The 115,343-nt window shown below is 61.0% G+C and carries 99 protein-coding genes and 9 pseudogenes (1 of these 108 running past the window's edge); 56 read left to right on the top strand and 52 right to left on the bottom strand.

Features of this window, described 5'->3' with window-relative positions; all coding sequences use genetic code 11:
* Positions 1-383 (bottom strand): DUF1206 domain-containing protein (locus DQ405_RS09795; RefSeq protein ID WP_241729909.1); only part of this gene is annotated, 383 nt, incomplete at its 3' end.
* A gap of 190 nt (positions 384-573) precedes the next feature.
* Here DQ405_RS09795 and DQ405_RS09800 point away from each other — a divergent pair.
* The gene (locus DQ405_RS09800; protein ID WP_168424052.1) at positions 574-1,944 is read left to right on the top strand and encodes a multicopper oxidase family protein; all 1,371 of its coding nucleotides are present in this window, start codon (positions 574-576) and stop codon (positions 1,942-1,944) included.
* A 74-nt stretch (positions 1,945-2,018) separates the two neighbouring features.
* On the top strand, positions 2,019-2,537 hold the full coding sequence (tadA, locus tag DQ405_RS09805; RefSeq protein WP_168424053.1) for a tRNA adenosine(34) deaminase TadA: 519 nt from the start codon (positions 2,019-2,021) through the stop codon (positions 2,535-2,537).
* 19 nt (positions 2,538-2,556) lie between these two features.
* Here the strand turns inward: tadA and DQ405_RS09810 are convergent.
* Together DQ405_RS09810 and argF are read right to left on the bottom strand one after the other, a co-directional pair.
* Positions 2,557-3,665, bottom strand: a pseudogene (locus tag DQ405_RS09810) (ABC transporter ATP-binding protein).
* Positions 3,662-4,582 (bottom strand): ornithine carbamoyltransferase, encoded by a 921-nt coding sequence (gene argF, locus DQ405_RS09815; RefSeq protein ID WP_168424054.1) that lies wholly within the window; start codon positions 4,580-4,582, stop codon positions 3,662-3,664. The pseudogene DQ405_RS09810 and the gene argF overlap by 4 nt, the downstream one beginning before the upstream one ends.
* Positions 4,583-4,853: 271 nt before the next feature.
* Between argF and grxD the strand changes: the two genes are divergently transcribed.
* Entirely contained in the window at positions 4,854-5,180 is a 327-nt protein-coding gene (grxD, locus tag DQ405_RS09820; protein WP_168424055.1) for a Grx4 family monothiol glutaredoxin, read from the top strand.
* Positions 5,181-5,306: 126 nt separating this feature from the next.
* Here the strand turns inward: grxD and bfr are convergent, their stop codons facing one another.
* Together bfr and DQ405_RS09830 are read right to left on the bottom strand one after the other, a co-directional pair.
* Entirely contained in the window at positions 5,307-5,777 is a 471-nt protein-coding gene (gene bfr / locus DQ405_RS09825) for a bacterioferritin (RefSeq protein WP_168424056.1), read from the bottom strand.
* Between the two features lie 202 nt (positions 5,778-5,979).
* Positions 5,980-6,198 (bottom strand): bacterioferritin-associated ferredoxin, encoded by a 219-nt coding sequence (locus DQ405_RS09830; RefSeq protein WP_168424057.1) that lies wholly within the window; start codon positions 6,196-6,198, stop codon positions 5,980-5,982.
* A gap of 253 nt (positions 6,199-6,451) precedes the next feature.
* On the opposite strand from DQ405_RS09830, the gene bacA reads away from it, so the two are divergent.
* The 8 genes from bacA to DQ405_RS09870 all read left to right on the top strand — a co-directional run bounded on the left by bacA (position 6,452) and on the right by DQ405_RS09870 (position 17,488).
* Complete coding sequence (bacA, locus tag DQ405_RS09835) at positions 6,452-7,072, top strand: biofilm formation regulator BacA (protein ID WP_168424225.1); 621 nt, start codon at positions 6,452-6,454, stop codon at positions 7,070-7,072.
* A gap of 19 nt (positions 7,073-7,091) precedes the next feature.
* Positions 7,092-7,787, top strand: coding sequence for a PspA/IM30 family protein (locus DQ405_RS09840; protein ID WP_168424058.1), 696 nt, complete (start codon positions 7,092-7,094; stop codon positions 7,785-7,787).
* 68 nt (positions 7,788-7,855) lie between these two features.
* On the top strand, positions 7,856-8,500 hold the full coding sequence (locus DQ405_RS09845; protein ID WP_168424059.1) for an OB-fold-containig protein: 645 nt from the start codon (positions 7,856-7,858) through the stop codon (positions 8,498-8,500).
* 27 nt (positions 8,501-8,527) lie between these two features.
* Complete coding sequence (locus DQ405_RS09850; protein ID WP_168424060.1) at positions 8,528-10,570, top strand: flotillin family protein; 2,043 nt, start codon at positions 8,528-8,530, stop codon at positions 10,568-10,570.
* A 77-nt stretch (positions 10,571-10,647) separates the two neighbouring features.
* Positions 10,648-10,887, top strand: coding sequence for a hypothetical protein (locus DQ405_RS09855; RefSeq protein WP_003283859.1), 240 nt, complete (start codon positions 10,648-10,650; stop codon positions 10,885-10,887).
* A gap of 107 nt (positions 10,888-10,994) precedes the next feature.
* Positions 10,995-16,238 carry a DNA repair ATPase gene (locus DQ405_RS09860; protein WP_168424061.1) on the top strand — a complete coding sequence of 1,748 codons (5,244 nt, stop codon included), beginning with the start codon at positions 10,995-10,997 and terminating at the stop codon, positions 16,236-16,238.
* Positions 16,235-16,780 carry a rhomboid family intramembrane serine protease gene (locus DQ405_RS09865; RefSeq protein WP_168424062.1) on the top strand — a complete coding sequence of 182 codons (546 nt, stop codon included), beginning with the start codon at positions 16,235-16,237 and terminating at the stop codon, positions 16,778-16,780. Before DQ405_RS09860 ends, DQ405_RS09865 begins: the two co-directional genes overlap by 4 nt.
* 15 nt (positions 16,781-16,795) lie before the next feature.
* Positions 16,796-17,488: a phospholipase D-like domain-containing protein gene (locus tag DQ405_RS09870; protein WP_168424063.1), complete on the top strand. Its 693-nt coding sequence runs from the start codon at positions 16,796-16,798 to the stop codon at positions 17,486-17,488.
* Between the two features lie 16 nt (positions 17,489-17,504).
* On the opposite strand, the gene DQ405_RS09875 is transcribed toward DQ405_RS09870, so the two are convergent.
* Entirely contained in the window at positions 17,505-19,214 is a 1,710-nt protein-coding gene (locus DQ405_RS09875) for a hypothetical protein (RefSeq protein ID WP_168424064.1), read from the bottom strand.
* Positions 19,215-19,389: 175 nt separating this feature from the next.
* Between DQ405_RS09875 and DQ405_RS09880 the strand changes: the two genes are divergently transcribed.
* The gene (locus tag DQ405_RS09880) at positions 19,390-19,932 is read left to right on the top strand and encodes a YaeQ family protein (protein WP_168424065.1); all 543 of its coding nucleotides are present in this window, start codon (positions 19,390-19,392) and stop codon (positions 19,930-19,932) included.
* A gap of 53 nt (positions 19,933-19,985) precedes the next feature.
* Here DQ405_RS09880 and DQ405_RS09885 read toward each other — a convergent pair whose 3' ends face one another.
* The 4 genes and pseudogenes from DQ405_RS09885 to DQ405_RS09900 form a co-directional block, all read right to left on the bottom strand.
* Entirely contained in the window at positions 19,986-21,203 is a 1,218-nt protein-coding gene (locus tag DQ405_RS09885) for an NRAMP family divalent metal transporter (protein WP_168424066.1), read from the bottom strand.
* Positions 21,204-21,406: 203 nt separating this feature from the next.
* Positions 21,407-22,321, bottom strand: a complete 915-nt coding sequence (locus DQ405_RS09890) for a 5-oxoprolinase subunit C family protein (RefSeq protein ID WP_168424067.1) — start codon at positions 22,319-22,321, stop codon at positions 21,407-21,409.
* Positions 22,318-23,022, bottom strand: coding sequence for a 5-oxoprolinase subunit PxpB (gene pxpB / locus DQ405_RS09895; RefSeq protein ID WP_168424068.1), 705 nt, complete (start codon positions 23,020-23,022; stop codon positions 22,318-22,320). Before pxpB ends, DQ405_RS09890 begins: the two co-directional genes overlap by 4 nt.
* A pseudogene (locus DQ405_RS09900) lies at positions 23,019-23,767 on the bottom strand (5-oxoprolinase subunit PxpA). The gene pxpB and the pseudogene DQ405_RS09900 overlap by 4 nt, the downstream one beginning before the upstream one ends.
* Before the next feature lie 195 nt (positions 23,768-23,962).
* Between DQ405_RS09900 and DQ405_RS09905 the strand changes: the two are divergent.
* The 8 genes and pseudogenes from DQ405_RS09905 (at position 23,963) to DQ405_RS09940 (ending at position 35,398) form a co-directional block, all read left to right on the top strand.
* The gene (locus DQ405_RS09905; RefSeq protein WP_168424226.1) at positions 23,963-24,490 is read left to right on the top strand and encodes a winged helix DNA-binding protein; all 528 of its coding nucleotides are present in this window, start codon (positions 23,963-23,965) and stop codon (positions 24,488-24,490) included.
* Positions 24,491-24,523: 33 nt separating this feature from the next.
* Positions 24,524-26,239: a single-stranded-DNA-specific exonuclease RecJ gene (recJ, locus tag DQ405_RS09910; protein WP_168424069.1), complete on the top strand. Its 1,716-nt coding sequence runs from the start codon at positions 24,524-24,526 to the stop codon at positions 26,237-26,239.
* Between the two features lie 243 nt (positions 26,240-26,482).
* Positions 26,483-28,579: a molybdopterin oxidoreductase family protein gene (locus DQ405_RS09915; RefSeq protein WP_168424070.1), complete on the top strand. Its 2,097-nt coding sequence runs from the start codon at positions 26,483-26,485 to the stop codon at positions 28,577-28,579.
* Between the two features lie 356 nt (positions 28,580-28,935).
* Positions 28,936-30,045, top strand: a complete 1,110-nt coding sequence (locus tag DQ405_RS09920) for an NADH:flavin oxidoreductase/NADH oxidase (protein ID WP_168424071.1) — start codon at positions 28,936-28,938, stop codon at positions 30,043-30,045.
* Positions 30,046-30,075: 30 nt separating this feature from the next.
* Positions 30,076-30,843 carry a tellurite resistance TerB family protein gene (locus DQ405_RS09925; protein WP_168424072.1) on the top strand — a complete coding sequence of 256 codons (768 nt, stop codon included), beginning with the start codon at positions 30,076-30,078 and terminating at the stop codon, positions 30,841-30,843.
* A gap of 165 nt (positions 30,844-31,008) precedes the next feature.
* Positions 31,009-32,104, top strand: a protein-coding gene (gene prfB / locus DQ405_RS09930; protein ID WP_168424073.1) for a peptide chain release factor 2 whose coding sequence is annotated in 2 segments (ribosomal slippage) — positions 31,009-31,080 and positions 31,082-32,104 — 1,095 coding nt in all. Because the reading frame shifts where the segments join, the coding sequence is not laid out codon by codon here.
* A 209-nt stretch (positions 32,105-32,313) separates the two neighbouring features.
* The gene (lysS, locus tag DQ405_RS09935) at positions 32,314-33,816 is read left to right on the top strand and encodes a lysine--tRNA ligase (protein WP_168424074.1); all 1,503 of its coding nucleotides are present in this window, start codon (positions 32,314-32,316) and stop codon (positions 33,814-33,816) included.
* A gap of 287 nt (positions 33,817-34,103) precedes the next feature.
* Positions 34,104-35,398: pseudogene (locus tag DQ405_RS09940) on the top strand (flavohemoglobin expression-modulating QEGLA motif protein).
* Positions 35,399-35,458: 60 nt separating this feature from the next.
* On the opposite strand, the gene DQ405_RS09945 reads toward DQ405_RS09940, so the two are convergent.
* The 3 genes from DQ405_RS09945 to dctP form a co-directional block, all read right to left on the bottom strand.
* On the bottom strand, positions 35,459-36,769 hold the full coding sequence (locus DQ405_RS09945; protein ID WP_168424075.1) for a TRAP transporter large permease: 1,311 nt from the start codon (positions 36,767-36,769) through the stop codon (positions 35,459-35,461).
* On the bottom strand, positions 36,766-37,305 hold the full coding sequence (locus DQ405_RS09950) for a TRAP transporter small permease subunit (RefSeq protein ID WP_168424076.1): 540 nt from the start codon (positions 37,303-37,305) through the stop codon (positions 36,766-36,768). The genes DQ405_RS09945 and DQ405_RS09950 overlap by 4 nt, the downstream gene beginning before the upstream one ends.
* 81 nt (positions 37,306-37,386) lie before the next feature.
* Positions 37,387-38,421, bottom strand: a complete 1,035-nt coding sequence (gene dctP, locus DQ405_RS09955; RefSeq protein ID WP_168424077.1) for a TRAP transporter substrate-binding protein DctP — start codon at positions 38,419-38,421, stop codon at positions 37,387-37,389.
* 452 nt (positions 38,422-38,873) lie between these two features.
* Between dctP and DQ405_RS09960 the strand changes: the two genes are divergently transcribed.
* From DQ405_RS09960 to DQ405_RS10010, 11 genes are all read left to right on the top strand, one after another.
* Positions 38,874-39,377, top strand: a complete 504-nt coding sequence (locus tag DQ405_RS09960) for a PaaI family thioesterase (protein ID WP_342030408.1) — start codon at positions 38,874-38,876, stop codon at positions 39,375-39,377.
* Positions 39,370-40,581 carry an acyl-CoA dehydrogenase family protein gene (locus DQ405_RS09965; RefSeq protein ID WP_168424079.1) on the top strand — a complete coding sequence of 404 codons (1,212 nt, stop codon included), beginning with the start codon at positions 39,370-39,372 and terminating at the stop codon, positions 40,579-40,581. The genes DQ405_RS09960 and DQ405_RS09965 overlap by 8 nt, the downstream gene beginning before the upstream one ends.
* A 35-nt stretch (positions 40,582-40,616) precedes the next feature.
* Positions 40,617-41,384, top strand: coding sequence for an SDR family NAD(P)-dependent oxidoreductase (locus DQ405_RS09970; RefSeq protein WP_168424080.1), 768 nt, complete (start codon positions 40,617-40,619; stop codon positions 41,382-41,384).
* A 10-nt stretch (positions 41,385-41,394) separates the two neighbouring features.
* A complete protein-coding gene (locus DQ405_RS09975) occupies positions 41,395-42,465 on the top strand; it encodes a phosphotransferase (RefSeq protein ID WP_168424081.1) in 1,071 nt (356 codons plus the stop codon).
* Positions 42,462-43,244 carry a 5'/3'-nucleotidase SurE gene (gene surE / locus DQ405_RS09980; RefSeq protein ID WP_168424082.1) on the top strand — a complete coding sequence of 261 codons (783 nt, stop codon included), beginning with the start codon at positions 42,462-42,464 and terminating at the stop codon, positions 43,242-43,244. Before DQ405_RS09975 ends, surE begins: the two co-directional genes overlap by 4 nt.
* Positions 43,245-43,265: 21 nt before the next feature.
* The gene (locus DQ405_RS09985) at positions 43,266-44,948 is read left to right on the top strand and encodes a long-chain fatty acid--CoA ligase (protein ID WP_168424083.1); all 1,683 of its coding nucleotides are present in this window, start codon (positions 43,266-43,268) and stop codon (positions 44,946-44,948) included.
* 63 nt (positions 44,949-45,011) lie between these two features.
* The gene (locus DQ405_RS09990) at positions 45,012-45,758 is read left to right on the top strand and encodes a class II aldolase/adducin family protein (RefSeq protein WP_168424084.1); all 747 of its coding nucleotides are present in this window, start codon (positions 45,012-45,014) and stop codon (positions 45,756-45,758) included.
* 74 nt (positions 45,759-45,832) lie between these two features.
* On the top strand, positions 45,833-46,762 hold the full coding sequence (locus tag DQ405_RS09995; protein WP_168424085.1) for a 2-hydroxyacid dehydrogenase: 930 nt from the start codon (positions 45,833-45,835) through the stop codon (positions 46,760-46,762).
* 810 nt (positions 46,763-47,572) lie between these two features.
* Positions 47,573-49,282, top strand: a complete 1,710-nt coding sequence (locus DQ405_RS10000) for an SH3 domain-containing protein (protein ID WP_168424086.1) — start codon at positions 47,573-47,575, stop codon at positions 49,280-49,282.
* Positions 49,249-49,956, top strand: coding sequence for a hypothetical protein (locus tag DQ405_RS10005; RefSeq protein WP_206678900.1), 708 nt, complete (start codon positions 49,249-49,251; stop codon positions 49,954-49,956). Before DQ405_RS10000 ends, DQ405_RS10005 begins: the two co-directional genes overlap by 34 nt.
* Entirely contained in the window at positions 49,953-50,696 is a 744-nt protein-coding gene (locus tag DQ405_RS10010; protein WP_168424088.1) for a hypothetical protein, read from the top strand. The genes DQ405_RS10005 and DQ405_RS10010 overlap by 4 nt, the downstream gene beginning before the upstream one ends.
* Before the next feature lie 255 nt (positions 50,697-50,951).
* Here the strand turns inward: DQ405_RS10010 and DQ405_RS10015 are convergent, their stop codons facing one another.
* Entirely contained in the window at positions 50,952-52,532 is a 1,581-nt protein-coding gene (locus DQ405_RS10015) for a class I adenylate-forming enzyme family protein (RefSeq protein WP_168424089.1), read from the bottom strand.
* A gap of 297 nt (positions 52,533-52,829) precedes the next feature.
* Between DQ405_RS10015 and DQ405_RS10020 the strand changes: the two genes are divergently transcribed.
* Positions 52,830-53,168: a hypothetical protein gene (locus DQ405_RS10020; protein ID WP_168424090.1), complete on the top strand. Its 339-nt coding sequence runs from the start codon at positions 52,830-52,832 to the stop codon at positions 53,166-53,168.
* A 159-nt stretch (positions 53,169-53,327) separates the two neighbouring features.
* On the opposite strand, the gene DQ405_RS10025 is transcribed toward DQ405_RS10020, so the two are convergent.
* The 3 genes from DQ405_RS10025 to DQ405_RS10035 all read right to left on the bottom strand — a co-directional run bounded on the left by DQ405_RS10025 (position 53,328) and on the right by DQ405_RS10035 (position 55,138).
* Positions 53,328-54,131, bottom strand: a complete 804-nt coding sequence (locus DQ405_RS10025) for an OmpA family protein (RefSeq protein ID WP_168424091.1) — start codon at positions 54,129-54,131, stop codon at positions 53,328-53,330.
* 50 nt (positions 54,132-54,181) lie between these two features.
* Positions 54,182-54,577 (bottom strand): DUF4398 domain-containing protein, encoded by a 396-nt coding sequence (locus DQ405_RS10030; protein WP_168424092.1) that lies wholly within the window; start codon positions 54,575-54,577, stop codon positions 54,182-54,184.
* Positions 54,578-54,796: 219 nt separating this feature from the next.
* Positions 54,797-55,138, bottom strand: a complete 342-nt coding sequence (locus tag DQ405_RS10035) for a pilin assembly protein (RefSeq protein ID WP_168424093.1) — start codon at positions 55,136-55,138, stop codon at positions 54,797-54,799.
* A gap of 200 nt (positions 55,139-55,338) precedes the next feature.
* Here DQ405_RS10035 and ppc point away from each other — a divergent pair.
* From ppc to DQ405_RS10095, 12 genes and pseudogenes are all read left to right on the top strand, one after another.
* Positions 55,339-57,974: pseudogene (ppc, locus tag DQ405_RS10040) on the top strand (phosphoenolpyruvate carboxylase).
* Between the two features lie 249 nt (positions 57,975-58,223).
* Positions 58,224-58,871, top strand: coding sequence for an adenylate kinase (gene adk / locus DQ405_RS10045; RefSeq protein ID WP_168424094.1), 648 nt, complete (start codon positions 58,224-58,226; stop codon positions 58,869-58,871).
* 170 nt (positions 58,872-59,041) lie between these two features.
* Positions 59,042-59,719: a tRNA (adenosine(37)-N6)-threonylcarbamoyltransferase complex dimerization subunit type 1 TsaB gene (gene tsaB / locus DQ405_RS10050; protein ID WP_168424095.1), complete on the top strand. Its 678-nt coding sequence runs from the start codon at positions 59,042-59,044 to the stop codon at positions 59,717-59,719.
* Between the two features lie 58 nt (positions 59,720-59,777).
* Positions 59,778-60,140 carry a hypothetical protein gene (locus tag DQ405_RS10055; protein WP_241729911.1) on the top strand — a complete coding sequence of 121 codons (363 nt, stop codon included), beginning with the start codon at positions 59,778-59,780 and terminating at the stop codon, positions 60,138-60,140.
* A gap of 17 nt (positions 60,141-60,157) precedes the next feature.
* Entirely contained in the window at positions 60,158-61,039 is an 882-nt protein-coding gene (locus DQ405_RS10060) for a DUF72 domain-containing protein (RefSeq protein ID WP_168424096.1), read from the top strand.
* Between the two features lie 44 nt (positions 61,040-61,083).
* Positions 61,084-61,776 (top strand): extensin-like domain-containing protein, encoded by a 693-nt coding sequence (locus DQ405_RS10065; RefSeq protein WP_168424097.1) that lies wholly within the window; start codon positions 61,084-61,086, stop codon positions 61,774-61,776.
* Between the two features lie 55 nt (positions 61,777-61,831).
* Positions 61,832-62,608 (top strand): class I SAM-dependent methyltransferase, encoded by a 777-nt coding sequence (locus tag DQ405_RS10070; RefSeq protein WP_168424098.1) that lies wholly within the window; start codon positions 61,832-61,834, stop codon positions 62,606-62,608.
* Between the two features lie 123 nt (positions 62,609-62,731).
* Entirely contained in the window at positions 62,732-63,151 is a 420-nt protein-coding gene (locus DQ405_RS10075) for an HPF/RaiA family ribosome-associated protein (protein ID WP_168424099.1), read from the top strand.
* A 329-nt stretch (positions 63,152-63,480) separates the two neighbouring features.
* Entirely contained in the window at positions 63,481-63,741 is a 261-nt protein-coding gene (locus DQ405_RS10080; protein WP_168424100.1) for a hypothetical protein, read from the top strand.
* Between the two features lie 158 nt (positions 63,742-63,899).
* Positions 63,900-64,148: a DUF2789 domain-containing protein gene (locus DQ405_RS10085; RefSeq protein ID WP_168424101.1), complete on the top strand. Its 249-nt coding sequence runs from the start codon at positions 63,900-63,902 to the stop codon at positions 64,146-64,148.
* A 122-nt stretch (positions 64,149-64,270) separates the two neighbouring features.
* Positions 64,271-65,875 carry a catalase gene (locus DQ405_RS10090; protein WP_168424102.1) on the top strand — a complete coding sequence of 535 codons (1,605 nt, stop codon included), beginning with the start codon at positions 64,271-64,273 and terminating at the stop codon, positions 65,873-65,875.
* 135 nt (positions 65,876-66,010) lie between these two features.
* Positions 66,011-66,834, top strand: a pseudogene (locus tag DQ405_RS10095) (inositol monophosphatase family protein).
* 129 nt (positions 66,835-66,963) lie between these two features.
* Here DQ405_RS10095 and DQ405_RS10100 read toward each other — a convergent pair.
* The 6 genes from DQ405_RS10100 to DQ405_RS10125 all read right to left on the bottom strand — a co-directional run bounded on the left by DQ405_RS10100 (position 66,964) and on the right by DQ405_RS10125 (position 75,412).
* Entirely contained in the window at positions 66,964-67,452 is a 489-nt protein-coding gene (locus DQ405_RS10100; protein WP_168424103.1) for a DUF3597 domain-containing protein, read from the bottom strand.
* Positions 67,453-67,504: 52 nt separating this feature from the next.
* Complete coding sequence (locus DQ405_RS10105) at positions 67,505-69,094, bottom strand: efflux transporter outer membrane subunit (protein WP_168424104.1); 1,590 nt, start codon at positions 69,092-69,094, stop codon at positions 67,505-67,507.
* On the bottom strand, positions 69,087-72,251 hold the full coding sequence (locus DQ405_RS10110) for a multidrug efflux RND transporter permease subunit (protein ID WP_168424105.1): 3,165 nt from the start codon (positions 72,249-72,251) through the stop codon (positions 69,087-69,089). The genes DQ405_RS10105 and DQ405_RS10110 overlap by 8 nt, the downstream gene beginning before the upstream one ends.
* The gene (locus DQ405_RS10115; protein ID WP_168424106.1) at positions 72,248-73,423 is read right to left on the bottom strand and encodes an efflux RND transporter periplasmic adaptor subunit; all 1,176 of its coding nucleotides are present in this window, start codon (positions 73,421-73,423) and stop codon (positions 72,248-72,250) included. The genes DQ405_RS10110 and DQ405_RS10115 overlap by 4 nt, the downstream gene beginning before the upstream one ends.
* 330 nt (positions 73,424-73,753) lie before the next feature.
* Positions 73,754-75,037, bottom strand: a complete 1,284-nt coding sequence (locus tag DQ405_RS10120; protein WP_168424107.1) for a mechanosensitive ion channel family protein — start codon at positions 75,035-75,037, stop codon at positions 73,754-73,756.
* A gap of 150 nt (positions 75,038-75,187) precedes the next feature.
* Positions 75,188-75,412: a hypothetical protein gene (locus tag DQ405_RS10125; protein WP_168424108.1), complete on the bottom strand. Its 225-nt coding sequence runs from the start codon at positions 75,410-75,412 to the stop codon at positions 75,188-75,190.
* Positions 75,413-75,589: 177 nt separating this feature from the next.
* Here DQ405_RS10125 and DQ405_RS10130 point away from each other — a divergent pair, with 177 nt between their 5' ends.
* Positions 75,590-76,354 carry a CAP domain-containing protein gene (locus DQ405_RS10130; protein WP_342030409.1) on the top strand — a complete coding sequence of 255 codons (765 nt, stop codon included), beginning with the start codon at positions 75,590-75,592 and terminating at the stop codon, positions 76,352-76,354.
* A 7-nt stretch (positions 76,355-76,361) separates the two neighbouring features.
* Here the strand turns inward: DQ405_RS10130 and DQ405_RS10135 are convergent, their stop codons facing one another.
* The 9 genes and pseudogenes from DQ405_RS10135 to DQ405_RS10175 all read right to left on the bottom strand — a co-directional run bounded on the left by DQ405_RS10135 (position 76,362) and on the right by DQ405_RS10175 (position 87,617).
* Positions 76,362-76,733, bottom strand: coding sequence for an STAS/SEC14 domain-containing protein (locus DQ405_RS10135; protein ID WP_168424110.1), 372 nt, complete (start codon positions 76,731-76,733; stop codon positions 76,362-76,364).
* 299 nt (positions 76,734-77,032) lie between these two features.
* Positions 77,033-77,314 (bottom strand): peptidylprolyl isomerase, encoded by a 282-nt coding sequence (locus DQ405_RS10140; protein ID WP_025242533.1) that lies wholly within the window; start codon positions 77,312-77,314, stop codon positions 77,033-77,035.
* Positions 77,315-77,543: 229 nt separating this feature from the next.
* Positions 77,544-79,094, bottom strand: a complete 1,551-nt coding sequence (glpD, locus tag DQ405_RS10145; RefSeq protein ID WP_168424111.1) for a glycerol-3-phosphate dehydrogenase — start codon at positions 79,092-79,094, stop codon at positions 77,544-77,546.
* A 372-nt stretch (positions 79,095-79,466) separates the two neighbouring features.
* Positions 79,467-80,225 carry a DeoR/GlpR family transcriptional regulator gene (locus DQ405_RS10150; RefSeq protein ID WP_168424112.1) on the bottom strand — a complete coding sequence of 253 codons (759 nt, stop codon included), beginning with the start codon at positions 80,223-80,225 and terminating at the stop codon, positions 79,467-79,469.
* Positions 80,226-80,366: 141 nt separating this feature from the next.
* Positions 80,367-81,877: pseudogene (glpK, locus tag DQ405_RS10155) on the bottom strand (glycerol kinase GlpK).
* A 12-nt stretch (positions 81,878-81,889) separates the two neighbouring features.
* Positions 81,890-82,771 (bottom strand): MIP/aquaporin family protein, encoded by an 882-nt coding sequence (locus DQ405_RS10160; RefSeq protein ID WP_168424113.1) that lies wholly within the window; start codon positions 82,769-82,771, stop codon positions 81,890-81,892.
* A gap of 320 nt (positions 82,772-83,091) precedes the next feature.
* The gene (locus tag DQ405_RS10165) at positions 83,092-83,517 is read right to left on the bottom strand and encodes a DUF1810 domain-containing protein (protein WP_168424114.1); all 426 of its coding nucleotides are present in this window, start codon (positions 83,515-83,517) and stop codon (positions 83,092-83,094) included.
* A gap of 453 nt (positions 83,518-83,970) precedes the next feature.
* Positions 83,971-85,002, bottom strand: a complete 1,032-nt coding sequence (locus DQ405_RS10170) for an ion channel (RefSeq protein ID WP_168424115.1) — start codon at positions 85,000-85,002, stop codon at positions 83,971-83,973.
* A 179-nt stretch (positions 85,003-85,181) separates the two neighbouring features.
* Positions 85,182-87,617, bottom strand: coding sequence for a DEAD/DEAH box helicase (locus tag DQ405_RS10175; RefSeq protein ID WP_168424116.1), 2,436 nt, complete (start codon positions 87,615-87,617; stop codon positions 85,182-85,184).
* Between the two features lie 190 nt (positions 87,618-87,807).
* On the opposite strand from DQ405_RS10175, the gene DQ405_RS10180 reads away from it, so the two are divergent.
* A complete protein-coding gene (locus DQ405_RS10180) occupies positions 87,808-89,037 on the top strand; it encodes an alpha/beta hydrolase family protein (RefSeq protein WP_206678901.1) in 1,230 nt (409 codons plus the stop codon).
* Positions 89,038-89,095: 58 nt separating this feature from the next.
* Positions 89,096-89,908, top strand: coding sequence for a penicillin-insensitive murein endopeptidase (mepA, locus tag DQ405_RS10185; protein WP_206678902.1), 813 nt, complete (start codon positions 89,096-89,098; stop codon positions 89,906-89,908).
* Between the two features lie 20 nt (positions 89,909-89,928).
* Here mepA and DQ405_RS10190 read toward each other — a convergent pair whose 3' ends face one another.
* Positions 89,929-91,176, bottom strand: coding sequence for a serine hydrolase domain-containing protein (locus tag DQ405_RS10190; protein ID WP_168424118.1), 1,248 nt, complete (start codon positions 91,174-91,176; stop codon positions 89,929-89,931).
* 413 nt (positions 91,177-91,589) lie between these two features.
* Here DQ405_RS10190 and DQ405_RS10195 point away from each other — a divergent pair, with 413 nt between their 5' ends.
* Positions 91,590-92,342 (top strand): dienelactone hydrolase family protein, encoded by a 753-nt coding sequence (locus DQ405_RS10195; RefSeq protein ID WP_446730874.1) that lies wholly within the window; start codon positions 91,590-91,592, stop codon positions 92,340-92,342.
* A 65-nt stretch (positions 92,343-92,407) separates the two neighbouring features.
* Here the strand turns inward: DQ405_RS10195 and DQ405_RS10200 are convergent, their stop codons facing one another.
* Positions 92,408-93,004, bottom strand: coding sequence for a hypothetical protein (locus tag DQ405_RS10200; RefSeq protein WP_168424120.1), 597 nt, complete (start codon positions 93,002-93,004; stop codon positions 92,408-92,410).
* Between the two features lie 327 nt (positions 93,005-93,331).
* Between DQ405_RS10200 and DQ405_RS10205 the strand changes: the two genes are divergently transcribed.
* Both DQ405_RS10205 and DQ405_RS10210 read left to right on the top strand, forming a co-directional pair.
* The gene (locus DQ405_RS10205; RefSeq protein WP_168424121.1) at positions 93,332-93,931 is read left to right on the top strand and encodes a DsbA family oxidoreductase; all 600 of its coding nucleotides are present in this window, start codon (positions 93,332-93,334) and stop codon (positions 93,929-93,931) included.
* Between the two features lie 337 nt (positions 93,932-94,268).
* Positions 94,269-95,456 (top strand): sugar transporter, encoded by a 1,188-nt coding sequence (locus DQ405_RS10210; protein ID WP_168424122.1) that lies wholly within the window; start codon positions 94,269-94,271, stop codon positions 95,454-95,456.
* Between the two features lie 198 nt (positions 95,457-95,654).
* Here DQ405_RS10210 and DQ405_RS28530 read toward each other — a convergent pair whose 3' ends face one another.
* The 3 genes and pseudogenes from DQ405_RS28530 to DQ405_RS10220 all read right to left on the bottom strand — a co-directional run bounded on the left by DQ405_RS28530 (position 95,655) and on the right by DQ405_RS10220 (position 97,474).
* Complete coding sequence (locus DQ405_RS28530) at positions 95,655-96,209, bottom strand: methyl-accepting chemotaxis protein (RefSeq protein ID WP_446730875.1); 555 nt, start codon at positions 96,207-96,209, stop codon at positions 95,655-95,657.
* Positions 96,192-96,968 (bottom strand): annotated as a pseudogene (locus tag DQ405_RS28535) (PAS domain-containing protein); the annotation flags it as partial. The pseudogene DQ405_RS28535 and the gene DQ405_RS28530, both read right to left, overlap by 18 nt.
* An 86-nt stretch (positions 96,969-97,054) precedes the next feature.
* Entirely contained in the window at positions 97,055-97,474 is a 420-nt protein-coding gene (locus tag DQ405_RS10220; protein WP_241729913.1) for a septal ring lytic transglycosylase RlpA family protein, read from the bottom strand.
* A gap of 226 nt (positions 97,475-97,700) precedes the next feature.
* Here DQ405_RS10220 and DQ405_RS10225 point away from each other — a divergent pair, with 226 nt between their 5' ends.
* Entirely contained in the window at positions 97,701-97,850 is a 150-nt protein-coding gene (locus tag DQ405_RS10225; protein WP_168424051.1) for a hypothetical protein, read from the top strand.
* A pseudogene (locus DQ405_RS10230) lies at positions 97,802-98,037 on the top strand (TonB-dependent siderophore receptor); the annotation flags it as partial. The gene DQ405_RS10225 and the pseudogene DQ405_RS10230, both read left to right, overlap by 49 nt.
* A 22-nt stretch (positions 98,038-98,059) precedes the next feature.
* On the opposite strand, the gene DQ405_RS10235 reads toward DQ405_RS10230, so the two are convergent.
* Both DQ405_RS10235 and DQ405_RS10240 read right to left on the bottom strand, forming a co-directional pair.
* Complete coding sequence (locus DQ405_RS10235) at positions 98,060-98,839, bottom strand: transporter substrate-binding domain-containing protein (RefSeq protein WP_168424125.1); 780 nt, start codon at positions 98,837-98,839, stop codon at positions 98,060-98,062.
* A 174-nt stretch (positions 98,840-99,013) separates the two neighbouring features.
* Positions 99,014-101,014: a peptidase U32 family protein gene (locus DQ405_RS10240; RefSeq protein WP_168424126.1), complete on the bottom strand. Its 2,001-nt coding sequence runs from the start codon at positions 101,012-101,014 to the stop codon at positions 99,014-99,016.
* A 332-nt stretch (positions 101,015-101,346) separates the two neighbouring features.
* Between DQ405_RS10240 and DQ405_RS10245 the strand changes: the two genes are divergently transcribed.
* A complete protein-coding gene (locus DQ405_RS10245; RefSeq protein WP_168424127.1) occupies positions 101,347-103,584 on the top strand; it encodes a TonB-dependent siderophore receptor in 2,238 nt (745 codons plus the stop codon).
* A gap of 296 nt (positions 103,585-103,880) precedes the next feature.
* Here DQ405_RS10245 and DQ405_RS10250 read toward each other — a convergent pair whose 3' ends face one another.
* The 6 genes from DQ405_RS10250 to DQ405_RS10275 form a co-directional block, all read right to left on the bottom strand.
* Entirely contained in the window at positions 103,881-104,216 is a 336-nt protein-coding gene (locus DQ405_RS10250; protein ID WP_168424128.1) for a DUF3325 domain-containing protein, read from the bottom strand.
* Entirely contained in the window at positions 104,213-105,775 is a 1,563-nt protein-coding gene (locus DQ405_RS10255; protein WP_168424129.1) for a PepSY-associated TM helix domain-containing protein, read from the bottom strand. The genes DQ405_RS10250 and DQ405_RS10255 overlap by 4 nt, the downstream gene beginning before the upstream one ends.
* Positions 105,772-106,074, bottom strand: coding sequence for an iron transporter (locus tag DQ405_RS10260; RefSeq protein ID WP_168424130.1), 303 nt, complete (start codon positions 106,072-106,074; stop codon positions 105,772-105,774). Before DQ405_RS10260 ends, DQ405_RS10255 begins: the two co-directional genes overlap by 4 nt.
* A 133-nt stretch (positions 106,075-106,207) precedes the next feature.
* Positions 106,208-108,256, bottom strand: a complete 2,049-nt coding sequence (locus tag DQ405_RS10265; RefSeq protein ID WP_168424131.1) for a TonB-dependent receptor domain-containing protein — start codon at positions 108,254-108,256, stop codon at positions 106,208-106,210.
* A gap of 137 nt (positions 108,257-108,393) precedes the next feature.
* A complete protein-coding gene (locus tag DQ405_RS10270) occupies positions 108,394-109,725 on the bottom strand; it encodes a HAMP domain-containing sensor histidine kinase (RefSeq protein ID WP_168424132.1) in 1,332 nt (443 codons plus the stop codon).
* Positions 109,725-110,426, bottom strand: coding sequence for a response regulator transcription factor (locus DQ405_RS10275; RefSeq protein ID WP_168424133.1), 702 nt, complete (start codon positions 110,424-110,426; stop codon positions 109,725-109,727). The genes DQ405_RS10270 and DQ405_RS10275 overlap by 1 nt, the downstream gene beginning before the upstream one ends.
* 184 nt (positions 110,427-110,610) lie before the next feature.
* On the opposite strand from DQ405_RS10275, the pseudogene DQ405_RS10280 reads away from it, so the two are divergent.
* Positions 110,611-110,707: pseudogene (locus DQ405_RS10280) on the top strand (CAP domain-containing protein); the annotation flags it as partial.
* Between the two features lie 104 nt (positions 110,708-110,811).
* On the opposite strand, the gene DQ405_RS27465 reads toward DQ405_RS10280, so the two are convergent.
* Genes DQ405_RS27465 through DQ405_RS10290 form a run of 3 tightly spaced genes read right to left on the bottom strand, consistent with a single transcriptional unit; the run spans position 110,812 to position 112,009 of the window.
* Entirely contained in the window at positions 110,812-110,997 is a 186-nt protein-coding gene (locus tag DQ405_RS27465) for a hypothetical protein (protein ID WP_241729915.1), read from the bottom strand.
* 2 nt (positions 110,998-110,999) lie between these two features.
* Complete coding sequence (locus DQ405_RS10285; RefSeq protein ID WP_241729917.1) at positions 111,000-111,389, bottom strand: hypothetical protein; 390 nt, start codon at positions 111,387-111,389, stop codon at positions 111,000-111,002.
* A 14-nt stretch (positions 111,390-111,403) separates the two neighbouring features.
* On the bottom strand, positions 111,404-112,009 hold the full coding sequence (locus tag DQ405_RS10290) for a hypothetical protein (RefSeq protein WP_168424134.1): 606 nt from the start codon (positions 112,007-112,009) through the stop codon (positions 111,404-111,406).
* Between the two features lie 348 nt (positions 112,010-112,357).
* On the opposite strand from DQ405_RS10290, the gene DQ405_RS10295 reads away from it, so the two are divergent.
* Positions 112,358-112,504 (top strand): hypothetical protein, encoded by a 147-nt coding sequence (locus tag DQ405_RS10295; RefSeq protein WP_168424135.1) that lies wholly within the window; start codon positions 112,358-112,360, stop codon positions 112,502-112,504.
* A gap of 577 nt (positions 112,505-113,081) precedes the next feature.
* Here DQ405_RS10295 and DQ405_RS10300 read toward each other — a convergent pair.
* From DQ405_RS10300 to DQ405_RS10315, 4 genes are all read right to left on the bottom strand, one after another.
* Positions 113,082-113,429 (bottom strand): cupin domain-containing protein, encoded by a 348-nt coding sequence (locus tag DQ405_RS10300; protein ID WP_168424136.1) that lies wholly within the window; start codon positions 113,427-113,429, stop codon positions 113,082-113,084.
* Between the two features lie 294 nt (positions 113,430-113,723).
* Positions 113,724-113,894, bottom strand: coding sequence for a hypothetical protein (locus DQ405_RS10305; protein ID WP_241729919.1), 171 nt, complete (start codon positions 113,892-113,894; stop codon positions 113,724-113,726).
* Between the two features lie 92 nt (positions 113,895-113,986).
* Positions 113,987-114,382, bottom strand: a complete 396-nt coding sequence (locus tag DQ405_RS10310; RefSeq protein WP_168424137.1) for an ester cyclase — start codon at positions 114,380-114,382, stop codon at positions 113,987-113,989.
* A gap of 26 nt (positions 114,383-114,408) precedes the next feature.
* Entirely contained in the window at positions 114,409-114,939 is a 531-nt protein-coding gene (locus tag DQ405_RS10315) for a DUF2938 domain-containing protein (protein ID WP_168424138.1), read from the bottom strand.
* A gap of 81 nt (positions 114,940-115,020) precedes the next feature.
* Between DQ405_RS10315 and DQ405_RS10320 the strand changes: the two genes are divergently transcribed.
* Positions 115,021-115,343 carry the 5' portion of a helix-turn-helix domain-containing protein gene (locus DQ405_RS10320; RefSeq protein ID WP_168424139.1) on the top strand. 106 nt of this gene lie beyond the right edge of the window, so only the first 323 of its 429 coding nucleotides appear in the window; its start codon is at positions 115,021-115,023; its stop codon lies beyond the right edge, outside the window.

A 115,343-nucleotide genomic window follows, 5' to 3' on the forward strand; every position in this document is an offset into this window, starting at 1 on the left:
ACGGCTGCCGACGCAGCGGGCGAGTGAGATCGGCCAACTGCTGCCGCATCAGTGGGCGCCGGCCTGAGTCGCGCAAGGTGAGTTCGGCGTACGCTTACGGTGCCGTGCCCCTCTGGATCGGTAATCGCCTGCGTCAGGCGCCACGCCACATAAGCCACCAGACCAACGACCATGATCCAGAGCAAGGTTTCACCGAAGGGTTGCCCCAACAATTGCTGGATAGCGCCCTTGGTTCCAACGGTGTCACCGCTGCCGATACCGGCCAGGAACGCGAACGCACCGACTATCACATAAACGACACCTCGCGCGGCGTAGCCGCTGCGGGCGAGCCAGACGATGCCTCTGCTGACTTCGCCTTTGGCGTGGGCTGCAGTGGTCTGCATGGAGGCCTCCTGTTGATTCGTATGGGTGTCTCTTCAGTAGACGGGTGCCGTTCAGGAGGGTTCGTTCCGATTTACGGATGGCAGGCGCAGCAGAGATGTTGGATCTGCCGGGAAGCTGTAGCATGTCGCAAATGCGAGCTATTCCTTTTTAGCCGAAGACCGGCTCGTAGCCGTTTTTATGGGATTCACGATGATATTTAGCCGAAGAGAAATACTGACAGGCCTGGCTGGTTTGGGTGTGCTGGGCGTGATCGGTGGTGGCGCGCGCTACTGGCTCGGACGCCCGGCCGATGCGACCACCCATGATTACGAGCTGATTGCCGCACCGCACGATGTCGAGCTCATCGCCGGGCATCAGACGCCCGCCTGGTGCTACGGTGGGCAGGCGCCCGGCTTCGAGCTGCGTGCACGACAGGGTGATTGGCTGCGGGTGCGCTTCATCAATCATCTGCCGGAACCAACCACCATTCATTGGCATGGCATCCGTCTGCCTTTGAATATGGACGGGGTGCCCTATGTGTCGCAGCTGCCGGTGCTGCCAGGGGAGTCCTTCGACTATCTTTTCCAGGTGCCTGATGCGGGCAGCTTCTGGTATCACCCGCACACGACCAGCGCCGAGCAGCTGGGTCGCGGATTGGTTGGTCCGCTGATCGTCGAGGAACGCGAGCCGAGCGGTTTCCGCCATGAGCGAACGCTAAGCCTGAAGAGTTGGCACGTCGACAAACAAGGCGCCTTCACCGATTTCAGCGTGCCGCGCGAGGCCGCGCGAGGCGGTACGCCGGGCGTGCTGTCGACAGTCAACGGTGAGCATGCGCCAACGTTGGAACTGCCAGCCGGGCACATCGTGCGCTTGCGAATCATCAATCTCGATAACACGCTGACATATCGGCTCAATCTTTCGGATGGTGAGGCACGCATTTACGCGCTCGATGGCAATCCGATCACGCCGCGCCCACTCGGCAAGAGTTACTGGCTGGGGCCGGGCATGCGCATCGATCTCGCATTGAAGGTACCGCCAGCGGGGCAAGAACTGTCCTTGCGTAACGGGCCGTTGCGACTGGCGACGCTCGCTTCGGTGGGCAATCACCAGGATGAGGGCGATTGGCCGGCACCGCTTCCCCCCAACCCGGTTGCCGAGCCAGATTTGCAGCAGGCTGAAACCCTGCGCTTTAACTTCGAGTGGGCGGGTATTTTATCCAGCGACGCGGGGCAGGGCGACGGATTCACCTTCTGGCAGGTCAACGGCCAGGCCTGGGATATCAACGACAAGACCTGTGCGGAGCGACCGATCGCGACGTTGAAGAAGAACGGCCACTACATCTTCGAGCTGCGCAACCTTAGCCAATATCAGCACCCGATTCACTTGCACGGCATGACCTTCAAGGTGATTTCGTCCAATCGCAGGAAAATCGAGCCCTGGTTCACCGATACTTATCTGCTAGGCAAAAATGAAACCGCCAGAATCGCCTTGGTGGCGGATAATCCAGGCGTGTGGATGTTCCACTGCCACGTCATCGACCATATGGAAACCGGTCTGATGGCGGCAATCGAAGTGGTGTAGGGCAGTCGCAGCTGGAAGCCGAAGTTAAGCAGGAGAGAAAAGCGAGCAATGGAGCAGCAGAAGCTGGATTGGAAATGAAACGCCCCGTGATTATTGATCGTTCCGGTGATGAGAAATTCATGCGCGCAGCGCTGGGGCTGGCCGCCGAAGGCGCGCGGCTGGGCGAGGTTCCGGTGGGCGCGGTCGTGGTGCAGAACGGCGTCATCATCGGCAGCGGCTTCAATTGCCCGATATCCCGCCACGATCCCAGCGCTCACGCCGAGATGGTAGCGATCCGCGATGCCGCGTTGCGAATGGAGAACTACCGGTTGCCGGGCTGCACGCTGTACGTGACGCTGGAGCCCTGCAGCATGTGCGCGGGCTTGATCGTGCACTCACGCATTCAGCGTGTGGTGTACGGCGCTACGGAGCCCAAGGCTGGCGTTGCGATCAGCCGTGGCCAGTTCTTTTCCCAGGAATTTCTCAACCACCGCGTGCTGATAGAGGGCGGTGTGATGACGCAAGCGTGCAGCGAGATGCTGAGCGAATTCTTTCGCATGCGACGCCTCAAGGCCCGCGGCGGCGATGTTGAGCAAGGTTCAGTGGACAGCTGAGCGAGCGGCGCTCTGAAGATCAAACGCTGCCGCTATAGCGACGCACGCCTGCTTCAGGTAGCTTTTCGTGGGCGGCAACGCTGCCCTGCGCAGGAAACACCACCAAATGGTCGGCGGCGATGCCGATGCCAACTTCCTGTCCAGTCGGGTAGTCAGCATGGCTGGGAAATATGCCTTCGAGCAGATTGCCGGTCGGCAATTGCAGGCGATACAAGGTCGAGGCACCGAGAAAAGTCTTGCCGACGATAAGCGCCTTGAGCGCGCTCTGTGGCGAATAGACGATGTCATCCGGACGCAGCAGAACATCCACTGAGCTGCCGGCTGGCATGGTGTAGGCGCGGTTACCGCGAATGACCCCGAGCTCGTCTGTACCGTTTCCGGATCGATCAGCTGGCCGCGAATGAAATACCCTTGACCGATGAAACTCGCCACGAATGGCGTAAGCGGCTCGTGATAGAGATTGAACGGCGTATCCCACTGTTCCAACCGCCCATCCTTGAACACACCGACCTGATCGCTGACGGCGAAGGCCTCTTCCTGATCATGGGTGACGAGGATGGCGCTGGTGCCGCGCTTCTTGAGAATCTCACGCACCTCGTGACTCAGGCGACGCCGCAAATCCCCATCGAGGTTGGAAAAGGGCTCGTCGAGTAGCAACAGCTCCGGTTCGGGCGCGAGCGCGCGGGCGAGGGCGACGCGCTGCTGTTGACCGCCTGAGAGCTCGTGCGGGTAACGCTTGCCCAGTGTCGATAGATGGACCAGCTCAAGCATCTCGCGGACGATGCGTTGGCACTGCGGATGCTTGCGTACCCCAAAGCCGATGTTTTCCGCCACGGTCAGGTGAGGGAACAGGGCATAGTCCTGGAACACCATGCCGACTCGGCGCTTCTCTGGCGCGAGGGTAAAGCCGCGCCGCGACAATACGGCGTCACCCAGCTGGATCTCGCCTTCGTTGACGTGCTCGAAACCGGCGATGGCCCGGAGCGTTGTGGTCTTGCCACAGCCGGATGGCCCCAGCAGGCAGCCGATGTCACCACGATTCAGGTGCAGATTGAGGTTCTGCACGATGCTCTGGCCACCATAGCCGCAATCGAGATTACGCAGCTGCAGGAGTGCTTGGTGGCTCATGCGTGGTGGTAAGCCGGCTCGACCAGAAACTCAAGCAATGCCTTCTGTGCGTGCAATCGGTTCTCGGCCTGCTGCCAAGCCACTGCGCGCGGATCATCGAGCAGATCGTGACTGATCTCCTCGCCGCGGTGAGCTGGCAGGCAATGCATGAAGAGCACTTCGTCGGTCGCCTCGTCGAGTAAGGCCCGGTCGACCTGGTAAGGCCGGAAGGTGGCAATACGTGCCGCCACCTCATCTTCCTGGCCCATCGAAGCCCAGACGTCAGTGCTGACGAGGTGAGCCCCGTTTACCGCTTCGCGCGGGTCACGGAATATCTGCACCCGATCACCAGCCTTAGCCAGTAGCTGGCCCTTGGGCTCGTAGCCTTCAGGGCAGGCGATGCGCAGCTGGAAGTCGAACTGGATCGCCGCCTCCATATAAGAGTTGCACATGTTGTTGCCGTCACCGACCCAGGCCACCGTCTTGCCCGCGATATTGCCGCGGTGCTCATGGAAAGTCTGCATGTCGGCCATCAGCTGGCAGGGGTGCAGATCGTCGGACAAACCGTTAATAACCGGCACCGACGAGTGAGCGGCGAACCCGGTGAGTGTCGCGTGGGCAAAGGTGCGGATCATGACCGCATCGAGCATGCTGGACATGACGATGGCCGAGTCGCTGATCGGCTCGCCGCGGCCCAATTGCGTGTCGCGGGGCGAGAGAAAGATCGCCTGGCCGCCGAGCTGAATCATGCCGGCCTCGAAGGACAACCGGGTCCGCGTTGAGGCCTTTTCGAAAATCATCCCCAGAACCCGGTTCTTCAGCGGCTCGAACAGAATTCCGCGCTCGCGCAGATCCTTCAGCTCGATGCCGCGACGAACCAGGCCGAGTAGCTCCTGGGGCGTGCAGTCCATCAGTGAGAGAAAATGCCTTGCGCTCATATCAACTACCTTTATTGCCGCAATCGAGGCCGGCGGTTTTTTGAGAAAAAGGAGGGCCTACGACAGGGGGTCGCACGGGAAGCGACGAAACGGGAAAGGCGAGATCTTATCCAGAAAGCCTTAGTGGGCGCAAATCGGCCGCCGGGTGCCAGAAAATGCCCTGTGAAGGTGCATTCTTTGCCGACTGCTGAGAAAACCCGAGCCCCCGACTCGGCTTTTACAACGCTGTTCCTGTACAATGCGCGCCAACCGTGACTAGCCGAGGTGCCCCATGGATATCATCGAAACCATTAAAGAGCAGATCGAAAAGAACCCGGTGCTGCTGTATATGAAAGGTTCGCCCAATGCGCCGCAGTGCGGCTTCTCCGCCCGCGCGACACAGGCTGTGATGGGCTGCGGCGAGAAGTTCGCCTACGTCGACATCCTGCAGAATCCCGAGATTCGCACCAACCTGCCGAAATATGCCAATTGGCCGACTTTCCCGCAATTGTGGGTCAGCGGCGAGCTGGTCGGTGGCAGCGACATCATTCTGGAGATGTTCGAGAAAGGTGAGCTGCAGCCATTAATCAAGGAAGCCGTGCAAAAAGCCGGCGCCTGATCAAAGAGTGTTCCAAACCCGCCAATTGGCGGGTTTTTTTATGCCGAGTTCCGTTCTCTTAGGCATGCAACCAGAAATGAAAACGGGAGCCAGCGGCTCCCGTTAGTGCTTCGCGCAGGCAGGCGGTCAATCATCCATCTGCGACTGCAGATAGTTTTCCATGCCCACCTTGTCTATCAGGCTCAGCTGGGTTTCCAGCCAGTCGATGTGTTCTTCCTCCGACTCGAGGATGTCTTCCAGTAGCTCACGGCTTCCGTAGTCACCGACGCTCTCGCAATAGGCGATGGCCACCTTTAGGTCCTGGACGCCACCCTGCTCGAGCTTGAGGTCGCAATCGAGCATTTCCCGCGTGTTCTCGCCGATCAGCAGCTTACCGAGATCCTGAAGGTTGGGAAGACCCTCGAGAAAGAGAATCCGCTTGATCAGCTTATCGGCATGCTTCATCTCGTCGATGGATTCCTCGTACTCGTGCTTGCCGAGCTTGCCGAGCCCCCAATCTTCGTACATGCGTGCATGCAGGAAGTACTGGTTGATGGCGACCAGTTCATTGGCGAGGATTTTGTTGAGGTGCTGGATGACTAGCTTGTCGCCTTTCATGTCGGTGTCCTGATTCGAATTCGAATGCGTCTGATGCGATCAGTCTGGCCACGAACCATTAGGCTGTCAAACCTAAGCCCTTGAATACAAAAGGGTAAAACCGAATAAGAATACGTCTGTTCCGCGACTCGGAAGCAACACGTTGATTTGCAGACAGAAAAAAGCCGGGCATAAGGCCCGGCTTCGGAAGCATCTTGGTATTTCAGGCGGGAGCAAAACTGACGGGGTAGGCAAGGGAGGCCTGGGCCCCTTGTACATTGCTCAAGGTTTCACGAACGACCTGCTTTGCCACGCATGCGCACTTGCCGCACTGGCTGGCAACACCGGTAGCTTCACGCACCTCACGATAGCTGCAGCAGCCTTCATAAATCGCTTCACGAATCTGACCGTCGGTAACACCCTGGCAAAGACAGACGTACATATGAACTACCCGTTGGGTCTGTGATGGTTGAGATGCTAAACAGAATGATAATGATTGTCAAAGCTCGTTCGTCGCCTCGCTCGATTTCATTCGCGTGTCGCAGTTGGCCGCGGCGTAAGAAGGCCTGAGCGACAATGCCACCTGGCCCAACCATTGCCGTGAAATGCAGGTTGTAAGTGGCGCGTCACATTTCCGCGAAATCTTTCATGTAATGCCGTTGTTCTTATTACATGTGCTGCTACCTTTCGGCGCTATGGAAACGAAAACGTCCGCACATTATCAGCGCCTCTTCCGGCAACGCCTTCGTGATCAGGGGTTGGTGAAGAAGGAAGTTTGGATCTTGCCCGAACATTCAGCGCGGCTTGCGGCGATTGAGAAGAGAATGCGCCAGCCGCTTCAGGGGCTGGCTTCATGTGAAATGGAAGAAGGTATGGATATGCCGCAGCTATGGACCGCCCAGGCGTTGCATGACGCTATTGAAACCTCTGATCTCTGCAAAAGCGGTCAGATCGCAATCGAGCTGATCGAAGGCGCTGATGCCAGTTTGCGCGTCACGATGCGTGAGTATGGTGATTTGCCGATCTACGTCGCAGTGATTGGCGAGCAAATCATCGTCGAGGCTCTGCTTTGGCCTGTTACTGATGTGCAGGATCCGAACGCATTCAATGAGCAGATATTGCGCACCCACAAGTTGTTTCCGCTTTCGTGCATTGGCATCGAGTCGCTTCCGGATGGCCAGCCTTGCTACACCATGTTCGGTGCATTGAGTTCGGCGTCCACGCTTTCAGATGTGGTGCTGGAGATCGAGTTGCTTGGCGATAACGTGATCAAGGCTACCGAGGCGTACGAAGGCTTTCTCAAGGCCGGCGTTTGAGCTCTAAAGGAGATTTGAGATGAATGTATGGAGCAAGCTGCTCACCGCCCTGCGCGGGGGCGTCAATGAGGCGGGCGAGGCGGTAGTGGATAGCCAAGCGCTGCGTATTCTTGATCAGGAAATTCGCGATGCCGATTCCGAGTTGCGCAAAGCCAAGGAGTCGCTGGCTGAAATAATGGCCAAGCAGAAGTTGGCCGCTGAGCGCGTCAACAAGGCAGCTAAAGCAATCAGCGAATACGAACAATATGTGTTGAAGGCACTTCAGGCCGGTGATGAGCCGTTGGCCAAGGAAGTGGCCGCAAAGATTGCCAATCTTGAGACTGAGCAGATCGCCGAGCGCGAACAGGCCGATAATTACGCTGAGAGCGTGGCGCAACTGCGCAAGGCCGTCAGTCAGGCGGAAGCACATATCAAGCGGCTCAAGCAGCAGGTTGATACGGTCAAGGCTACGGAGAGTGTGCAGAAGGCCCAGATGGCTGTCGCCCAGCGCTACGGCGGCTCCCAGGCCAAATTGCACACCGCGGTTGAGTCGCTCGAGCGGATCAAGCAGCAACAAGCCGAGCGCGCAGCGAAGATGGAGGCAACGGCCGAGCTCGCACAGGCGTCCCACGTCGACGAATCACTTGATGCCAAATTGCGCGCCGCGGGGATTGTTGCCGACACTGCCAGTGCAGACAGTGTGCTCGCGCGCCTGAAGAACAAGGCTAAGGGTTGACCCCGACGCCGGTGGAGCCGGTCTCGCGGAGTTGGCGGGGCAGGCGCCACAACACAAGGAAGTGATCCATGGATTTGTTCATACAGACCGCTTTGAGCTTTCCGGTGGTGCTGCTCAGCTTCGTGCTGGGTATAGCCATTCTGTACTGGAGCGTGGCAGCGCTCGGCATGATCGACGTGGACGTACTCGACGTCGAGATGGAGTCTTCTCTCGAAGATACGTCGTTTCAGCCGGAAGGCCTGGCTGGCCTGTTGCTCAAATTCGGTCTGTCCGGGGTTCCAGTCACGCTGGTGCTGACCCTGCTGTTCTTCTTTTCCTGGCTGTTCTGTTATTTCTCTCAGCTGCTGGTGCTGCGCTTCCTGCCGCTCGGCATTTTGCGTTACCCACTTGGCCTGGTGCTGACTGTGGTTGCGCTGCTGCTGGCGGTGCCGATTTGCGGCGCGCTGGTCCGTCCACTTCGCCCGTTGTTTCTGAAGCTTCATGCACCCAATCATCGTTCGTTGCTCGGCCAGGTCGCTGTTGTGCGCAGCGGTACGGTCACGTCGATTTTTGGCGAGGCCACGCTGGAGGATGGCGGTGCTGGGCTGATCCTGCGTGTCAGAGCGGAGGAGAAGGCCGGGTTCAAGCGCGGTGATCGCGTGGTTTTGCTGGAGTACCTGGAGGCCGAGAATGCCTACCGGGTCATTACCGAAAGTGAATTCAAGGGCGTCTAAGCCCGCTTTTTAAAGGGAGTTGATGTAATGAGCCTCGAACTGGTGATGCCTTTCCTGATTGGGTTGGGCGTGTTCTTCCTATTGATCATGGGCTTTTTTGTCCTGTTCAAAGCCTTTTATATAAAAGTCCCACAGGGGACGGCGCTGATCGTCAACGACATGTCGTCGATGCCCAAGGTCCACTTCACTGGCGCCCTGGTCTATCCGGTGATCTACAAAAAGGAGTTCATGAAGATCTCCTTGCTGACGCTGGAAGTCGATCGTCGCGGCAAAGATGGCCTGATCTGCCAGGACAACCTGCGCGCCGATATCACCGTCGCCTTTTACCTGCGGGTAAACGAGACCCAGCAGGACGTGCTGAAGGTCGCCAAGGCGATCGGCGTAGACCGTGCCTCTGATCGTGCGGCGGTAAATGAGCTGTTCAACGCTAAGTTCTCCGAAGCACTGAAGACGGTGGGCAAGCGCTTCGATTTCGTCCAGCTGTTCGAAGAACGCCAGAGCTTTCGTGACCGTATCGTCGAGGTAATCGGCAACGATCTGAATGGCTATGTGCTCGAAGACGTCGCAATCGATTACCTGGAGCAAACGCCCAAAAGCTCCCTGGACCCGAATAACATTCTCGATGCCGAAGGTATTCGCAAGATCACTCAGCTAACGGCTGCGCAGAACATCATCACCAACGACTTCGAGCGCAACGAAGAGTTGGCTATCAAGAAGAAGAACGTCGAAACCCGTGAGGCTACTCTGGCGCTTGAGCGTCAGGAGGCTGATGCGGTGGCTAGGCAGATGCGGGAGATCGAGACCATTCGTGCGCGCGAGCATGCTGAAACGCTCAAGGTGCAGGAAGAGGAGCGGTTGAAGGCCGAGCAGGCCCGCATTCAAACCCAGCAGGAGCTGGATATCCGCGCCGAGAACCACCAGCGTGAAGTCGAGGTGGCGCAACAGAACCGCCAGCGTGCCGTGGTCATCGAAGTCGAGAAGGTGACGCGTGCCAAGGATCTGGAGATCGTGGCTCGCGAGCGTGAAGTCGAACTGCAGCGAATCGAAAAGGAAAAGGCGCTGGAAGAAGAGCGCAAGAATATTGCTTCAGTCATTCGTGAGCGTGTGGCGGTCGAGAAAACCGTTGCCCAGGAAGAGGAGCGCATCAAGGAAGTTCGCGAGGTTTCCGAGGCTGAGCGAATGAAGCAGGTCGTGGTGCTCAATGCCCAGGCTGAGGCAGAGCAGGAGCTGGTACGTCAGGTCAAGCAGGCCGAGGCGGACGAAACACGCTCCAAGCACAAGGCTGTGGAAATCAATACGCTGGCCCAGGCCGAGCTGGAGGCAGCCGCCAAGCAGGCTGAGGCGAAGAAGAAGCTTGCCGAAGGCGTCGAAGCCGAGCGTGCAGCACCGGGCCTGGCTGATGCGCGCGTGCGTGAAGTCACCGCGGCAGCGAAGGAGAAGGAAGGGCTGGCCGAAGCGCGTGTGCAAGCGGAGCAACTGATCGCAGCCGCCAAGGGCGAGCAGGAGAAGGGCCTGGCAGAGGCACGGGTAATTGAGGCCAAAGCAGGCGCCAAGGAAAAGGACGGCTTGGCCGAGGCCAAGGTGCTGGAAGAAAAACTCACTGCTCAGGCGCGTGGCGAGGAGCAGTTGGGTAGTGCCAAGGCCAAGGCGGCCCAGGATCTGGGTATGGCCGAGGCACACGTGCTCTTGGAACGTCTGAACGCTGAGGCCGAAGGCTTGGGCAAAAAGTTCGGTGCGCTGGACTCGCTCAGCGATGGCGCCCGTCAGCACGAAGAGTTCCGCATGCAGCTGGAGAAGAGCTTCGAAGAGGCGATGGCCTCGATCGCGGCGAACAAGGACATCGCCAAGGACCAGGCAGAGGTGCTGTCGGCAGCGCTATCGAAGGCCAAAATCGAAATCGTCGGTGGCGAAGGCGACTTCTTCAATTCGTTCGCCAAGTCGCTGTCGGTGGGCAAGGCGATCGAAGGTGTGGTTGGCAAGAGTCCAGTCGTTCAGGACGTGCTGTCACGCCTGCTCAATGGCCGCGCTGCCGAAGCCAAACCGGTGCGCGCCGACGCCAGCGAAGTTTGATGACCCCAGGGCGCCTGTATCTATAAAGCAGAGCGCCCGTTCTGGCTCAACTTGAGCCGCTGCAGCGAGGAGTGTTTATGTCTGAACCAAGGGATTATCTGGAAATGTCCTTCCGCTCGATTCAGTGCTTTGCCAATGATGGCCGCCTGGACGTGAGCGAGCTGGGCGCACTGCTGGACATCGCCGAACGCGACGGTGATATCGATGAGAACGAAGTGCGTGTGCTGACAAAGATCATCGAACGCATCCGGCCCGAGGAAATCGACCAACCGATGCGCGACAAGCTCGCCGAGGTAGCCAAGAAAATCGGAGCTTGAAGCATCCTCCACAGCGCAGCCATTCGGCACCTCCCGCTACTTAGTGCAGCCCCCGTGCAACCGGGGGCTCGTTGCTTGCAGACCGCGTAGATTCAAGGAAGACCATGATGTCGGACGTCCAAGCCGAAAATACCCAGGACATTCTCGATAAAGCCGTTGCGCAAGGCGGTGCTTACGAGGTGCTGCATAAGCGACTGCAGGAGCAGGGATTACGCCTCCGGCATATCACCGAGAGCCTGAACGAAGAGCGCCTGGACGCCTTCGGCAGCAGTCGAATGGAGGTGGTGGGACGCGTTCGCATCCGCACTGAAAACAACTGCACGGCACGTGACATCGCTCAGGTCGGCGACACTTTGCTGTTTGGCTACAACGTCTTTCTCGGGCTCAAGAAAGAAACCCGTGTCGAGGACGTGTTTTCGCTCTACCGCTTGTGCGAGCAGGCCGAGGGCTACGAAGCCCAAGCCGTGGCGCTTGAGGGCAGCTTCCTTGCTCAGAGCAGTTTCGTAAACGACTTCAACGAGCTCTACACCTACTACAAGAACACCCGCTTGCTGCAGCTGATAGTGCGCGACAGCAAGTTGCTGGCAAGCTTCCAGATTGGCGAGCGGGTCACGGACATTCGAGTATTCCGTTGGTCGATTTCAGATGACGGCAAGGATGTCCGATACATCGACAACCGTGGCGAGCGCGATATCGCGCTGCCGGCACCATTCGATTTCGAATGGCAGAAGACTTCTCGTGAGATGGTGGTCAATGGACGACATCCACATCTGAATATCCTCGACACTCTGTTCGTCGAGACCATCGGTGGAGACCTGACCGTCAAGGTGGAAAACAACACCGACGATGGCTTGGGTATCTATCGTGAGGCGGTACTGGACAAGACCCAGTCCCTCGACGATGCACAGATCGAATACGCCAGGCTTGGTAGCCTGATCCTGCTCAAGGTGCTGCCGTACAGGGAAGAACAGTGGCGATACCTGGTCTTCAACAGCCTGACGCGGACGGTTGAGCGCCTTGATGCAATCGGGCTGGCCTGCGTTCAGTTGCCAGAAGACCACGGAATAATCTTTCCCGGCGGTTACTACCTGCAGAGCGGAGAGTCCAAGGCGTTCGAGCAATCGATGGACGGCATGCGCTTCAAGCGTGCGGTGCGCTCGCCTAACGGTGAGGATGTGCAGTACATCTTCTACCATCCGGAAGAAGGGCGGTCTGCGTTATTTACCTACAACATGATCGATCGCCAACTACAGAATCCGATCTTCGGTCATGGCTATGCCCGGCTCGAAGACGGGCGCACGGTGATCTTTTCCGCCGAAGGCAGTGAGCCCACACGCATCCACCCGATGCAGATATGGCAGACGCCGTTCTGTACCGATGACTTCGCCGCACGGCAGCCTGCGCGCAGCGGATTCTTCGGACGCATCGGCAACGCCGAGTTGGTGCGCGGCGTATCCGACCTGTTCAACCTGAGTCGCGAGATCGATGCGCCGCAGATATCGGTGCAGCGTTATACCCAACTCTGCCAGAACACCCGCCGTCTGTTCGATGCTTACCACTGGCTGGGCGATGCCCAGTGCCAGGGGCTTGCCCTGCTGCTGCGCGAGATTGCAGCGACCGGCGAGCTGGTGCTCGATGAATTCGAGAAGGTCGAGAGCATTCGTCAGCAATCGACCCGCGCGATGGCCGAAGCTCAGACTCAACAGAAGGCACTGCTCTCCGGGCTGCTGACCGACAGCTGGGACAGGGTGCAGCAGTTCGTCGAAGCGTTAAACGCAATCAACTCACATCGTGGCCAGCTGCTGACCATTCGTGACTACCGCTATATCGATGTCTCGCGCATCGATGCCATGGAGGCCGAACTGCTCGAGGCGCAGGAACGGGCCAGTTTGGCGACTTCGAGGTTCCTCGCCAGCAGTGCGGCGCTCGAGCCTTACCTGCTGGAACTCAGTGACCTCGATGCGGCGGCGCAGAAGGCGGAAACCGTCACCCAGCTCAATGAGCCCTTGGCCGGCATGCAGGAGATGGCTGCAGGGCTGGACATGCTTTCGGGCCTGATGGCGTCGTTGTCGATCGATGATGCCACCGAGCGCACCCGCATCGTTGAATCGATCTCGGAAGTGTACGCACGTCTCAACCAGGCCAAGGCGCGAGCGGAGCAGCGTCGCAAGGGGCTCGGTTCGGCGGAAACAGTCGCCCAGTTCGGTGCTCAGTTCAAATTGTTCAGCCAGGGCATCACCAACGCTTTGGCCCAGGCATCGGACCCGGAGCGCTGCGACGAGCAGCTCTCACGTCTGCTGGTGCAGCTCGAGGAGCTTGAAAGCCAGTTCGGTGATCACGAACAGTTCCTCGGCGACATCCTGAGCAAGCGTGAGGAGTTGCTGGAGACCTTCGAGGCGCACAAGCAGAGCCTGCTTGATGACCGCCAGCGCCGCGCCCAGGGCGTTCTCGATGCTGCGTCGCGCATTCTCGACAGCCTCGGTCGCCGTACTGCCCGGCTGAACCAGACCGAGGAGCTCAACGCCTTCTTTGCCGCCGACCCGCTAATCCTCAAACTGCGTGAGATGGTGGGTCGCCTGCGCGACCTCAAGGACAGCGTTAAGGCAGACGATGTGGAGGCGCGCCTGAAGAGCGCCCGCGACCAGGCGGTGCGGGCGATGCGCGACAAGAGTGAGCTGTTCGAGGCCGGTGGCAATGTCATCCGGCTGGGCCCGCGCCACCGCTTTAGCGTGAACACGCAGGAGTTGGATCTGACCCTGCTGCCCCGTGGTGATCAGCTGTATCTGCACCTGACCGGGACCGATTTTCTCGAGCCGCTGCGTGATCCCGAGCTCGAAGCGTTACGCGAATTCTGGCAGGTGTCGCTGGAGTCGGAATCGGAGGCGTTGTACCGCGCCGAGTACCTGGCCGGCGAAGTGCTCGCCGCCGCAGACGCCGGACAAGATGGCCTGGATATCAATAGCCTAAAGCAGCTACTCGCCGACCGTGAGGCGCTGACCAGGCGCATTCGAGATTTTGCCGCCCCTCGTTACCGGGAAGGTTACGAAAAGGGTATCCACGATCACGACGCGGCGCTGATCCTGACGCGCCTGCTACCGCTTCGCGACAGCGCCGGGCTGCTTAGCCATACACCGATGGCGCGAGGCACTGGCTGTTTTTTCTGGAACAGCGTTGTGGGTGAGGCCATTGCGTTGGAGTGGCCGGAGCGCGCCCGCACCAGTCGGCATATTCAGCAGCTTTTTGGTCGCCGTGATGGGATCGACCAACTTGAGGCGGAAATCGCCTTGGCGATTGAGCGGTTCGCGGCCGATGAAGCGATGACGCTGCGGTCCGGGCTGCCTCTAGACGCGGCGCGCTATCTGGTCCAGGAGCTCGCTGGCGAACGCATCGAATTCGTCTTTAGCAAATACGCGCGCCAGCTGCTTGGCTCGCTGCAGGCAAAGCTGGAAGCCGCACGTGTCTGGGATGGCTATGTGCAGACATTGGAGCGACTGCAGGCGCGCCCAGCGGCACGGTGGGCGCTGGTGGACAATTGGTTGCAAGGACTCTGCAATCAGGGCGAGCTGTCCGACCTTGCTCGCTACATCCCCGAAGCAGTGGCGCTGGCTCTTTTGCCGGAGGGGCAGAGCAGGCGTGTCACTGAAGTGGATCTGCGCTTTGCTGTTGAAGAGCTGATGGGTGACCACCCACGCATTGACGGCCAGCGATTGATGCTGTCGCTGGATGACTATTTCGAGCGGCTCGAGAACCATCGCCGACGCTTCCTTCCACAACTTCGGCGTTACCAGGCCTTGCGTCAGGGCGTGATCGGTCGCGAGCGCGACGCGCTGCGCCTTAGCGAGTTCAAGCCGCGGCCGCTGAGTTCTTTCGTGCGCAACAAGCTGATCAACGACGTTTATCTGGGGTTCATTGGCGACAACCTGGCCAAGCAGATGGGCACTGCGGGAGAGAACAAACGCACCGATTTGATGGGGCTTTTGATGCTCATCTCTCCGCCTGGTTACGGCAAGACAACCCTGATGGAATATGTCGCCCATCGATTGGGGCTGATCTTCATGAAGATCAACGGCCCCGCTTTGGGTCACGAGGTTCGTTCGGTGGACCCTGCGCAAGCGCCCGATGCCACTTCGCGCCAGGAGCTGGAGAAGCTCAATCTGGCTCTGGAGATGGGAAACAACGTGATGCTGTATGTCGATGACATCCAGCACACCCATCCAGAATTCCTGCAGAAATTCATCTCGCTTTGCGACGGTACGCGGCGTATCGAAGGCGTCTGGAAGGGCAAGACCAAAACCTATGATATGCGCGGCAAGAAGTTCTGCGTGATCATGTCCGGCAACCCGTACACCGAATCCGGTGACGTCTTCAAAATCCCTGACATGCTTGCCAACCGTGCGGACATCTACAACCTCGGCGATACGCTCGGAGGCATGCAGGAAGCATTCAGCCTCAGCTATATCGAGAATGCGTTAACCTCCAATCCGATCCTTGCGCCGCTGGCTACCCGCGACATGGCCGATGTCTACCGGCTGGTTGACAAGGCCCAGGGCAAGCCGTTCTCCGCCAATGAGCTGTCGTACAGCTACAGCGCCGCCGAGATCAACGAGATCACCGCTACGCTCGAACGCTTGATGCAGGTGCGCGATGTCGTAGGCAGAGTCAACCAGCAGTACATCGTCAGCGCCGCGCAGGCCGACCAGTACCGTAGCGAGCCGCTGTTCAAGTTGCAGGGCAGTTACCGCAACATGAACAAGATGGCCGAGAAGATCAGTTCGGTGATGAACCAGGCAGAGCTGTTGCAGCTGATCGCTGACCATTACCAGGGTGAATCGCAGTTGCTTACCACCGGCGCCGAGGAAAACCTGCTCAAGCTTGCTGAGCTGCGCGGCAATATGACGGACGTTCAGGCCGAGCGCTGGGCGCAGATCAAACGTGACTTCATGCGCAACAAGGCCATGGGCGGCAGTGACACCGATGTTGGGGGCCGCGTAGTCGCGCAGCTCAACGATCTGGTCGAAAGTGTGCGCGGGCTGAGCATCGGCAAGTCTGACCGTGATCAGGCGCGGATTCCCTGGGAGCAACTGATTAGCGGGCTGGATAATCTTGGCCGGCTAAGACCGCAGGTAGAAGTCGTCGCACCGCCTCAGCCAGCCGTACAGAAGCTGCTGGAGAATCTGGCCGACAGCCTGCAGAACAGTTTTCTGCCGCTGATCAAAACCATGGATAAGAAGATCGATATCGACTTGCGTACCCACAATCGGATGCTGGAGATATCCGCCCAACTGCGTGAGCTTGGCGAACATCTCGGCCAGGAACAGCGCAATGTCGAACCCCACGATGGAGTGCCGTGAAGCGAGCGCTCGGAGAGCTGCGCTTGCTGGCTGTGTTGGCCGGCAGCCTGGTGCTTGTGCAACTCGCTAACAGCTTTACCGGCGGTGCGCTGAATGTATGGGGGGTGGTGCCGCGTCAGGTGCAGGCCCTGCCTGGCATTCTGATCGCGCCCTGGCTGCACGGCGGCTGGGCGCACCTGTTGGGCAACCTAAGCGGCCTCATGATCCTCGGATCACTGGTTTTGCTCCGCTCGCGGCGCGATTTCGTCCTGGCAAGTCTCTTCATCATCGTCGGCAGCGGTGGGCTGGTGTGGTGCTTTGGGCGTATCGGCGTGCACATCGGTGCAAGCGGCTGGTTGTTCGGATTTTGGGGGTTATTGCTGGCCCGTGCCTGGCTCGATCGCAGTCTGCTTGACCTGGCGCTCGCTGGGCTTGTCTTCATGTTTTATGGCGGCTGGCTGTTCGGGCTATTGCCGCGTGACGGCGTTTCCTTCGAGTACCATCTGGCCGGTGCGTCGTGCGGCGTGCTTTACGCTGTGCTGTCGCGTAACCGGCGCCTCTGACAAAAAGGACTTTGTGTGGATTTCAATCGACTTGACCAACAATTGCGCGACAGCTTGGCCGATTTGCGCCTGAGTAACGAAGAGCGCGACGAGTTGCGTCAGCTGGGCAGCGAGCTGACAGTTGACCAGATACGCTTCCTGCGCAATCGGGCTTTTGCTTTGGTGCGCGAGCTTAGCCGTGAGCCGGCGAACGTTGAGCCTGCGCTTAAATGGCTGGAGCAGGTGATCAAGACGCTCGACTCCTGCTCCACGCCAGTCAGGGCAGAGCAGGCCAGCGCACATTTCAGTCCGGGCGAAAGCTGCCGTCGCAAGATTCGCGATCTGTGTCGGCAGGCGCGCAAGAGCGTGGATATCTGTGTTTACACCATCTCCGATGATCAACTCAGTGAGGAGATTCTGGCCTGCCACCTACGTGGCGTAACTGTGCGGGTGATCAGCGACAACGAGAAACAGTATGACGCGGGCAGCGACATTCAGTGGCTGCGCGATAAGGGCGTGCCGTTGCGTATCGACTCTGGCCCATACCACATGCATCACAAGTTCGCGCTATTTGACGGGCGCCTGCTACTCAACGGCAGTTTCAACTGGACCCGTAGCGCGACCACCAGCAATGAAGAAAATCTGCTGGTGATCGATCACCCACAATTGCTGGCCGATTACACGCGCGAATTCGAGAGCCTCTGGGCGCGTTATGCGGAGAATTGTTGATCGTTGGTCAGCTTCTTCAAGCCGCGTTGGGCTGCCGCCAGAAATCGTCGCTGAACACCTTGTCGAGTAAGCGATGCTTGAGCGTGCGGCTTTCATCAGTAGCGGCGGCGTCGAGTTTCTTCAGCAGGCGCTGAGGCCCATTGCGGGAGTCGAAGAGGTCTCGATAGCAAAGGCCATCGACCGCGTGGGCGAGTAGGTCCTGCTCAAGTAATGCGTCGACCCAGTCCGACGGATAGCTGATATCTCCGGGTATTTGTCGGATTAGACCCTCCGCTTCATCGACATCTCCCAGACGCAAGTATGCGATGGCTAGGTCATCGAGCAGCAAGGCCATGTCGAACGCTTCGATTTCCTCTGGGGCGTTGGCGGTGACCAGCCTGTCCCGCACATTGTCGAGCAGGCTTCGCGCATCTGCCGGCCGATCCAGGCGCTGTAGCAGAAGGGCGTGGCGTGTGTCAGTGAATGCACGGTCGAAGAGAGGCTGACGTTCTGCCAAGCGCTGAATCCGTTCCAGAGCCCGGCGAATTTCGTAACTGGTGCGTTGGCGCTCCGGTAGGCGGCTTTGTAGTGTCAGGCGCGCGTTCAGAACCTGCAGCCGTAGGTGATCGCGATCGGTGTCCTCTGGTAGGTACTCGATCCAGCGCTCGGCCTGGCCAAGCATCGAGGTGGCTAGGTCTGGCTGGCTTTGTTCATAAAGAGACCATAGCGACAAGTACAGGCTGATGCGCTGTGTTTCGTGCCTGGACAAGCGCCGTACATCTCGCTCGGCTTCAGACGCGGCGCCCTGGTCGATCCACCATTGGGCCAGCCTCAGTAGTAGCGCGTCATGCACGCCATCTTCGACCTCCTCCAGCAACGCCTCGGCCTCGCGAAGCTGGCGATGTCGCAGCATGGCGTCGAGCAATTGATCGTAATGTTCGTCGCGCCAGTTCGCATCCAGTCGCTGGATCTGCTGCTGGGCTTGAGCGAGCCAGCCGGCTTCTATCATGGGGGCGATGAAGGGATTGTCGCGTTCCAGCGAAAGCGAATCGGAGACTTCCAGAAGCTGTTGGAGATCGCCAAGGGAAGCCAACTCCCGAGCAAAAATTTCCAGCCCGACAATGTCTTCAGCCGGAACGGTCTGCTGCAGTGCCCAGAACTGCGCGAGGCTATGCCGTGCGGCATCCTCTTTGCCGCTCTGGCGTTGCAGACGCGCAACGTTCAGCCACTGCTGTGCGCTCAGGTTGGATGTGGTGGCGAACGTTTCGAGCTCGCTATTGGCTGTGTCCTGATCGCCCTCGGCAAGCAATAGTGGGATGCGTAGCAGCGGATCGCTAGGGCGCTCATCGCCAGTGCGCTTTAGCAGCTCCAGTGCCTTTTCGGCTTCACCGGCGTCGATCAGCTGGTAAAGCATCGTGGCTAGCGCTTCGCGGCGATGGTGCGCGTCGAGGTATGAATATAGCCCCAGCGCTTCTTCCTCACGGTTCAGCTCGAGCAGGGTCGCGCACAGCGATGCATTCGCCACCTGCCAGACATCGCCCTGTAGCCGTGCAGCCAAATCAATGGCCATTTCGGGGGCCAAAATGCGTAGGGTTGAGATGCGATTGATCCACACCACCTCCTCAAGCGTGAGGCTGGCTGAGCTATCAGCAACGGGAATCCGATGTGGCTTCGGATCAGCGCCAGTGATGGCGATAATCAAGAAAACCCCGATGAGTACCACCAGTACGACGACAAATGCTTCCATGAGAATCCGTTCTCTCTGCTTCTGAAAAGACCCGTGGCAGGCCAGGCCGCGCTTTATAAGGGCCGGGCAGGGAAGGGGCAATGATGGGGCATGCCAAATGCCAACCTGGTCTCTCTCGGGCTCACGGCGCCATAATTCTGTAGACTCTTCGCCTTTCGTTCGCCGGATGCCCGCCATGGCGCTGCAAGCCACCCCTTACAAAGTTGAAATCAATCTCACCGATCTCGATCGTCATGTTTATCAAGATCTGCGCTTCACCGTCGCTCGTCATCCTTCGGAGACGGAAGAGCGGATGGTGGCGCGGCTGATCGCCTACATACTCTGGTATGGCGAGCAATTGGCGTTCGGCCGCGGGCTGTCGGATGTTGATGAGCCGGCGCTGTGGGAAAAGAGTCTGGACGACCGTGTGCTGCACTGGATTGAAGTGGGGCAGCCCGACGCCGAACGCATCACCTGGTGTTCGCGTCGCACCGAGCGGTTCAGCCTGGTGGCCTACGGCAACCTGCGTGTCTGGCAGAGCAAGGTGCTCGACTCCGTGCGCAGCTTGAAGAAAATCAACGTGGTAGCGGTGGGGCAGGAAGCTTTGGAGCAAGTTGCGCGTGATCTGCCACGTTCGATCAACTGGAGTGTGATGGTCAGTGAAGGATCGCTCTTCATTACCGACGAGCACGGCCAGCATGAAGTGCCTCTCGAATGGATGATCGGCGGACGCGACTAAGCCAGCCGAGAGATGGGACCCGCCGGGATGTGATTACCCCGGCAGGCGCCGACTCAGGATTGCCAGAACTGCAGCAACGCACTAAACGACAGCACCACACCCACCGCCGTGGCGATCATCGCCAACAGGCCGAACACCAGCATCCAGGTCGGGTGGCGGTAGTCACTGCCAACGATGCTTGGCTTTTTCGCTGCCCAGAGAATGCAGCCCAGCGCCAAAGGCAATACCAGCGCATTCAGCGAGCCGGCGATGACCAGTACCTTGACTGGCTGTCCCACAAGGCTGTAGATCAGCGTCGAGCAGGCAATGAAGGCGATTACCACCCACTGGTTGTTGCGCTGGACGCTTTCATGCAGCGAGTACATGAACGTCACGCTGGTATAGGCCGCGCCGATTACCGAAGACACCGAAGCAGCCAGCAGTACCACGCCGAATATTTTGTAGCCAACCGCGCCCATCGAGTGTGAAAACACCGACGCGGCTGGGTTGCCCGGGTCCAGACTGAGCCCCTGGCTGACGACGCCGAGCGCGGCGAGGAACAGGCAGATCCGCACGACACCCGTCGTTGCGATACCGGTTACAGCGGCGCGCGTTACCACGCCAACGTTCTGCACACCGGTGATGCCAGCTTCCACCAGGCGATGACCGCCCGAGAACGAGATATAGCCCCCCACAGTGCCGCCGACCAGTGTCACGATCGGCAGCAACAGAATCAGCGGATCATCCGGGTTGAAGCTGCGGCTCAAGGCCTCCATGACCGGCGGGCTCGACTGCAGCATGGCGTAGCCGATCATGCACAGCATCACCAACCCGAGCACCTGCATCACGGAGTCCATGACGCCCTTGGCGTTGCGCAGCAGGAAGATGCCAATAATCAGGATTGCGGCGATCAGCGATCCGATCACCGGCGGCACGCCGAAAATCACGTTCATCGCCAGCCCGGCGCCACCGATATTGCCAATATTGAAGGCAATGCCGCCGAGCACGATGAAGGCGGAAATAAGATGGCCGACGCCAGGAATGACGCGGTTTGCCACATCTTGCCCGCGCAGGTTGGCAACGGTGATGATCCGCCAGATGTTGAGCTGGGCGCCGATGTCGATCAGCAGCGAGATGACGATGGCGAAGGCAAAGCTGGCGAGGTATTTCTCGGTGAACAGCGAGGTCTGGGTCAGAAAGGCGGGGCCGATCGACGACGTTGCCATAATGAAGATGGCGCCACGCAAGACGTTGCGTTGCGACGCCGGGGTGGCGCTGGGTGTGGGATGCATTGGAATACCTTTCTTTTATTGGCTTTGGGGCAGGTAGGAATGCAGTCGGGTGTAATCCGAACTCTCTTGTAATTGTTGTTTTTTGGTCGTCGCGTGGTTTTCTCTGGGTCCGATCATCCTCGTTGTCCACGCAGCTATGAACGGATAGCTGACGGCAGGGTGTGAGATCCGTAGAGTCGCCCTGTTAGCGAGGGGCGACCGACTTATTGCCAGTTGCCAAGCAACTCGCGTTGTTGGGTCTGCGCGCGTTCCAGGGATATTGGTTTGAGCATCAGGGTTGTTCCCGGCAAGCATTGGGCCAGGCGAGCGACCGACAGCGGCGTCAGTGCGCCGAGTCGTGGATAGCCGCCGATGGTCTGCCGATCATTGAGCAGCACGATCGGCTGCCCATCCGGCGGTACCTGGATGGCGCCCAGCGGTACGCCTTCAGAAATCATCGATTGACGCGCGCCGCGCAGTATCGGTCCGACCAGGCGAACGCCCATGCGGTCGGCGCGCTGGTCCACAGTCCATTCGCGATTGAATGCGTCGAACAGACTTTGGCCGCTGAAATCGCAGATCTGCGCGCCCAATACCACGGTCAATGTATCGGGCGCGAATAGCGGCAGCGCCTGCGTGGCACCGAGTGCGCGCGGCTGTGGTGCGGTGCCATTCCAGTGCAGCCGATCGCCTGAGGCCAGTGGTCGACCGTCTCCGTGCAGGCCACCCAGTGCCTCACGACGCACCGTGGCGCAGCTACCGAGCAGTTGCGGCGCGGTGAAACCGTCGGGCGCCGCAAGATAGGCGCGTACCCCCTGGCGAGGCTGAGCGAAGCTCAGCCGCTGGCCCTTGCGAATATTGAAGCTGCGACCTGGCGCGACGGGCTGTTCGTCCAGCGTGGCGCCTAGGTCGGCACCGCATAGCGCAAGGCAACTGTCGTTTTCGGCGAGCAGGGCGAAATTGCCCAGGGTGATTTCCACCGTTGTGGCCTGTAAAGGGTTGCCCAGCAGCCAATTGGCCCACGCCTGTGATACCCAATCTGCGGCGCCGCCTTGGGTAACGCCCAGATGGCGAACACCGAAACGGCCGCCGTCCTGCAGGCTGGCCAGCGCGCCGCTTCGTTCTATCAGCAAGCTCATGGTGTCACCCCGAATGGGCGATCGTCGCCACCGAGGCGCACGAACTCGGCGCGTTCGATCGGTTGAAAACGCACCCGGTCGCCGGGCTGCCAGATGCTGTAGCCGTCCATGTCGCGATCGAACAGCTTGATCGGACTGCGACCGATCAGATTCCAACCGCCGGGAGAAACGAGTGGATAAACGGCGGTCTGGCGGTCGGCGATTCCCAGGCTGCCGGCGGGTACCTGTTTGCGTGGCGTCTTGAGACGGGGGCTGGCGAGAATCTCATCGACAAGTCCCATAAAGGCGAACCCTGGCGCGAACCCCAGCGCGAACACTTGATAGATGCGCGCACTGTGCCGCGCAATCACGCCCGGGGTGCCAAGGCCGCTGCGTTGGCCGAGGGCTTCGAGTTCGGGGCCGACACTCGGGTCGTACCACACCGGAATGTTCAGTTCGCGACCCTGGCCTTCTGCATATGGCTGCAATTCATATAAAGCGTCGGCAATACGCTGGCGCGCCTGGCGGTCGTCAAGTTGTGCCAGGTCGTACTGCACCAGCAGTGTCGTGTAGGACGGCACCAGGTCGATCAGCGCCGCACCGAAGTTGTCATGCAGGCGCCTGGCCGCGGCGAGCAGCCAGGGCATATGGGCTTCGTCGATTTCATCGAACAGGCGCAGCATCAGGCTATCGATGCCGACCACTTCGATTCGCGGGGTCATGCCGCCAGGCCCCGCAGCGCCTGGCGGATGCGTTGTACCGCAGCGATCGAGCCCGCGTTATCGCCGTGTACGCAGAGGGTGTCGGCGCGCAGAACCAGCGCGCTGCCGTCGCTGGCGGTCAATGGTTCGCCTTTGGCCAGGCTGAGTGCCTGGGTAGCCACGGTGTCGGCGTCGTGATGAACCGCGCCGGGCAGCGCGCGGGAGACCAGCATGCCCGTCGCGTCATAAGCGCGGTCGGCGAATACTTCGAACCACAGCGTCACGCCGAGCTCGTCAGCCATGGTCTGGCTGGCGCTGTTGTCACGCGTGGACATCAACATGAGCGGCAAGGATGAGTCGTAAGCGGTTATGGCGGTCATCACGCGCGCAACAACTCCGGCTGACGCATCATGTCGTTGTACAGCGCGCCATGAGGTTTGACGTAGCGAACCTGGGTTCCTTCGGCGCGGCAGATGCCTTCCAGCGCGCCGATCTGGTAGAGCAGCATGTTTTCCACTTCCTTCGGACTACAGACCATGGAGCGACGACCGAAACCGACCAGATCGGGATAGGCCGGATGCGCGCCGATCTTCACGTCATGCAGCGTCGCCAGCGCAACGGTGCGCCGCATGATCTGGGGATCCGATGCATGAAAACCGCAAGCGACATTGGCGCAATCGATGAAAGGCATGACCTCGGCGTCCATACCCATGGTCCAGGCACCGAAGCTTTCGCCGATATCGCAGTTCAGAAGCAGGGCGTTCATGGAGGTCCTCTTTGACGGGCGTACCGGAGCGACAGGTGAGCAAGGAATACGATGATAAATTATCGATGATTTATCAATAAATATTTTTCGTAGCCGCTCCGACCGGTCTTTTCGGTGCGCATTGCTGTATGCTTGCGAACCCGATTCACCAGGGTGGCAGCCCACTGTCGCCCCTCATTTCCAATGGTCCGCAAGATGGTTGACGCCAAATCCCCTCGTCCGTTGCGATCGTCCATCGTGGCGTCGGCGCATCTCGCCGAGCAGTCGCAGGAACTTTCAGAACTGGAATACGGCATCATCGTCGCCAGCGCCGCGCTGATGCGCTGGATGGAGCGATGCATGAAGGCTTCCGGCGCAGTGGAAATGAATGCGCTGGATGTCATGGTCCTGCATAACCTGACTAGCCGTGGCCGTGCCAAACGTCAGGCGGACATCTGCCTCCTGCTGAATATCGAAGACACTCACACCGTGACCTACGCGCTGAAGAAGCTCGGCAAGCTTGGGCTGGTGGCGGGCGAGAAGCAGGGCAAAGAGATGTACTACCGGACCACCGACAAGGGCCGCGAGCTGTGCCAGGAATACGCTGACATCCGTCGCGAATGCCTGATCGCCTCCTTCGAAAATCTCAATATCGACCCCGAGGAGATTCACCGCCTCGCCGGGATGCTGCGCGCCATGTCGGGGCTGTACGATCAGGCTGCGCGCGCTGCAACTTCGCTCTGAACTGCCTCATGCTACAAACCGGATAACCATCAGATGCGCATAGAACCCCGCCCGCTACCTCAAGTGCTGCCCGACCTGGGCGACTTGCCGCCACTGCTGACGCGCCTCTACGCGGCGCGCGGCGTGCAATCGGCGGCGGAGCTGGACAAGGGATTGGCGCGCTTGATCCCCTACGGCCAGCTTAAGGGAATCGATTCGGCGGTGACGTTATTGGTCGAGGCGCTGGAAAAGCGTCAGCGCATCCTCTTCGTCGGCGATTTCGATGCCGACGGCGCCACCGCCAGTACCGTTGGCGTCCTGGGCCTGCGTCAGTTGGGCGCTACGCATGTGGATTATCTGGTGCCCAACCGCTTCGAGTACGGCTACGGGTTGACGCCTGAGATCGTCGCCGTCGCCCTGGAGCGTCAGCCCGATCTGCTGGTGACGGTCGACAATGGTATCTCCAGCGTCGATGGCGTGGCGGCGGCCAAGGCGGCCGGGCTCAAGGTGCTCGTAACCGATCACCATCTGCCCGGGCACGAATTGCCGGTGGCAGACGCCATTGTCAATCCCAACCAGCCCGAGTGCGCCTTCCCCAGCAAGTGCATCGCTGGCGTTGGTGTCATTTTCTACGTGCTGCTGGCGCTACGGGCCCGGTTACGCGAGTCGGGCTGGTTCGCCCGAAGCGGCTGGTCGGAGCCGAACCTGGGCGAACTGCTGGATCTGGTCGCGCTGGGCAGCGTCGCTGACGTAGTGCCGTTGGATGCCAACAACCGCATCCTGGTGCATCAGGGCTTGGCACGGATTCGGGCCGGTCGTGCGCGACCGGGACTGCGCGCGATCCTAGAGGTCGCCGGACGTGATCATCGGCGGATCACTTCGACCGATCTCGGCTTCATTCTTGGCCCGCGGCTAAACGCGGCGGGGCGCCTGGATGATATGGCACTGGGCATCGAGTGCCTGCTCTGCGAGGACGAAGCGCTGGCGCGCGACATGGCGGTGCAGCTGGATCAACTCAATCAGGACCGCAAAGGCATTGAGCAGGGCATGCAGCGTGAGGCGCTGGCTCAACTGAAAGACCTGCCGTTGGACGACATGCCGTTCGGACTCTGCCTGTTCGAGCCGGACTGGCATCAGGGCGTCATCGGCATTCTCGCTTCGCGGCTGAAAGAGCGTTATCACCGTCCGACCATCGCCTTCGCTGACGCCGGCGAAGGAGTGCTCAAGGGCTCGGCGCGCTCGGTGCCGGGCTTCCATATTCGTGATGCGCTGGATGCGGTCGCAGCACGCCATCCGGGATTGATCAGCAAGTTCGGCGGTCATGCGATGGCGGCGGGGTTGTCGCTGCCTCAAGAGAACTTTGGCGCTTTCGCGGCCGCCTTCGATGCCGAGGTTCGCCGGCAGCTCTGCGAGGACGACCTGACCGGACGTCTGCTGACCGATGGCCAGTTGAGCATCGAGGAATTCCATTTGGAGCTGGCCAAGGCGCTGCGCAATGCCGGGCCCTGGGGGCAGCACTTCCCCGAGCCGGTGTTTCACGGCGTATTCCAGCTGATGCAACAGCGGCTGGTCGGCGAGAAGCATCTGAAAATGGTGCTCAAGAGCGAATGCGGTTCGCTGACCCTCGATGGTATCGCGTTCAACATCGACCGCGACCTCTGGCCCAACCCCACTGTGCGTTGGGCCGACTTGGCCTACAAACTGGACGTCAACGAATTCCGCGGTCGAGAAAGCGTGCAGCTGCTGGTTGCGCATATCGCGGCGCGCTGACCACAGGTTCACGACCGGTAACGTCGCAGCCAAGGTGGCGCGGGCTCTAGCCGGCGCTAGCTGGACATCCTTTTCGCGAGCAAGCTCGCTCCTACAGGAGCGGCGGCGTATCCGAACTCGGCACTGCCAGTTGCAAGATCGGTTATCTGAATCGGTCCCTATTTGCCGCAACGTCTTTCATTGGCTACCGCCCGGCTCCGGCCTAGAGTGTTCCCATTACAAGAACAATCTTCGGAGCCTGCAATGAGCGAATCGACCCTGCACCACCGTGCGTGCCATCTGTGCGAGGCCATCTGCGGCCTGACCATCGAAACTCGCGATGAGCAGATCGTTTCGATCAAGGGCGATCCGCAGGACAGCTTCAGTCGCGGCCACATCTGCCCCAAGGCTGTCGCGCTGCAGGATATCCAGAACGATCCGGATCGCCTGCGGCATCCCATGCGCCGGGTCGGCAGCGAATGGCAGGCAATCGAATGGGACGAGGCCTTCGCGCTGGTAGCCGAGCGCCTGGCCGACATTCGTGAGCACTATGGCAATAATGCGGTGGCGGTCTATCAGGGCAACCCCAGCGTGCACAACTACGGGTTGATGACCCACAGCAACTACTTCCTTGGCCAGCTCAAGACGCGCAACCGCTTTTCCGCCACCTCGGTGGATCAGCTTCCGCATCATCTGACCAGCCTGATGATGTACGGCCACGGTCTGCTGATCCCGATTCCAGACATTGATCACACCGATTTCATGTTGATACTCGGCGGCAACCCGCTGGCGTCCAATGGCAGCATCATGACCGTGCCGGACGTGGAAAAGCGCCTGAAAGCCTTGAGGGCGCGCGGCGGTAAGCTGGTAGTGGTGGACCCGCGCCGTAGCGAAACGGCGGCCATTGCTGATCAGCACCTATTCGTACGTCCGGGTGAGGATGCGGCGCTGCTGTTCGGCTTGTTGAATACGCTGTTCGCTGAAGGCTTGACCCGTTCCGGTCATCTACCGGTTGAAGGGCTGGATGAACTGCGCGCGGCGGCTGCGCCTTTCACCGCAGAGGCCATGAGCGTGCGTTGCGGTGTGCCGGCCGAGCAGATCCGGCAGCTGGCGCGCGACTTTGCAGCGGCTGACAAAGCGGTCTGCTACGGGCGCATGGGGGTGTCTACGCAAGCCTTTGGCACGCTTTGTCAGTGGCTGGTGCAGTCGATCAATCTGGTCACCGGCAATCTGGATCGGGTGGGCGGTGCGCTCTGCACCGAACCGGCCGTTGATCTGGTAGCGAATACATCCGGCGGACATTTCAACCGCTGGCAGAGCCGGGTGTCGGGACTACCAGAATATGGCGGTGAACTACCGGTCTCGGCGCTGGCCGAGGAAATGCTCACCGAAGGGGAAGGACAGGTGCGTGCGCTGGTTACCGTTGCTGGAAACCCCGTGCTGTCCACACCCAACGGCCGCCAGTTGGAGCAGGCGCTGGACGGGCTGGAGTTCATGGTCAGCGTGGATTTCTATATCAACGAAACCACCCGTTACGCCGATCTGATCCTGCCGCCGACGGCACCGCTCGAGCACAATCACTACGACACTACCTTCAACGTGTTTGCAGTGCGCAACGTCACCCGATTCAACGAAGCCGTGCTCGGCAAACCAACGGGTGCGCTGCACGACTGGGAAATCTTCATCGGACTGGCCAAGGCCTTCGCGGCGCGTATCGGAGCTGAGCTGAAGCCGACCATGGCGCCCGAGCAGATGATCGACATGGGGCTGCGCGCAGGTCCTCATGGGAATGGCAGCGCGTCTGACCTGAGCCTCGCCAAACTGCGTGACTTTCCGCACGGCCTGGACCTAGGGCCACTGCAGCCGAACCTTACCGGCCGTCTGAAAACCGCCAGTCAAAAGATTCAGGCGGCACCTGAGCTGTTTCTCGGCGACTTGGCGCGTTTCGCGGCTACAACGCTGCCGCAGGAAGGCCAGCTGATGCTTATCGGGCGTCGTCATGTGCGCAGCAACAACTCTTGGATGCACAACTATCACCGCCTGGTGAAGGGAAAGCCCCGTCATCAGTTGCTGATGAACCCGGTGGACCTGAGTCGTCTCGGTCTGGCTGACGGCCAACGCGTGCGGGTTCGTTCTCGCGTCGGCATGATCGAAGTGGAAGTGGCCGCCAGTGACGAAATGATGCCCGGCGTGGTTAGCCTGCCGCACGGCTGGGGGCATGCACGGCCCGGTGTGCAGATGGGTATCGCCAGCAGCCAACCCGGGGCCAGCGCTAATGACCTGACCGATGAGCGCCGGCTGGACGTGCTGTCCGGCAATGCGGCGCTCAATGGCGTGCCGGTGCAGGTGGAGGCGGCGTAGCGCTCGAATCTGCTCGTGAGTGCCCGTTGCTTGTGTGCGGGCTTTCGCCTCCTCACATTAGCCTTCTCTTTTAGGAAGAGAGGATTGGAGCAACGGGTCCAAGGTGTCGAGGTTGTGCCTGGCGCCGCTCAGGGTGCTGACCGCGCCGGGATGGGGCTGTAACTCTTCGCCAAGATAAAGCGAGGCCCATACAGTTTGCAGCAAAGCGGAGCAAGTGCCCTCGGTGGAACGACCACAGCGAGCCATCGCAACAAACAGTCACCGAATTGGAGTAGGCACTCCCGCCGCTGAGCAAAGTCATCGAAACAGTCTGTACTGAAGGATGTCCAATGCGCATCCATCGCAGTGAGGTTTCCATGACACAGCTTTTCCAGCCGCTTACCTTGCGTCAGCTGACGCTGCCCAACCGCATCGCTGTTTCGCCCATGTGCCAATACTCGGCCAAGGCCGGGATGGCCAACGACTGGCATCTGGTTCATCTGGGCAGCCGTGCCGTCGGCGGGGCGGGGCTGGTCATCATCGAAGCCACCGCGGTGACGGCCAACGGTCGCATTTCGCCCGAAGATCTAGGCATCTGGTCCGACGAGCACGTCGAACCGTTGCGACGCATCACGCGCTTCATCGAATCCCAAGGATCAGTCGCCGGTATCCAGCTGGCGCATGCCGGACGCAAGGCGAGTACTTGGCAGCCCTGGCTGGGGCGTCATGGCAGCGTGCCGATTGCGGCCGGCGGTTGGACACCGGTGGGGCCGTCCACCATTGCCTTCGATCCGGAGCATGCGGTTCCGACGGCGCTGGATGAGGCCGGTATCACCGAGGTCATCCAGGCCTTCGTGCGCGCAGCCGAGCGTTCGCTGGCGGCGGGATTCAAAGTTGCCGAGGTGCACGCGGCGCACGGCTACCTGCTGCACCAGTTCCTTTCGCCGTTATCCAATCAGCGCCAGGACGCCTACGGCGGCTCGTTCGATAATCGTATCCGGCTGCTCCTGGAAGTCACTCAGGCGGTGCGGGCGGTATGGCCGAATGAACTGCCGTTGTTCGTGCGCCTGTCGGCGACCGATTGGGTGCAGGACGGCTGGAACGCAGAGGAAACCGTCGAACTTGCGCGGCGGTTGAAGCCACTGGGCGTCGATCTGATCGACGTGTCTTCCGGCGGCACGGCCGTCAACGCAGAAATACCCGTCGGCCCGGGCTACCAGACTCAGTTTGCCGAGCAGGTCCGTCGCGAGGCCGGTATCGCCACCGGTACGGTCGGCATGATCACCGAGGCGGTACAGGCCGAGCATATCCTGCGCACCGGGCAGGCGGACCTGATCCTGCTGGCGCGCGAGCTGCTGCGCGACCCATACTGGCCGCTGCATGCTGCCGAGGATCTACGGGACAGCTCAGTGCCCTGGCCGGCTCAATATGCTCGAGCCGCCCATCGAAACACGTCGATCCGACAAGTACCCGATTTGCTCGATTAACCCCTTCATAAGATCCAGGTAGGTACGCTCATGAAAACCAGCGGTTTGCTCGACCAATTGCTCAAATCGGGTCAGGACCTGTTGCAGAAGCAGCAAGGCTCCGTGACGCGCTCAACGCCTTCGAAGAGTGGGGGTTCGCTCGGAGATGTGCTCTCCGGCGCGGGTGGCCCTCTCGGTTCCATTCTGGGGGGCGGTGGCGGAGGCATCGGAAAGGGTGCATTGGCGTCCGGTGCGCTCGGTATGTTGCTGGGGAGCCGGAGCGGGCGTCGCCTCGGCGGGAAGGCCATCACCTATGGCGGTCTGGCTGCGCTCGGCATGCTGGCCTACAAAGCCTACGGTAACTGGCAGGCACAACAGGGGCAGCAGGGCGGAGCCGGCGTAACGCAGCCAAATACCGCCCCGGCGGAGCCAAAGACGGTAGATCGCCTGCCGCCTGATCAAGTCGAAGAGCACAGCCGCGGCATCCTCAAGGCGCTGGTCGCGGCGGCCAAATCCGACGGCCATGTGGACGATCAGGAGCGCAAGATGATCGAGGCCGAACTCAGCCAGATGACCGATGACGGTGAGCTGCAGCGCTGGCTCGAGGCGGAGCTGAACAAGCCCCTGGACCCGGTCGACGTCGCTGCATCCGCGACCACGCCGGAGATGGCCTCGGAGATGTACCTCGCCAGCGTGCTGATGGTTGACGAGGAGCAGTACATGGAACGGGCGTATCTGGACGAGCTGGCTCGTCAGCTCAAGCTAGATCCACAGCTCAAGGTCGAGCTGGAAAGTCAGGTCCGCGGCGTATCCGCCTGAAGCTCATGTTCGAGCCGGGGCGTGGTTACCCCGGCGCAGCCTTCATTTGCGGGTCGCCAATCTTTAAAGTCGCGGTTGCCGATGGTCCCGCGCGGGCTGTCAGGCGAAGCCTGCTGCGCTATAATCGCGGGCTTTTCGCACCGTCCGATTGAGAGCTGCCCACCTATGGAAATCAACCCGATCCTCAACAGCATCAAGGATCTGTCCGAGCGCACCCTGTCAATTCGGGGGTATCTTTGACTACGATCAGAAGCATGATCGCCTCGTCGAAGTAAACCGCGAACTCGAAGACCCCAACGTCTGGAACAATCCTGAGTACGCCCAGAATCTGGGCCGCGAGCGCGCTACCCTGGCGCAGATCGTCGAAACCATTGACGAGCTCGACGGAGGCCTGGCCGATTCCAGCGACCTGCTCGACATGGCTGTTGAAGAAGACGACCAGAGCGCAGTGGACGACGTAGCTGCCGAGCTGGACCGTCTGCGCGGCATCCTCGAAGGGCTGGAATTCCGCCGCATGTTCAGTGGCGAGATGGACCCCAACAACGCTTATCTCGACATCCAGGCCGGTTCCGGCGGCACCGAGGCTCAGGACTGGGCCAACATGCTGTTGCGCATGTACTTGCGCTGGGCTGATAAACGTGGCTTCGACGCCACCATCATGGAGCTGTCCGAGGGCGAAGTCGCCGGCATCAAGGGTGCGACGCTGCACATCAAGGGTGAATATGCCTTTGGTTGGCTGCGCACCGAAATTGGTGTGCACCGCCTGGTGCGTAAGAGTCCGTTCGACTCCGGCAACCGTCGCCACACCTCGTTCACTGCAGTGTTCGTCTCGCCGGAAATCGATGACAACATCGAGATCGAGATCAATCCGGCCGACCTGCGCATCGACACCTACCGCTCCTCGGGCGCTGGCGGTCAGCACGTCAACACCACCGATTCGGCCGTACGAATCACCCACGTGCCCACCAACACCGTGGTCAGCTGTCAGAACGAACGGTCCCAGCACGCCAACAAGGACACCGCCATGAAAATGCTGCGGGCCAAGTTGTACGAGCAGGAGATGCAGAAGCGCAACGCGGCGTCCCAGGCACTGGAAGACACCAAGTCGGATATCGGCTGGGGGCACCAGATCCGCTCCTACGTACTCGATCAGTCCCGCATCAAGGATCTTCGCACCAGCGTGGAACGCAGCGACTGCGACAAGGTGCTGGATGGAGATATCGACGAGTACCTCGAAGCCAGCCTAAAGCAGGGGCTTTAAGGCACATCGGGCACGAGCACGGAACGACGTAGGGTGGGCCGGACGGCGTTCCGCTTCAGCCCACCAGAACACGGCACGGGTCCTCGGTGGGCTGAAGCTCACCCTACTGTTGAAACCCGCGCCACAGGTCGTTTCAGCCTGCACGGCCATCAGAACATTAGCTAGCCAATCCATGGGTCTAAACGATCCACGCGACGGAATAATTGACCATGAGCGAACAACCGCTGAACCAGCATGCCATCCAAGAGGAAGAAAACAGCCTGATCCTTCAGCGCAAGGAAAAACTGGCCGCCGAGCGCGCCAAGGGCAACGTTTTCCCCAATGACTTCCGCCGCGACAGCTACTGCAACGACCTGCAGCTGAAATACGCGGACAAGACCAAGGAAGAGCTGGCCGAAGCGGCGATCCCGGTGAAGGTCGCCGGTCGCATCATGCTCAACCGCGGCGCCTTCATGGTGCTGCAGGACATGAGCGGTCGCATCCAGGTTTACGTCAACCGCAAGACACTGCCGGCCGAGACCCTGGAAGCCATCAAGCACTGGGACCTGGGCGACATCATCGCCGCCGAGGGCACCCTGGCGCGCTCGGGCAAGGGCGACCTCTATGTCGAAATGACCGACGTGCGGCTGCTGACCAAGTCGCTGCGCCCGCTGCCGGACAAGCACCACGGCCTGACCGATACCGAGCAGCGCTACCGCCAGCGCTACGTCGATCTGATCGTCAACGAGGAAACCCGCCACACCTTCCGCGTGCGTTCGCAGGTGATCGGCCACATCCGCAAGTTTCTCAACGAGCGCGACTTTCTCGAAGTCGAAACGCCGATGCTGCAGACCATCCCCGGCGGTGCCGCGGCCAAGCCGTTCGAGACCCATCACAACGCCCTGGACCTGCCGATGTTCCTGCGTATCGCGCCGGAGCTTTACCTCAAGCGGCTGGTGGTCGGTGGTTTCGAGCGCGTGTTCGAGATCAACCGCAACTTCCGTAACGAAGGCGTTTCGACCCGGCACAACCCCGAATTCACCATGCTCGAGTTCTACCAGGCCTACGCCGATTACGAAGACAACATGGACCTGACCGAGGAGTTGTTCCGCGAGCTGGCGCAGCTGGTTCTCGGCAGCACCGACGTGCCATACGGCGACAAGGTGTTCCACTTCGGCGAGCCCTTCGCGCGGCTGTCGGTATTCGACGCCATCCTCAAGTTCAATCCGGAGATCAACGCCGCCGACCTGCAAGATGTCGACACTGCCCGCGCCATCGCCAAGAAGGCCGGCGCCAAGGTGCTCGGCTTCGAGGGGCTGGGCAAGCTGCAGGTGATGATTTTCGAGGAGCTGGTCGAGCACAAGCTGGAGCAGCCGACCTTTATTACCCGTTACCCGTTCGAAGTTTCGCCGCTGGCGCGTCGTAGCAACGACGATCCGAGTGTCACCGACCGTTTCGAGCTGTTCATCGGTGGCCGCGAAATCGCCAATGCGTATTCCGAGTTGAACGACGCCGAGGACCAGGCCGAGCGCTTCCATGCGCAAGTGCGCGACAAGGACGCCGGAGACGACGAAGCCATGCATTTCGATGCCGACTTCGTGCGCGCGCTGGAATACGGCATGCCGCCGACCGCAGGCGAGGGCATCGGCATCGATCGTCTGGTGATGCTGCTGACTAATTCACCGTCGATCCGCGACGTAATCTTGTTCCCGCATATGCGCCCCGAGGTCTGACCTCATCTGGCTACCCGCTCGGTGGCGCCGTGCCGAGCGGTGGCTGTCCCCGCCGCTTGCATGTGCGGTCGCGCCGGAAATGCACCGCGCCAAGTAGAGAATCTCCGTATCAGCGTACTTGCCGCATGGCCTCTGTACGCATCGTTGTCGGCTCGATGGCTTCAGATCGGGCCCCGCCTGCCGACAGTGTGTATGGCTGACGCAAGTTGTTCGTGAACCGAACACGGAAGGCGATGGCCCACTGATGTATAACTTGAAGGCTACGGATCATCACTGACGAGGTACGGATGAATACCCGTAACAATCTCGATGAGTATCAGAGCACGGTTCGTGCGTTGTCCGATCGCATCGTCGAAGCGCAAACCCCGGTGCGGGTGCTCGACGCGGTGAAGTGGGACGACAATATCCGCCAGGGCTTTTTTGCCGCCGGCGGTCGCGAGCTGCCCAAGGTCGATCGCGCTTATTACGAGGGCCGCCCGCTGGGCTTCGATTCCAGCGCGAAGAAAGAAGAGTTCCAGAACATCGAACGTGATATTACCCGGCAGCTGGGGCAGTTCAACCCGGTCGGGCAGATCATGCGGCGCATGTGCAAGGAATACCGGATGGTGATCCGCATGCTCGAGGCACGCGGCACCGCCGACTTCGGCCTGATCTCACAAGAGCTTTACGGCGCCGCATCGGATGCTTTCCACGCCGGTGACCCGACGCTGGCCGATCTCGGCTTGATGCTCTCCGATTACCTGAACAACATCGCCGACCGTGGCGATTTGAAAGATGAAGCCAAGACCCTCAGCGCGCCGCAAGCGGTGAACATGCTCCAGACGCGGCTCGATTTGGTGTTCGGCGAAGGCGAAGGCGTGATCCGCGTCTTCGAGTCCGACGGCATCCTCGCCGATGCCGCCGCGGGCGCCGACTACATCAAGATTCGCAGCGATGCGATGTTCAACGAGCGCGATGTGCGCGCGCTGGAGGTTCACGAGGGCCTGGTGCATGTCGGCACCACGCTCAACGGACAGAACCAACCCATCTGCACCTTTCTCGCCAAGGGCCCGCCGTCATCTACGGTGACCCAGGAAGGCTTGGCGATCCTGATGGAAGTCATCGCTTTCGCCTCTTACCCGACGCGTCTACGCAAACTCACCAACGCACCCGTGCCATCCACATGGCCGAGGAGGGCGCGGACTTTCTCGATGTATTCGGTTTTTTCCGCGATCAGGGATACGCCGAAGACGAGTGCTACAGCAACGCCAGTCGGGTCTTCCGCGGGTCGATTCCAAGTGGTTTGCCTTTCACCAAGGACCTGTCCTACCTGAAGGGCTTCATCATGATTTACAACTATATCCAGCTCGCGGTGCGCAAGGGTCGGCTGGAACAGATCCCGCTGCTGTTCTGCGGCAAGACTACGCTGGAGGACATGCGCACCCTTCGCCAGCTGGTCGACGAAGGCATGGTGGTGCCGCCCAAATACCTGCCGCAGCAATTCCAGGACCTCAATGCCTTGTCGGCCTGGATGTGCTTCTCCAACTTCCTCAATCACCTGAGCCTGGACCGGATCGAAGCGGATTACGCCAATATCATTTGATAGGCGCGTATGAAAAAGCCGGAGCATCTGCTCCGGCTTTTTCGTTCATGCTGCCTGCAATCAGAACAGGGTGTCCGGCAGGTAGGTCGCGATCTCGGGAAAGGCCATGATGATGCCCATGCCGATGATGTTGACGATCACGAAGGGGATGACTGACCAGTAGATGTCTTTCATCGAGATGCCGGGCGGGACGATACCTTTGAGGTAGAACAGGTTGAACCCGAAGGGCGGCGTCATGTAGCCGATCTCCATGTTGATCACGAACAGCACGCCGAACCAGATCGGATCGAAGCCGAGCGAGGCGACGATCGGCAGGAACACCGGCAGCGTGATCAGCATGATGCCGACCGGGTCGAGCAGCATGCCCATGACGAACACGATGGACATCATAAAGATGATGATTGCCCAGCGGCCGCCGGGCAGGTCCATCATCAGCCCCTCGATCAGCGACTGCGCGCCCATACCCTGGTAGGCGGAGCTGAACGCGTGGGCTGCGAACAGGATCCAGGCGATCATGCCGGTGAGCTTGAAGGTGCGAATAGCCGCTTCCTGCAGAATCGGCCAGTTCAGCTTGCGATACACGGCGGCGGAAATCAGCGCGCCGAATACGCCCATGGCGGCGGCCTCGGTGGGTGTCGTCATCCCGCCAATGATCGAGCCGAGCACCATCACCACGATGCCAATCGGTAGCAGCACGGCTCGGACCGCCCGAAATTTTTCGGCCCAGGTGCCGCGTTCTTCCTTCGGCAATGCCGGCGCGAGGTGTGGCTGCAGGTAGGAGCGCACGAGCACATAGGTGACCGTCAGCGTAACCAGCAACAGGCCCGGCAGAACGCCTGCGGCGAACATCTTGCCGACCGACTGCCCACTGATCATCGCGTACAGGATCATCATGATGCTCGGCGGAATCAGAATGCCCCAACCGCCGCCGGTGTTGATGCAACCGAGCACCATGCGCTTGTCGTAGCCGCGCTCGAGCATGGCCGGCAGCGCAATAGTACCCATCGCCACTACTGCGGCGCCGCTGATGCCGACCATGGCACCAAATACCGCGCAGATACCCAGTGTGCCGATCGCCAGCCCGCCGCGCATGCCGCCGCACCACAGGTGCATCATGCGATAGAGGTCGCGCGCCACGCCCGTTCGTTCCAGCAGCATGGCCATGAACACGAATAGAGGTATGGCTACCAGGGTGAAGCTTTCCATGGTGCCCCACATCTGCGAGGCCACCATATAGAAGGCATCGACGCCCCAGGTGAAGTAGAGGAACAGTACCGAGACGCCGCCCAGCACGAAGGCCAGCGGCAAGCCGAGGACCAGAAAGAACACCAGCGTCAGGAAGAACAGCAGCGTGGTGATTTCGATGCTCATTGCGCATCCTCCGCGTGCTTGGCGTCGTTGGCTTTTTCATGGCCCAGGGCGACGAGGATGTCTTGCAGCAGCTTGGCGATGCCCTGCAACAGCAGCAGGAGCGTGCCGAGGGGAATCATCGCCTTGATCGGCCAGATTGGCGGATTCCAGGCCGAGTAGGACGTTTCCATGCCTTGAATCGACTCCCAGGCCATGGAACTGCCGAAGTACAGCAGCGCGGCCATGAACAGGAAGAACATGCTCGAGGTGAAAATATCGATCCAGGCGCGAGTGCGTGGGCCGAACGAGGCATACAGCAGATCCACGTTCACGTGGTCGCGGTGAGCCATCACATAGCCACCTGATAGCACTACGTAAGCGCCGAACAGCATCTGTCCGAACTCGTTTGTCCAGGACGTCGGGCTCGAAAACAGATAGCGCATGAACACTTCGAGCAGCAGCAGCGCGAAGATCAGAAAAATCAGGTAGGCCACCCAGCGGCCGATGAATTCGTTGAGCCGGGTGATGCCATTGATGTAGGCATGGATCAGGCGCATGACGAGCCCCACGAGCAAGGATTGAGCGGATCAGCCGCCCGGCGCGGATGAACGCGTCGGACGGGCCGATCAGGCGAGGGGTTACAGGTAACCGAGATCGCTGAGGAAAGTCTTGAGCTTCTGCAAGGCTTCGGCGGCCTTATCGCTGCGCTTGCCTTCTTCTTCCCAGGACTTCTGTGCGACTTCCCGCAGACGCTTCTGCACGTCGTCCGGCAGTGTGTTGACCTGAACGCCTTGTTCGTCGATGGCCTTACGCAGGGCGATCTGCTCCTGGTACAGATACTCGTTGGTGCGGTACCAGAACTGCTCATCAAGGATCTGTTTGACGATTTCCTGGTCGCGCTCGGACAGCTTGTCCAGGGCTTTCTGGCTGATGATGATCACATCGGTACCTGCGATGTTGAGCGCTGGTCTGACGTGATGTTTGGCCACTTCGTAGAAGCTCATGCTTGCCGCGCCTTGCACTGCGCCCCAGTGAGCGCCGTCCACCACACCGGTATCGAGTGCAGGGTAGAGCTCGCCGCCCGGTAGGTAGGTGGTCGAGGCGCCCGCCTCGTCGAGGAATTTCTGCAGGGCGCCCGATGAGCGGATTTTCAGCTTGGTGAAGTCTTCCCAGCTGTTGATTGGCTTCTTCACCACCATCTCGGTCGGGTAGACCTTGTCGGTCGACCAATACACTCCGTGTTGCGCCGCTTCTTCCTTGAGCATGTCCTCGAAGCCCATGTGTTTGTGGAAGTAGGCGGTTTCCCAGACGTTCTGGAAGGCGAACGGCAAACCGGAGGCGATGCCCGCAAGCGTAATCTTGTCCTGTGCGTAGCCGGGGGAGATGGTGCCCATCTGAATGATGCCACGGCTGACAGCGTTGAACGTTTCCTGTGGCTTGAACAGCGCACCGGACTCGAACAGCTGCAACTGTAGGCGGCCTTCGGTGCGTCGCTCGATCTCGCGCTTCAGGCGCCCAAGGCTGTCTTCGTATGAACTGCTGGCGCTCGGCCAGTGGGATTGGACACGCCACTTGGTCACGTCCTGCGCGGCAGCCAGCTGCGGTACAACCGCAGAAACTGCCAGGGCAACCAGGCTGGCTGGAACAAGTAGCTTCTTGAGCATCGATTTCATAACGCGTCCTCTTGTTGTAATTGTCTGGCTGACGGGCTTTTCTCTAGGCACTCACATTCGCTTTTTGTTTCGCAGAGTAAAACTGATTTTTACAAAGGTATCCGAAAGCTAACATAGCGTGCAGCTTTTTCAAGCACTAGCAGAACGCTATCGCCACCCCTTTGATCTTTGCGATATGTCGAACCGCTTGGCTGACTGGCTCTATGGCACTTCGATATTGATCTTAGACGGTTCTGTTTGTGGCTCGTCATAATTCTGCCTAATGGAACTCGATTTCGAATTGACGCATCGTTTCGGTCATGCCAGCTTCAAAAGGAAGCAGACTCGCCATAAAAACAATCGAGAGGACTGGCTATGCGGCTCGACATTGGAAACATCGGGTGGAAATCGACACCCGCCTCGGCGCCTAGCTTGGCGCCTCGCTCGAATCCAGTGCGATGACGGGGCAGGATGTGGACCCGCTTACGAGCGAAATCCCAACGAATGCCCTGTCGATCAGCGGTGGCAAGGACCTGCCGGGCTTCCATCAGGTGCTTGGTTATCGCCAGGTTTCCTGGACGGAAGACGAGGCGGTGATCGAGCTGGAGGTGCAGGCCTGCCATCTGAACATGGCCGGTGTGCTCCATGGCGGCGTACTGACTTCCCTGCTCGACGTTGTACTGGCCGAAGCCGGTACCTACTGCCCCTATCCGGGGCGGGTGCGCAAGGCCATCACCCTGGTGCTGAACACGACCTTCACCGGCCAATGTTCGGGCGGCGTTATCCGTGCCATCGGCAAGCGACGTGCCGGCGGCAGCCGAATATTCAACAGCTCTGGGGAAGTGCGCGACCAAGACAATCGCTTACTGGCGATCGGCGAGGCGACGTTCCGCCTGCGCTCCGGTAGCGAGCACCCACAAGGGGTGCCGCTGATATTCCCAGCACAGAACAATAAGAAGGAAAACGGCGATGTATGAACTGACCGGTAAAGCGCTACAGCTCCATGAACAACTCACGGCGTTCATGGACGAACACATCTATCCCAACGAACACATCCTTCATGAGCAGATTGCCAACGCAGAAGATCGTTGGGCACCGCCGCCGATCCTCGAAGAACTCAAAGCCAAGGCGAGGGCGCAGGGGCTATGGAATCTGTTCCTTCCAGAGAGCGAGTTCGGCGCGGGGCTGACCAACTTCGAATACGCCCACCTGTGCGAAATCATGGGCCGCGCGCATGGTGCCGCCGAGGTCTTCAACTGCTCGGCTCCGGACACCGGCAACATGGAGGTGTTGGCACGCTACGGCACGCCGGGGCAGCAGGAACAGTGGCTCAAGCCATTGCTCAACGGTGAAATACGCTCCTGCTTTTCGATGACCGAGCCAGACGTGGCGTCTTCCGATGCCACCAACATCGCCTGTGAGATCCGTCGCGAAGGCGACGAGTATGTGATCAACGGGCGCAAGTGGTGGTCGTCCGGCGCGATGACCACTACCTGCAAAATCGCGATTGTGATGGGCAAGACCGACCCCACCGCCGAGCGCCATCGGCAGCAGTCGATGATCCTTGTGCCGCTCGACACGCCGGGTGTGGAAATCGTCCGCGCGCTCCATGTGTTCGGCTACGACCACGCACCCCATGGCCATGCCGAAATCAACTACAACAACGTTCGCGTGCCGGCCAGCAACATGCTGCTTGGCGAAGGCCGCGGCTTCGAGATAGCCCAGGGGCGTCTCGGCCCAGGTCGCATCCATCACTGCATGCGCACCATCGGCGTGGCCGAGCGGGCCCTGCAGGCCATGTGTGAGCGCGTTCATTCGCGAGTGGCGTTCGGCAAGCCGCTGGCCGACTTCGACTCGATCCGCAAGGACATCGCCCGCTCGCGCATCGAGATCGAGCAGACCCGCCTGCTGACCCTCAAGGCAGCGCGCATGATGGACACTGTCGGCAACAAGGTAGCGCGGCAGGAGATCGCCATGATCAAGGCGGCTGCGCCGAGCATGGCGTTGCGGGTGCTGGATCGCGCGATTCAGGTGCATGGCGCCAAAGGTGTCTGCCAGGACAGCTTCCTGGCGGCGGCCTGGGCTCATCAGCGGACCTTGCGTCTGGCCGATGGCCCGGACGAGGTGCATCTGGACACCATCGCCAAGCTCGAACTGAAAAACTACTCCAGCAAGCGCTGAGCTCCCGACAAAATCAACAATAAGGACGCAGTCACATGACCAATCCGTTATTCGATCTGACCGGCAAGGTGGCACTGATTACCGGTTCCAGTCGTGGCATCGGCCGCTCGATTGCAGAGGAAATGGCCCGGTGCGGCGCGCGTGTCGTCATTTCCAGCCGCAAGGCCGACGCCTGCGAGGCGGTGGCCGCCGAGCTCAAGGCTGCAGGCCACGAGGCCATCGCGGTGCCTTGCCACGTAGGCCGCAAGGAAGACCTGCAGCGGTTGGTCGACATCACCCTGCAAACCTGGGGGCGCATCGACGTGCTGGTCTGCAACGCGGCCACCAATCCTGTCTATGGTCCGACCAGCGAGCTGACCGATGATGCCTGGGACAAGATCATGGATACCAACGTCAAGGGCACCTTCTGGCTGTCCAACATGGTCCTGCCACAGATGGCCGAACGTGGCGAGGGCGCGGTAATCATGCTTTCCAGCATCGCCGGGCTGCGTGGCAACACCGTAATCGGCACCTATGGCGTGTCCAAAGCGGCCGAGGCCGCGCTGGCGCGCAACCTGGCGGCGGAGTGGGGCCCCAGGGGGATTCGCGTCAACGCCATCGCGCCGGGGCTGGTGCGTACCGATTTCGCCAAGGCGCTGCTCGACGATCCGGAGCGGGTCCGTCGTGCGGCCGAGAAGACGCCACTGCGGCGTATCGGCGAGCCGGTGGATATCGCCGGTCTTGCGGTATTCCTGGCGGCGCCCGCCAGTGCCTACATTACCGGCCAAGTGATCGTCGCCGATGGCGGCGAAACCGCATGCTGAGGGCGCGGCGATGAACGAACCCGAGCTGATCGACGTCCTGCCGGCGCATCGCTTTGATGAGGTTGCGCTGGCGCGGTATCTGCGTCGACATCTGCCTGAGCTGGGAGATGATCTGAGCATCCGGCAGTTCCAGGGTGGCCAGTCCAACCCTACCTATCTATTGGAAAGCGCCGGGCGTCGCTATGTGCTGCGCAAGAAGCCGCCGGGCAAGGTGCTGCCCTCGGCGCACATGGTCGAGCGCGAATACAAGGTGATTCGAGCGCTGTCCGAGCACACCCGTGTGCCGGTGCCACGCGTGCATCTGCTGTGCGAGGACGAAGCGATCATTGGCACGGCCTTCTATGTGATGGACCATGTGGCGGGACGCATCTTCAGCCATCCGGCACTGGAAGCGCTGGCGGTTGAGGATCGTCAGTCGATCCACCTGGCTGCCGTTGATACCCTCGCCGAACTGCATCAGGTCGATGTCGAGGCGGTGGGGCTGGGTGACTTCGGCAAGGCCCAGGGCTATTTCGCCCGTCAGGTGAGGCGCTGGTCCGGTCAGTATGAGGCTTCCCGGACCGGTGATATGCCCGCCATGGAAAAGCTGATGCAATGGTTGCCGGAGCAGGTGCCGCAGCGCGACGAGTGCGCCGTCTCCCACGGCGATTACCGCCTTGGCAATCTGATCTTCGAGCCAGGGGAGGCGAGGGTGGCGGCGATTCTCGATTGGGAACTGTCGACCCTCGGCCATCCGCTGGCTGATCTCGCCTACTTCTGCCTGCCCTATCACTTGCCAGCGGGCGTGGACGGCCTGCGCGGACTGATCGGCATCGACCTGCAGGCGCAGGGCATTCCCTCCGAGCGACAGGTACTGGAACGCTATTGCCAGCAGAGCGGGCGTGCAGACGTGGCGGACTGGCATGTCTTCGTGGCGTTTTCGCTGTTCCGACTGGCGGCGATACTGCAGGGCGTCTATGCGCGAGCGCTGCAGGGCAACGCCAGCAACGCCGACGCGCTGCAGGTCGGCCAGCGTGCAGGACTCCTCGCTGAAGCAGGCTGGCGCATCGCTCAGGGTGGCGACAGGGGAGCATCGGCATGAGCGGTCCATTGCTTCGCCGCGTCCTGCTGACCAACGACGACGGCATCGCTGCGCCGGGGCTGGCATTGCTCGAGCACATCGCCGCGCAACTGGCCGAGGAGGTCTGGGTGGTCGCGCCCGAGCACGACCAGAGCGGCACAGGCCAGGGCATCTCGGTGCATTCGCCACTGCGTGTGTATCGCCACGGTGAGCGGCGCTTTGCCGTCTCCGGTACGCCGTCGGATTGCGTGATGTTCGCCATGGCCGAGTGGCTGCAGGAATCGCCCCCCGACCTGGTGCTATCCGGCATCAACAGCGGGGCGAACATAGGCGACTCGGTGCCTTATTCGGGAACCCTCGGTGCGGTGCTTAGCGCCGATTTGCTAGGGCTGCCAGCCATCGGTCTGAGCCAGGCCTTTCTCGATCGCGCGACGATCGATTGGTCCTGCGTCGAAACCTATGCTGAAAGCATGATTCGCGCGCTGTGGATGCGTCGCGAGAACGGCGGTTGTTGCTGGAACGTGAACTTTCCCGCCTGTTCGGCCGATGCAGTCAGCCATCTGCGAATGACCCAGCAATCACGAGGTTCTATTACTCGACCACGGCTCCAGGCGGGCCGGGACGGTCGGGGTCTGCCGTACTGGTGGCTCGGTTTCGAACATTCCTCGGCGCACATCGTCGCGCCTGAAGCGGACGTCACTGCGCTGCGCGAGAAACGCATCGCCATCACACCCTTGCGCGACACCCGGGGCTGGCTCGAGTGGGGCGAAGAACGGGCCATGGCCGAACTGGCCCTCTAACAGCGATTCAGGAGTTCTGTAATGTTCACTCGTCATCATGCGGTCTGGCCCGAGGATCTGCCAAAACACCTGACGGTGCCGGAAACCAGCCTGTTCGCCAATCTTGAGATCTCCGCGCGGCGCTTCCCGGACAAGACGGCCATCGTCTATTACGACACCCTGATCAACTACACCGAGCTATTGCGCGATGTGGAGGCGCTGGCCGGCTACCTGCGCCACCTGGGCGTCGCCAAGGGCGATCGGGTCCTGTTGTACATGCAGAACTCACCGCAGTTCACCGTCGCCTACTACGCGATCCTGCGTGCAGACGCCGTGGTGGTGCCGGTCAACCCGATGAACCACAGCGCCGAACTGGAGCACTACCTGCACGATACCGGTGCTGAGGTGTGCATCTGTGGCCAGGAGCTGACCGGCTTCATCTCGCCGCTGGTAGGCGCCGCGCAGCTGCGGCAAGTGATCGTCGCGGCCTATTCGGAATATATTCGACAGGCCACCGATCTGGCGTTGCCGGCCGAAGTGCAGGCCGCTCCGATACCGCCGGATTTTGCCGGTGGCGTTAGCTGGGCCGAGGCGTTGAGCGCTGGCCATGCGCCGGGCCTGCATACGGCCGGCCCGGACGATCTCTGCGTGTTCCCCTATAGCTCCGGCACCACCGGTGCACCGAAGGGCTGCATGCATACCCATCGCTCGGCCATGGCTACCATCATTCATCGCGTGGTCTGGACCAACAGCACCAGCGAATCGGTGACCCTCGCGACGCTGCCGTACTTCCATGTCACCGGCATGCAGGGCGCCATGAGCGGCCCGATCTACAACGGCGGCACGGCCGTGATCATGACCCGTTGGGACCGCAAGGTCGCGGCCCAGCTGATCGAGCGGCACGCCGTGACCGGTTGGGTCAATATTGCCACGATGGCCATCGATTTTCTCTCCGATCCGGATCTGGAGCGGTACAACCTGTCCAGCCTGGTCAGCGTCGGCGGTGGCGGGGCGGCGATGCCGAAGGCGGTGGAGGAGAAGCTGCACCGGCTCACCGGCCTGCGCTACATCGAGGGCTACGGGTTGTCGGAAACCATCGCGGCCACCCACATCAATCCGGTTCACCGGCCCAAGGCGCAATGCCTCGGCATTCCGGTGTTCGATGTCGACAGCCGCGTCATCGACCTGAACACTCAGGCCGAACTCGGCCCCAACGAAGTGGGCGAGATCATCAGCTACGGTCCACAGCTGTTTCGCGGCTACTGGAACCGGCCAGAGGAGACCGAGCGCGCGTTCATCGAACTGGACGGCAAGCGTTTTTTCCGCACCGGGGACATGGGCTACTACGATGAGGAGGGCTATTTCTTCCTCGTCGACCGGGTCAAGCGCATGATCAACGCTTCGGGCTTCAAGGTCTGGCCATCGGAGGTCGAAAGCCTGATGTACCGCCATCCGGCGATTCAGGAGTGTTGCGTCATCTCGCGGCCCGATCCCAAGCGCGGGGAGACGGTCAAGGCCTGCGTGGTGCTGCGTGATGGGCAGGCGGGGTTGGTAAGCGGGCAGGACATCATCGACTGGTGCAAGGCGGAAATGGCAGCGTACAAGGCCCCGGTCTATGTGGAATTCGTCACCTCGTTGCCGCGTTCGTCCACCGGCAAGCTGATGTGGCGCGCCTTGCAGGAAGAGGAGAACCGCAAGCACGCCACCAACCTCCAGAAGGCCTGACGCCACCGACAAATTGCGAGCGATGCGCCACCGGGCGCCTTCGAAACCAAAGGAGAAGATGCTATGCAAGATTCAAGTTCGACGAATCGGGACGCGGAATGGCAAGTGCGCAAAGACCTCGCCGCGGCCTATCGGCTGGTGGCGCACTTTGGCTGGGACGACCTGGTTTTCACTCATTTGTCGGCCCGTGTGCCGGGTCCTGAACATCACTTCCTGATCAATCCGTACGGCCTGCTGTTCCAGGAAATCACCGCCTCGTCGCTGGTGAAGGTCGATCGTGATGGGCAGATTGTCCAGAGCGGCAGTCTGCACCGGGTCAACCCTGCCGGCTTCACCATTCACAGCGCCGTTCACATGGGACGCGAGGACGCCGGTGCGGTCATGCATCTACATGCCGCTGATGGCGTGGCAGTGTCCGCCCACTGCGATGGGCTGTTGCCGCTGAGTCAGACGGCGATGCTCTGCCTCGATCATCTCTGTTATCACGAGTATGAAGGCGTCGCGTTGGATCTCAGCGAACGTGAGCGGCTGATACGTGATCTCGGCGACAAGCAGATGATGATTCTGCGCAACCATGGCGTGCTCACCGCCGGTGCTACCGTCGCTGAAGCCTTCACCTACCTCTACTTCCTGATGAAGGCCTGCGAGATTCAGGTGCGCGCTCAGGCCTGCGGCCCGACTCACTTGCCATCCGCCGCGGCCATTGAGACCACGCGCCAGCAGTCTGCCGAGTTGGGCAGCGCGGCCAAGCTGACCTGGCCGGCCTTGTTGCGCCTGTTGGAGGCCAACGGTCACGTCTATGCGATATAGCGTTAGGCTGGCGCCATGAGCCGTCTGCTGGGCAGGTGGCCTCTTTTTTTCAACAGAGCAGAAGTAGAGTGCCCATGAAAATCCTTTTCGTTGCCGCCGATCCCAAACCGGAGCGCTGGACCAATCTAATTCAGCAGCACCTGCCGGAGGCGCAAATTCAGGTCTGGCACTCGGACATGCCGAGCTGCAATGCCGATTACGCCATCGTCTGGCACCCACCGGCGGCGCTGTTCGACAGGGAACCGCAGCTCAAGGCCGTCTTCAACCTCGGCGCTGGCGTGGACGCGCTGGTGCAGGTACCGAACCTGCCGCGCAATATCCCGGTGGTGCGTCTCGAGGACGCGGGCATGGCGGTGCAAATGGCCGAATACGTCGCTTATCACGTCATCGGCATCTCTCGCGACATGGACGTCTATCGTGAGCAGCAAGCCGCTGGCCAGTGGAAACTCCGCCGGCCGATTGAACGCAGCGAGTGGCCGGTCGGCGTGCTCGGGCTGGGTCATATCGGCCAGCGTGTCGCGCGCACCCTGGCGGGACTGGAGTATCCCGTGTGCGGCTGGGCGCGCTCCACTTACGCCATCGACGGCGTCCGCAGTTTTGCCGGCGAGGCGGGACTCGACGGATTCCTTGGTGAGACGCGCGTACTGGTCAATACGCTGCCGCTGACCGACAGCACACGTGATCTTATTAACTACTCGTTGCTGTCGCGACTCAGGCCCGATGCCGTAGTCATCAACGTCGGTCGTGGCGAGCATCTGGTGGATCAGGATCTTTGTCGCGCCATCGAAGAGGGCCGTGTATCGCGCGCTGTGCTCGACGTGTTCCGTGAGGAGCCGCTGCCGACGACGCATCCATTCTGGCGCCTCCCACAGGTGAGCATCACTCCGCATGTCTCGGCGCGCACCTTGCGCGAGGCGACTGTTGCCCAGATCACCGACAAGATCGTCTCACTGGAGCAGGGGCAAACCATCAGCGGCATCATCGATATCCAGCGCGGCTATTGAATTCGGGTAGAAACAGCCCCGAACGACCGGTTGCCGCACAAGCCAAAAGCTTCGCCCCGGGGCGGGCCTCCCACAAAAAGCAGTGAGATGCGCTCAGGCCCTGTAGGAGGCGCGCCTCGCGGCGAATGCAGGCCGCAGGCCTGCCCAGCAAGAGCCAACGCTTCATCCCGCGGCGGACCTCTGCCCCCTTTTGGGTCGTCCCTCTATTGTTCGTTTTTGCTCAACGACGTGGTGGCGCTGTGCCGCGTTCGTTGACAAGGCCAGGAGGAGGGCAGCCGATGATTAAGCCCTTCGCCAGTTACCTGACCAGCCACGACGACCAGCGCGATGCGGTGATCAAGTGGACGCAGGATTGCCAGCCGGCCCCGACAAGGGCCTGACCTGCCTGATTGATAACGACAACGCCGGCTGGCTGTGGACCAACCTGATTTCGAGCGCGATGCCTGCACGTCGGGGTGCAGTGCCGGACTTCGAGATCGGTTTCATCAGCCGGGTTTGTCAGCGTTTGTGCTCCTGCTTGGCGGTGGTTACCTGGCGCAGAAAACCTGTTTGCAGCTCTGAGAAGAACAGGCGCCACTTACTGCAGGCCATACGCCGAGACCCACCACCAAGCTGCGCAACGTATTGCGCAGCTTGGTTTTTTACCGCGAACCAGACCATAAAACCGCTCTATTCAATTGCACCCGTCAGGTGCTTTGTCGCAAGGTTGAGTGGCGGGGTAAAGGCTCAACCTCCCCGGTTGAAGGGCCACAACAAGCGCAGGCAACGAACGCCGACGTTACCAACGAAAAGGACTTTGGGTGAGTAGCGATGACGAGCAATGTTAACCATTGGAGCTATCCCTTTGCCGGCAGCGCAGGCAATCCGTTGGCAAACCTGACCAATCTGGCCAAGGCGAGGGGCGGCTACTACCCGATGGGCGCCAACGGCCTGTGGCATGGCGGCGTGCATTTTGACCAAGGCACCGCCGGCGCCTTCGATCAGTCCAGCGTGCGTTGCATCGCTGATGGTGAGGTGATTGCCTACCGCATCGACGGGCAATATCCAATAAGCGAGTACACTGGCGAAATCCCGCTGATCCAGCGCGCGCTTTTCTCCACCGGGTTCGTGTTGGTCAGGCATCGACTGGCGCTTCCGCCATTGCGCGCTACATCTGCATCGGACGCGCCAGAGCCGGCCTTGACGTTCTATAGCCTCTACATGCATCTGCAGGACTGGGCCGGATATCAAGCCCAAACGAGCCTGCCACGCCCTGATTTCTGGGGCGAAGGGATCTATTGCGTCGAAACACAGGGCTCGGACCTCAATGTGCGTGCCGAGCCCAGCCGGAGCGCTAAGGTATTGGCCGCTTTACCCAAGGGAACGCGGGTCAGGGTTGGCGCCAGTAAAGGTGAATTTCGCAAGTTGCTGAGCATCGTCAGCGGAGCGGCGCGGCCTGCTCTCGCGCCTGCCGATGGCGAAGAGACCTTGCCGGGTTACCTGGCCCTCAAGTTCCTCAAGGCACAAAGCGAACCCAAAGCCAAAGGCAGCGTCGTGGTACTGGACCAGCCCGTGCCGATCAAGGCCGGCGACCTTATCGGCCACCTCGGCCGCTATCAGAGCCCCGACGAAGCCATGCCCCAACCCCTGCTGCATCTGGAGGTATTCAGCTGCGATGATGTGCCTGCATTCATTGCCCAGAGCAGGGTTTATGCCTCCCGCCTGCCGGAGACGCAGAAAACCCTGCTGAAGGTCTACAAAGGCGCCAGCAAATTGATTCCGCATCGCGAGGGTATCGATACCGACAATCCACCCAGGCTCAGCGACGAAGGCGTGATGGTCGGCGTCGACCTCGTGCTGCCGCAGAGCCTGCTCGACAGCCTGCCGGCAGACGCCAAGCTGGTGGTGACGGCCAGCACTGGCGACATGTCATGCAGCCCCGAGACCCGCTGGTGGCGTCTCGATAACCTGCTGGTCGACAAGGACGGCCAGCCGATCAGCGGCTGGTTGGCCGAACAGGAAATGATCACCACTCGCCACAGCCCCTGGGAGTGGGAAGGCTACGACTTCATCGAAGACCGCGAACGCCCTGCCGGTGCTCTGGCGTATCACCTCGAAGCCCTGCGCCGCCTGATCGACAGCGAACGCGCCAGCTACCAGAGCATGATCGACCAATCCGACAAGGGCCCGGTCAAGCAACGCCTATACGCCATCCTCGACGGTAACGGCGATCAAAAAATCACTCCGGAGGAAATCCGCACTGCTCTGGGCAAGCCTTGGCACGCCCAATCCATCGCACAGCTGATCACCAAACATGAGAGTGAATGGTTCTGGAACCCGGACAAGTGGGACGAGCTGGATGAACTAATGGAACACAGCCCCGCCGACCCGAACCCGGACTGGGCCGAAGAGAAGAAGCGGATCGAGAACTGTCGTGGTGGAAGGAGTTGGGCGGGAAGCATGGAATCAATGCGGATGGGATGGTTTGGCATTTTCATCCAGTATCCATGCTGGCGTTATTTATCCAGGCGGATCAATTAATTAATGTTGATCTGTTCGTCGAAAAGTATGTCAGTACCCATTCGATATTTAATGTCGGCATACCAGCCTTCTCACAGGCTTCAAAAAATAACCTGCGCGCTGTTGTCGAACAAATTAATAGGTTCTATAGGGGTAAGAATCACGACGCCAATCTGTACGAGCTGGCATATATGTTAGCCACGGCACGCCATGAGGCATGGCACTTTCTTAGCGCTGAGTACTTCAGTGCAAAGCCGGAGATCGGCAATCTGGCTTATTTCAATAAGTACGACCCGGTGCTTGCGGAAACGCCGGAGCACAGAACTCGAGCCATCACCAATGAGAATACTGAAAAAGGAGATGGCTTCAAATATCGTGGACGTGGACTGGTTCATTTAACTTGGAAAGTTAATTATCGGAAGGCCGGGAGGCACTTCAATATCAATTTTGTTGAGAATCCCGAAAAAGCAGCCGAATACCAGCATGCCGTTCCAATTATGATCTGGGGAATGAAGGCAGGTATTTTTACCGGGCACAAGCTTGCTAGCTACATAAATGCATCAGCGGTGGACTATGTAAATGCCAGAAGGATTATCAACGGTACTGACCAGCAGGAGCTGATTGCAAGCTATGCAAAAAAATTCGAAGCCATACTGAGAGAAACCTCCGTCGCAAAAGAGACCTTCAACCCATGAACTACCCACTGATTGCAGCCATCGTTACGTTCCTTGCTCTCTCTGAGCCCATCCAGGCGGCATCAAGCGTAATGAAGTTCGAGCGAGGAAGCCACGCGGAAATTTATACTGCCGACAATGAAAGCGGATTGCTGGAAATCGAGTGGAAGGGCTCCTCAGATAAATTCCTCGCTGCCGTGGGCAGCAGCGGCGAAACTTATCGGGCCTTGGTTAGCTTTAACGAAGGGCCCGCTTTGTACTATGAGAATTCTGCCTCAAGCACGTCGTTTGAAGTGTATTACACACTAAAAATAGAAAATGACACCCCTGTTGTTGACTGCATCTACGGCAATATCCGTAACGCGCAGAATGGCGTTTCTATCAGGAAGGCTGTCTGTGATCTGAATTATCCACTTATCAGTGATTACCAAAATTTGATATTCCATTACTCAGACAAATGGATAGGCGAATCGAATATAGTCAATTTCGAAAAGTTGATAAGCGAACCAAGCCAGCCTGTCGATGTTCCAGTCGGTAGTATAGGTGAGGTTAATGTCGTATTGCGCTATGACACGCTTGATGATCTGATTTCAGCGACTCCTAGGACACTTATAATGCACGGTGCTGCGTCGCAAGACCTCGGGACCGCGATTGCTTTTTTTGTATACGATGCAGACGGTATAACTCCGTTGGGTTTGGACGTGCAGAGATGTTCAGAAACCCATCGTCTGGATCGGCTTTATACACGACAGTTACCATAGGTTCAAAGAGCTGGGCTATATGTGAAATGCACAGGCCATCGCTATTTCAATAAGGCTATAAAGGGTTAGATAAGCTAAGAATCTAAGAGCGCTAACAAGTGCTCTGCAAAAAAATAATTATCATGCTCATCTTGGTGTGTTGGAAGTGTGCGTAGCTTGTGGGTGGAGTATGAGGCTCTAAATTCAAGCCCGACGCTGGATGAGGCCACTGACCTGCCTTGACCCACCAAGGCGCAATGCGTCGGGTGTTCCCCTTCAAGCGGCCGTGCCGTGCTCCGCCAGGTATCGATCCCGCAGCTCGCGCTTGAGCACTTTGCCGATGGCGCTGCGCGGCAGCTCGTCCGTCAGCTCCAGGCGTGCCAGGCGCTGGGTCTTGCCGACGCGACCGTTGAACCAGTCCAGCAGCGCCTCGGGCGTGTCCGTCGCGCCGGGAGCGGGCACGACGAAGGCCACCGGGGTCTCGCCCCAGCGCGTGGACGGCACGCCGACCACGGCCACGTCGGCGATGGCCGGGTGTTCGCGAAGGATGGCCTCGAGATCGCTCGGGTAGAGGTTGAAGCCGCCGGAGATGATCATGTCCTTCTTGCGGTCCAGCAGGGTGAGAAAGCCTTGCTCATCGAAGCGACCGACGTCGCCGGTGCGGATGAAGCGCTTACCGCTGGGGTCGAACCATTCAGCTTCGGCGGTCTTCTCCGGTTTGTTCAGGTAGCCGGTCATCATGGCCGGGGAGTGACCGACAATTTCGCCGATTTCCCCTTTGGGTAGTTCGTTGCCCTCGTCGTCAATGACGCGAATATCGTGGCCCTCGGCGGGTTTGCCGACGGTATGCAGCTTGTCGGGGTGCTCGTGGGCGGCCAGGATGCAGGTACCGCCGCCTTCGGTCATGCCATAGGTGTCGACCAGGCCCCCCGGCCAGCGTGCCAGCACCTCGGCTTTGAGCGCAGCGTTGAACGGTGCGCTGGTGCAGAACTTCTGCCGGAAGTGGCTGAGGTCGTACTGGTCGAAGTCGTCGCGCGCCATGATCCGCTGGTACTGCACCGGCACCAGCATGGTATGGGTAACGCGATGCTGCTGGGCCAGCCTCAGGTATTGACCGGCGTCGAACTTGCCCATCAGCACCACCGTGCTGCCCAGCGCCAAGGTCGGCAGGAAGGCCACCAACGTGGTGTTGGAGTACAGCGGCGTGGAGATCAGCGTGGCGGCATTTTCGCCATATCCGTAGGCGGCACTGCGGCGCACATGTGCCCAACGCATCGCATGGGACTGCACGATGCCCTTGGGCTCGCCGGTTGTGCCGGAGGAATAGATGATGTTGAACGCCCAATCCGGCTGGATCGCGACCGGTTCCGGTTCCGGTTCCGGCTTCGCATCACTCAGCCACGCGGACAGTCCGTTCGCTACGGTCTGATCCAGTCGCAGGGTTGGGCAGGGCAGCTGTGCGGTCACCGGCTCCAGATGCTGCGCCGACGGCCCGTCGACGAACAGCAGGCGCGGCGAGGCGTCCGTCAGCATGGTCAGCAGGCTTTCGGCACTGGCCGAGGGCGCCAGCGGCGCCACCGCGACACCCGCGCGCAACGCGCCGAGAAATACTGTCGCGTAGTCGATGGAATTGAACGCACAGATTGCCAGCGCGTCGCCGGGTTGCAGGCCGTCGCGCTGCAGTGCGGCAGCAATACTGCTCATCCGTGCGTCAAGCTGGGCGTAGCTCAAGCTGCGCTGGTCCTGGATCAGGGCGGGATGATCGGGCCGATACGTTGCCCAGTGCGCGATCAGCTCGGGAACGGCTGCAAAGGGCCGATCGAGGGATACGGCGTCGGGGCGGGCGGAGATATCCATGGCGGGCTCGTCCTGTCGAATGAACATCTTGTCGGTGAAGGCGCGCGGCGCCATGCAGCAGAGATGGCAGCACACCGGATGGATCAACCTTCAGTGCTAAACGCATGGGCGTGAAGCGTTATTCGCGACGGCGATGGCAGTCAATCAGCAGACGCAAAGCTTGCTGGCATTAGGGTGGCCTTGTGCGCTGCTGTAACCTCGCCAGCTAGCGTGATGTGTGCGATTTTCGGTACAGCCTTGGCCCGCGGCGGGTCAATTTTGCGACAATGCCGGCTCTTTGATCAGGCGAGCCCGTCCATGTCCGAACGTAATCCCATTCCGCTGATCTTCACAGCCATCGGCAGCGTCATCGGTACCGTTGCGGTGCTGTCCTATTATGGCTACCTGCATGTTGCCAAGCCGCAGGACGCGCTTTTGTTGGCCGATTACACGATGCTCAAGACCGTTCCCGGAGAAGACTATCGCGTCTCGCTCAAACCCGCGCCGCAGGTAGCCGAATGCATTGATGGCGTACTGGTGCTTTTCGACACTGAGCAGAAAGGACTGACCGGTGTGCTGGTCGACAGCCGCAAGCGTGCGATTCGTTGCATGGGACAGAAGGTACCGACCGCTGAGGGGGCGACAAGCAAGCCCTGACTGAGGACTCGCCTATCGCTTTGGCACGCCTGACTGCCTCTCTTTAGTCATCCCCCCCACCCCACGAGACGGTGTGGAGGGTGACCATTTCATAGCCCGCCATGCGCGGTTTTTCGGCAGTTATCGATGCTATCGCCGGTTTCCCGGCTAGGCATCGTTTCACTCCATGGAGGACCGTGGCGCGACGCGCTGATTGTCGTTGGAAATCGTCACCTCAACGCGACGGTTCATCGCCCGACCGGAGGTCGAATCGTTGCTCGCTACTGGATACTCTTCCCCGTAGCCAACCGTCTGGATGCGCTGTGGATCGACGCCGGCGTGGGTCAACGCGCGTCTGACGGACTCGGCGCGGCGTTCGGAGAGCTGCTGGTTATAGCTGTCCGAGCCGGTGCTGTCGGTATAACCTTCAACCACGACCTTACGCTCGGGATTCTCGTTGAGGAACTCGGCAAGTTTGTGCACGCCGCGCATGCCGCTTGGCTTGAGTTCCGCCTTGTTGAGGTCGAACAACACATCACCGAAGGTCACCAGCGTGCCGCGTTCGGTCTGCTTGGCTTGCAGATCCTGTTGCAACTGGCGGATCTCGTCCTGCTGGCGCTTGAGCTGCTGCTCGCGGGATTCAAGTCGGGCTTCGGCGCGTTTGGCTGAAGCCTTCTCGATTTCCTGCTCGGCGGTACGCAGGGCGATGGTCTGCTCAGCCAGCTCTATTCGGCGCTTGGCCAGATAGGCCAACTGATCCACCTTTTCCTCGTCCGCGTCGTTCAGATATGCCTGGTTGGCTTTTTCCAGCATCTTGCCGGCGTCTTCGGTTTCCAGCGCGGCCAGGCGGCTGGAACGGGCGTCGGCCTGCAGTTGCGAATATTGCCCGCGTGCTTGCTCCAGGTTGTCGTTGGGCTGCGACGAACAAGCTGCCAGCCCGATGGTCATGGCCAGCGCGGTAGGGAGAGTCAGTAATTTATTCATAACGAATCATCCTGTATGGAAGGGAAGGCATTGAGAGTTGAACGGTGCGATCACTGAATGCCGCGCATGCTTTCTTCGCGCAGTTCCTGGATCCCCCGGTTGGCGTCCTCTACGGCCTTCTGCGCCTTGGCTGCCTGGGCTTTGCGCTCGGCAACGCGTGCGTCCCACTCGGCCTGTTCGGCCAGCTTGCGGGCCTCATCGTAATTTTCCTTCTGCATGGCCAGTTCGGCCTGCTTCCATTTCTCCTGCGCGGTGCGCATTTCCACCGCGGCGTATTCGGTGCCGCCAGCACTGACAGCGCTACGCACCGCTGATTCGGTTACGGCGAACTGTTCATTCGGAGGATTGCCGGCACAACCAACCAGCAGCAGACCGCCCAGCGCGACGGCTGCCAGCTTGGGTAACTGAAAACGCGACAGGGGGCTTTCGATGGTGTTCATTTTCATGGCCAGTCTCCAATGGAGGATCGGGAAAACGGTACCCGCAAGGCTTGTGTCTGCCCTGACGGGCAGGACCGGCAATCCGGACGGGCATATTTTTGTGAGGGCATCGGGCCGCAATCGTTCCAGTGGGAAAGCAAACGAAACGCCTGGACACGGCTTTTTAGAGCCGCTGAGGAGGGCGAGGTGGCCGCTGCGGGGCACCTCGGATCGATGGTTGTCAGATCAGGACTGTTCCGATTGCTCGGCAAGCAGGCGCTCGAGATGCTTGCGCGAAAGGGCAAGAAAACGCGGCGTCGGTCCGACGTCTTCGTAGACCGGATCGCCTTGCTCGTCGTTGGCAATCACCTTGGTGCCCCGCTGATACGGCAAGCTGGTTTCGATGGCCTCGAGCGCGGCGCCGACCAGTTCTCCCAGCAGCTCCTCTGTGCTGCGCTTGGGATACATCTCCGCCAGAGCAGCCAGCCGGGCGGCGCTTTCGACGTCCAATGGAATGTTGTACTGCCGGGTGCTCATCCGGCCGGTAGCGCTAGCTTCCCATTCGCGGACCAGTTCTGAGATTTTCATGTAGCTCCATCCTTAGCCCGCCGTGGCGAGCAATAGTGGCGTGTAAGGCGAGCGGCCGTCGGACAGACTTTTCTTGCCATGCCTTGTCTTCGACGAACACGCTGGGCACTCTGTTTGGAGGGCTCTTGAAGCGTAGCCGTTCAGCATCGGTTGCATATCGGTTGTGCGCCTTAAATAGCGCGGCCTGGGGAGACACGAACATGGCGAAGATCGACGCGCGACTGCGCGAGAACGTTCACCTGCTTGGCGAACTGCTGGGCAACACCATCCGTGAACAGCACGGCGATGCCTTCTTCGACAAGATCGAACGCATTCGCAAGGGCGCAAAGAGCGCGCGCCGTGGGTCGGCCGACGGGGCCAGGCTGTTGCAGGAGACCCTTGATGGGTTGGCTGATGACGAGCTGCTGCCGATGACCCGTGCTTTCAACCAATTCCTCAATCTGGCCAACATCGCCGAGCAGTATCACCAGGTGCGTCGCCGCCGGCCCGGCGAGCCGGCTCCGTTCGAATCCGGCGTGCTGAGTGGGCTGCTCGAGCGGCTAAAGGGGGAGGGCTTTGGCCAGGAATTCCTGGCCCGGCAAGTAGGTCGTCTGGAGATCGAACTGGTGCTGACGGCGCACCCGACCGAAGTGTCGCGGCGTACCCTGATCCAGAAATACGACGCTATCGCCGCTCAGCTGGCGGCACGCGATCACACCGATCTCGGTGCGGCGGAGCTGGCCGGGATCGAACTGCGCTTGCAACGCCTGATCGCCGAGGCTTGGCACACCGAGGAAATCCGTCGCAGCCGGCCGACGCCGGTGGAAGAGGCGAAGTGGGGGTTCGCTGTCATCGAGAACTCGCTATGGCAGGCGCTGCCGAATGTGCTGCGCCAGACCGATCAGGCACTCAAGCGCAGCACCGCCCTGCACTTGCCGCTGGACGCGGCGCCAATCCGCTTTGCATCCTGGATGGGCGGCGATCGCGACGGTAATCCCAACGTGACGGCGAAGGTGACCCGCGAAGTGTTGCTACTGGCACGCTGGGTAGCGGCTGATTTGTTTCTGCGTGACATCGAAGGGCTGATTACCGCGCTGTCGATGCAAACCGCCAGCGAAGAACTGCTGCGCCACAGCGGTGAGTCAGCCGAACCTTACCGGGCGTTGCTCAAGGGCCTCCGTGAGCGCCTGCAGGCCACGCGCGACTGGGCCAGCGCCGCGGTCGAGCACGACCACCCGGCGCCACTGGCGGTGCTGCAGGACAACCGTGAGCTACGCGAACCGCTGGAACTCTGCTACCACTCGCTGCATGCTTGCGGCATGGGCGTCATCGCCGACGGCATCTTGCTCGACACGTTGCGCCGGGTTGCGGCGTTCGGTCTGTTTCTCGTACGCCTCGATATTCGTCAGGATTCGGCTCGGCATGTCGCGGCCTTGGCGGAGATCACCGATTACCTAGGGGTTGGTCACTATGATCAGTGGGACGAGCAGCAACGCCTGGAATTTCTCCAGCGCGAGCTGAACAACCGCCGCCCGCTTTTGCCCCCGCACTTTCAACCATCGGCCGAAACCGCCGAAGTGCTGGCGACCTGCCGCGTGGTGGCGCAGGCACCGGGTGCATCGCTTGGCTCGTATGTCATCTCCATGGCTCGGGGCGCCTCGGACGTGCTGGCAGTTCAGCTGCTGCTGAAGGAGGCCGGTCTGCAACGACCGATGCGCGTCGTGCCGCTGTTCGAGACCCTTGACGACCTGAACAACGCCGGCCCCAGCATCGATCAGTTGCTGGGGTTGCCCGGCTATCGCCAGCGCCTGCATGGCCCGCAGGAAGTTATGATCGGCTATTCGGATTCGGCCAAGGATGCCGGCACTACGGCAGCCGCCTGGGCGCAGTACCGCGCGCAGGAAAGCCTCGTCGAGATCTGCCGCGCGCACCAGGTCGAACTGCTTTTGTTCCATGGTCGTGGCGGCACAGTCGGTCGGGGCGGCGGTCCGGCCCATGCGGCGATCCTTTCGCAACCACCCGGCTCGGTGACGGGGCGCTTCCGTACCACTGAACAGGGCGAAATGATTCGCTTCAAGTTTGGGCTGCCCGATATCGCCGAGCAGAACCTCAGCCTGTATCTGGCCGCGGTACTGGAAGCGACCCTGCTGCCGCCGCCAATGCCTGAGCCGGACTGGCGCGAGACCATGGAACAGCTGGCCGCTGAAGGCGTCAAGGCATACCGCAGTGTGGTGCGCGAACATCCGCAGTTCGTCGAATACTTTCGCCAGGCCACGCCCGAGCAGGAGCTCGGACGCCTGCCGTTGGGCAGTCGGCCGTCGAAGCGCCGCGAGGTGGCGTCGAAAGTCTGCGGGCGATCCCCTGGATATTCGCCTGGACCCAGACACGGCTGATGCTGCCCGCCTGGCTGGGCTGGGAGCGGGCGCTACAGACTGCGCTGGACCGCGGCGAGGGCGATCGCCTACAGCAGATGCGCCAGCGCTGGCCATTCTTCAGCACCCGCATCGATATGCTCGAAATGGTGCTGGCCAAGGCCGATGCCGAGATTGCCAGTCGCTACGACGAGCGCCTGGTCACCGCACAACTGCAGCCGCTGGGTCGCGATTTGCGTGACCGATTGTCGCAGGCAGTGGCGGCGGTGCTCGGGCTGACCGGTCAACCGGAGCTCCTCGCGCACAGTCCTGAAACGCTCGAGGCATTCAGCCTGCGCAATACCTATCTCGACCCTCTGCACCTGATGCAGACTGAGTTGCTGGCCCGTTCACGGCAGCAGCCGGATCCCGCCGAAAGCCCTCTGGAACAGGCGCTGCTGGTCAGTGTTGCGGGTATCGCGGCGGGGCTGCGCAATACCGGTTGAGGCCGAGCGAAAGCCGTCACGTTGCGCCAGGTAGACGTCATTACGGCTGTCTGGCGGCATTTTCCTGTCTCGGCGTGCGGCTGCAGGCCGGTCAAACGCAGGCCAAGGGAGCCGCTTGTCTGCATTCTGTGCGCTGTGTATCGTGTTCAACCTTTTGTCGCATGGCGGCAAACCAGAATTTTTGATTCGCCAGAGGTGGGGTTGCAGACAATCCTGGCGGCATCCCTTTGCAAACTTGAGGACTCATCCATGCGCGTAATTCTGCTGGGAGCGCCCGGTGCCGGGAAAGGCACACAGGCTCGCTTCATTACCGAGAAGTTCGCCATTCCGCAAATTTCCACTGGCGACATGTTGCGTGCAGCGGTCAAGGCCGGCTCGCCGCTGGGCCTGCAGGTCAAGGACGTCATGGATAGCGGTGGTCTGGTTTCCGATGAAATCATCATCGCGCTGATCCAGGAGCGGCTCCAGCAGGCCGATTGCTCCAATGGTTTCCTTTTCGATGGCTTCCCTCGCACCATTCCCCAAGCCGAAGCGCTGCGTGATGCCGGCGTAAAGCTGGACCACGTGCTGGAAATCGCTGTAGACGACGAGGAAATCGTCGGTCGTCTGTCCGGCCGCCGTGTGCATCCGGCTTCCGGTCGCGTCTACCACACCGAACACAACCCGCCGAAGGTTGCCGGGGTCGACGATCTCACCGGCGAGGAACTGATTCAGCGCAAGGATGACCTGGAAGAAACCGTTCGCCATCGTCTGGCCGTCTACCACTCGCAGACCAAGCCGCTGGTAGCCTTCTACCAGAACCTCGAAGCGACTGAGGGCACGCCCAAGTGCAGCCGCGTCGAAGGCGTCGGTTCGGTAGAAGACATCACAGCGAAGGTGATGGCTACGCTCAGCTGATCTACCCCGATACACGGAAACGGCCCGCTTGCGGGCGTTTTCGTTTTCCGTTTTCGTTTTCGTTTTCGTTTTCGGGTTTCGGCCGTCGGCGGAAGGGCAGTCCATAGCTGATCGTGCACGCGCGCAGCTGCTACAATCGCCGCCCCTTTTTCCACTGACCGGAATCGCCGATGACCACGCTGCTGGCCCTGGACACCGCCACTGAAGGCTGCTCGGTCGCGTTGCTGCACGACGGCCGCGTGCTGAGCCACTACGAGGTGATCCCGCGGCTGCATGCGCAACGGCTGCTGCCGATGATCCAAACGCTCTTGGCCGAGGCGGGCATTGCCCTGTCGGCGGTCGATGCGCTGGCGTTCGGTCGTGGACCCGGTGCGTTCACCGGCGTGCGTATCGCCGTTGGTGTGGTACAGGGCCTGGCATTTGCGCTGGAACGTCCGGTGCTGCCAGTCTCGACCTTGGCGACCATCGCCCAGCGGGCACACCGCGAGCACGCTGCGGAGCAGGTGGCGGTCGCTATCGACGCGCGCATGGATGAGGTCTATTGGGGTTGCTATCGTGTACGTGAGGGCGAGATGCAGCTGGCTGGCATCGAAACCGTTCTGCCGCCGGAACAGGTCAGCCTGCCGCGCGACGCCTCGGAGAACTGGTTTGCTGCCGGCACGGGCTGGCGCTACGGCGAGCGTCTAGCGGTACAGCCAGCCGCGGTGGACGCCACGCTGCTGCCGCATGCCGAAGACCTGTTGCGGCTGGCGACTTATGGCTGGCAACGCGGGGAGGCGGTGGAGGCCGATCAGGCCCAGCCGATCTACTTGCGTGACAACGTCGCCACGCCGAAGGCCCCTCGGTGACAAGCGGCATTGCCAATTACCGGGCGGCTCGCTAGAGTCGGCCAACTTGAACAGGTGAATGATGCGCCTCAACGGTCTCGCCCCCTCAGCCTATCCCATCGAACGTCCTGCCCCGCGTGGCGGTGCGCCGGTACCCTATCGGGAAAGTGAAAGGGCGGCAGAGCAGGCGCGCGAGTCGATCGCCACCCCATCGAGCCAGGTCGACTCCACCTACGAACACCTCTCCCACCGCAACCGTAGCGAATCCATCGATTACGCCTCGGCGATGTCCGGTGATTTCATGCCGGCGCGCTTCGAAGCCATGATGGAGCGACCATTGAACAGCCGTGCGGCGCAAGCGCTGCAAAGCTATGGCACCACCGCCAGCTTCAGTGCCGATCTCGATGCACACGAGGTGCTTGGTCTGGATCTCTACGCCTGAGGCGTGGCGAACCGCGCTTGAGTCTTCCCTATTTCCTCGGTTGTCCCTCCTGGAACGACGCCGCGTGGCGCGGGTCGCTCTATTCGCCAGGATTACCGGCGACCGAGTATCTGGTGCGCTATTGCTCGGTCTTCAATACCGTGGAGGGTAACACCACGCTTTATGCCTGGCCGTCGGAGCAGAAGATCGAGCGCTGGGCGGCGTTGATGCCGGACGGATTCCGCTTCTGCGCCAAGCTGCCGCGCGAGATCAGTCAGGCATCGGATCTTCGTGACGTCCTGGACCTGGTGCTGTCGTTTCGTTCGTTGCTGGCGCCGCTGGGGCGACGGGTCAGTCCGTTCTGGCTGCAGCTGCCCGCTACCTTTGGTCCGGCTCGCCTCGCTGAGCTGGTGCAGCTGATCGATACGCTGGACCGGCCGCTGGCGGTTGAAGTGCGCCATACCGCGTTTTTCGCCAAGGGCGAGGAGGAGCGGGCGCTGAATCGATTGCTGCGCGAGCGAGGCGTGGAGCGCATCTGCATGGATACCCGTGCGCTGTTCAGCTGCCAGTCGCGCAATCCGGCGGTACTGCATGCCCAGAGCAAGAAGCCGCGGCTGCCGGTGCGGCCAGCGGCGTTCAGCGACGCTCCACAGCTGCGTTTCGTCGGGCATCCCGAGCTGGAGGCGAACGATCGTTTTCTTGCGCCCTGGCTGGACAAGGTGGCGGCCTGGATCGAATCGGGCAAGCGCCCGCATGTCTACCTGCATACGCCGGACAATCGGCTGGCGCCCGATCTGGCCATGCGTTTTCATGAGCAGCTCGGTGAGCGCCTGCCAGGCTTGCCGCCGCTGCCGGTAACGGCCATGCAAAGCGAGTCGCAGCTGTCTCTGCTGGATATCGCTGACCTGACAGGCCGATAGCGGACGCACTGCAACCTTGAAGCGCCAGCGTTGCCGAAAGCGGTATGACTTTCGGCCGTTTCTTCCTGTTGCTACTGCTCGCATTGGGCGGGTTCGTCTACGCGGTATGGCGCGGTCACGTCGACATCCCGCCGAAATGGAACCCCTGGGCCCCGCTGGATATCCGCGAGGCGCCGAACCTGCTCACGTCCTTCAAGTTACAGCGCTTGCAGGACGACCGCGCGCTGTGCGAGCAGGCGTTGACGACTTCGGATCTGGACTATGTGGCCGTGCCAGACAGCACGCCGCAACCCGGCTGTCCGGTCGAGAATGCCGTGCGCGTCACCGGCTCGGCAGTGCGCTTCAACGGCGCGTTTCTGGCGACCTGTCCGTTGGCCGCCGCTTATGCCTTGTTCGAGCGGCATGGTCTGCAACCTGCGGCGCAGGAAGTATTCGGTCAGCCGGTGGCGCGCGTCGATCACTTTGGCAGCTTTGCCTGCCGTAACATCGCGCGCAGCAACAGGCGCAGCCAGCATGCCTCGGCCAATGCGCTGGATCTGGCCGGGTTTCGTCTGCAGGACGGCATGCGCATCACCGTCGCGCGCGACTGGAAGGGTGATGATGACAAGGCGCGCTTTCTTCGCCAGGTCAAGGCGGCGGCCTGCGATGCGTTCAAGATCACCCTGAGCCCCGAGTACAACGCCGCCCATCATGACCATTTCCATGTCGACATGGGCGGTTTCGGCATGTGCCGCTGAGGCATGCCGGCCTCGCCTCTGGCAGAATGCGGCGTTTTCCGCTCGCGAGCTCCGTATGACTGCCTCATCTCCGCTGGTCCGTGTCGAAGCCCTTGCTCCTCGGTTCGCCGATGTGGCGCGCACCTGGGCGACGCGATTGGGCTTGCCGCTGCAGGCGGACGAGGCGGAGTTCGCCCTGCAACTGGGTGAAAACGGGCTGCAGTTGCAACTGCTCGGTCCGCAGGCGCCAGGGCCGGTACGGGTGGATTTCGTGGAAGGCGGTGCCGCGCATCGTCGACAGTTCGGCGGTGGCAGTGGGCAGATGATTGCCAAGGCGGTGGGTCTCCAGCCTGGCATTCGTCCCCGCGTGCTGGACGCCACCGCCGGGCTTGGTCGCGATGCCTTCGTGCTGGCGACGCTTGGCTGCGAGATGGTCTTGTTCGAGCGTCAGCCGCTGATCGCCGCGCTGTTGGAGGACGGGCTGGGGCGGGGTCGCGAAGACGCCGATGTGCGGCCTATTGTCGAACGCATGTGCCTGCTGCAGGGTAATGCCATCGAGCTGATGGAGCACTGGCAGGGCGATCCACCACAGGTCATTTATCTCGATCCGATGTTTCCGCACCGTGAAAAGAGTGCGCTGGTCAAAAAGGAGATGCGCCTGTTTCGACCTTTCGTCGGGGACGACCTGGACGCAGGCAGCCTGCTCGAACAGGCGTTGGCGCTGGCCAGTCACCGCGTGGTGGTGAAGCGGCCGCGCAAGGCACCCGCCATTGAGGGCCTCAAGCCGGGCTACAGCCTGGAGGGCAAATCCAGCCGTTACGACATTTATCCGAAGAAGAAATTGTCCGGTTGATCGTCTGCACCTGAAGCCGTGCCGTTGCGTTGGCCTTGCTTAATCTCGCCAACAGTGGCATTCCTAGCTCAGGCCGTTTGTGGCTGAACGGTGGTTACCTAGGTCGCGTAGAAGGAAGAGCATATGCAGATCCAAGTACACAGTGATAACCACATCGAAGGAAGCGCCCGTCTCGTAGACTGGGTTAGCGGAAATGTTGCCGACAAGCTGGATCGCTTCGACGACGAAGTCACCCGTGTCGTGGTGCACCTGAACGACGAGAACGGCGTCAAGGCCGGCGCTCAAGACAAACGATGCCAGATCGAGGCTCGGCCCAAAGGCCAGCAACCGGTCTCCGTGACGCACAAGGCGGCGTCTGTGGAGCTGGCCGTAGATGGCGCCATCGACAAGCTCAACAACGCCCTCAAGCATCAGTTCGGCAAGCTGCGCAGCAAGCGTGCCTCGGCGCCGACGCCTATCGAAGGCGATATTCTGGAAGTGGAAGACCGGGATGCACTGCTGGAGGCAGATTTCCTGGCTGACGAGCAGCTGCGTACCTCCTGATCAGTTCGTCCTCCTAGCCTCGCCGTACGGACGCTCGGCAGGCTCACCGCAACGCGGTTGTTAATCAGCGCAGGCACCTCCGCGGTGCCTGCGCTGTTATCGAACGAAATCCCATCCCCGCACGAACGCTCTGTTCCTCATCACGCTGTGCTGAGCGACCACCGGGCCTTTCGGACGCCGGCGGGTGTGCTATACCCATTGGAGGTACTGGACGGGGAACGCCAATCGCTGGCGTGCTAGGCCCGTGCGGACCCTGACGACAGGGGGTTCAATTGGCCGTGTGGGCGTCGCTTCAAAGCTGCCCGCGGCATTAGCAGAGAGGTAACACCATGACCATGATGCAATGCGAATACCGCGATCACGTCATTACCGCCGAAGTAATGGAGCATCCCGGCACACCGACTCCATGGGCCGGCGGTTGCCGGATCAGTAACGCTCAAGGGCAGGTCACTCGGCGTATGGCGCTTCCGGTCGGGCACGCCTTCATGGCGGAACTCGAACAGGCTCAGCGGGCTTCCATCGCCCACGGCAAATGGCTGGTGGATCAATATCTGGATCAAGGCAGACATTTGTTCGACAAGGCGGCCTGAGTTCGTTGCGGGCCGCGCCTCTGGCGAGGCCCGCTTCTTAGCTTCCGGCTACCCTGGCCTGAGCGTTCCGTTGAACTGTTGATGGCCTTGGAGCCTCTACTGGAAGTACCCGCCCGCACCCGGCGGACGCCAGATTGATCAGCCCGAGGAGCCGCTTGATGGAGCTTTCCAACAAAGACATGAGCACATTGTTCGAGCAGCTGGGCCTGCCGTCAGACCCGGCCAGTATCGACGAATTCATCGCCAGCCACGCCCCAATGCCCAACCACGTCAAGCTTGCCGAAGCGCCATTCTGGAATGATGCGCAACGTGCCTTTCTGGCTGACGAGTGGATCGAGGACGCCGAGTGGGTGCCGATTGTCGACGAACTCAATGCCCGCCTTCATGAAGAACAAGCGGCCCCCTGACCGGTAAGAGGGCCGCCTGCCGGTGATGTGAGAAACCTATCGGACCGATAACCGATCTTTTGCAGAACCCCCGCTGAGTGGCGGCGCCTAAAAATCTCCGCCTCGACTTTTCCGGAGCCGCCATGACTGAGGAACGAAACACTCTCACGACCCGACAGGGCCACCCCGTCAGCGATAACCAGAGCCTGCGCAGCGTCGGCGAGCGCGGTCCGGCGACGCTGGAGAACTACCAGTTCATCGAGAAGATTACCCACTTCGATCGCGAGCGCATTCCCGAGCGCGTGGTGCATGCACGCGGTACGGCGGCGCACGGGTGGTTCGAGCCCTACGGCACCATCGGCGATGAGCCGGCGAGCAAATACACCCGTGCCAAGGTGCTGACCAAAGCTGGCGTCCGCACCCCGGTGTTCTTGCGCTTCTCCACCGTGATCGGCGGCAAGGAGTCACCGGAGACGGCCCGTGATCCACGGGGCTTTGCTATCAAGTTCTATACCGAAGATGGCAACTGGGACCTGGTGGGCAACAACCTCAAGGTGTTCTTCATTCGCGACGCGATCAAATTTCCGGACATGATCCACGCGTTCAAGCCTGATCCTGTTTCCAACCGCCAGGAGCCCTGGCGCTTCTACGATTTCGTCCAGCACCACCCCGAAGCGTTGCACATGGTCACCTGGGTCAAGAGCCCCTGGGGCATTCCGGCCAACTACCGTCACATGCAGGGTTCCAGCGTGAACACCTACAAGCTGGTCAACGACAAGGGTGAGGCGGTGCTCTGCAAGTTCTCCTTCGAGCCCAAGCTCGGCGTGAAGAACCTCACCGCTCAGCAGGCCGCCGACATTCAGATGAAGGACGTCGGGCATGCCACCCGAGATCTTTACGATGCCATCGAGCGCGGCGAGTATCCGGAATGGGAGATGGCGGTGCAGATCATGTCCGATGATCCGCACGAAGAGCTCGGCTTCGATCCGCTGGATGACACCAAACGCTGGCCTGAAGATCAGTTCCCGCTGTTGCCGGTAGGCCGGTTGGTGCTCGACCGCAACCCGTCGAACGTCTTTGCCGAGACCGAGCAGGCGGCCTTCGGCACGGGCGTACTGGTGGACGGCATCGACTTCTCCGATGACAAGATGCTGCAGGGCCGGACGCTCTCGTATTCCGACACCCAGCGTTACCGCGTCGGCGCCAATTACCTGCAACTGCCTATCAACGCACCAAGAACGCCCGCTGCGACCAATCAGCGCGACGGTGCCATGGCGCACTTCGTCGACACCGGCGGCGAAAACCCACACGTCAACTACGAGCCCAGTTCGATGGGTGGGCTCAAGGAAGCGCCCAAACCCAAGCCTGACTATCACCAATGGGTCGAAGGGCACCTGGGGCGCTATCAGACCACTAAAACGGCCGCGGACTATCGCCAGACCGGCGAGCGTTACCGCAGTTTCGAGGATTGGGAGCGTGACGACCTGATTGCCAACATCACCGCAGACCTCAAGGAATGCCCTGAGGAAATCTGCCTGAGGATGATTTGGCATTTCTGGCATTGCGATCCGGATTACGGACAGCGCCTGGCTGAGGGTGTCGGCGTGGACATCGAAAAAGCCAAGGCGCTGCCGCCCTTGGAGGGGCGTGCCGCACCGGGGGACGATTTGGCGGGGGCAACCTACAGTAGCGGCGAGACCGAAGGCAGCGACAAGCACAACGCCACCCAGCCCAGTGTGAAGCGCTAGCTGTCAGGTGCGGCAGTGGCGGTCCGCTGCCGCACCTGGTGTTTGCCCGCTGGTGGCAATTCACTAGAATTCGCCGTTCCCGCGCGTGCGCCAGCCCGTACCAGATCCGTTTCATTCCGTTGTAAAAGGACCATCATGACTTCCGACCAACCGGCCGCCAGCGATCTCGATATCGCTGCCCGTTATGCCTGTGCCAAAGCCCTCTCTCTCGAGGCGGCACAGCTGGGCATGGACTACTACCGCAAGCGCGAGGCGCTCGCGGTCGAGCACAAGGGCGACGATTTGCAGGACGTGGTGAGCATCGCGGACAAGCAGATCGAAGATTTCATTCGCGCCCGGCTGGCCGAACGCTTTCCCGAGGACGGTTTCCTCGGCGAAGAAAGCGGCTCGGCCGACCTCGGCGCCCGCTGTGTCTGGGTGATCGATCCCATCGACGGCACGGCCTGTTTCGTCAATGGGCTGCATAACTGGTGCGTGTCGATCGGCCTGCTGATCGACGGCGAGCCGCATCTGGGCGCCATTGCCGACCCCAACCACAACGAGCTGTTTCATGGCTGTCTGGGCCAAGGCGCGTTCGTCAACGACATGCCTTTGAAGGTGAGCGGCGCTACCCACGTGGGCCAAGGCGTGACTGCCACTGGCACCTTTCACCCGCGCGGCAAAGAGCATTTCATCCCCTTCCTCGAGAAGCTGCTGGCTGAAGGCGGGATGTTCTTTCGCAACGGCTCCGGTGCACTGATGACCGCTTACGTGGCGGCCGGACGCTGCTCGGCTATTACGAGACCGAGCTTAAAAGCTGGGATTGCATGGCAGGGCTGGTGCTGGTGAAAGAGGCGGGTGGCCAGGTCAACGACTTCTTCCGCAATGACGGCTTGCTACGTGGCAATCCTTATCTGGTCGCCTGTCCGGGCGTTTATCCCCAGTTGGCCGGAATGATCGGACCATCGCTAGACGGTTGAGGCCGACGTTCAGCTTCAGTTCGCGAGCAAGCTCGCTCCTACGGGCATGGTGTTGCGCTTATTCGTAGAAGCCAGCTTGCTGGCGATCAGGCTTACCGCTTAGCGCCGACCGCCAATCCAACCATTCGCTCAGGCGCGTAGCTCCGGCGGAACCGTGCCGCCGTGCTCGGCGAGCTTGTGCATGACGGTGCGGTGCAGCCAGACGTTCATTTGCGCCGAGTCGGCCATCTTGTCAGGCGGGCAACCCAGTTCGGTGGCGAGCTCCTTGCGTGATTCCAGGCTGCTATCGAGGCCCAGCAGCTTGAGCAGATCGACGATGGAGGTGCGCCAGTTCAACTGCTCCGGATGGTTCGCCGCCATGCCGTCGAGTTTGGCCGGTACGTCAACGGCATTGGTGGTGCCGCCCGCGGTGCCTACCGTGCCGGTCATGCCAGTTGCCGATCCGCCGGCAGCGGGGGGCGCGGTGGTGGCGTTGTTGGCCGTGGTGGGTCGCTCGGAATCCACAACCGTATCGGTGGCGTGCTGATTGGAGCCCGAATCTGGCGCGGCAGGTTTGTGTGCTTCGTTGCTTACGCCGCCCATGCCCAGTTTTTCTTTAATCGTGTCGAACAGGCCCATTGCATGATCCTCGGATGATGTAGGTCTTCGTTGGACCTTCGCGGCGTTCGGGTCATTCAGCTCCGCATGTCGGAAGAGAAGCATCGGCGCAGCCGTCTGTCTGCCGGCCGGCGGAAGCCGCAAGCGGTTGGGTCGATGTACCTCCACCAAGAGAGACATAGAGCGCGACCAGATTCTGCACCTGCGCGCGTTTGACCTCGATGAATGCCTGTTCGGCATCGAACAGATTGCGTTCGGCATCGAGCACCTGCAGGTAATTCACGGCCCCCTCGGCATAGCGCTCACGCGCCAGATCGGCGATGCGCCTCAGCGTGGCGACATTCTCCTCTTGCGCGACCACCTGCTCAGCAAGATAGCGCCGCCCTGCAAGCGCGTCGGCGACTTCACGAAAGGCGGTTTCGATGGCGCGTTCATATTCGGCGACGGCAATGTTCTCGCGCGCTTCGGCGACCGTCAGGTTGCCGCGGTTGCGGCCGAAATCGAACAGCGGCAGGCTGATCGAAGGTCCGATGCTCCAGGTGCGGTTGTCCCGGCTGATCAAGTTGTCGAGTTCATTGGAGACGTAACCGAAGCTGCCGGTCAGCGAAATCTGCGGAAAGAACGCCGCGCGCGCCACGCCAATATTGGCACGCGCGGCGCGCAAGGACCGCTCGGCGCCGATGATATCCGGGCGCACCAGCAACAGTTCGGAGGGCAGCCCCGCGTCCAATGTCATCGGGTCAACCTGTTCGCTTAGCGGTAACGGCCCTGGCACAGGCTGTTGCAGCGGGCCGCCTACCAGCTGGGTGAGATAGTTTATTTGCTCGGCCCGCAGCAGGCGCAGGCTCGACAGCTCGGTTTTGGCCTGCGTCAGTAACGCCTGCGCCTGATTCAGGTCCAGTGCCGAGGTGATGCCGGCATCGAAGCGCACCTGCGCGATGCGTAACCCATCGCGGCGGCTCTGCAAGGTTGCCTCGGCAAGATCAATGCGCGCGTCGGCGCCGCGTATAGCCAGGTAAGTCGAGGCCACGTCGGCAATCAAGGACAGCTGAAAGGCGCGCTGCGCCTCGATGGTGGACAGGTATTGCGCGCGGGCGGCTTCGGTGAGATTGCGCACCCGACCCCAGAAATCGAGCTCGAACGCAGTAATGCCGAGCCCCACCGAGAACCGCTCTGTCACTTGACTGCTGGAGCCGGTAGAGAGGCCGCTCGTTCCGCCCGGTGCCGAGCCGCTGCCAGAAGAGCCGGTGCCGGCCGCACCCGTACCGCCAGTTGGGAAGCGGCCGCGGCTGGCGTCGGCGTTGGTGGCCAGGGTGGGGTAACGATCGGCGCCCTGCACACCGAACTGCCCACGGGCTTCTTCGATACGCGCCACGGCGATCTGCAGGTCCCGGTTGCGCCGCAATGCTGCATCCATGTAGGTGTGCAGGCGCTGATCGTTGAGAAATTCCCGCCAGGCAATTTCGTTGGCCTTCGCTTCGCCGTGCATCGGTTGGTACTCGGCCGGATACTGCGCTGCGCTGGGCGAGGGTGGTTGTTCATGTGGCGGGGCGAGCTGACAACCAGCAAGCAGTGCGGCTATGAACAGGGGCGCGACCCGAACAGGCCGTTGGAAAACGACCCGCGTTGGCAAGACCGCGTTTTTGAACGGCCCGTCATGCATTGTTCGACTCCTCTCGAGCATCGGCCGGGCGCGCCTTGTCTTCGGCGGTCGGCGGGCGGCGCTTGGTCAGCCAGCGGCGCACCGAGAGATAGAACAGCGGGATGTAGAACAGCCCTAGCACGGTGGCGACGATCATCCCACCCATGACCCCGGTGCCGACCGCGATTCGACCGGCCGCGCCCGCACCGGTCGACAGCACCAGCGGCAGCATCCCGAGGATGAAGGTTAATGAGGTCATCAGGATAGGTCGGAAGCGCAAACGCACCGCGTTCATCACCGCATCCGTGAGACTTTTCCCATGCCCTTCCTCCTCGATGGCGAACTCGACAATGAGGATCGCGTTCTTCGCCGACAGGCCAATGATCGTGACCAGTCCGACGTTGAAATACACATCGGCCGACAAGTCGCGCATCATGGCGAACAGCACCGCGCCGAGCGCCCCGAAGGGCACCACCAGCAGCACGGCGATGGGCACCGTCCAGCTTTCATACAGCGCCGCGAGGACCATCAGCACTACCAGCAGAGACAGGCCCAGCAACAAACCGACCTGTCCGGAGGCCTGCTGCTCCTCCAGCGAGGCGCCGGTCCACTCGTAGCTGAAGCCTCCTGGCAGCTCGGTCGCCAACCGCTCCATCTCGGTCATTGCCTCACCCGTGGACGAACCTGGCGCGGCGCTACCGGAGAGTGTCAGCGCCGGGTAACCGTTGTAGCGCTGCAGCTGGGTCGGGCCTTCGGTCCAGTTCACCGTGGTGAAAGCGCCGAAGGGCACGCTCTCGCCCTGATCGTTGATCACCTTAAGGTCCAGTACGTCTTGCGGGGTCATGCGATAGGGCGCATCGGCCTGAAGCAACACCTGCAGCACCCGTCCGTCACGGTTGAAGTCGTTGGCGTAGGCGCTGCCGAAAGCCATAGCGAGGGTCGCATTGATCTCGTTGATAGAGAGCCCCAGTGCGCGCGCCTTGATGCGGTCGATATCGACCCGCAGGCGCGGCGCATCGTCAGCGCCTTCGGGGCGCACGCTCTGCAACACTGGGCTCTGACCTGCCTTGGCCAGCAATTGGTTGCGGGCATCGAGCAGCGCCTGGTAGCCCCGACCGCTGCGGTCTTCGAGCTTGAAGGTGAAACCGCCAGCCACGCCCAGGCCGGGAATCGACGGCGGGTTCAGGGCGAACACACGCGCTTCCTTGATCTGCGAGAAACGTCCCATGGCCTCGCGTACCAGCGCCTGGGCCGAGCCGTCGTCTCCGGGGCGCTGCTCCCAGGGAATTAACCTCACGAAGGACATTGCATGCGCCTGTCCCTGGCCGAAGAAACTGAAGCCGTAAACCGTGATGGCATCTTCCACCAGCGGATGATCGGCATAGAACTCCTTGACCTGCTCGATGGCTTCCTCGGTGCGCTTGACCGTGGCGCCAGGGGGCGCCTGGATCACCGTCATGAGCGAGCCCTGGTCTTCGTCCGGGAGAAAGGCGCTGGGCATGCGCAAATAGAGAAACGCCGTCAGCGCCAGCAGTCCGGCGAACGCCAGCAGGAACCAGAGCGGTCGCGCGAGCATGCCGCCAACAGCGTGGTGATAGCGATCAGTGGTGCGCTCCATCCAGCGGTTGAAGGGCGTGAAAACACGCTGACTCAAACCGGGCTTCTGTTCTTGCGGCCTCGGTTTGAGCAACGCAGCGCAAAGAGCGGGCGTGAGCACGAGCGCCAGTACCGTCGAAGTGGCTACGGCAATCGACAGGGTCGCTGCGAATTGGCGATAGATTCCGCCGGTCGAACCGGGAAAGAACGCCAGCGGCACGAACACCGCGATCAGCGCCAGCGTCGTACCGATGATTGGCGCCGTCACCTGCTCCATGGCTTTGACCGTGGCCTGATACGGCGGCAGCTGTTCTTCGTCCATGATCCGTTTGACGTTCTCCACCACCACGATGGCATCGTCCACCAGGGTGCCGATCGCCAGCACCATGCCGAACAGGCTCAGCAGGTTGATCGAGAAGCCGGCAATCCACAGCCCGAGGCAGGTACCCGCCAGTGTGATGGGAATGACAATGGTGGGGATCAACGTGGTGCGCCAGTTCTGCAGGAACAGCAACATCACCAGCACCACCAATGCCATTGCCTGCAACAAGGTCACCACGACCTGTTGGATCGATGAAGAAATGAACGGCGTCGAGTCGAACGGCACGCTCCAGGCGACGTCCTCGGGAAAGCCTTCGGCCAGCTCGCGCATCCGCTGTTTGACGGCGGCGGCGGTATCCAGCGCGTTGGCGCCGGGCGAAAGCTGTACGGCAAGGCCCGCGGCTGGTTGACCGTTGAGCTCACTGCGAAAGGTATAGTTCTGTGCGCCCAGTTCGACCCGGGCAACGTCGCGCAGCCGTATGGCCGAACCATCCGGGCCGGCACGCAAGATGATTGCCGCGAACTCCTCCGGTGTGCTGAAGCGATCGCGGGTTTCCAGCGGTGCGTTGATCTCGATGTTCTCGGCCAGCGGCAGATCACCCAGCGCGCCGCCTGCGGATTGGCTGTTCTGCTCCTGTACTGCCGCCAGTACGTCGGTGGCCGACAGGCCAAAGCTTGCCAGGCGGTCTGGATTGAGCCAGATGCGCATGGCGTAGGCGGTGTAGAACTCGCGAATGTCGCCCACACCCTGAACCCGACGCAGCTCGTCGAGCACGCGTGTTGTGGCGAAATGGCCCAGTTCCAGCGTGCTCATCGTGCCGTTCTCGGAAAACAGCGAAATGATCAGCAGAAAGTCCTGTGACGCCTGGAACACTTGAATACCCTGGCGGCGAACCTCCTCGGGCAGGCGCTGCTCGACACGGCTCAGGCGGTTCTGAACCTCCATCTGGGCGACGTCGATATCGGTCCCGGCCTCGAACGTCAGTTCGATGGAAGCGCTGCCGTTGGAGCGACTCGATGAGTCCATGTAGAGGAAGCCTTCTACACCGTTGAGCTCCTGCTCGATCACCTGGGTGACGTTGGTTTCCAGCACCGACGCGTCCGCGCCGGGGTAGGTGACGCTGATACGCAGGCTCGGCGGCGCGATACTCGGGTACTGCTCGATCGGCAGCGAGCGCACGGCCAGCAGGCCGCCAAGCAGAATGCCCAGCGCGATGACCCAGGCGAAGACCGGGCGGCGAATGAAGAAGGCAGGAGTCATTGGGCCGATCCGGAGGGCGACGACGGTTCGGGCGGCTCCTTGCGCTCGTAGGCTATGGTTCGTACCGTTGCGCCGCTACGGACGTTGCTACCGCCCTCGACGATCACCACGTCGCCGGCTTTCAGGCCGTCTAGGATGATCCAGTCGCTGCCTTGTAGCTCGCCCGGCTCTATCTCCTGTGGCGTCACCTTGTCGTCGCCGTTGACCAGCAGCACTCGCGCCGCCTGGTCGTTGACCATCACCGCGCGCTGCGGAATCAGCACGCCGTTCGGGCGAGTACCGGCATTGACCCGGGCGCGTACGAACTGGCCGGGCAACAGCAATCTGTCAGGGTTGGGAACTTCGGCGCGCACGGCCACGGTACCGGTGTTCTGGTCGATGCTCATGGCGTAGAAATCGACATAGCCCGGGTGCGGGTATTCGCTGCCGTTCTCCAGAATCAGTTTCACCTCGACACGCCCGTCGTCCGGCAGCTTCAGGTGTCCGGAGGCGATCTGCGCGCGGATTTTCAGAAGGTCTGAGCTCGATTGCGCAAAGTTCACGTAGACCGGTGCGAACTGCTCCACGGTCGTCAACAAGGTGCCTTCGCTGCCGCTGACCAGCGCGCCCTCGGTGACCTCGGCGCGCCCTGCACGGCCTTCGATGGGCGACTCGACGGTGGTGTATTCCAGGTCGAGTTCGGCTGATTGCACGTTGGCCTCGGCTTGTGACACGTCTGCTTTAGCCGTGCGCAGCGTGGCCAGCGCGGTGTCGTATTCCTGCTGGCTGATCGCCTGCTTGGCGACCAGACCTTTGTAGCGCCTGACATCCTGCGCCGCATTCAGCGCGGTGGCTTCGGCGCGTTCCAATGCCGCCTTGGCGGCCTTGAGGTTGGCGCGCATTTCTCGCGGGTCGATCTGGAACAACGGCGTGCCGACTTCGACGTCGGTGCCTTCCTCATAGAGCCTTTGCTGGATGATGCCGTCGACCCGAGCGCGAATTTCAGCCATGCGTACGGCCTGGACGCGTCCTGGCAGCTCGATGATATTTGCGATCGGCTGCGGATCGACCGTGATGACCTCCACCTCGGGCGGCGGGGGAGTGGGTTGGTCGGCATTCTTGTCTTCCGAGCAGGCAACCAGCAGAAACGCGGTGGCCACCATCAACGCTGGGTGTCTCAGTAACTGCCTCATTCAGTCTGGCCTTTGTTGGGCTTTCGCACGGCTTCGCTGCGCGATTCCGCGCGGACTTATACTCGACCGCCGTGGGGCGAACGCGGTTCCGGCAAACTTCTGCTGGCGGCCGTCGGCCCTTGCGGATCGCGGCCGGACGCTGACCGGCGGCTTGCCTCTGCTGCGCTGCTGGCGCGCCTCGACACATACACGCGGAGAATGCCGGCGACGGATCGGGGTTTGGTAAACCTTTGTGTCGGCGCTGCAGATCATCAGCCGGTCAGTTCCGTGGGGTGGGCTTTAGCCCACCGAATGAGCGCGTTCAATCATTTGCCAGGCAGTACGCCCGGCTCAGGCTTTCGGGGTGTGGAGCACCACGTTCTGGCGCGCCTCGTCAGGCAGCCTGACCCTGGCCGCGCGCAGCGCTGCTACCAGGCTCTTACGCACCTCTGACGCAGTAGCGACGAAATCCGATCGCCGCGAATCGCACCAGAACTCCACATCGAACACCAGCTCGGCCGTGCCCAGTTCGCTGAGCTGCACCGAAGCGGGCGGCGTAGCAAGCACGCCGGGCGTGTCCTGCGCGGCCTGGCACATGACCTGGCTCGTGGCGTCGATGTGGATGCCGTAGCCGAGGGTGCAGACAACCTTGCCGCGGCGGATCGGTGCAGCGGTATTGTTGGTCACTCGGGAGGTGAAGGTTTCGGCGTTCGGCACCAGCACGCGGCGGCCATCGTAGGTGCGAATCTGCGTCGCCCGCAGTTCGATGCGCTCCACGCTGCCCTCGGTTTCACCGATGATGATCTGGTCACCCAGTTCAAAGGGTCGCAACGTCAGTATCAGCAGCCCGCTTACGAAGTTGGAGAGAATGTCCTTCAAGGCAAAGCCAAGCGCCAAGCTGGTCAGGCCCAGGCCGGTCGCGAGCGTTGCGGGTTCCAGGCCGAAGGCGCTCGCGGCCACGATCAAGCCGATCAACCAAACCGTGTAGTAGCTGACCTGACGGACTAGATTTTCCACGGTTCGATCGTCGCCCAGCCGACTGAAGATCAACCGCATCAGGGCTCGCACGCCGACCGCCAGCCCCCAGAACAGCAGCAGTACCAGCAGCGCGGCGAGGATCCGCGGAATGGTCTGGATCGCCGATTCGAGCAGGCGGGCGAAGGCCGTCTCGACGCTTGCCTGGACCGAAGTGAAGAAGCGCCCACGTTCCGAGTCGCGGCGCTCCACCGCTGTTTCCAGCGCACTGTCGATCAGCGCCGCCCATTGCCGCGCCAGGGTTTCGATCGTCTCGCCATTGGCTTCTGCATCCATCGGCGTGACTTCCACTAGCGGGCGGCCGGCGACGCTGATCTGGCGATTCTCACCGTCTTCGCCGGCCTTCTCGATCCGCGCGCGGGTGATGCCCTGGGGCGTCTCCAGCACGGCAGTCAGCTGCTTCTCGACCTGCCGCGCCCGAGGTCGGGCTTCCAGCTCGGCATCAGCGCCGATGCGAAAAAGCGTACGGCCGTCGAGACGCACCGTGGCGACGCTTTCCTGCGCTATTGATGAGGGTGATGTCAGCGCCTGGCAAACGAGCATCAGCAGGACCATCCACATGATGCGAGAGGGCTGCGAAACGGTTATAGGCTTGTGCATGGGAGGGCTACGATCCCGAGTGGCTGATCGACGGCTCATACAAACAGGCCGCCAAAAAACCTCGGCGGCCTGTCGATAACGCTTTTCATCGTTCCGACGCAGCGGCTGACCATGATTGGCATGGTCGTGCGTTGCGCGGCTGGAGCGGTGTCAGAACACCAACATGAACAGGCCGATCACCACCAGCAGACCGATCAGGAAAATAATGCCAATTGTGCTGCCCAGAAACTTCAGCATGAGGATGACTCCTGTTGCAGTGGGTACCTTAAATCCGACTGGGGCGGGCGGTGATCGTTCAGATATGCCGCCCCGCGTGCCCATCGTTCGGGATCGGTCGCGCCTGGCCGCGGTCAGCATGAATACAGCTGGCGTCATACGACGCCGGTCTTGCCTCCGCGAAATCAACCAGACGGGTGCTGCATGCTATTACCCAACTTCGCCGATTCGACCGCCCTCGCCAGAACGCCACTGCGATGCCTTTTGTTCGGCTCGACGCTGCTCCTGACAGCCGCATTTGCCGGCGGAGCGAGCGCTGAAGAGGCGGATGAGCTGGTGAGTTTGATTAACGACTTTCGAGCTGCGGGTGCGGGCTGTGGGGGCGAAAAGGCAGAACCGGTCGGGCCGCTCGCACCGGTCGATGCGTTGGCATCGATACCTGCCGGCGCCGGCGCACAGATGCAGCAGGCGCTACGCGAGTCGGGCTATCAGGCCGCCAAATTGCAAGCCATGGCGGTAGCTGGGCCGGGCGATGCGGCCAGTGTGATGCGGCTGTTCAAACAACGTTACTGCAGCGCGCTGTTGAGTGAGGAATTTGCCGAACTGGGCGTTTCGCGCGATGGCAATACCTGGCAGGTGATTCTGGCCAAGCCACTGCTGTCGGATGACCTCGGTGACTGGCAAGAGGCGGGCAAAGCGATTCTCGAAGAGGTCAACCAGGCGCGTGCCGAGCCACGTCGTTGCGGCGATCAGTCGTTCGAGCCGGCGCCGCCGCTGAGTTGGGATCAGCAATTGGGCGAAACATCGCTCGCCCACAGCCAGGACATGGCCGAGAAGGATTACTTCAGCCACCAGGGCCGGGACGGCAGCCAGGCTGGCGACCGAGCCAGGCGTCAGGGCTACAGCTGGCAGCGTATCGGTGAAAACATCGCCGCCGGCCAAGGGTCGGCTGAGCAGGCGGTATCTGGCTGGCTCGTCAGTCCAGGCCATTGCAAGAACATCATGAACCCTGACTTTACCGAGATGGGCGCCGCCTACGCGACCAACCCTCAGAGCGCAGCCACCGTTTACTGGACACAGGTATTCGGTACACCGCGTTAGGCCAGGGTTACGCCAGACTTTCCAGCCAATTATGCGCCTCGGTGGTCTGGTGCTGGTCGAAGGCCTTGACCGTCAGGCCGGGGATGAATGCACCTTCGATCTCACTGGCTTTTCTCACCCACTCCTTGGCCGACACTACGGCACATCGATCGAAGCGCCGCATGAAGCGAAACATTTGCGGTACGCGTGACAGCTCGACGCCGACCGCGCCGAGCGTGGGCATGTCGAAATCTCCGACGTGAAAGAGCATCTGCCCATGGCTGATGCCTTCGGATTTTCTCATCAGCTCATCGAGTGCGAAGCGCATTTCGCTGCTGTCGAGCTTGCCGGAAAAATCCACGTCGATACGGTTGTCGCCTATACGCGTTACATGGAACATCACGTCGCTCCTCGAAAAAAGGTGCAATGACGGCGGGTTTACTTTGACGATAGTCGTTGTAGCGCGTTCGTCTGTAAAAACGCATCGCACGACGATTTCTTGAGTTGATCCGTGTGGTGGCGCTGGTGCAAAACCATAGCAACCAGTCCGTATCGAGGGCCTGGTGATGAACGCGGACGGAGCCGTCGCGCGGTTGGCTGGCAAACGCACCGTTCAGCTGAGAGGCGGGCTTCTGAAGGGGAAAAAAGCGGGGGTAAAGCGGGGAGGAGCATCCCCGCGCCGTAGCGCGGGGGCCGGGATCAATCCTGGCGGCTGGTCACTTCCAGCAGGTGGTAGCCGAACTGGGTCTTCACCGGACCCTGCACGACGTTGATCGGCGCGCTGAACACCACAGTGTCGAACTCCTTGACCATCTGGCCCGGGCCGAACGAACCCAGATCGCCGCCTTGACGGCTGGACGGGCAGGTGGAGTTGTCTTTGGCAACCTGAGCGAAGTCGGCGCCGCCTTCGATGGCAGCTTTCAGTTCGTTGCACTTTTCTTCGGTGGGAACCAGGATGTGGCGGGCAGTGGCTCGGGCCATGGGGAGTTACTCCGTCTTGAGAAGTCGCTGAGCCTACCGCAATCGGATGCGATCCGAAACGCCGCCATCGCAGGCCGTGAGAAAACGTCGCGAGCGAAGCTCAGGCAAGACAAAAACAGGCGAAAAAGCGCAGTTTACGGGCGCTGTAAATAAGCAGTTTGACTGAGCTCGCAACCAAGCCTGTGTTCAACGCAGCATGACTGAGCGCAGCAGCTTTCACACAACCTGATCAGGCGGCGTGTACGTCGGTTGTCTTGACTGCTGCAGGTTGTGCATCCAGGTATTGCTGCAGCTGGGCGGTTTCCTGGGCGGTGAAGGAAAGACCGAGCTTGGTACGGCGCCAGAGAATGTCGTCTGTACGGGTCGCCCACTCCTGGCGGCGAAGATAATCCACCTCCAGAGCATGCAGGCCCTGACCCAGCGGCTCACCCAGTTCGGCGACGGAACGGACGTCTCCGAGCATGCTCCAGACACGACTGCCGTAGAGGCTCGCCCAGCGCCGGGCCAGGGTGAGATCGATGCCCTTGATCTTCGCCAGCAGTTCTTCGGTCAACATGTCCGGCGAATCCATCCCCTCGCCACCGGGCAAGCTGGCGTTCGCCGTCCAGCGCTCGCCCATGTTCGGGAAGAATGGCGCGAGCTGCGCCATCGCCGACTCGGCCAGCTTGCGGTAGGTGGTGAGCTTGCCACCGAACACTGAAAGCAGAGGGGCCTGCTTCAGCTCGGCCGATAGGGACAAGGTGTAGTCGCGGGTCACTGCCGAGGGGTTATCAGACTCGTCATCACACAGTGGCCGTACACCCGCGAAGGTATGCAGGATGTCCTTGGGCTCAAGTTGCTGGCGGAAATGGCTGTTGGCCACGCCGAGCAGATAGACGATCTCTTCGTCGCTGATGCTGACTTGCGCCGGGTCGCCGTGATACTCGCGATCCGTCGTGCCGATCATGGTGTAGCGACCCAGGTAAGGGATAGCGAAGACGATGCGCCGATCCTCGTTCTGCATGATGAAGGCCTGCTCGCCTTCGTACAGCTTGGGCACGATGATGTGGCTGCCCTGAATCAGGCGGATGCCGTACGGGGAACGCTGCTGCAGGTTCTCACCGATAAACTGAGCGACCCAGGGCCCGGCGGCGTTAACCAGCGCCTTGGCGCGCAGGGAAAACCGGGTGCCGTCTTCGTGCTGCAGCTCGACGTGCCAGATACCGCCGGCGCGTTTGGCACCCAGGCACTGGGTGCGGGTATGGATGTGCGCGCCCTTCTCGCGGGCAGCCATGGCGTTGAGCACCACCAATCGCGCGTCGTCGACCCAGCAATCGGAGTATTCGAAACCGCGCTTGATCGCCGGCTTCAACGGGCTGTCGTCACCGAAGCGCAGGCTGCGCGAAGCCGGAAGTTTTTTCCGCTTGCCGAGGTTGTCATACAGGAACAGGCCGGCGCGAATCATCCAGGCAGGGCGCAGATGCGGGCGATGGGGCAGCACGAAACGCATCGGTTTGACGATATGTGGCGCCTTGGCGAGCAGCACCTCGCGCTCGGCCAAGGCTTCGCGCACCAGTCGGAACTCGTAGTGTTCGAGATAGCGCAGGCCGCCGTGAATCAACTTGCTGCTGGCCGAGGAGGTATGGCTGGCTAGGTCATCACGTTCGCACAGGAACACCGAAAGGCCGCGACCAGCCGCATCCGCCGCAATACCCACACCATTGATGCCTCCGCCGATGACGGCGATGTCGTAGAGCTCGGAGACGGTCTCAGTCACGGATTTCTCCTCAAGAACGAACATTTATTTTCGAATATGAACATCCTAGCGCACAAGCGAACGTGTCTCTAGAGGTGATGTTCATTTTTTATATCAAAAGAAAATAAACGAACTGATATGAACTGCTTATTGGTGCTGAGCGGTTGTCTAGGGCTGTTCGGGCAGAAACTAAGTTGGGCTTCAGTAGGTAGAAAGGGTGCAGTCTGCATGTGGTGGGCTGAAGCCCACCCTACGGCGTGCGACGAGATTGGATGGGTAAGCGAAAAGTAGGGTGGGCTTCAGCCCACCAGAACACGGCAGCCCTGGTAGCCCTTGAGTTCACCCACCGAACAAATCTGGTCGAGGCGGGTATTGGGCAGGCTGTGCGTGCCCCGAACAAGCGGTCACTGAAGCGGTTCAGCCAGTGACTTCCAGCTTCACGTTGTGCTGTGCCAGCAAGCCGAGGAAGGCTTCGGGCGGCTGGGCTTCGGTGAAGAGCATGTCGATCTGCTCCAGCGAGCCGAGTCGGGTCATGGCGCTGCGGCCGAACTTGCTCGAATCCGCGGCGAGAAAGATCTTTCGCGCATTGCTGATGATGGCCTGGGAGACGCGCACTTCCTGATAGTCGAAATCCAGCAAGGTGCCGTCTTCGTCGATACCGCTGATGCCGATCAGCGCGAAATCCACCTTGAACTGGCTGATGAAGTCCGCCGTGGCCTGGCCGACGACGCCGCCGTCGCTGCGCACGTTGCCGCCGGCGATCAGTACGTCGAAGTCTTCCTTGGGGCTGAGAATGCTCGCCACGTGCAGGTTGTTGGTGATGACTTTGAGGTCACGGTGATTGAGCAGGGCGTGCGCGATGGCTTCGGTGGTGGTGCCGATGTTGATGAACAGCGATGCCTGATCGGGAATGTGCGCGGCCATGGCGTCGGCGATGCGGCGCTTTTCGTCGCGCATCTGTCGGGCGCGCTGGGTGTAGGCGGTGTTCTGTACGCTGGAATCGTGGGCGGCGCCACCGTGGTAACGGCGCAGCAGGCCGGCTTCGCCGAGTTGATTGATGTCTCGGCGGATGGTCTGAGGGGTCACCGTGAACTGTTGCGCCAGCTCTTCGATGCTGACGTAGCCGCGTTCGCGCACCAACTCGAGAATGCTCTGCTGTCGTGGGGCCAGACTCATGGAGGCTTCCTTGTTATCGATATGCCGGGAAGCATGCCGCAGTCTGGTCCGTGATTAAAGAATTGTTCGTTTGCGAATCGAGCGCCCGGCGAAATCGAATCCGGGCCGGGCGCCATGGTGCGTGGCAGCTTGGGGCTGAGCTTATTCTTCTTCCCAGTCCCGGGTGCGACTTACCGCCTTCTTCCAGCCTTTGTAGAGCGCTTCGCGTTGTTCGCTATCGCAGGCCGGTTCGAAGATGCGTTCGATGGTGGCCTTGCTGCGCAATTCGTCAAGGCTGCTCCAGAAGCCGGTCGCCAAACCTGCCAGGTAGGCTGCGCCGAGGGCGGTCGTTTCTTTCATCTGCGGGCGCTCCACCTGCGTACCGAGCAGGTCGGCCTGGAACTGCATGAGGAAGTTGTTGGCCACCGCGCCGCCGTCAACGCGTAGCGAACGCAGGCGCTCGCCAGCGTCCTGCTGCATCGCGTCGAGTACGTCGCGGGTCTGATAGGCGATGGATTCCAGCGCGGCGCGGATGATGTGGTCGACCTTCACGCCGCGGGTCAGGCCGAACAGGGCGCCACGGGCGCGTGGGTCCCAGTAGGGCGCGCCGAGGCCGGTGAACGCCGGCACGAGATAAACGCCGTTACTGTCCTTGACCTTGGTGGCGAAATATTCGGAATCCAGCGAGTCGTTGATCACCTTCAGCTCGTCACGCAGCCACTGAACGGTGGAACCGCCATTGAAGATGGCGCCTTCGAGGGCGTAATTGACCTCGCCCTTGGGCCCGCAGGCGATGGTGGTGAGCAGGCCATGCTCGGACTGCACGGCCTTGGTTCCGGTGTTCATCAACAGAAAGCAGCCGGTACCGTAGGTGTTCTTGGCCTGGCCCGGCTCGACGCACATCTGGCCGAACAGCGCGGCCTGCTGATCGCCGGCGATACCGGCAATGGGGATGCCGGTGCTCTGGCCAGAACCGAGATAGGCGTGGCCGTAGACCTCGGAGGAGGAACGTACTTCGGGCAGCATTTCGCGCGGGATATCCAGCGTCTCCAGCATCACGGGGTCCCAGTCCAGCTTGTGGATGTCGAACAGCATGGTGCGCGAGGCGTTGGTGTAATCGGTGACGTGGGCCTTGCCCTGGGTCATCTTCCAGATCAGCCAGCAATCGACGGTGCCGAACAGCAGCTCGCCACGGCGTGCGCGTTCGCGGCTGCCTTCGACGTGGTCGAGAATCCACTTGATCTTGGTGCCCGAGAAGTAGGGGTCGATGACCAGGCCGGTGGTCTTGCGGATGTGCTCCTGCATGCCGTCACGCTTGAGCTGGTCGCAAATCGGCGTGCTCTGGCGGCTCTGCCAGACAATGGCGTTGTAAATCGGCCGGCGGTCAGCTTGTCCCAGACGATGGTGGTTTCGCGCTGGTTAGTAATGCCGATGGCTGCGACTTGCTCATTGGTGATGCCGGCCTGGGCCAGGGCTTCGACGAACACGCCACTCTGAGTGGCCCAGATTTCCATCGGGTCATGCTCGACCCAGCTCGGCTGCGGGTAAATCTGTGCGAATTCGCGCTGGGCGATGGTTACCACATTGGCGTTGCGGTCCAGCACGATGGCACGGGAGCTGGTGGTGCCCTGATCGAGCGCGACGATGAATTGCTTGTTGTTCTGGTTGCTCATGGTGTCGATTCCTTAACGAGCTTCTTGGGCAGTGACGTCGGATTTGGTGTAGCGCTCGGCCTTGGCGTCAGCCTCGGGGTCTTCTGCGCAGGCGCCGGAGCCGAGGCCCGGCAGGTGCTTGCAGATCAATGCCTTGTAGCCGGCCGCACCGATGCACGCACCTAGCACCGGGGCGATCAGCGGGACCAGGAAGTAGGGGATGTCCCGCCCGCCGGTAAAGGCCATCTCGCCCCAGCCGGCGAAGAAGGTCATCAGCTTCGGGCCGAAGTCCCGCGCCGGGTTCATCGCAAAGCCGGTCAGCGGCCCCATCGCGCCGCCAATTACGGCGATCAACAAACCGATCAGCAAGGGCGCCAGCGGGCCGCGCGGCAGGCCGTTACCGTCATCGGTCAGCGCCATGATCATCCCCAGCAGAATAGCGGTAATCACCACTTCCACCAGAAACGCCTGGCTGACGGACAGCGACGCGTGAGGGTAGGTGGAGAACACTGACGCCAGCTCGAGGCTCGCGAGCGTGCCGCGAGTCATCTGTTGTGCCTGTTCGAAATCGAAAAACAGACTGCTGTAAAGTCCGTAAACCAACGCGGCGGCACAGAAGGCCCCGGCGGTCTGCGACAGGATGTAGGCGGGCACCTTGTTGCGCTCGAACGTCCCAAATAGCCAGAACGCGATGGATACCGCAGGATTCAGGTGAGCACCCGAGACACCGGCGGCAAGGTACACCCCCATGCTGACTCCGATTCCCCAAATAACGCTTATTTCCCAAAGACCTAGCTCGGCACCGCCGAGCTTGAGCGCGGCGACGCAGCCGGTACCGAAGAAGATAAGCAGGGCCGTGCCGAGGAATTCGGCAATGCATTTTCCCCGAAGCGTCGGGGTGGTGGGGTTACTCATGCGCAGGACCTCTTGAAGGCTGTTGTTTTTATAATCCCGAATACTGCGAGAGGTTCGGAAATGTTCGGAATCGAAAACTTAGGGTCAAACGGGGTCGCTGTCAAAGTAAAAATATGAACATTTCTCTGATGAAGGACGAACGGCCAGCCGAAGTGGCGGCCGAATGCGAGGCCCTTCTCGGGAAGGCCGTAATTTACGGCGCCTGTAAGAGGGCTGGATTTCGTTCAAGTTCGTTTTCCGGCTGTTAGGCGGCGCGCCTACTGGTGAAAGGGCAGGCCGCTGCGCTTCATGCCTCAAGCCGCCGCATCGCGACACTTCGCTTAGGGGCGTAAACGCGACAGGGTGGCCGGGTCGGCTTCACCATTGAAGAAAGCGTCCAGCACTTGCTGGAAGACCGGCTGGTCGGGCGCTGCAGCCGCGAAGAGGGTCATGCTTGAGCGCAGCTTGAGGTCGTCCGGCGAGCCCAGTATCTGTCTGGCCGAGCGCTCTATATGCAGCAGCATCGCCTGGGCACATTCATGCAGTCGTGGCCCCAGCACGTCGTGGCCGAGGTAGGCGCGCGCCTCGTCCAGGTCGGAGATCGCATAGCGCCGGGCCATTTCGCTGCTGCCCAGTCCTGCGATCTGGGGAAAGATGAACCACATCCAGTGGCTTCGCTTCTGGCCCGCGCGCAGCTCTCCCAGTACACGGTGATACACCGGCGCCTGGGCCACGACGAATCGTTGGAGTTCATCTCGATCGTTCATGGTGCGTCAGGGCCCTGGTTCAGGATGTTTTCTTGAGAGCGGCCAGGCGGCCCAATGATTCCCCGGCTCGTGTGCTCTGGCCTTTGGCGTCAGGTTGTATTGGCGGCCTGCGGTTGGCGTGAGGCTTGGCGCGTTGGTTGGCGGTCAGGATTTTTCGCCGCGGGGCGCGCCTCCCACTGGACGGTGCAGGTCTGGTCGTCTGTGCGAGAGACCGTTGGCAGCTTACCCACGGTGGGTGCGGGCCTGCTCGATCTGTGTGGGAGGCCTGCCCTCGAGGCGAAGCGCTTTGGCGGTGGGCGCGGGCCTGCTCGGTCTGTGTGGGAGGCCCGCCCTCGGGGGAAGCGCTTTGGCGGTGAGTGCAGGTCTGCTTGATCTGGGTGGGAGGCCCGCCCCGGGGCGGAGCTTTTTGGGGTTCTCCAGCGACGGATCAACGCCGCTCTTGCGTTGCGGCGTTCAGCCGGCGCTGTCCAGGCCGCCGAGACGCGCGGCGGCGATGTAGAACAGCTCGCCACCGCGTACCGGGGTGTCGTTGGCAGGATTGATCGACGGCAGGGTTTGGCCCTCAGCGCGGTAGCCTATCAGCGTCGCGTTGTGCGTGTCCTTCAGCTGCTTGTACAGCGCGCCGATAGTGCTCTCGAAGCTATCGGGCAATTGCAGGCGGTACTGCGTCGCGCCACGGCCTACGCTGAGCAGCTCGTTGATGATCACCGACGAGCCCGGATCCTGCGAGGATCGCACCAGCATTTCGATGGCCATGCTCGATGTGCATTCCAGCTTCGGGGCGTAAGTCCGTGCGAGCTGCGCGGTCTCGCTGCTGCTGAAATGTGCGACCACATGGCCGATCGGCTTGAGCTGGTTGACGGTCAGCACCACGGCCAGGGTCAGATCGTCCGAACCGGTGCGCACCAATGTCCGCTCCGCTCCCTGTACCCCCGCGCGCTGCAGCAGTGTTGCGGAGGAGAGGCTCTCGCCACGAATGAACTCGGCCTTTCCCGGCATCGGGTTTTCCTCGAGCACGGTGTCGCAGATCACGATCAGGTGATCGTTGGAGGTCTCGTCTTCGTGCAGCAGCTCGACGACGCGCTCGCTGATTGCGCCTTCCCAGCCCACCACGACGGTATGGCCCGTGCAGGTGGCGAACGTCCCTTTGCCTTTCATGCCTTTCCTCCAGAGTTCGATTGCGGAGTTGGTGGTTTTGCCGATCACTGCGGTGAGCAGAGCGATGCCACCGATCATCAACCAAGTGGAGACGAAAATACGGCCGCCGGCCGTTTGCGGCGAGAAGTCGCCATAGCCGACGGTCAATGCAGTGGTGAAATAGAAGTAGATGAAGGTCCGCAGCTCAGTGAGGGCTGTCTCTTCGAATAGCCGTAGGCCGAGGTATGACACACCGGCATGGATGCACAAGGCCAGCAACAGGCCGACCCAGCCGAATCTTCGGCTTAGTGCGGCCATCTGCTGGCGCAGCTGAAGCATGATCGACATTGGCCGTTCTCCTTGGCAGGCGAGTGAAACGTGACGGTATCGATGGGGGGATCCGATTGCCGTGAGCCCGCCGCATCCTAAAGTCCTCCGCGCCCGCTGACCAGCCCGGCAGACCCGTGCCGAGTGGCCAATAGCGCTATACGCGGCTTCAGGCGGGCTCGTCAGCCCGCCTTTGCGCGCTATCGCTGATCGCGGAAACAGCTCTGACACAGCCGGAACTGCCGGCTCAACACCGGCATCGCCTTGCCGCACTGCTGGCAGTGGCGCGTTTCGCCCGACAGGCGGCGCCGGTCGCTGCCGCGCGGCTTCTTGCGGCGTGACAGTTCACGGGTGATGGCCTCGTTAAGCAGGCTGCGGTGTTGTTCGGCCTGCTCCAGCGACGGGAAATGCGCGGGCAAGGTACGCGCCAGATGCAGGTAGGTCTCGATGATGTGCAGCGAACCTTCCAGGGTGGCCAGATCGGCATCGATCAGCAGTCGGGGCAGATCCACGACCTTGTCTTGCGCAACCTTCTTCAGCCATTGCTGGGTGAAGATGGCCGCCGGGCTGTCGAGACCGCCACGGATGGGGGTGCAGGCGAAGATCCAGCGCAGCGGCAGGTCGATGGTGGGGTCGTCGATCAGCTTGATCCAGTCGGCCAATTCGTCGGGCAGCACCGAGATGAATTCGTCGCCATAGTTGATGTTGCGATTGAACGTCAGCCAGGCGCGCAGCAGGCCGGGGTCGCCCATCAGTTCGGCGATGGCCTGCAGGTGCTCGATGGACGGGCGCACCTGGAACTGCGACAGGTCCACCGGCAGGTCCTCGCTGTGGAACAAACGCTTGATCGACTGCAGCGTCTGCGCATCCAGCGCGGTGATGGTGCCGCTGTCATGGTGACCGAAACGGCCGGCACGTCCACCGATCTGCTTGACCTCCTGGACCCTGAGCTGACGATTCTGGATGCCATCGTATTTCTCATCGGTGTAGAAGCACAGGGTGTGCGCCGGCAGATTGAGGCCCATGCCCACCGCATCGGTGGCCACCATGATGTCGGCCTCGCCTTCGCGAAAGCGCCGGGCCTGTTCGCGGCGCACTTCCGGCGACAGCGCGCCGTAGACCACCGAGACGTTCTTGCCGGTCATCTCCAGCATCGCCTTCAATTCCAGCACCGTCTTGCGGCTGAACGCCACCAGCATCGAGCCTTCGTCGAGCTGCTTGAGACTCGTTGCACGCCGCGCCACCTCGACCGGTGACAAACGCTTGGTGCGCTTGACCACCAGCTCGTCTTCACAGAGCTCGCACAGTGTCTTCAGCGATGGCCGGATCAGTTCCGGACCGGTCATGATCAGATCGGGGGTGTAGGCGCTGACCAGTGCATCGACCCACGCCCAGCCGCGTTGGGAGTCGGCCATCATCTGCACTTCGTCGATCACCACCACGTCCCAGGGCTGATGGCGGAAACGCGCGAACTCCTCCACCGTGCAGCAGAAATGTGTCGCTCCCTCGCGAATGATCTCTTCCTCGCCAGTGACCAGCGAGCAGGGCACCCCCATCGATTCGATGCGCTCCTGGTTCTCCAGCGCCATCAGGCGTAGCGGTGACAGGTAGATCGCGTGCTCGACGCCCGTCATCGCCTCGATCGCCTGGTGGGTCTTGCCGCTGTTGGTGGGACCCAGCAGCGCCGTCCAGGTGCGGGTGATGCGCCGCGCGGCGTAGAGCTTGTGGTAGTGGACGAAACGCGGGTTGTTTTCCAGCAGCACCGCGAAGGCCATCTTTTCCTTATGGTCCTGGCGGGCGAAGCGGATGGTCCGCCGAAGCTTTTTCGGCTCCATCATGAAAATCTCGGTCAGGCGCTTTTCGCCGAGCACCTGCAGGTCGAAGTCGCCGGCTTCCTCGACCATCATCTCGAATTTGGCGTTCATCGCTTGACGGTCGTCTGCCTTCAGCTCGGCCACGTCCTGTTCGCTCAGCACATGGCCTTGACCGCCCGCAATGCGCCGCTGCATGTCGAGCGCAATATCGCCGTGGCGCAGCTCCACCACGTAGCGCAACTCGTGCTTCACCTCGTTGACGATATCGACGGCCTTGGCGGCGAAGTCATCGAGCCGGGAGAGTTTCGGTTGCAGGCGCTGCAGGCATCGTTCCTTCTGTTCCTCCGTCATGCTGGCGAAGGGGCGTTCCAGTACGTGCAGGCGATCTCTCACCAACGTCTCGATAGCGTCGCGGACATGCGCCTCGAAGGCATCGGTCGAGGCGCTATCGCCGATGCGCAGGGCGAAGTCAGGCTCGAGCAAATGTTGAACCGGGCCGCAGTCGAAGGTTTTTTCGACCCCGAAGACATCAACGTTGCAGCTGTAGTCGTTCAGGTCACGGTTGAGCAGTCGGCCAATCAGGCTTTCGGGATCGACACGCTCGAGCGAGGCGTTGACGGTTGGTTCATCCAGCCCCAGCCAGAATAGCCGGGCGGCTCGGCCGATTTCGGGCGGCTGATGGCCGATGTAGGTGCTGAACCAGTTTTCCTGGTGGTTCTTCTTCGGCACGAAATCCGGATGGCGCTCCGTGGCCCAATCGAGGAAACGTTGCAACCGCTCCAGCTTGCGAGCGTGACGATGTTTGATTTCGGCCTTGCGCATGATCGACGCCTCTCTGATCAGTTCTGCTGCCCATTATGGACAACCTGATAGCGAGTTCCGATCGTGACCGCCACGATTGGGCCGACAGAGCGCCGCGCCGCTACATTGATGCTTGATGGCTGAACGTCTCAGGTGCCCCAGGGTCGCAAAAAAGATACGCCCCTGGAACTCGCCCGCGGAGATAACGCCAATGAAGCGATCCAGTAATGCCGCTCAACGCCTTCGCACTGTCTCTCCTGCTATCGAGCGGTCAGGATACCCAGCGGGCCGATTCAAACGATTCGGGATCGCCGCATTGCTCGGGGCGATGGTGCTGGCCGGCGGCTGCGGTGACGATACCGTTTCGACGAGCGAGGCGAAGTCCGCTGCCGGTGACCAGAGCACTGCGGCGGCGGATAGCGCTGGGTCGAGTGGCAGCGAGCGGCGGGTAAAATCCGAACTAGAGCATCCCAGTGAGCACCTGCGAGTCACCCAGTTTCCTGGCACCCTGGCCGATGCCGAGCTTTCCCGCTGGCGTGACGAGACGCCCGATATAGAAGACATCCAAATCCCATCCAGCACTGATGACGGCGAGCAGGCCGCGCTGTTCTACGACTCGGAGTCGGACGAGAAAAAGCCGCTGCTGCTGGTTCTGCACAGCTGGAGCACCGACTACCTGCAAAACATTGATATCCCGCTTGGTCAGTTCGCCATCGCTAACGACTGGGTGTTCATGCATCCGAATTTCCGTGGCCAGAACGATGGTCGTCCTGATTCGACCGCCTCGGACCTAGCGATCTCCGACATGGAGGACGCCCTCCGCTACGCGCGCGAGAACGCCGAGATCGACGAGTCGCGGATCTACCTGCTCGGGTATTCGGGCGGGGCAATGAACGCTTTGCATCTGGCGAGCCGTCATCCGGATGTATTTGCTGGCGTTTCGGCCTGGGTGCCGGTCTATGACCTGGTTACCTGGCATCAATGGAACGAGGCGCGCGGCGAGAAATACGCTGGCGAGATCGCACAGGCCTGCGGCGGCGAGCCGAGCGAAGGCTCCAGTGCGTTTGATGAATGCCGCAAGCGTAGCCCCAGCACCCACCTGCCGGATGTAGCGGGCGAAATCCGGGTGTTGATTGCTCATGGCATCGGCGACACCACGGTCCCGCCGGAGCAGGCGCTGCGAGCCTTCAACGATCTGGCTGACGAAAAGGACCGCATCCCGCAGGAGCAGATCGACCAGCTCATGGAGACCCGCCAGGTCCCCGATGCCTTGCGTGAGCGCTCGGCTCAGAACAACGATGAGTTTCCACATTTCGCTGAGGCAGACGCCGATGTGCTGCTGCATTTGAAGTCCGGTCCTGCCGAGCTGGTGCTGTTCGAAGGCGAGCACGACATGCTCTACCGACCGGGGCTGGAATGGCTGGCGCGGCAGCGTCGCTGATGCGGTACTCGAATCGGAACGAGGATTTTTGCTAGCTATGTGTTGTTGCCATCGAAAAGTGAATCGGCTCGTCTTGCAGGCGTGGGCCGCCTACGGAATTCTCGCAACCTTCGCCGCCACCGCGGACGCGGCAGGCGGCGACTGGTCCAGCGTGACCGGGCCGCTACCCGGCGAGCCACGAATCATCGGCGAGCATGGCGCGGCGTGTCTCGTCGGCGCGGTGCAGCTGCCGCCCGAGGGGGTGGGCTATCAGGCCGTGGACCTGCAGCGCAATCGCCATTACGGCCACCCCGATCTCGTCGATTACATCGAGGGACTGGGGCGTCGGCTTGAGGAAGCCGGCATCGGTCCTATGCTGGTCGGCGATATGGCGCAGCCGCGCGGAGGGCCGATGTCCTATGGGCATGTGAGTCATCAGAGCGGGCTGGACGTGGACATCTGGTTCCGTCTGGATCTGCCACCGCTCGAGCGCAGCGAGCGCGAAGGCATCGAACAGCCGATTCTGGTCGACGAAGCGACCGGCGAGCTCGACAGCACGAGATGGACCAGCCAGCAAGCCGAGCTGATCCGTATGGCCGCGCAGGATCCGCGCGTGGCGCGGATATTCGTTGATGGCGCGGTCAAACGCGACCTTTGCGAGCGTGAATGGGACGACCGCTCCTGGCTGCAACGCATTCGCCCCTGGCCTTTCCATGACGAGCATTTGCACGTGCGCTTGCGCTGCCCAGTGGGTTCCACCGAATGCGTTGATCAGCCGGCACCGCCGCCAGGCGAGGGTTGCAAGGCGATTCTCCCCACGCCGCGCCCTGAGGCTATGGCTAGCCCACAACGTCGACTTCCTGCCGCTTGTGCCGCCGTGTTTGCTCAGTAAGGCGGCCGGCACACCGGTTTTCACTTACGGCGAAGCGCCTGGACCGCTGCCCCTAGAAAGGCATAGGTTTCCTGCTCGTGGCTGTCCATCTCGGGCTCAGGCCAGGTGCTCCAGACCACGGCCGTTACGTTTTCCTTGCGGTTGACGTAGAGAAATTGTCCAAAGATGCCCTGGGCTTCGAAGGCCCCGTCATGGTTCGGCAATGCCTGCGCGCCCACGGGAAAGGTCCACCACTGATAGCCATAACCCAGCGCGTATTCACCGTCGTAGAGTTTGCCTGGGGCAAGGTGCGAGTCGGGGTCGACGCGACTGGCCCGCTCGACCCAACCACGCGGCAGGATGCGTTCGCCGTCGATCACTCCGTCGTTGAGGATGAACTGACCGAAGCGGCCGTAATCGCGCAGCGTGGCGGAAAAACCGCTGCTACCGATTTCCTGACCAGCCTTGGCATCGAGCTGCCAATAGGCGTCACGCTCCATGCCCATCCGCGCCCAGACTCGCTCGGAAAGGTAGTCGCTCGTGGTCATGTTCGTTGCGGCGCGCACGATCTCGCTCTGCAGGTGAGATTCTCCGGTGCTGTAGTTAAATGTCGTGCCCGGGGCCTGTTCACGCTCCAGACCAGCCATCAGCCGGAGCAACCCGTCGGGGTTGTTCGCCAATTGCAGGTCGAACAGCTGGCGCCGGTCTGATTCAGGGTCTCGGTAGGTCTCGTTCCAGCCTGCGCCTGAGCTCATCTGCAGCAGTTGTTCGATGGTGACGCCGTCGTAGGCGCTGCCTTTCAGTTCGGGCAGGTAGCGGACGACCGGATCCTGCAGGCTGCCGATCTTGCCTTGCTGCAAGGCGGCACCGATCAGGCTGGAGGAGATCGACTTCACCACGCTGAACGAGGTCCAACGAGTGGTTTCATCGTTGCCTTGACCATAGCGTTCAAGGACTACCTGGCCGTCCTTGATGATCAGAATCCCGGCGACCCGATTGCGCTGCATGAAGTCTTCGGTGCTTAGCTGCTTGCCTTCGACGGTGTACTCGACATTCAGCGATATACCCTTTGGCAACGGATAAACGTGCGGGCCGCGCGCGACTTCTCGAGTAAAAAACAGCTCATCCATGTTGCGGTAGGTGCCGGCTTGGTAGGCCGGAGGCAGCTCGTAAAGATCCTGCGCGCGACCCACCAGCTCCGGCTCCGTCGTCATGGTTTGCTGGGTGCCGCATGCGGAGATCAGTACGGCGAGCGATGCCAGGGCGAAGACCCTGTGGGCGATTCTCATAGGGCGGTTCTCTTGTGAATAAGGGAGCGCAAGCCTGCATCAGCATTGCTGAAGCGGCCCGTCGTAGCGCTTGCACGCCTGTCGAGTGTAGTAATAGCGGGGCAGCGTGCGTGGCTTTCTCGGCATCGGGTCTGCTGGAATCGCCGATGCGACAAGCCACTCCTGGCAGGCGCGTGGGCGGACTTTGGTGATGCAGGACCCATGGACATCGACGAGCTAGCAACCTAACCGGTGGCTTGTCCGCTGGGCCGCGCAGCAACACACCGCATCCACACCAAGCCTCCAGTGGGGCAATTTCACCGGCGACGCCAGCGCGAAAAACCTGCGCAGTTGGGTTTTTCCTCTACTGTTGCTTAGGTTCACTACGGGATTGGAGCGGGGCGATGAATACGCTGTGCATTCCTTTGGCGCTGATGGCAATGGTCGGCTTTGCCGAGGCCGCCGTGGTGGTCAAGCCGTTGGCCTACGAGATCGACGGCCAAGCCTTTGAAGGTCTACTGGTTTATGACGATGCGATCAGCACGCCGCGACCGGGGCTGGTGATGGTACCCAACTGGCTCGGCGTGACCGAACGTTCTGCCGAGAAAGCTGCCCGCGCGGCGGGGAAAGAGTATGTCGTGTTCATGGCGGACCTTTACGGCAAGACCGTACGGCCATCCAATCCGGACGAAGCCAAGGCCGCTGCCACGACGTTGCGCAGTGATCGAGGCCTGATGCGTACGCGCGGGCAGGCGGCGGTCGATGCATTCAGGGCACAGAATGCGGTGGCACTGGACACCGGCAAGATGGCAGCGATCGGCTTCTGCTTCGGCGGCGGCGCCGTGCTGGAACTGGCCCGCTCGGGCGCCGACCTGGATGCATTCGTCTCGTTTCACGGCAACCTCGACACGCCCAACCCGGACGATGCCAGCCAGATCAAGGCACCGGTGCTGGTGCTGCATGGTGCCGATGATCCGGCGGTGCCGAAGGAGCAAGTCGAAGGCTTCATTGCCGAGATGCAAGCGACCGATGTCGACTGGCAGATGAACGTCTATGGCAACGCCGTGCATTCGTTTACCGACCCATACGCGAACGTGCCGGGGCGCAACGAGTACAACCCGTTGGTGGCGAAACGCGCATTCCAATCCATGAACAACCTGCTCGATGAGGTGTTCGCCTCACAGTGAGCTGCCAGACAGTGAAGCAGCTCGGCATGTTATGGATCGGTGCTGCCGAGCGGCTGGCCGATATGTCAGCGCGGGATGATGCGGACCCGACCCGCCGTGTTGTCACGCTGTGAAGCCTTGTCGTTTTCGGCGCGGCCCGGGATCGAGCCATCGTCCGCGCCGCGCTCCGGTGTGGCGGTGCCGTCCAGCTGGCGTTGGTCGACGCTGATGGAAGTGGCGTCCGGATAGCCGGTGGTCAGGGTCTCGGTGCTGGCCGTTACCGGCGTTGCATCTGTATCGCCCCAGCTGGCGCTGCGCTCGTCGACGTCGATGGCACCGTTTCGCTCCATCACTTGCTCGACCATCGACACCAACCCCTCATCACTCACGGTGACGGTGACCACCGTCGAACCGCGTCGTGCCGCCTCTGGGTAGCGACCGGCGTGTTTGCTCGCATCGTCGCCGAAGACCTTGTGAAAGAAGCTGCCGAGCTTTTCGGCGACGGTCGCGTCGTCATCAGGTTCCTCCCCGATCACTTCCACCCGGCTGCTGTCGACGGTGGCGGGGTTGAAGGATGCGGATAGCTGGATGGCATCGCTGGCCACACCCTTGGTCAGAAGTTCGGCCTTGACCTGCTCGGCTTCGGCGTAGCGATCAAAGGCTGCTATGAGAATCTGCGTCATGACTTCACCTTGGTTTTCATGCAGGGCTGGCTGCGGTACAGGAACGTGGCAACGCGGCTGTCTGCCGCGAGCTCGGGGTGAGGGGTGCGTATCGCTTGGGGGCGAATACGAGCCGTCCTGATTGTTGGGTCGGAGGCCGGGCTCAATGGTTCCGTAAGGTGTTCGCTCCGATCACGTTTCGTGAGTCAACACCGGCTAGACGCGGTCGCATCAACAGGCGCGCCAAATACGACGGGTCGGCTGGCGGGACAACTGTGACTAGGTCTGACTGGACACGGCCTTGTCGCCCTGGAGCGAACCAGAGCATAGATAACGAGGAGTGAAGCGATGGCGATTGACGTGAAGGTCTGGTCGGATTTCGTCTGCCCTTTCTGCATGATCGCGGAGAAACCCCTGCTGGATGCGATCGCAGCGTCGGGCGCGGAGGTGGAGCTGCAATGGATGCCGTTCGAGCTGCGTCCTTATCCCGCCGAGACCTTGCGGCCAGAAGACGCTTATCTGCAATCGATTTGGCCGCAATCGGTATATCCGGTAGCCGAGAGGCACGGTGTCAGGCTCAAGTTGCCCTCCATCTCACCACAGCCGCATACCGGGCTCGCGTGGGAGGGCTATCAATTCGCGCAGGAGCAGGGCAGCGGCAACGCCTACAACGATCGGGTACTCAAGGCCTTCTTTCAGGAAGACCGCGACATTGGCGACCTTGAGATTCTGACGCAGCTGGCAACCGAGGTGGGGCTGGATCAGGCATCGTTCAGGTCGGCATTGGAGCAACGACGCTACCGGACTCAACACCAGCAGGCGCTCTTGCTTGCAGAGCGTATGGGCGTCCAGGCGGTGCCGACCATCCTGATTGGCGAACGGCTGTTTGCCGGCGTGCAGTCGGAGCAGACGCTGCTCGAGGCGCTGCGACAGGAAGCAAAAGGCTGAGATCACGCCCCGCTGGCAGCATCGCTCACAAGCGCTGCGCCGGTTCAGCGTGCCTTTCGTTGCCTTATCCCGGGGCGCTGTTTGCGGGCGCAGCTGCCATTGGTCGTCAGCTATCTCTGGTACCTGACAGGGTTCTGCCGCAGGCGTAGAATCCGCGCCGCTCAGACCTTCCGCCTGAAACACATCCTCTGTTTTATGAACGATCCTCCGCGCTTCTTCGAAGTGGCGGTGCGACTGCGTTGTGGTTTTTCAGCGGCTTGTCACCTTCCAATCGCCATTCGTGCCGGGTGCCATGCAGCCTCCTATTCACGAGTGCACCGCAATCAGACCTGCTTACATGAACGAATCAAATGCCCGCCCTGGCAGTTGGCTCAGTGTCGTTGCACTGGCCCTTGCCGCTTTCATCTTCAACACGACCGAGTTCGTCCCGGTCGCCTTGCTCAGCGATATCGGACGCTCGTTCGACATGCCGCCATCCCAGGTCGGCCTGATGCTAACCATCTATGCCTGGGTGGTGGCATTGATGTCGCTGCCGATGATGCTGCTGACGCGCAACGTCGAACGTCGCACCTTGCTGATCTTCGTCTTCGTGGTGTTCATCGGCAGCCATCTGGTCTCGAGCGTGGCGTCCAGCTTCGGCATGCTGATGGTCAGCCGTATCGGTATCGCCCTGGCGCATGCCGTGTTCTGGTCGATCACCGCGTCGCTGGCCGTGCGGGTCGCACCCGAAGGCAAACAGGCTCAGGCGCTAGGCTTGTTGGCGACGGGCAGCGCACTGGCCATGGTGCTGGGCATTCCGCTGGGTAGGGTCGTCGGCGAGCTGCTGGGCTGGCGCACGACCTTTCTGTCGATCGCCATAGTCGCGGCACTGGCCGTACTGGTGCTGGCGCGCACCTTACCGCTGTTACCGAGCCAGAATTCAGGGTCGTTGCGCAGCTTGCCGGTGTTGTTCAAACGGCCTGCTCTGGTTGCTGCTTACGTGTTGACGGCGCTGGTGATCACTGCGCAGTTCACCGCTTACACTTATATCGAGCCCGTCGCACAGACCATCGCCCACCTGAGCGGTGGCATGACAACCGCGTTGCTGCTGCTGTTCGGCGGCGCCGGCATTCTTGGTTCGTTCCTGTTCAGCCGCTACAGCGGCCGTTATCCGCGAGGCTTTCTGATCGCGGCGATATCGACCATGGCGATGTGTTTGCTGCTGCTATTGCCGGCTGCACGTGAGACTTCGCTGCTGGGCACTCTGGTGGTGGTGTGGGGCATCGCCGGAATGTGCTTCGGCCTGGCGTTGCAGTCGAAGGTGCTGAAACTCGCTTCGGATGCGACCGATGTCGCCATGGCCCTGTTCTCCGGCATCTACAACGTCGGTATCGGTGGCGGCGCATTGCTGGGCAGCCTGGTTACCCTTCATCTAGGTCTGAGCGATGTGGGCATCGTGGGCGGGTTGCTGGCGTTGAGCGGCGTGGTGCTGTGTTGTTTCGCCACCTATCGTTTTGCGCGGCCGGTGGAATCGGCAGTGAGCTGAGGCGGGCGCAAGCTGTTCCCGTTGCGATATTCGTTGGGCTGGAAGCCGGATGGATGGTGCGCTGCTGCCACTGGCTGATGACTCAGCGTGGTGACAACAGCGAAGCCGTCCTCAATGTGGCCCAAGGGATGAAATAGCAACAAGGCTGGAATGCGCGGGACGCGATCACTCGCGTTCCAGCCTATCGGGCTGTAGCGCTTAGTCCAATTCGTTGGCAAAGCGGCCGATCGCGCTGACCACCTGCTTGGCACCGTCTTGAATCTCGACGATCACGGCGCCGGCCTGTTTGGCCAGCGACAGGCCTTGGGCCGCTTGTTCACGGCTGTTGGCCATCTCTCGGACCGCTTCGTCGACCAGAGCCTGGTTCTTCTGTACCACGCTGACGATTTCGTCAGTGGCCGTGCTGGTTCGGCCAGCCAATTGGCGTACCTCGTCGGCGACCACCGCGAAACCACGGCCTTGCTCGCCCGCGCGTGCCGCTTCGATGGCGGCGTTGAGCGCGAGTAGGTTGGTCTGTGCGGCGATACCGCCAATAGTCTGCACAATCGAGCTGATCAGGTGGGATTGCTGGCCCAGCGCCTCGATTCCTTGGGTAGCCGATTCGACCTCTTCGGCGATGCGCTGCATGGTCGCAACCGTATCGTTGACCACAACCGCGCCGCGCTCGGCACTGGTGTCGGTCTTAATGGACACGTCGTAAGCGATGCTCGCCGCCTCCCGCACTTCTTCTTCGCGAGCGACCTGCTCGGACACGACACTGGCGAATTTCACCACTTTGCAGAGCTTGCCTTCGGTATCGTGGACCGGGTTGTAGGATGCTTCGAGCCAGACGTCCCGGCCCTGGCTATCGATGCGCTTGAAGCGGTCCGCGACGAACTCGCCGCGATTAAGCGTCTGCCAGAACGTCTTGTACTGCGGCGACGAGGCTTCCTCGGCGGTGCAGAACATACTGTGATGCTTGCCCTGGATCTGTTTGAGCGAATAGCCCATGCCTTGCAGGAACTGTTCGTTGGCCGAGACCACGGTACCGTCCAGATTGAACTGGATCACCGCCGTTGAACGCAGCAACGCAGCGATGAAGGCTTCATTCTCCTTCGCAAGCTGCAGCGCCTTCGTCACCTCACGCGCATAGCCGCTCATGTGCAGCAGAGCACCTTGGGCGTTCCGGATCGGGTACCAGTCTATGTACAGCCAGGCGAGGCTGCCATCGGTGCGCAGAAAGCGATAGTTGTCGCTGATTGGAACAAGCTTGGACACCGCTGCGCGGAAGTTGTGGAAGCAGGGCAGATTCTTCACATAGGCCGGTACGATCTCTGCCATCGGACGGCCTTTCAGCTGTTCGGCGTCGTAGCCGAGGATGTTCGCGAACTTCTGATTGACCGCTATCATCCGAAACTCGGCGTCGAGGGTGATCGACAGCGTCGCGCTGTTCATCTGGTCGCGCAGCTGACGGAGCAGCAACAGCTCTGCAGCTTGTTCTTCGAGTTGTTTTTTGAGTTGGCCGTTGAACATGGATGCACCAGGTGCTGAGTGAGGGTGATTATCTATCGGCACGCCGCACCCTTACTTGATGCTGGGCTAGCTTATGGTGATGACGCTTAATCGACGCGTTCCAAACGCACCCGAACGACGCCCGAGCGGGTGCTGGCGATTCGCTCGAACGCCGCTTTCGACAGATCAATGACGCGCCCACGCACGAACGGCCCACGGTCATTGATGCGCACCACCACGCTTTTACCGTTGCGCGTATTGATGACCCGGACCTTGGCGCCAAAGGGCAGGGTGCGGTGCGCTGCGGTGAGCGCGCCCTGGTCGAAGCGCTCTCCGTTGGCGGTCAACTTGTTGTGGTGCTGGCTGCCGTAGTACGAGGCCTTGCCCGAGCCGATGAGTTCGCCCTGTTCTATCGAAGGTTGGGGTTCGGCGTCTGGCTGTGGCGGCTCGGGCGGGGGGGTTGCGCATCCGACGAGGGTTGCGACCAGTGATAACGCCATGATCCAGCGAGCTGACCCATTGAGCATGTTCGTTCCTTGTTTGCTTATGGAAGGGCCTATATCGGCCGGTTGAGGCCCCAGCGCCGAGTGTTGAGCAGCAGCTATCAGGGTTTTTACAGGAATTACTCTCAACGCGAGTAAGGTTCCCCCTTTTTCATTGAGTCGGGATGTCCATACATGTTCGTTTCGCGCCATTCTGAGAGCGCGTATCGCGCTGCCTGTTGTTGCCGTTTTGCCTAGCCCACTGACGCTCGTGATCGCCGTCGAACAGCAGACAACAGTATTGCCCGAAGTTCAGATTGTCGATGCGGGCGTGGAGCCGGATCAGCGCTACCAGGCCCGCGATGTCAGCAGCGCCAGCAAGGGCAGCGTGCCGGCAACAACGCCAACGACTACTGAATGAGCAGCCACACCGTGGTCGATGCCATTCTGCGTTGGGAGTACCCGGTGCTGGGCCAGTAGACCCGCTGCAGCTCAGCGTCGACAACCTGTTCGACAAGCAGTACTACCCGTCGAGCACCGGCAGCGAGCTGCAGGTCGATGTCGGCCAGCCAAGAACCGCACGTTTGAGCGCCAGCCTGACCTACTAAGCGTGCGGCTCATCCCGGCTCGTCACTCGTCGGGCTTGGCTAACCAGCTATCGGCGATGCGCTGGTACTCGCCGGTCGCCTTGGTCAGATGCAGCCACTGGTCGACGTAGGCCTTGAACGCCATGTCGCCACGCGGCAGCAGAAACGCCTTTTCGCTGTATTGCAGCGGCTTGTCGGGGTTCACCGCGCACAGCGTTGGGTAGTTGCGCTGCTGGTACTGCGCCTCGGACGAGTCGGTGATCATCACGTCGGCCTTGTTATCAGCGACGGATTTGAAGATCACCGTGTTGTCGTGGAACAACTCCAGCTGTGCCTTGGGCAACTCGCGATGAACGAAGGCCTCGTTGGTGCCGCCCGGCGGCTCGATCAGGCGCACTGACGGTTGGTTGAGCTGTTCGATGGTCTGGTACTTGTCGACCTCGTCGCAACGGACGAAGGGAATCTTGCCGTCCACCGTGATCGGGTTGCTGAAGAAGGCCTTTTTCTGCCGCTCGAGAGAAATCGAGATGCCGCCCACGCCCATGTCGCAGTTGCCGGCAAGGAAGTCCGGCATCAGCGTTTTCCAGGTGGTCGGCACCCACTCGATCTTGACGTTAAGGGTTTTGGCCAACGACTCGGCCAGTGCAATGTCGATGCCTTCGTACTGCTTGTCGTCGCGCAGGAAGGTGTAGGGCTTGTAATCGCCAGTGGTGCAGACCTTAAGGGTTCCGCGCTGTTGGACGTCATCGAGCAGCGAATTCGAGGGTGCGGCGAAACTCGCGCCGCTGGCTAGCAAGACGCTGGCCGCAATCAGAGATCTCATGGTGTGTCCTTGCAAGGCATGCCTGGGAAGGCCGCGGTTGTTGTTCTGGCCCGCCAGTTGCGCGGGCAATATCGAACCTACCGGACGGCGGCCTCGACTCACAAGGTTTTACGGATCGGAATTCTCGTGGCTGAGGAGCGGACGCCATGGCGGCGTCCAGACCCAGCATGCCGCTTAGGCGTGCGGCTTGTTCCGTATGGTCTTCATCAGGTCGTCCGGCGTGATATGCCCGACCACGCTGCTGGCGCTGCCCGGCTGCGGCAGATTGAGAATATTGCCCTTGATCTTACCGATCACGTGCATCTCGCAGGGCTTGCAGTCGAACTTCAGGGTCAGCACCTCGTCGCCGTGCACCAGCTGCATCGGCGCGACCTTCGTGCGCACGCCGGTGACGCCCTTGGCCTGTTTCGGGCAGAGGTTGAAGGAGAAGCGCAGGCAGTGCTTGGTGATCATCACCGGCACCTCGCCGGTTTCCTCATGGGCCTCGAAGGCCGCATCGATCAGCTCAACACCGTAACGCTGGTAGAAGGTGCGCGCCTTTTCGTTGTAGACGTTGGCAAGGAAGGTCAGATGCGATTCGGGGTAGACCGGCGGCGGTACGCTGACTGCCTTGCGGCTGCCCAGCGGGCGAATGGCTTCGCGAGCTTCGGTGAGCGCCTCGATGGCTTCGCGGCGCAATGCCTTGAGTTGTGAGTTGGGAATGAAGAAGGCCTGGGGTGCGTCCATCTCGGCTTCTTCGGCGTGGTAGATCGTGGTGCCCAACTGGCTCAGCAGGTCGACGATCTGACCGGGCACTTGCTCGGGCTTCTTGGCTTCGCCGAAGGGGCCGGCCAGCGAGGCGGTGGCATAGGCGCCTTCCTCGCTGGTCACGTGGAGTTCAAGCTCATCCGCACGCAGCCTGGCCAGCCAGCGCACGCCAATGCGGCGCTCGGCAGAGGTCTTCAGTAATGCCTGCTGCCAGTTGTGGTCCAGGTTGCGATTGAGCGGATGGTTCGGGCGCAGCTGGCGGATCGCGGCGGGCATCTCGTTGGGTTCGACGCGGTACTGCCAGAGCGCCTGGCCTTCCTCTTCTGATTGCCCCAGCGGCTCGACCACGCTGGCGCGGAAGCCCACCACCTCACGCTTGATCAGCACGTTCAGACCGTCGCCGTTGGACAGCGGCTCGCGTGTCTGCACCGTGAGATCGTGCTTGCCGACTTTGAGCACTTCGCCTACAGCGAGGCCGGTGAAGGTCGGCGAATCGAAGGCACCGATGTCAATTTTGCGGTCTGTAACGAAGTAATCAGTGCTGCCGCGGTGGAAGGTCTTGTCCGGGTCCGGCACGAAGAAGTGATCGGTACGGCCGCTGGAAGCGCGTGCCAGGTCAGTGCGGTCTTCAAGAATCTCATCCAGACGCTGGCGGTAGTAAGCGGTGATGTTTTTCACGTAGCTCACATCCTTGTAGCGACCCTCGATCTTGAATGAGCGTACGCCGGCATCGACCAGTGCGCGCAGGTTGGCGCTCTGGTTGTTGTCCTTCATAGACAGCAGGTGCTTGTCGAACGCGACGACGCGGCCCTGATCATCCTTGAGTGTGTAGGGCAGGCGGCACGCCTGGGAGCAGTCGCCACGGTTGGCGCTGCGGCCGTTTTGCGCATGAGAAATGTTGCACTGTCCGGAAAACGCTACGCACAGGGCACCGTGAATGAAGAATTCGATGGCAGCCTCAGTGGCATCGCTGATCGCACGTATTTCCTGCAGATTCAGCTCGCGGGCCAGCACCAGCTGAGAGAAGCCGGCCTTGTCGAGGAACTTGGCGCGCTCGAGGGTACGGATATCGGTCTGGGTGCTGGCGTGCAGTTCGATCGGCGGAATGTCCATCTCCATCACGCCCATGTCCTGCACGATCAGCGCGTCGACGCCGATCTCATAAAGCTGCCAGATCAGCGCCCGCGCCGCTTCCAGCTCGTCGTCATGAAGGATGGTGTTGATGGTGACGAACACCCGCGCATGGAACAGATGGGCGAATTTCACCAGCTCGGCAATGTCCGCCACGCTGTTCTCGGCGTTGTGTCGCGCACCGAAACTCGGCCCGCCGATGTACACCGCATCGGCGCCATGCAGGATGGCCTCTCTTGCAATGGTGGTATCCCGAGCAGGGGAGAGCAGTTCGAGGTGGTGTTGAGGCAAGGACATGGGCGCGGACCGGGTGCGAATCGAAAGTCGCGCATTGTAAAGGCTTACGGGCCTTTTGGGACTGGGCGCTGGACGAGAGGGCTAAGGACCGTGAATACAATGAGTTGAAGCGCAATGACAGTAATTAGAGTCGGTCTCCCTACCTTGCCGACTGCGAGCGGCTTGGCTTGCGTTCGTCAACTATCAAACTCTCACTGCGACATTGTAAGAACTTTCGGTTCGGTTTTCGGCTTGCTCGTCTGCCGTAATCAAGGGCTTTCTGCGAGCGCAAGTACGCGCATATAATGAGAACGATTCGTAGAATCAATAACATTACAAGGAAGCTGACAAGAATGCCGACCCACACGCTTACCCAGTTAGCCCCCGTCGCTGAACGCCCAAAGCTTGCCCTGCGACCGCTCACGCTGGTCGTTCACTTACTGGCTGCTGGCGCGGTCCTTCCAGCCGTGCCCGCTTACGCGCAGGTAACCGCTCCAGCTGAAGCGGACGATGCAACTACCCTTGACGCTGTCACGGTCACCGGTGAGGTGGTGCGAGACGTGACGGAAGGGACCGGTGCCTATACCACCGGTGCCGCGCGCACTGCCACACCGCTCAGCATGTCCCTTCGCGAGACGCCGCAGTCTGTCAGCGTAGTAACGCAGCAGCGGATGGAAGACCAGGACATGCAGACCATCCTTGATGTGGTCAACAACACGACTGGCGTGTCGGTCAATCGCTACGAAACCGATCGGGCACAGTTCAACGCGCGTGGTTTCGAGATCAACTCGCTGATGATTGATGGTGTGCCGACGATCTGGGAGCAGCCGTGGAGTTCGGGCGAGATGTTCAGCAGCCTCGCGATGTACGACCGCGTGGAAGTTGTCCGCGGCGCAAATGGTCTGATGGCGGGAGCGGGTGATCCGTCCGCTTCACTTAACCTGGTGCGCAAACGTGCCAGCAGCCGGGTCCTGACTGGTTCAGTCGAGGTCAGCGCCGGAAGCTGGGATACCTATGGCACGCTGGGCGATCTTTCCTTGGCCCTGAACGAAGCCGGCACGGTGCGTGCGAGGCTGGTTGGCGAGTACAACGAAGGTAACAGCTGGATCGATCTGAAATCCAAGGAACGCGAAACCTTTTACGGCACCATGGACATTGACCTGACGCCCGACACCACGTTGTGGTTCGGCCTGAGTCGCCAGGAAAACAATTCCGATTCGCCCATGTGGGGCGGGCTGCCGACCTGGTATGCCGACGGTAGCCGTACGAACTGGAGTCGCTCTACGACAACGTCTGCAGAGTGGAGCAAATGGGACAGTACTTACGAAACTTACTTCGCCAACCTGGACCACTTCTTCGCCAATAACTGGCAGGTCAACCTGAGCTATAACCGCGGCGAGCGTAATTCCGACTCCTATCTACTTTACCTGTCGGGTAATCCTGGCCGTGACGGTAGTGCGCCTATGTCTTCCTTTCCCGGCTCGTACAAGACCGAGACCGTACAGGACGACTACAGCATTCGTTTCAGCGGCCCGTTCAGGCTGTTTGGGCGCGAACATGAAGCCGCGTTTGGTTACATCTACAGCAAACAGGACTTCGATGCCGATACGCGCATCGCGCAGACCGGCTTTCAAGGTGTCGCGAATTTTGACGTTTACGACGGTGATTTCGCCGCACCGGTATGGGGCTCGCTGACTGACTATGGCTACGGCGAGGTGACCCAGAAAGGGTTGTACGGCGTCACGCGACTCAACGTGACCGATGCGCTCAAACTGATTATCGGCGCTCGCGACAGTAACTATGAGAAGACCAGCGACGACATCTATTCCGCCGAGTCTCACGTCGAGGTGAATCACGAGCTGACGCCATATGCAGGTATTGTTTACGACCTCACCGACAACCTATCGGCCTATGCAAGCTATACCGAGATATTTCTTCCGCAGTCCGAGCGCGACATTAGCGGGCAGCAACTGGAGCCGATCGTAGGTGAGAGTTATGAAACCGGCGTCAAAGCCGAGTTCTTCGAAGGCCGGCTGAACGCCTCTGCGGCGGTTTTCCAGATCAAACAGGACAACCTGGCGCAGAGCACGGGTATTCAAGTTCCTGGCGGGATGGCAGGGGAATTCGCCTATGAGGCTACCGAAGGGGCCACCAGCAAGGGCTTCGAGCTGGAGGTTTCGGGCGAAGTGGCAGAGGGCTGGAACGTCGCGGCAGGCTATACCCAGTTCAAGGTTCGCGATGCCGACGGCGAAGATGTCAATACCCGTTACCCAACCAAGCTGCTGCGCACCTTCACTACGTACCGTCTGCCGGGTGAGTTCAATAAGCTGACGATTGGCGGCGGGGTGAACTGGCAGGACAGCGTTCATACCTTTGCCAACAATCCAGCCGGCAACCGGGAGAAGATCGAGCAGGAGGCGTTTGCGCTGGTCAACTTGATGGCACGTTACGATGTGACCGAAAACCTTACCGCTCAGCTGAACGTGGATAATCTGACCGACAAGAAGTACTTCGACATGTTCGAGGCCTACGGCGCGCTGACATACGGTGCTCCCCGCAGTCTCACCGCGTCCGCGAAGTACCGCTTCTGACCGAAGCGGTTCGTTGGATCGTCGCCCCTATGGGCGTACCAGTTGAACCGGCAAAAGCCCCGACCGCAAGGCCGGGGCTTTTCGTTAGGAGTGTCTCGGTCCTGTGTGACCGGATAGCTGCGGCGCTTAAGGCCATGGACTCGGCGAGGCCTGTGATGCCATAAACGCTATGGGCTGCTCTGTTGGGTGTCGCTTGGCTCCCTGCTATTCGGATCGGAATGCTCGGGTTTTCAGAACACGTGGCACAGCGGTCAGGTTGCGTCCATCGTGCGACCCCAGGCGGTTTCCACTCCAGCTCAGAGCACCGCCAATACCACCCAGATCATTCCACCCATCACGGGCAAGCTCGTCGCTACGCGCGGCGCGTAAGGAATCAGCATGAGCAGGGCGAAGCCGGCAAGCGAGATCAGGCCAAACCAGCCAACCAGTGCCATGCCGCCGGGCCAGACGTCGCCAGCCGTGTAGACCGCCAATCCGAGCAGCAGACTGCCGAGCGGGGCACCGAGGCGGCGCAGTCGAGCGGGCACGCGTGAGCTGACCAGTTGCTTCCAGTGGCGTTCCTTGCCGAGACAGAAGCCCAGCATGCCGGCGTAGGCCAGCAGGAAGCTGGAAAACAGAGCTGAACCGTTCATGACAAGGCTCCGGGAACTGGGCGGTTGAGTGGGGCGGAACGTGCCTTTCTGGCAGCGACGGCTTGGGGTATTTTCCAGGCTGTCCAGGCGAGCGACAGGCCCATCAGCGATACGCTGACAGTTAGAGACAGGCGCATGCTGTCCGAGGCCGGATTTCCGGTCATCAGGTCCAGCAACGGCATGCCGAGTGCCAGTGCCGCAGCGGCGAATAGCTGCTCGCGCCAAGCGTGCATGGGCTTGCGCACCCAGCCGTGCAACCAGCTCAGGGCCCAGATACTGAAGAACAGCCGCAGCTCCCACTCCTGTCGACCGGCCAACTCTGCCGGCAGCAGTCGATTGCCCCAAAACAGCGCGATGCAGGCCAGCGAAAGCCCGGCCACTATCGCCACGTTGGTGCTTTCCACGAACCGGAGGAAGGACTGGTTGGCCTTGGCCTGCTTGCGCTGCTTGACGGTGTAAAGCACCAGCCCGGTCGCGATCATGGCGCAGCTGACCAAACCACAGATGAAGTACAGCCAGCGCATCGGATAACCGCCAAACTGCGCGAAATGCAGGCCAGCCATCACCCGTTGGGTAAGTTGACTGGTGCGTGACGGCTCCGGTGCGTGGATCAATTCGCCGGTCACGCCATTGAATACCATGCCTTCGCCCTTGGTCAGTTCGATGCGATTACCCAGGACAGGACGCGCCGTGACCTGAGCATTGGCTCGGCCTGGGTTGCTCACGGCCAGGCCACCAATCATGCCGGCGCCATAGTGCGCCTCGGCACGGGACACGATTTCACCGAGCGGCGGCAGCGGCGCGATCGGCGCTTGGATGGGCTTGTCGCCAAGACCTTCGCCGCGCGGCGCTTGCTCGGCGGCGCGGCCCGGTTGCGCCTCCTTGAAGTAGGCCTGCCGATCACCGTCATACAGTGCGTCGACTGCTGCCGGCATATAGAGCAGAAAGAAGATCGCGAGCCCTGTGTAGGTAATCATCAGGTGGAACGGCAGCAGCAGGACGGCGCTGGCGTTGTGGCCGTCGAGCCAGGAACGTTGCCCCTTGGCCGGACGGAAGGTAAAGAATTCCTTGAAGATCTTCTTGTGAATGATGATCCCGCTGATCAGCGCCACCAGCATGGCCATGGCGGCGAACCCGACCACCCAGATGCCGAGGATGCGTGGCAGGTGCAGGGTATAGTGGAAGTGGAAGAAGAAATCGCCGCCGATGGTTTCCCGCGCCTCGACGATCTCACCCGTCTGCGGATCGAGCTGCGTGCGCTCGGCGCCGCGGCGTCGTTCACCTACGCTGACGCTGAGGTCTGGCGACCGTTCGGTAGGCAGGCTGATGTTCCAGTTCGATTCGTCCGGATGATTCTCCGTCAGCCAGCGTTGCGCCACGTCGGCGGCGGCTGGTGGCGACTGCGCCCGGTCGGTCAATTCCGGCTGCATCCACCAGCTGATCTCTTTATCGAAGACCGCCAGCGTGCCGGTGAGGAAGATGGCGAACAGCATCCAGCCGAGCAAGAGCCCGCACCAGGTATGCAGCCAGGACATCGATTGTGTCAGGCTGCCTTTCATCGCACGGCCTCCAGCAACTGTGGCCAGAAGCCGATGGCTGCCAACGGCACCGCGGTACCCAGCCCGACCAGCACCCGGCGTAGCGAGGCCGCGGCGAAGGCCCAGAGAATGAATGCCAGATAGATCACGAACGACAGCAGCGACGCGGTGGTCAGCGCATCCACGCGATCCACTGGCAGCAGGCGCGCCAGTGCGGCGGTGAATGCGTAGGTGAAGGCGTAGCCGCCAAGCACGGCGAGGGCGGCGCGCGCGGCGATGTCAGGCCAGGCGTTACGCGATTGCGATACGGAACGAGTCACGACAGGCTCCCGGTGGGAAACGGCTGAAGTCAGACAAAAAAGCCCGACGGCTGCGGAGCAGACCGGTCGGGCAGTCGGTTAGAGGCGGTATGCCACGTCTTTGAAGGCAAGCAGCACGCCGCGTCGCGATCGCTTAGAAGTCAACAGTCATGCCAACGACCAGCCGGCGGCCATCCAGCACCACTTCGTAGTCGTCGTTGGTAATTTCCTTGTTGGCGATGTTGTACAGCCCGGCTTTCACATCGACGCTGCTCGTCAGCTGATAGACGACGCCGGCATCGAAGAAGCCATAGCCCGGCGTGCCGTCGGACATGCTGGTACGGCTGATGTAATCGCTGGTTTCGCTGCGGTAGTTACCCTGCAACCAGGCATTGAGGCGGGACGTTGCCTGCCAGTCGAGCAGCGCGTTGGCCATATGCTTGGGCTGCTTGTTCAGCGGATCGCCTTTGAACTCGCCAGTCTTCTGCTCGGAGTCGGTGAAGGTGTAGCTGGTGCTCAGGCGCAGATTGGGCCTGAAGTTGTAGTCCAGGGTCCACTCGATGCCCTGCATGATGGCTTCGTCAACGTTCATCCGCGTGCTGAGGAAGTAATAGTCGGTGCCGCCAAAGTCGCAGGACCAAGCAGCGACATTGTTGCGGTTGGTGTTGGAGCCATCGGTATCGGTTTCGCAGAGGCGGTCCTCGGTGATCTTGTCCTTGTACTTGGTATGGAAGGCCATGAGGCTGGTGGAAAAGCCCAGTTCTGGATTGTCGTAATTGAAGCCCAGCTCGAAGTTGGTGCTGGTTTCGGGGTCCAGCTCCGGATTGCCGATAATCAGCGCGCGCGGATGTGGCGCCGGTGATCCGCCGCCGCCCGTACCGCGGCCGAAGCCTTCGGTGGCGTCGGCGAGGCCGGGCTGCTTGTAGCCGGTGGAGACGCCACCTTTGAGGGTCAGGTTCGGCGTGGATTGGTAGACGCCATACAGGCGCGGAGACAGGTAGCCGCCGAACAGCTCGTCGTCGTTGTAACGCAGACCGGTGGTGATCGCCAGGTCCTCGGTTACGCCCCACTCGGCCTCGGCGAAGATCGCCGCCAGCCAGCGATCGACGCTCGCTACGGCACCCGGCACGTTCGACGCCAGCAGCCCATTGGATTCGTCGACGAAATCTTCGTACTTGTACTGACCGCCGAATGTGAACACATGCGAGCCCCAGAAGTAGCTGGCCTGGGTGTTGAGCGTGGTGATCTCTTCGCGCTTGGTGAGGTCTTGAACACGCTCCGATTCGTCATGCTGCAGGTAACTGCTGATTTGCCAATCGGCGTACTGGCCGTCATGGGCCAGTACGTAAATGTCCTTCTCGTAATCGGTGGTGTTCTTCGTCGCGGTGATGTCGACGCTCTGGCCCGGATGATGGGTTTCGTTCAGGCGTGCGGCCTGGTAGCTGACGGAGAAGCGATTGCGCTCGTCGGGTGTCAGGTAGAGTTCGATGCCGCCCTGCTTGCGCTGGCTGTCCGGTGTGCTGGCCGCGCCGTCGTCTGCGCCAATGTGGTCGCTTTCGTCGGCACGGGTATAGCTGCCGTTCAGCTTGGCGCCGAGCAGGCCCGGAATCAGCGCGCCTCCGAGATAGAAGTTGGTCGTCGCTTCGTCTTCGTTGATGTCGTTCAGCGAATGGCTGTAATCGGTGGAAATGGTGCCAGCCCAGGCGTCGCCGCCTTTGCGGGTAATGATGTTGATCACGCCGCCCATAGCCTCGGAGCCGTACAGCGACGACATCGGGCCGCGGATCACTTCGATGCGTTCGATCATTGCCAGCGGTGGCAGGCCGATCTGTTTGCCGCCGTCGCTGCCGTTGGTATTGACCGAGCGGCCGGCGGAAACGGGGCGCCCATCGACCAGATAGAGCGTGTAGGCTGAGGTCATGCCGCGGACGCTGATGTCCTGCATATTGCCGCCACCGGTGACGTAGACGCCGGGAATATTCTTCATCGCGTCGACGATGTTGGTGTAGGACTGCTTTTCCAGCTGCTCCCGGGTAATCACGGAAATACTGGCCGGGGCCTTGGCAATGTTCTGTTCGTAACCGGCGGCGGTCACCACTGTGGTCGGCTGGAGCTCGAGCGGTTCTTCGGCATGGGCCGGTGCGCTGATCCAGGTTGCCATGGCGATGGCGCCAGCCAGCCGGTGTCGATTGAAAATGACCATTCCCGCATTCTCCCTGAGCCTTAGCATTCATCGTCCGCGGCCGCCAGAGGCCGCAAATCAGACGCGTCGCCCGCGTCGGCGGTCGCGCCGTTCGCAATGCTAAGTATTCTCATTTGAGAGTAAAGCGCATTTACAATCTATACACTTCGCAGGCGGATGGTCATGCGCAGCCCGGGGTTGCCGTTCTCGGCCCAGATGTCGCCGCCCTGCATCAGCACCATGCTGCGAGCGATAGCCAGGCCCAGCCCGAAACCGTCGCCGCCAGGCCGGGCCGCGCTGAGCCGGGCGAAGGGCCGGAAGATTACTGGCAATTGGTCTGACGGCACACCAGATCCCTGGTCTTCAATGTGTAGCTGCCAATGATCGCCGTCGGGTTCCGCCCACAGGCAGACCGTGCCCGCGGCGGGGGAATAGCGAATGGCGTTGCGCAGAATGTTTTCCATGGCTTGCGCTAGCGCGTTGAGGTTGCCAAGCACCAGACAATCCTCTGGTACCCGCGCCTGGATGCGCTCGCGTGGCCAGCCGGATTCGAAGCAGGCGTTCTCACTGAGCACATCCCAGAGTGCCGCCACTTCCACCGGCTCGCATTCGAAGCGGGGCTGCTCGCTGTCCAGCCAGGCGAACTCCAGGGTACTGTCGACCAAGTGTTGCATGCTGGTGATTTCGCGGTCGGTGCGACTGCGCATTTCCTCGGCGCTCAGCTCACTCTCACAGGCGACGCGCAAACGGCTGAGCGGCGTGCGCAGCTCGTGGGAAAGATCGCGCAACAGTTGCTGCTGCTGCGTAATGGAGTCGCGCAGGCGCTGGGTGAGGTACTCCAGCGAACGGCCCAGTTCGCCGAGTTCATCGTTACGCCGGGCGATCGACGGCGGCAGCAGCGAGTCGAGGCGATTTCCGCGCAGCGCATTGGCCTGCCGACGCAAGCTGTCCAGCGGCGAGACCAGCAGGCGGTAGAGCATCCAGCAGAACAGCACTGACAGCAAGACCAGTGGCAGATACACCGCACCGGCGGTAAGTAATGCGTGATGGCGCCAGGGCCGGAAGCGTTCCGGCAACCGCATGATCAGCCGCGCACCGCTGCCCTCGATGGGCATGGATACCAACGGCAGGCTTTCACTCCGCCGGCTCATTGGCCACTCGTAATGCCGCACGAAGGTGATCATTTGCCGCTCTTCGTTGTTAAGCGTCTGCCCGCCGAGGGGTTGCAGCTGCTCATCGACTACCACCAGCCAGCTCGACTCTCGCTGGCGCATGCTCTTAAGCCATTGTTCCAGCGCTTCCGGCTCCTCATGCAGGGCAGTACGGGCCTGGTCGGCATAGTCGGCGAGGACTTCATGCGCCTCCGGCGACAGGTAGGAGCTAGCCCGGTCGATCTGTCGACCGACGTAGCCGCCGGCCCAGATCATCGACAGACAGAACCCGGCGACCAGCACCACCAGGCGCCAGAACAACGAATGACGGTTGGGCATCAGCTGGCCTGCAGTTCCAGCACGTAGCCCTTGCCCCATACCGACTCCAGACGTAGCGCCAGGATCTGTTCACGGGCCAGTTTGCGGCGGATGTTGCTGATGTGCATATCGAGGCTGCGATCATGCTGCGAATAGCCGCGGTGTAGTGCTTGCTGGTAGAGAAACGGTTTGCTCAGCACTTCGCCAGCTGCGTTGTGCAGCACCTTCATCAATCGGTATTCAGTCGCCGTCAGACCGACCCAGCGGCCCTCGTAACGCAAATCGCAACGCTGATCATCGAAGCGAATCGTGTCATCGTTGGCCGCTGGCTGGACGCTGCGCTCGTACGCGACGCGCCGCAGAATGGCGGCGATGCGTACCTGCAGTTCTTCGATGCTGAACGGCTTGGGCAGGTAATCATCGGCGCCGCTATCAAAGCCCTGGATGCGATGCGCCTCGTTACCCAGCGCAGACATCATCAGCACGGGTGTACGACGCTGTTCGCGCAGCTGGGTCAGCAGCTCCATGCCGCTGAGCGCCGGCAACATCACGTCCAGCAGGATCAGGTCGAACGCCGACTCGCGCGCCAACGTCAGTCCGGTGAGCCCGTCATCAGCGAGAGTGACTTGAAAGCCGCGGCTTTCCAGGGAGGTTTTCAGATGGTTACCGAGAATCGGATCGTCCTCGATTGCCAGGATTGTTCGGGCTGCGAAAGAAGCCATGGAAGGTCCGGTGCAAATAAGAACGATTATAGATTGTCGACCAGTTGAAACGGCAAGCGCTGAATGACAAGCACTAATGAACAGGAGTCGCACCGGGACTGAAAGCGTTTTGCCTCGCATGCTCGACTTGGCTCGTGCTCCCGGTGCATCTTCACTGCTTCTGATTACCGGGTTCGCTGGAGATGTGAATCCGCAGTTCAACGAACTCGGCGCTGCCTACGCCAGTGGATCCACAGAGCGATGCGGGAATTTATTGGGTGGGGATGTTCGGCGGGCAGTGATCGGCAAAGCGACCCGCAAGGGTATTTAGGTTCGTTAACGTTGTGACATCAATACACCGAGGACCTCCTTAGCCCTCGGTGCATCTATCGGGAGCGTCGCCTGGTCAGATCAGATCCTTGCCCGCGGCTTCTTCCAGGTTACTCTTCGTGAGTTCGGTCAATAGCGGATCGGCCGACTCGTTGAAAGGCAAGGCGAAGATCAAAAGCAGGTGCATCCAGGTCGTCAGTTTTTCCTGTTTCTCTACCCGCCCCAGCTTCTTGCCTTCACTGTCGCGGAACATCATGTCCATGATCAGCGTATTGTCGAAGGTGCCTGGTACCAGGAAGAAGGTGCGCCTGTGACCACAGCCAGTCCGAGGTTGCCGGTTTCCTGATTGCGCAGAGTAACCGTGACATAGAGATCGGACGCTTCCTGCTCGGTGCTGACCCGAGAGAACCGGCCGCTGTCGACGAAGCTCTGTTTAATGAGCTGTTCCAGCTTGGCAATGTTGGGGGTGCTCGCCGTCGGCGTGCCGTTCACCGAATGCTCGGTTTGTACCTTGATGTATGCGGTTGGCTTTGCCTGCATGGACTCGGCAAGCGGCCATTGCTGGACCTCCGGCAACATGTTGTGCGAGTACGTCATGCAACCCTGCAGAGTCAGGGACGCGGCAATGGCGAGAAGGGCTATCAGCTGTTTCATATTCGGCGTCCTTGTCAATGTGCGAGTTGGCGAGTGCCGTCTTGCAGCAGCTGTTCAACCAGTTCAGTGAGCTGCCGCGAGCCCAACGACGTATTGAAATAATCGTAGTCCCACAGGCCAGTGTTCTGATTGCGCACTAACGTGTTCTGCGAAAGCGCCAGCTGCTTACCTGCCGCGTCGATAATCTGTAGCTCGGCGGCAAGGTCGTATTTGTCTACATAGATCGGGCCGTTGACCCAAATCCAGACGGTAAGAGTCAGCAGTGCACCGGGAAAATAGCCGGGGTGCGGTGTGCGCTTACCCTTTAGCGAGGTGAAGTTGAATTGCAGCTGGACGTCTTGGTCGTCCAGTTTGGCCGGGAAGCTGATCATGCGTTCGAAGTACTCGCCGCGCTCGACGTGCTGGGCGATTTGCGCCGTCAGCGCATTGCTGATGTTTCTGCGCTGGGTCTCATTCAGGCGAGAGTCGGAAACCTCAACGTCGTTGAGCATCGCGCCGGCAGGCACCGAGTGTTCCATAACGCGCGCAGGTAAGCCGATCGGCCCGGATGGAGTGAAGGAGACGCAACCGGTCAGCGCCAGGCTCAGTAACCCCGCGACCAGATAATTAAGCTTGTTCATGAAGGACATCCTTGAGTTCGTGCAGAAAGCGTTTGGCTTGCCTTGGACGGTCGTGGGTGCTCTCTGTGGAGTGGTCGCCATCCTTGGGCGCGGCGGAGTTTAGCGTCAGATTGCCATCATGCGTACTCGCAAGTGTTCTGCCGCCGGTACTGGTTCACATTGGAGCTCAGTGTTGACATACGGCCCAGGACGGTTTGGCCGGACGAGACGCTCGGCAACCATTGCAACGAGACAGAACGGACCTGCTCTCTCGCCAGCACCGCCCGCTAAACGCGAACAATGAAGCAGCTCGCGTGTCCCTACAGACAGGCCGCTCTGGTCTTTTTACTCGTGACGAGGACCGTTGACATGACCGATCCAAAAGATCCGCTTAAGGATGGCCTGACGCCGCCGGACTACGATGAGTACGGCGACGAGTCAGGAGAGAGTGCCGAGCCGGAAGACGACACCGACCCGAAGAACCAGCCAAATCCGGGAGAAAGCCCGCTCGGATAATGGCCAGCCACGCGCATGATCCAAGGCATTTCCTCGGCGAAGGGTAGCGACTCGCTGGACAATCCGGCCCTCACGGCCTACAAAGGCGCGCGTTGTGCTGGAGAGCAGGTTTAGCCGGTCTCCAGCGTGTGTCGTATTTACCAGCAACAGGTGGATTGTGAGACAGAAAAAGCCCGTGGACCCTGTACGCCAAGCCGAAAAGAACCGTGCACACCGGATCGGCTGGCTGATTGCCCTGGCCGGAATCGTGGTGGGGTTCGTGCTGATAACGATGAAGCCGGCGTGACCTAAAGTCGTATCGTCTGGCCGGCCTGATTGCAACCGCCCACGTTCGCGTACCAGCCTGCGCAATGGATCGATCGAGCCCCAACGCTTCCGGGTGCGAGGGCTTTGCTTGATGCGCCGTATGCGTTTGCACTGTTGTGCCGGCAGGAAGAAAGTTTCGGCGTCATTCAGACGGTTGAGAGGCAGCGAGGTGCTTACCGACCGAACACAGTGCGGATACTCGGAAGTAAAAAGCCAGGGCAGCACCGCCGAACGCTCCCATGCGATGGGAGCGTTCAAACTGCCGTGACAATCAGGCGAACACGAAGTACTTGCGGACTGTCTCGACGACTTCCCAGGTGCCTGTCATACCTGGCTCGACCACGAAGATGTCGCCAGCCTTAAGATGGATGGGCTCCATGCCGTCGGGCGTGATGATGCAGTAGCCTTCCTGGAAATGGCAGTACTCCCATTTGACGTATTCCACTCGCCATTTGCCGGGCGTGCAGATCCAGGTGCCCATTATCTTGCTGCCATCCTCGGAGGTATAGGCGTTGAGATTGACGGTATGCGGGTCGCCGTCGATGCGTTCCCATTTGCAGGCATCAACGACGGGCATCGGTTGGGTATCTCGTAGCACGGTAATCGGGGTGTTGGCCATTGAAGGCTCCTGGTGAGATGGCGAGGTCGCTCACCATAGAGCGGTGGTACGTTGGCCAATTGTCTGGGTTCGACACTTGGATGCTCGTCTGCGCTATGGGGCAGGGAACTCGCCGCGTGTAGTGCGTATTGGCGTCAAGATCCGATGGGCTGCTTTGCTCCGGCCGGCTGGGCGACAGCCTTCTACGCTATCGCCGCAAATCCTCGTCCGCGTCACCGGCTCTCGCAGCCTCGATAACCGTGTCGCCATGCATGCAAAAAGCTCGGAACCATGGCTCCGAGCTGCAGTGCTGGCTCAGTAAACGAACGTCAGCAGCGCGTTGAATATCAGTGCCGCGACGAAGCCCAGAGGCGCTGCACGGAACAGCAATTGCGGGAACAGCGAGGTACGGCTCTTTTCTGTGGGGCAGGAGCCAAGGACCAGACTGCACCTGAAGAGAATGGCGAGATCGAAGTGATTGCTCACGGACGGGCCGATAAGCAGGGCTGCTTCAATGGGAAGCGCGGCGAAGCCCGGCTTATATCCGGAACGCTAGCTAGATCATTTCGGTCGATCCTTCATGGGTGCCGAAGCTGAGCGCCAACCGCCGCCTTATCGATCACTGACCAAACGTGCCGAATCTTGCCGTTCTGAAATTCGTAAAACACGTTCTCGCTGAAGGCGACTCTTGTTCCATTGACTGGGAAACCGAACAACATGCCTGCTGGCGTGCAATCGAACCGTAACCGGCATGCCACACGAGGCGGCTCGGCAACCAGCAGCTCGACATTGAAACGGAGATCTGGAATCGCTCGAAAATCTTCCTCAAGCATCCGGCGATAGCCTTCCAACCCGACTCGCTGACCGTTGTAATGCACCTCGACATCGACAAAACGGCTCAGCTCCGGCCAGTTCTGGCTGTTCAAGCAGGTGATGTAGCCGTGGTAGAGATCGGTCAGCTCGGTGCCGGTCATTCGTCGTCTCCTGCTTAAAAGGCTGGTCAGTGTGAAAGATCAAGATAAGACGGCAGCCCCCATTCCAGCCAACCGGCGAGCGCCACCGCAGACAAATATAGCCCGATGCCGAACACGGCGTGATTGGCCAGGCTGCGCAGACAGTTGCCCCATGGCGCCGGCGTCCGGCGCGCGGCAAGGCCTGCGCCCATGGCAGGCTGGATGATGAACAAGGGGACGATGACGGTGCCGAGCCCCATCGCCAGTGCGGGCAACAGCGTCGGCTCGTAGGCCCATGCGCTGCCTTGGAACGCGAGCAGCAGCGCGGCGAAGACGACGCCGGTGGCGTAGTGCAACAGCCAGCCGAGCGCCAATTCGCCTCTGACCGGCTGCGATCTGGCGATCGCCTCGTGCCTCAGCCGACCGCGTAACAGATGGCCACCCCAACGCCCAATGAAGGCGAAATTGAGCGTTGCCACACCCAGGCGCTTGAGCACCACCAGCCACAGGTCCATGACCGCAGTGGCACCGATACCGAGGCCACCGGCCAGAATGAGTGCATGTGTCAGTGATGTCATGGAAGCCTCCCGCGGGTTGACCGAATGGTATTTCGGCGCGACTCTACAAGTTCAAGTGAACTTGAGGTCAAGGGCTCGCCCATGGATATTTCCGATGTAGCCCGGCGTTCGGGCTTACCGGCCTCGACGCTGCGCTTCTATGAAGAGAAGGGGTTGATCGCCTCGCTCGGTCGCCCGGGCGAACGACGCCGTTTCGCGCCGCATATCCTCGATCAGCTGGCGCTGATAGCGCTCGGCCAGTCGGCCGGTTTCACGCTCGAGGAAATTCGCGCGATGTTCGCGCCCAATGGCAAGCCGAACATTGACCGGTCCATGCTGGCGGCCAAGGCTGATGAGCTGGACGCGACCATCAGACGGCTTCGCGCCATGAGTAAGGGCCTGCGCCATGCCGCCGCCTGCCCAGC

The sequence above is a fragment of the Pseudomonas sp. SST3 genome (assembly GCF_003325755.1).

Excerpts from the sequence above, each read along its gene's own strand:
- DQ405_RS10010 (WP_168424088.1), top strand. The coding sequence starts at position 49,953 with ATGAACTACCCACTGATTGCAGCCATCGTTACGTTCCTTGCTCTCTCT.
- DQ405_RS10165 (WP_168424114.1), bottom strand. The coding sequence starts at position 83,517 with ATGAACGATCGAGATGAACTCCAACGATTCGTCGTGGCCCAGGCGCCG.
- DQ405_RS09890 (WP_168424067.1), bottom strand. The coding sequence starts at position 22,321 with ATGAGCTTGCTGATAGAACGAAGCGGCGCGCTGGCCAGCCTGCAGGAC.
- DQ405_RS09855 (WP_003283859.1), top strand. The coding sequence starts at position 10,648 with ATGTCTGAACCAAGGGATTATCTGGAAATGTCCTTCCGCTCGATTCAG.
- DQ405_RS09950 (WP_168424076.1), bottom strand. The coding sequence starts at position 37,305 with ATGCGCCTGATCCATGCCTACATCAATGGCATCACCCGGCTCAACGAA.
- DQ405_RS10055 (WP_241729911.1), top strand. The coding sequence starts at position 59,778 with ATGATGCGCCTCAACGGTCTCGCCCCCTCAGCCTATCCCATCGAACGT.
- DQ405_RS10250 (WP_168424128.1), bottom strand. The coding sequence starts at position 104,216 with ATGAACGGTTCAGCTCTGTTTTCCAGCTTCCTGCTGGCCTACGCCGGC.
- DQ405_RS10245 (WP_168424127.1), top strand. The coding sequence starts at position 101,347 with ATGCCGACCCACACGCTTACCCAGTTAGCCCCCGTCGCTGAACGCCCA.
- DQ405_RS10080 (WP_168424100.1), top strand. The coding sequence starts at position 63,481 with ATGACCATGATGCAATGCGAATACCGCGATCACGTCATTACCGCCGAA.
- DQ405_RS09965 (WP_168424079.1), top strand. The coding sequence starts at position 39,370 with ATGTATGAACTGACCGGTAAAGCGCTACAGCTCCATGAACAACTCACG.
- DQ405_RS10175 (WP_168424116.1), bottom strand. The coding sequence starts at position 87,617 with ATGCGCAAGGCCGAAATCAAACATCGTCACGCTCGCAAGCTGGAGCGG.
- DQ405_RS09920 (WP_168424071.1), top strand. The coding sequence starts at position 28,936 with ATGACACAGCTTTTCCAGCCGCTTACCTTGCGTCAGCTGACGCTGCCC.
- DQ405_RS09975 (WP_168424081.1), top strand. The coding sequence starts at position 41,395 with ATGAACGAACCCGAGCTGATCGACGTCCTGCCGGCGCATCGCTTTGAT.
- DQ405_RS09850 (WP_168424060.1), top strand. The coding sequence starts at position 8,528 with ATGAGCCTCGAACTGGTGATGCCTTTCCTGATTGGGTTGGGCGTGTTC.
- DQ405_RS09970 (WP_168424080.1), top strand. The coding sequence starts at position 40,617 with ATGACCAATCCGTTATTCGATCTGACCGGCAAGGTGGCACTGATTACC.
- DQ405_RS10110 (WP_168424105.1), bottom strand. The coding sequence starts at position 72,251 with ATGACTCCTGCCTTCTTCATTCGCCGCCCGGTCTTCGCCTGGGTCATC.
- tsaB (WP_168424095.1), top strand. The coding sequence starts at position 59,042 with ATGACCACGCTGCTGGCCCTGGACACCGCCACTGAAGGCTGCTCGGTC.
- bacA (WP_168424225.1), top strand. The coding sequence starts at position 6,452 with ATGGAAACGAAAACGTCCGCACATTATCAGCGCCTCTTCCGGCAACGC.
- DQ405_RS09800 (WP_168424052.1), top strand. The coding sequence starts at position 574 with ATGATATTTAGCCGAAGAGAAATACTGACAGGCCTGGCTGGTTTGGGT.
- DQ405_RS10310 (WP_168424137.1), bottom strand. The coding sequence starts at position 114,382 with ATGACCGGCACCGAGCTGACCGATCTCTACCACGGCTACATCACCTGC.
- DQ405_RS09860 (WP_168424061.1), top strand. The coding sequence starts at position 10,995 with ATGTCGGACGTCCAAGCCGAAAATACCCAGGACATTCTCGATAAAGCC.
- DQ405_RS27465 (WP_241729915.1), bottom strand. The coding sequence starts at position 110,997 with ATGGACATGATGTTCCGCGACAGTGAAGGCAAGAAGCTGGGGCGGGTA.
- DQ405_RS09985 (WP_168424083.1), top strand. The coding sequence starts at position 43,266 with ATGTTCACTCGTCATCATGCGGTCTGGCCCGAGGATCTGCCAAAACAC.
- DQ405_RS10120 (WP_168424107.1), bottom strand. The coding sequence starts at position 75,037 with ATGCACAAGCCTATAACCGTTTCGCAGCCCTCTCGCATCATGTGGATG.
- DQ405_RS10270 (WP_168424132.1), bottom strand. The coding sequence starts at position 109,725 with ATGCCCAACCGTCATTCGTTGTTCTGGCGCCTGGTGGTGCTGGTCGCC.
- DQ405_RS10255 (WP_168424129.1), bottom strand. The coding sequence starts at position 105,775 with ATGAAAGGCAGCCTGACACAATCGATGTCCTGGCTGCATACCTGGTGC.
- DQ405_RS10075 (WP_168424099.1), top strand. The coding sequence starts at position 62,732 with ATGCAGATCCAAGTACACAGTGATAACCACATCGAAGGAAGCGCCCGT.
- DQ405_RS10115 (WP_168424106.1), bottom strand. The coding sequence starts at position 73,423 with ATGAGGCAGTTACTGAGACACCCAGCGTTGATGGTGGCCACCGCGTTT.
- DQ405_RS10025 (WP_168424091.1), bottom strand. The coding sequence starts at position 54,131 with ATGAATAAATTACTGACTCTCCCTACCGCGCTGGCCATGACCATCGGG.
- lysS (WP_168424074.1), top strand. The coding sequence starts at position 32,314 with ATGAGCGAACAACCGCTGAACCAGCATGCCATCCAAGAGGAAGAAAAC.
- DQ405_RS10035 (WP_168424093.1), bottom strand. The coding sequence starts at position 55,138 with ATGAAAATCTCAGAACTGGTCCGCGAATGGGAAGCTAGCGCTACCGGC.
- DQ405_RS10090 (WP_168424102.1), top strand. The coding sequence starts at position 64,271 with ATGACTGAGGAACGAAACACTCTCACGACCCGACAGGGCCACCCCGTC.
- DQ405_RS09885 (WP_168424066.1), bottom strand. The coding sequence starts at position 21,203 with ATGCATCCCACACCCAGCGCCACCCCGGCGTCGCAACGCAACGTCTTG.
- DQ405_RS09880 (WP_168424065.1), top strand. The coding sequence starts at position 19,390 with ATGGCGCTGCAAGCCACCCCTTACAAAGTTGAAATCAATCTCACCGAT.
- DQ405_RS09915 (WP_168424070.1), top strand. The coding sequence starts at position 26,483 with ATGAGCGAATCGACCCTGCACCACCGTGCGTGCCATCTGTGCGAGGCC.
- DQ405_RS10275 (WP_168424133.1), bottom strand. The coding sequence starts at position 110,426 with ATGGCTTCTTTCGCAGCCCGAACAATCCTGGCAATCGAGGACGATCCG.
- DQ405_RS10085 (WP_168424101.1), top strand. The coding sequence starts at position 63,900 with ATGGAGCTTTCCAACAAAGACATGAGCACATTGTTCGAGCAGCTGGGC.
- DQ405_RS10100 (WP_168424103.1), bottom strand. The coding sequence starts at position 67,452 with ATGGGCCTGTTCGACACGATTAAAGAAAAACTGGGCATGGGCGGCGTA.
- DQ405_RS09905 (WP_168424226.1), top strand. The coding sequence starts at position 23,963 with ATGGTTGACGCCAAATCCCCTCGTCCGTTGCGATCGTCCATCGTGGCG.
- DQ405_RS10160 (WP_168424113.1), bottom strand. The coding sequence starts at position 82,771 with ATGAGTAACCCCACCACCCCGACGCTTCGGGGAAAATGCATTGCCGAA.
- DQ405_RS09995 (WP_168424085.1), top strand. The coding sequence starts at position 45,833 with ATGAAAATCCTTTTCGTTGCCGCCGATCCCAAACCGGAGCGCTGGACC.
- DQ405_RS10300 (WP_168424136.1), bottom strand. The coding sequence starts at position 113,429 with ATGGCCAACACCCCGATTACCGTGCTACGAGATACCCAACCGATGCCC.
- adk (WP_168424094.1), top strand. The coding sequence starts at position 58,224 with ATGCGCGTAATTCTGCTGGGAGCGCCCGGTGCCGGGAAAGGCACACAG.
- DQ405_RS10000 (WP_168424086.1), top strand. The coding sequence starts at position 47,573 with ATGACGAGCAATGTTAACCATTGGAGCTATCCCTTTGCCGGCAGCGCA.
- DQ405_RS10210 (WP_168424122.1), top strand. The coding sequence starts at position 94,269 with ATGAACGAATCAAATGCCCGCCCTGGCAGTTGGCTCAGTGTCGTTGCA.
- DQ405_RS10015 (WP_168424089.1), bottom strand. The coding sequence starts at position 52,532 with ATGGATATCTCCGCCCGCCCCGACGCCGTATCCCTCGATCGGCCCTTT.
- DQ405_RS09945 (WP_168424075.1), bottom strand. The coding sequence starts at position 36,769 with ATGAGCATCGAAATCACCACGCTGCTGTTCTTCCTGACGCTGGTGTTC.
- DQ405_RS10190 (WP_168424118.1), bottom strand. The coding sequence starts at position 91,176 with ATGAGAATCGCCCACAGGGTCTTCGCCCTGGCATCGCTCGCCGTACTG.
- DQ405_RS10200 (WP_168424120.1), bottom strand. The coding sequence starts at position 93,004 with ATGACGCAGATTCTCATAGCAGCCTTTGATCGCTACGCCGAAGCCGAG.
- DQ405_RS10195 (WP_446730874.1), top strand. The coding sequence starts at position 91,590 with ATGGCAATGGTCGGCTTTGCCGAGGCCGCCGTGGTGGTCAAGCCGTTG.
- DQ405_RS10125 (WP_168424108.1), bottom strand. The coding sequence starts at position 75,412 with ATGACGCCAGCTGTATTCATGCTGACCGCGGCCAGGCGCGACCGATCC.
- DQ405_RS10005 (WP_206678900.1), top strand. The coding sequence starts at position 49,249 with ATGCTGGCGTTATTTATCCAGGCGGATCAATTAATTAATGTTGATCTG.
- DQ405_RS10205 (WP_168424121.1), top strand. The coding sequence starts at position 93,332 with ATGGCGATTGACGTGAAGGTCTGGTCGGATTTCGTCTGCCCTTTCTGC.
- glpD (WP_168424111.1), bottom strand. The coding sequence starts at position 79,094 with ATGTTCGTTCTTGAGGAGAAATCCGTGACTGAGACCGTCTCCGAGCTC.
- DQ405_RS10070 (WP_168424098.1), top strand. The coding sequence starts at position 61,832 with ATGACTGCCTCATCTCCGCTGGTCCGTGTCGAAGCCCTTGCTCCTCGG.
- argF (WP_168424054.1), bottom strand. The coding sequence starts at position 4,582 with ATGAGCGCAAGGCATTTTCTCTCACTGATGGACTGCACGCCCCAGGAG.
- DQ405_RS10290 (WP_168424134.1), bottom strand. The coding sequence starts at position 112,009 with ATGAACAAGCTTAATTATCTGGTCGCGGGGTTACTGAGCCTGGCGCTG.
- DQ405_RS10240 (WP_168424126.1), bottom strand. The coding sequence starts at position 101,014 with ATGTCCTTGCCTCAACACCACCTCGAACTGCTCTCCCCTGCTCGGGAT.
- grxD (WP_168424055.1), top strand. The coding sequence starts at position 4,854 with ATGGATATCATCGAAACCATTAAAGAGCAGATCGAAAAGAACCCGGTG.
- bfr (WP_168424056.1), bottom strand. The coding sequence starts at position 5,777 with ATGAAAGGCGACAAGCTAGTCATCCAGCACCTCAACAAAATCCTCGCC.
- DQ405_RS10030 (WP_168424092.1), bottom strand. The coding sequence starts at position 54,577 with ATGAAAATGAACACCATCGAAAGCCCCCTGTCGCGTTTTCAGTTACCC.
- DQ405_RS10285 (WP_241729917.1), bottom strand. The coding sequence starts at position 111,389 with ATGAAACAGCTGATAGCCCTTCTCGCCATTGCCGCGTCCCTGACTCTG.
- DQ405_RS10065 (WP_168424097.1), top strand. The coding sequence starts at position 61,084 with ATGACTTTCGGCCGTTTCTTCCTGTTGCTACTGCTCGCATTGGGCGGG.
- DQ405_RS10235 (WP_168424125.1), bottom strand. The coding sequence starts at position 98,839 with ATGAGATCTCTGATTGCGGCCAGCGTCTTGCTAGCCAGCGGCGCGAGT.
- DQ405_RS10180 (WP_206678901.1), top strand. The coding sequence starts at position 87,808 with ATGAAGCGATCCAGTAATGCCGCTCAACGCCTTCGCACTGTCTCTCCT.
- DQ405_RS09925 (WP_168424072.1), top strand. The coding sequence starts at position 30,076 with ATGAAAACCAGCGGTTTGCTCGACCAATTGCTCAAATCGGGTCAGGAC.
- DQ405_RS10105 (WP_168424104.1), bottom strand. The coding sequence starts at position 69,094 with ATGCATGACGGGCCGTTCAAAAACGCGGTCTTGCCAACGCGGGTCGTT.
- pxpB (WP_168424068.1), bottom strand. The coding sequence starts at position 23,022 with ATGACCCCGCGAATCGAAGTGGTCGGCATCGATAGCCTGATGCTGCGC.
- DQ405_RS10020 (WP_168424090.1), top strand. The coding sequence starts at position 52,830 with ATGTCCGAACGTAATCCCATTCCGCTGATCTTCACAGCCATCGGCAGC.
- DQ405_RS09840 (WP_168424058.1), top strand. The coding sequence starts at position 7,092 with ATGAATGTATGGAGCAAGCTGCTCACCGCCCTGCGCGGGGGCGTCAAT.
- tadA (WP_168424053.1), top strand. The coding sequence starts at position 2,019 with ATGAAACGCCCCGTGATTATTGATCGTTCCGGTGATGAGAAATTCATG.
- DQ405_RS09875 (WP_168424064.1), bottom strand. The coding sequence starts at position 19,214 with ATGGAAGCATTTGTCGTCGTACTGGTGGTACTCATCGGGGTTTTCTTG.
- DQ405_RS09845 (WP_168424059.1), top strand. The coding sequence starts at position 7,856 with ATGGATTTGTTCATACAGACCGCTTTGAGCTTTCCGGTGGTGCTGCTC.
- recJ (WP_168424069.1), top strand. The coding sequence starts at position 24,524 with ATGCGCATAGAACCCCGCCCGCTACCTCAAGTGCTGCCCGACCTGGGC.
- DQ405_RS09990 (WP_168424084.1), top strand. The coding sequence starts at position 45,012 with ATGCAAGATTCAAGTTCGACGAATCGGGACGCGGAATGGCAAGTGCGC.
- DQ405_RS10150 (WP_168424112.1), bottom strand. The coding sequence starts at position 80,225 with ATGAGTCTGGCCCCACGACAGCAGAGCATTCTCGAGTTGGTGCGCGAA.
- DQ405_RS10140 (WP_025242533.1), bottom strand. The coding sequence starts at position 77,314 with ATGGCCCGAGCCACTGCCCGCCACATCCTGGTTCCCACCGAAGAAAAG.
- DQ405_RS10135 (WP_168424110.1), bottom strand. The coding sequence starts at position 76,733 with ATGTTCCATGTAACGCGTATAGGCGACAACCGTATCGACGTGGATTTT.
- DQ405_RS10315 (WP_168424138.1), bottom strand. The coding sequence starts at position 114,939 with ATGACATCACTGACACATGCACTCATTCTGGCCGGTGGCCTCGGTATC.
- dctP (WP_168424077.1), bottom strand. The coding sequence starts at position 38,421 with ATGAAATCGATGCTCAAGAAGCTACTTGTTCCAGCCAGCCTGGTTGCC.
- DQ405_RS09830 (WP_168424057.1), bottom strand. The coding sequence starts at position 6,198 with ATGTACGTCTGTCTTTGCCAGGGTGTTACCGACGGTCAGATTCGTGAA.
- DQ405_RS10170 (WP_168424115.1), bottom strand. The coding sequence starts at position 85,002 with ATGTCGATCATGCTTCAGCTGCGCCAGCAGATGGCCGCACTAAGCCGA.
- surE (WP_168424082.1), top strand. The coding sequence starts at position 42,462 with ATGAGCGGTCCATTGCTTCGCCGCGTCCTGCTGACCAACGACGACGGC.
- DQ405_RS10220 (WP_241729913.1), bottom strand. The coding sequence starts at position 97,474 with ATGCTCAATGGGTCAGCTCGCTGGATCATGGCGTTATCACTGGTCGCA.
- DQ405_RS10295 (WP_168424135.1), top strand. The coding sequence starts at position 112,358 with ATGACCGATCCAAAAGATCCGCTTAAGGATGGCCTGACGCCGCCGGAC.
- DQ405_RS10265 (WP_168424131.1), bottom strand. The coding sequence starts at position 108,256 with ATGGTCATTTTCAATCGACACCGGCTGGCTGGCGCCATCGCCATGGCA.